77 protein-coding genes, 3 pseudogenes and 1 riboswitch (1 of these 81 running past the window's edge) are annotated in these 115,343 nt (G+C 69.8%); of the genes and pseudogenes, 56 read left to right on the top strand and 24 right to left on the bottom strand.

Annotation, left to right across the window (positions count from 1 at the left end):
* From ACFWJW_RS14100 to ACFWJW_RS14085, 4 genes are all read left to right on the top strand, one after another.
* On the top strand, positions 1-101 hold the final stretch of the coding sequence (locus ACFWJW_RS14100; RefSeq protein WP_387239592.1) for an IucA/IucC family protein. The gene continues 1,924 nt to the left of window position 1, outside the view; only the last 101 of its 2,025 coding nucleotides appear in the window; its start codon lies beyond the left edge, outside the window; the stop codon is at positions 99-101.
* A 108-nt stretch (positions 102-209) separates the two neighbouring features.
* Positions 210-911, top strand: a complete 702-nt coding sequence (locus ACFWJW_RS14095; protein ID WP_387239589.1) for a GNAT family N-acetyltransferase — start codon at positions 210-212, stop codon at positions 909-911.
* Positions 912-1,016: 105 nt separating this feature from the next.
* On the top strand, positions 1,017-2,783 hold the full coding sequence (locus ACFWJW_RS14090) for an IucA/IucC family protein (RefSeq protein WP_387239586.1): 1,767 nt from the start codon (positions 1,017-1,019) through the stop codon (positions 2,781-2,783).
* A 41-nt stretch (positions 2,784-2,824) separates the two neighbouring features.
* Positions 2,825-4,801 (top strand): ATP-dependent DNA helicase, encoded by a 1,977-nt coding sequence (locus tag ACFWJW_RS14085; protein WP_387239583.1) that lies wholly within the window; start codon positions 2,825-2,827, stop codon positions 4,799-4,801.
* Positions 4,802-4,960: 159 nt separating this feature from the next.
* On the opposite strand, the gene lexA is transcribed toward ACFWJW_RS14085, so the two are convergent.
* Positions 4,961-5,758 (bottom strand): transcriptional repressor LexA, encoded by a 798-nt coding sequence (gene lexA / locus ACFWJW_RS14080; RefSeq protein ID WP_042159846.1) that lies wholly within the window; start codon positions 5,756-5,758, stop codon positions 4,961-4,963.
* A gap of 549 nt (positions 5,759-6,307) precedes the next feature.
* On the opposite strand from lexA, the gene nrdR reads away from it, so the two are divergent.
* Both nrdR and ACFWJW_RS14070 read left to right on the top strand, forming a co-directional pair.
* Complete coding sequence (gene nrdR / locus ACFWJW_RS14075; protein WP_387239579.1) at positions 6,308-6,838, top strand: transcriptional regulator NrdR; 531 nt, start codon at positions 6,308-6,310, stop codon at positions 6,836-6,838.
* A 124-nt stretch (positions 6,839-6,962) separates the two neighbouring features.
* Positions 6,963-9,839, top strand: coding sequence for a vitamin B12-dependent ribonucleotide reductase (locus ACFWJW_RS14070; RefSeq protein WP_387239576.1), 2,877 nt, complete (start codon positions 6,963-6,965; stop codon positions 9,837-9,839).
* 276 nt (positions 9,840-10,115) lie between these two features.
* On the opposite strand, the gene ACFWJW_RS14065 is transcribed toward ACFWJW_RS14070, so the two are convergent.
* Positions 10,116-10,637: a TerD family protein gene (locus ACFWJW_RS14065; protein ID WP_387239573.1), complete on the bottom strand. Its 522-nt coding sequence runs from the start codon at positions 10,635-10,637 to the stop codon at positions 10,116-10,118.
* Positions 10,638-10,841: 204 nt separating this feature from the next.
* Positions 10,842-11,429 carry a TetR/AcrR family transcriptional regulator gene (locus ACFWJW_RS14060; RefSeq protein WP_387239570.1) on the bottom strand — a complete coding sequence of 196 codons (588 nt, stop codon included), beginning with the start codon at positions 11,427-11,429 and terminating at the stop codon, positions 10,842-10,844.
* Positions 11,430-11,568: 139 nt separating this feature from the next.
* Between ACFWJW_RS14060 and ACFWJW_RS14055 the strand changes: the two genes are divergently transcribed.
* Both ACFWJW_RS14055 and ACFWJW_RS14050 read left to right on the top strand, forming a co-directional pair.
* Positions 11,569-12,981, top strand: coding sequence for an amidase (locus ACFWJW_RS14055; protein WP_387239567.1), 1,413 nt, complete (start codon positions 11,569-11,571; stop codon positions 12,979-12,981).
* A gap of 69 nt (positions 12,982-13,050) precedes the next feature.
* On the top strand, positions 13,051-13,656 hold the full coding sequence (locus tag ACFWJW_RS14050; protein WP_042159834.1) for a YdbC family protein: 606 nt from the start codon (positions 13,051-13,053) through the stop codon (positions 13,654-13,656).
* A 12-nt stretch (positions 13,657-13,668) separates the two neighbouring features.
* On the opposite strand, the gene ACFWJW_RS14045 is transcribed toward ACFWJW_RS14050, so the two are convergent.
* Positions 13,669-14,385: a TetR/AcrR family transcriptional regulator C-terminal ligand-binding domain-containing protein gene (locus ACFWJW_RS14045; protein ID WP_387239695.1), complete on the bottom strand. Its 717-nt coding sequence runs from the start codon at positions 14,383-14,385 to the stop codon at positions 13,669-13,671.
* A gap of 98 nt (positions 14,386-14,483) precedes the next feature.
* Here ACFWJW_RS14045 and ACFWJW_RS14040 point away from each other — a divergent pair, with 98 nt between their 5' ends.
* The 5 genes from ACFWJW_RS14040 to ACFWJW_RS14020 all read left to right on the top strand — a co-directional run bounded on the left by ACFWJW_RS14040 (position 14,484) and on the right by ACFWJW_RS14020 (position 19,709).
* Positions 14,484-16,103, top strand: a complete 1,620-nt coding sequence (locus ACFWJW_RS14040; protein WP_387239563.1) for an ABC-F family ATP-binding cassette domain-containing protein — start codon at positions 14,484-14,486, stop codon at positions 16,101-16,103.
* 298 nt (positions 16,104-16,401) lie between these two features.
* On the top strand, positions 16,402-17,061 hold the full coding sequence (locus ACFWJW_RS14035; protein ID WP_386685003.1) for a histidine phosphatase family protein: 660 nt from the start codon (positions 16,402-16,404) through the stop codon (positions 17,059-17,061).
* Positions 17,062-17,072: 11 nt separating this feature from the next.
* A complete protein-coding gene (locus tag ACFWJW_RS14030; protein WP_387239559.1) occupies positions 17,073-17,984 on the top strand; it encodes an ADP-ribosylglycohydrolase family protein in 912 nt (303 codons plus the stop codon).
* Positions 17,985-18,293: 309 nt separating this feature from the next.
* Positions 18,294-18,995 carry a ribonuclease HII gene (locus ACFWJW_RS14025; protein WP_387239556.1) on the top strand — a complete coding sequence of 234 codons (702 nt, stop codon included), beginning with the start codon at positions 18,294-18,296 and terminating at the stop codon, positions 18,993-18,995.
* Positions 18,996-19,061: 66 nt separating this feature from the next.
* Positions 19,062-19,709, top strand: a complete 648-nt coding sequence (locus tag ACFWJW_RS14020; protein WP_387239553.1) for a hypothetical protein — start codon at positions 19,062-19,064, stop codon at positions 19,707-19,709.
* Positions 19,710-19,860: 151 nt separating this feature from the next.
* On the opposite strand, the gene ACFWJW_RS14015 is transcribed toward ACFWJW_RS14020, so the two are convergent.
* Positions 19,861-20,562, bottom strand: a complete 702-nt coding sequence (locus ACFWJW_RS14015; protein ID WP_387239550.1) for a hypothetical protein — start codon at positions 20,560-20,562, stop codon at positions 19,861-19,863.
* A gap of 216 nt (positions 20,563-20,778) precedes the next feature.
* Positions 20,779-22,566 (bottom strand): annotated as a pseudogene (locus tag ACFWJW_RS14010) (helicase-related protein); the annotation flags it as partial.
* Between the two features lie 197 nt (positions 22,567-22,763).
* Between ACFWJW_RS14010 and ACFWJW_RS14005 the strand changes: the two are divergent.
* Complete coding sequence (locus ACFWJW_RS14005; protein WP_387239692.1) at positions 22,764-24,923, top strand: RecQ family ATP-dependent DNA helicase; 2,160 nt, start codon at positions 22,764-22,766, stop codon at positions 24,921-24,923.
* A gap of 38 nt (positions 24,924-24,961) precedes the next feature.
* Here ACFWJW_RS14005 and ACFWJW_RS14000 read toward each other — a convergent pair whose 3' ends face one another.
* A complete protein-coding gene (locus tag ACFWJW_RS14000; protein ID WP_387239546.1) occupies positions 24,962-26,401 on the bottom strand; it encodes a hypothetical protein in 1,440 nt (479 codons plus the stop codon).
* A gap of 225 nt (positions 26,402-26,626) precedes the next feature.
* On the opposite strand from ACFWJW_RS14000, the gene ACFWJW_RS13995 reads away from it, so the two are divergent.
* The 9 genes and pseudogenes from ACFWJW_RS13995 to ACFWJW_RS13955 all read left to right on the top strand — a co-directional run bounded on the left by ACFWJW_RS13995 (position 26,627) and on the right by ACFWJW_RS13955 (position 45,927).
* Complete coding sequence (locus ACFWJW_RS13995; RefSeq protein WP_387239543.1) at positions 26,627-28,591, top strand: recombinase family protein; 1,965 nt, start codon at positions 26,627-26,629, stop codon at positions 28,589-28,591.
* Positions 28,592-28,865: 274 nt separating this feature from the next.
* Positions 28,866-30,389, top strand: a complete 1,524-nt coding sequence (locus ACFWJW_RS13990) for a restriction endonuclease subunit S (protein ID WP_387239540.1) — start codon at positions 28,866-28,868, stop codon at positions 30,387-30,389.
* Positions 30,390-30,878: 489 nt separating this feature from the next.
* On the top strand, positions 30,879-31,418 hold the full coding sequence (locus tag ACFWJW_RS13985) for an endonuclease domain-containing protein (protein WP_387239537.1): 540 nt from the start codon (positions 30,879-30,881) through the stop codon (positions 31,416-31,418).
* A 516-nt stretch (positions 31,419-31,934) separates the two neighbouring features.
* On the top strand, positions 31,935-35,342 hold the full coding sequence (locus ACFWJW_RS13980; RefSeq protein WP_387239534.1) for a hypothetical protein: 3,408 nt from the start codon (positions 31,935-31,937) through the stop codon (positions 35,340-35,342).
* A 95-nt stretch (positions 35,343-35,437) separates the two neighbouring features.
* A pseudogene (locus ACFWJW_RS13975) lies at positions 35,438-35,581 on the top strand (IS5/IS1182 family transposase); the annotation flags it as partial.
* A 326-nt stretch (positions 35,582-35,907) separates the two neighbouring features.
* Entirely contained in the window at positions 35,908-38,067 is a 2,160-nt protein-coding gene (locus ACFWJW_RS13970) for a RecQ family ATP-dependent DNA helicase (protein ID WP_387239531.1), read from the top strand.
* A 129-nt stretch (positions 38,068-38,196) separates the two neighbouring features.
* A complete protein-coding gene (locus ACFWJW_RS13965; protein WP_387239528.1) occupies positions 38,197-42,117 on the top strand; it encodes a CHAT domain-containing protein in 3,921 nt (1,306 codons plus the stop codon).
* A 9-nt stretch (positions 42,118-42,126) separates the two neighbouring features.
* Positions 42,127-43,125 (top strand): hypothetical protein, encoded by a 999-nt coding sequence (locus ACFWJW_RS13960; protein WP_387239525.1) that lies wholly within the window; start codon positions 42,127-42,129, stop codon positions 43,123-43,125.
* A gap of 708 nt (positions 43,126-43,833) precedes the next feature.
* A complete protein-coding gene (locus ACFWJW_RS13955) occupies positions 43,834-45,927 on the top strand; it encodes an N-6 DNA methylase (protein WP_387239522.1) in 2,094 nt (697 codons plus the stop codon).
* 61 nt (positions 45,928-45,988) lie between these two features.
* On the opposite strand, the gene ACFWJW_RS13950 is transcribed toward ACFWJW_RS13955, so the two are convergent.
* Positions 45,989-47,434, bottom strand: coding sequence for a serine/threonine protein kinase (locus ACFWJW_RS13950; RefSeq protein ID WP_387239519.1), 1,446 nt, complete (start codon positions 47,432-47,434; stop codon positions 45,989-45,991).
* A gap of 434 nt (positions 47,435-47,868) precedes the next feature.
* On the opposite strand from ACFWJW_RS13950, the gene ACFWJW_RS13945 reads away from it, so the two are divergent.
* Genes ACFWJW_RS13945 through ACFWJW_RS13930 form a run of 4 tightly spaced genes read left to right on the top strand, consistent with a single transcriptional unit; the run spans position 47,869 to position 57,385 of the window.
* Positions 47,869-49,398, top strand: coding sequence for a PD-(D/E)XK nuclease family protein (locus ACFWJW_RS13945; protein WP_387239516.1), 1,530 nt, complete (start codon positions 47,869-47,871; stop codon positions 49,396-49,398).
* Positions 49,395-50,585: a hypothetical protein gene (locus ACFWJW_RS13940; protein WP_387239513.1), complete on the top strand. Its 1,191-nt coding sequence runs from the start codon at positions 49,395-49,397 to the stop codon at positions 50,583-50,585. The genes ACFWJW_RS13945 and ACFWJW_RS13940 overlap by 4 nt, the downstream gene beginning before the upstream one ends.
* Positions 50,578-54,243 carry a hypothetical protein gene (locus ACFWJW_RS13935; protein WP_387239510.1) on the top strand — a complete coding sequence of 1,222 codons (3,666 nt, stop codon included), beginning with the start codon at positions 50,578-50,580 and terminating at the stop codon, positions 54,241-54,243. The genes ACFWJW_RS13940 and ACFWJW_RS13935 overlap by 8 nt, the downstream gene beginning before the upstream one ends.
* A 31-nt stretch (positions 54,244-54,274) precedes the next feature.
* Positions 54,275-57,385: a pPIWI_RE module domain-containing protein gene (locus ACFWJW_RS13930; RefSeq protein ID WP_387239507.1), complete on the top strand. Its 3,111-nt coding sequence runs from the start codon at positions 54,275-54,277 to the stop codon at positions 57,383-57,385.
* A gap of 334 nt (positions 57,386-57,719) precedes the next feature.
* Here the strand turns inward: ACFWJW_RS13930 and ACFWJW_RS13925 are convergent, their stop codons facing one another.
* The 3 genes from ACFWJW_RS13925 to ACFWJW_RS13915 form a co-directional block, all read right to left on the bottom strand.
* Entirely contained in the window at positions 57,720-58,400 is a 681-nt protein-coding gene (locus tag ACFWJW_RS13925) for a restriction endonuclease (RefSeq protein WP_387239504.1), read from the bottom strand.
* Positions 58,401-58,571: 171 nt separating this feature from the next.
* Positions 58,572-58,781, bottom strand: coding sequence for a hypothetical protein (locus tag ACFWJW_RS13920; RefSeq protein ID WP_387239501.1), 210 nt, complete (start codon positions 58,779-58,781; stop codon positions 58,572-58,574).
* Positions 58,782-59,407: 626 nt separating this feature from the next.
* Positions 59,408-60,706 carry a hypothetical protein gene (locus ACFWJW_RS13915; RefSeq protein WP_387239498.1) on the bottom strand — a complete coding sequence of 433 codons (1,299 nt, stop codon included), beginning with the start codon at positions 60,704-60,706 and terminating at the stop codon, positions 59,408-59,410.
* Positions 60,707-61,226: 520 nt separating this feature from the next.
* Between ACFWJW_RS13915 and ACFWJW_RS13910 the strand changes: the two genes are divergently transcribed.
* Positions 61,227-63,185, top strand: coding sequence for a recombinase family protein (locus tag ACFWJW_RS13910; protein WP_387239495.1), 1,959 nt, complete (start codon positions 61,227-61,229; stop codon positions 63,183-63,185).
* Between the two features lie 87 nt (positions 63,186-63,272).
* Here the strand turns inward: ACFWJW_RS13910 and ACFWJW_RS13905 are convergent.
* Positions 63,273-63,674: pseudogene (locus ACFWJW_RS13905) on the bottom strand (DEAD/DEAH box helicase); the annotation flags it as partial.
* Positions 63,675-63,799: 125 nt separating this feature from the next.
* On the opposite strand from ACFWJW_RS13905, the gene ACFWJW_RS13900 reads away from it, so the two are divergent.
* From ACFWJW_RS13900 to ACFWJW_RS13875, 6 genes are all read left to right on the top strand, one after another.
* Positions 63,800-65,434, top strand: coding sequence for a DUF4192 domain-containing protein (locus ACFWJW_RS13900; protein WP_387239492.1), 1,635 nt, complete (start codon positions 63,800-63,802; stop codon positions 65,432-65,434).
* 278 nt (positions 65,435-65,712) lie between these two features.
* Positions 65,713-67,659, top strand: a complete 1,947-nt coding sequence (locus tag ACFWJW_RS13895) for a glycogen debranching N-terminal domain-containing protein (RefSeq protein WP_387239689.1) — start codon at positions 65,713-65,715, stop codon at positions 67,657-67,659.
* A 48-nt stretch (positions 67,660-67,707) separates the two neighbouring features.
* Positions 67,708-68,469, top strand: a complete 762-nt coding sequence (locus ACFWJW_RS13890) for an NUDIX domain-containing protein (protein ID WP_387239489.1) — start codon at positions 67,708-67,710, stop codon at positions 68,467-68,469.
* Between the two features lie 821 nt (positions 68,470-69,290).
* Positions 69,291-70,292 (top strand): FadR/GntR family transcriptional regulator, encoded by a 1,002-nt coding sequence (locus tag ACFWJW_RS13885; RefSeq protein WP_387239486.1) that lies wholly within the window; start codon positions 69,291-69,293, stop codon positions 70,290-70,292.
* A 397-nt stretch (positions 70,293-70,689) separates the two neighbouring features.
* Positions 70,690-72,249 carry an RNA polymerase sigma factor gene (locus tag ACFWJW_RS13880; RefSeq protein WP_387239483.1) on the top strand — a complete coding sequence of 520 codons (1,560 nt, stop codon included), beginning with the start codon at positions 70,690-70,692 and terminating at the stop codon, positions 72,247-72,249.
* A 134-nt stretch (positions 72,250-72,383) separates the two neighbouring features.
* Positions 72,384-73,193, top strand: a complete 810-nt coding sequence (locus ACFWJW_RS13875; protein ID WP_387239480.1) for a serine protease — start codon at positions 72,384-72,386, stop codon at positions 73,191-73,193.
* Positions 73,194-73,316: 123 nt separating this feature from the next.
* Here the strand turns inward: ACFWJW_RS13875 and ACFWJW_RS13870 are convergent, their stop codons facing one another.
* Complete coding sequence (locus ACFWJW_RS13870) at positions 73,317-73,547, bottom strand: hypothetical protein (RefSeq protein WP_003981845.1); 231 nt, start codon at positions 73,545-73,547, stop codon at positions 73,317-73,319.
* Between the two features lie 442 nt (positions 73,548-73,989).
* Here ACFWJW_RS13870 and ACFWJW_RS13865 point away from each other — a divergent pair, with 442 nt between their 5' ends.
* From ACFWJW_RS13865 to ACFWJW_RS13840, 6 genes are all read left to right on the top strand, one after another.
* Positions 73,990-76,110, top strand: a complete 2,121-nt coding sequence (locus tag ACFWJW_RS13865; protein WP_042159805.1) for a type IIA DNA topoisomerase subunit B — start codon at positions 73,990-73,992, stop codon at positions 76,108-76,110.
* Between the two features lie 155 nt (positions 76,111-76,265).
* The gene (locus ACFWJW_RS13860; protein WP_387239476.1) at positions 76,266-76,754 is read left to right on the top strand and encodes a DUF1453 domain-containing protein; all 489 of its coding nucleotides are present in this window, start codon (positions 76,266-76,268) and stop codon (positions 76,752-76,754) included.
* 30 nt (positions 76,755-76,784) lie between these two features.
* A complete protein-coding gene (locus ACFWJW_RS13855) occupies positions 76,785-77,951 on the top strand; it encodes a sensor histidine kinase (protein ID WP_387239473.1) in 1,167 nt (388 codons plus the stop codon).
* Entirely contained in the window at positions 77,948-78,622 is a 675-nt protein-coding gene (locus ACFWJW_RS13850) for a response regulator (protein WP_387239470.1), read from the top strand. The genes ACFWJW_RS13855 and ACFWJW_RS13850 overlap by 4 nt, the downstream gene beginning before the upstream one ends.
* A 107-nt stretch (positions 78,623-78,729) precedes the next feature.
* Entirely contained in the window at positions 78,730-79,227 is a 498-nt protein-coding gene (locus ACFWJW_RS13845) for a DUF485 domain-containing protein (protein ID WP_387239467.1), read from the top strand.
* Complete coding sequence (locus ACFWJW_RS13840) at positions 79,224-80,828, top strand: cation acetate symporter (RefSeq protein WP_387239464.1); 1,605 nt, start codon at positions 79,224-79,226, stop codon at positions 80,826-80,828. The genes ACFWJW_RS13845 and ACFWJW_RS13840 overlap by 4 nt, the downstream gene beginning before the upstream one ends.
* A gap of 117 nt (positions 80,829-80,945) precedes the next feature.
* On the opposite strand, the gene ACFWJW_RS13835 is transcribed toward ACFWJW_RS13840, so the two are convergent.
* From ACFWJW_RS13835 to ACFWJW_RS13820, 4 genes are all read right to left on the bottom strand, one after another.
* Entirely contained in the window at positions 80,946-81,620 is a 675-nt protein-coding gene (locus tag ACFWJW_RS13835) for a response regulator (protein ID WP_109892947.1), read from the bottom strand.
* Positions 81,617-83,272, bottom strand: coding sequence for an ATP-binding protein (locus ACFWJW_RS13830; RefSeq protein WP_387239686.1), 1,656 nt, complete (start codon positions 83,270-83,272; stop codon positions 81,617-81,619). Before ACFWJW_RS13830 ends, ACFWJW_RS13835 begins: the two co-directional genes overlap by 4 nt.
* Before the next feature lie 1,020 nt (positions 83,273-84,292).
* On the bottom strand, positions 84,293-85,294 hold the full coding sequence (locus tag ACFWJW_RS13825; protein ID WP_387239460.1) for a sucrase ferredoxin: 1,002 nt from the start codon (positions 85,292-85,294) through the stop codon (positions 84,293-84,295).
* Positions 85,295-85,483: 189 nt separating this feature from the next.
* The gene (locus tag ACFWJW_RS13820) at positions 85,484-86,731 is read right to left on the bottom strand and encodes a citrate/2-methylcitrate synthase (protein ID WP_387239457.1); all 1,248 of its coding nucleotides are present in this window, start codon (positions 86,729-86,731) and stop codon (positions 85,484-85,486) included.
* Between the two features lie 114 nt (positions 86,732-86,845).
* On the opposite strand from ACFWJW_RS13820, the gene ACFWJW_RS13815 reads away from it, so the two are divergent.
* Together ACFWJW_RS13815 and ACFWJW_RS13810 are read left to right on the top strand one after the other, a co-directional pair.
* Positions 86,846-88,015, top strand: a complete 1,170-nt coding sequence (locus ACFWJW_RS13815; protein WP_387239454.1) for a citrate synthase/methylcitrate synthase — start codon at positions 86,846-86,848, stop codon at positions 88,013-88,015.
* A gap of 114 nt (positions 88,016-88,129) precedes the next feature.
* A complete protein-coding gene (locus tag ACFWJW_RS13810; protein WP_387239451.1) occupies positions 88,130-89,254 on the top strand; it encodes a CobW family GTP-binding protein in 1,125 nt (374 codons plus the stop codon).
* A 64-nt stretch (positions 89,255-89,318) separates the two neighbouring features.
* Here ACFWJW_RS13810 and ACFWJW_RS13805 read toward each other — a convergent pair whose 3' ends face one another.
* Positions 89,319-91,766: a DNA topoisomerase (ATP-hydrolyzing) subunit A gene (locus ACFWJW_RS13805; protein WP_387239447.1), complete on the bottom strand. Its 2,448-nt coding sequence runs from the start codon at positions 91,764-91,766 to the stop codon at positions 89,319-89,321.
* Between the two features lie 289 nt (positions 91,767-92,055).
* On the opposite strand from ACFWJW_RS13805, the gene ACFWJW_RS13800 reads away from it, so the two are divergent.
* From ACFWJW_RS13800 to ACFWJW_RS13785, 4 genes are all read left to right on the top strand, one after another.
* Positions 92,056-93,396 carry a M16 family metallopeptidase gene (locus ACFWJW_RS13800; protein WP_387239683.1) on the top strand — a complete coding sequence of 447 codons (1,341 nt, stop codon included), beginning with the start codon at positions 92,056-92,058 and terminating at the stop codon, positions 93,394-93,396.
* A gap of 38 nt (positions 93,397-93,434) precedes the next feature.
* Positions 93,435-94,817, top strand: coding sequence for a M16 family metallopeptidase (locus ACFWJW_RS13795; RefSeq protein WP_387239680.1), 1,383 nt, complete (start codon positions 93,435-93,437; stop codon positions 94,815-94,817).
* Positions 94,818-95,028: 211 nt separating this feature from the next.
* A riboswitch (cyclic di-AMP (ydaO/yuaA leader) is annotated at positions 95,029-95,184 on the top strand.
* Positions 95,185-95,196: 12 nt separating this feature from the next.
* Positions 95,197-95,997, top strand: coding sequence for a M23 family metallopeptidase (locus ACFWJW_RS13790; protein ID WP_387239444.1), 801 nt, complete (start codon positions 95,197-95,199; stop codon positions 95,995-95,997).
* Between the two features lie 260 nt (positions 95,998-96,257).
* Positions 96,258-96,947, top strand: a complete 690-nt coding sequence (locus ACFWJW_RS13785) for a GntR family transcriptional regulator (RefSeq protein ID WP_386684959.1) — start codon at positions 96,258-96,260, stop codon at positions 96,945-96,947.
* Between the two features lie 329 nt (positions 96,948-97,276).
* Here ACFWJW_RS13785 and ACFWJW_RS13780 read toward each other — a convergent pair whose 3' ends face one another.
* Positions 97,277-97,558, bottom strand: coding sequence for an HPr family phosphocarrier protein (locus ACFWJW_RS13780; RefSeq protein ID WP_026170334.1), 282 nt, complete (start codon positions 97,556-97,558; stop codon positions 97,277-97,279).
* A 208-nt stretch (positions 97,559-97,766) separates the two neighbouring features.
* On the opposite strand from ACFWJW_RS13780, the gene ACFWJW_RS13775 reads away from it, so the two are divergent.
* The 4 genes from ACFWJW_RS13775 (at position 97,767) to ACFWJW_RS13760 (ending at position 103,298) form a co-directional block, all read left to right on the top strand.
* Positions 97,767-100,751, top strand: a complete 2,985-nt coding sequence (locus ACFWJW_RS13775) for a GNAT family N-acetyltransferase (protein ID WP_387239439.1) — start codon at positions 97,767-97,769, stop codon at positions 100,749-100,751.
* A gap of 38 nt (positions 100,752-100,789) precedes the next feature.
* Positions 100,790-101,380 carry a DUF5998 family protein gene (locus ACFWJW_RS13770; RefSeq protein WP_006602644.1) on the top strand — a complete coding sequence of 197 codons (591 nt, stop codon included), beginning with the start codon at positions 100,790-100,792 and terminating at the stop codon, positions 101,378-101,380.
* Entirely contained in the window at positions 101,380-102,570 is a 1,191-nt protein-coding gene (locus ACFWJW_RS13765) for an alkaline phosphatase family protein (RefSeq protein WP_190146529.1), read from the top strand. Before ACFWJW_RS13770 ends, ACFWJW_RS13765 begins: the two co-directional genes overlap by 1 nt.
* Before the next feature lie 62 nt (positions 102,571-102,632).
* A complete protein-coding gene (locus tag ACFWJW_RS13760) occupies positions 102,633-103,298 on the top strand; it encodes a thymidine kinase (protein ID WP_387239435.1) in 666 nt (221 codons plus the stop codon).
* A 50-nt stretch (positions 103,299-103,348) separates the two neighbouring features.
* On the opposite strand, the gene ACFWJW_RS13755 is transcribed toward ACFWJW_RS13760, so the two are convergent.
* Entirely contained in the window at positions 103,349-104,134 is a 786-nt protein-coding gene (locus ACFWJW_RS13755; RefSeq protein WP_387239432.1) for a VOC family protein, read from the bottom strand.
* A 249-nt stretch (positions 104,135-104,383) separates the two neighbouring features.
* Between ACFWJW_RS13755 and ACFWJW_RS13750 the strand changes: the two genes are divergently transcribed.
* Positions 104,384-105,223 carry a sulfurtransferase gene (locus ACFWJW_RS13750; protein WP_387239428.1) on the top strand — a complete coding sequence of 280 codons (840 nt, stop codon included), beginning with the start codon at positions 104,384-104,386 and terminating at the stop codon, positions 105,221-105,223.
* 91 nt (positions 105,224-105,314) lie between these two features.
* Here the strand turns inward: ACFWJW_RS13750 and sepH are convergent, their stop codons facing one another.
* Positions 105,315-106,379: a septation protein SepH gene (sepH, locus tag ACFWJW_RS13745; protein ID WP_387239425.1), complete on the bottom strand. Its 1,065-nt coding sequence runs from the start codon at positions 106,377-106,379 to the stop codon at positions 105,315-105,317.
* 495 nt (positions 106,380-106,874) lie between these two features.
* On the opposite strand from sepH, the gene ACFWJW_RS13740 reads away from it, so the two are divergent.
* Positions 106,875-108,077 carry a hypothetical protein gene (locus ACFWJW_RS13740; RefSeq protein WP_387239422.1) on the top strand — a complete coding sequence of 401 codons (1,203 nt, stop codon included), beginning with the start codon at positions 106,875-106,877 and terminating at the stop codon, positions 108,075-108,077.
* Between the two features lie 135 nt (positions 108,078-108,212).
* On the opposite strand, the gene ACFWJW_RS13735 is transcribed toward ACFWJW_RS13740, so the two are convergent.
* Positions 108,213-109,556 (bottom strand): D-arabinono-1,4-lactone oxidase, encoded by a 1,344-nt coding sequence (locus tag ACFWJW_RS13735; RefSeq protein ID WP_387239419.1) that lies wholly within the window; start codon positions 109,554-109,556, stop codon positions 108,213-108,215.
* A gap of 384 nt (positions 109,557-109,940) precedes the next feature.
* A complete protein-coding gene (locus ACFWJW_RS13730; protein ID WP_387239416.1) occupies positions 109,941-111,215 on the bottom strand; it encodes an MFS transporter in 1,275 nt (424 codons plus the stop codon).
* 175 nt (positions 111,216-111,390) lie between these two features.
* On the opposite strand from ACFWJW_RS13730, the gene ACFWJW_RS13725 reads away from it, so the two are divergent.
* Together ACFWJW_RS13725 and ACFWJW_RS13720 are read left to right on the top strand one after the other, a co-directional pair.
* Entirely contained in the window at positions 111,391-112,545 is a 1,155-nt protein-coding gene (locus ACFWJW_RS13725; protein ID WP_387239413.1) for a ferrochelatase, read from the top strand.
* Positions 112,546-112,590: 45 nt separating this feature from the next.
* Positions 112,591-113,436 carry an inositol monophosphatase family protein gene (locus tag ACFWJW_RS13720; RefSeq protein ID WP_387239409.1) on the top strand — a complete coding sequence of 282 codons (846 nt, stop codon included), beginning with the start codon at positions 112,591-112,593 and terminating at the stop codon, positions 113,434-113,436.
* 81 nt (positions 113,437-113,517) lie between these two features.
* Here ACFWJW_RS13720 and ACFWJW_RS13715 read toward each other — a convergent pair whose 3' ends face one another.
* Positions 113,518-113,691: a hypothetical protein gene (locus tag ACFWJW_RS13715; RefSeq protein WP_387239407.1), complete on the bottom strand. Its 174-nt coding sequence runs from the start codon at positions 113,689-113,691 to the stop codon at positions 113,518-113,520.
* 323 nt (positions 113,692-114,014) lie between these two features.
* Between ACFWJW_RS13715 and ACFWJW_RS13710 the strand changes: the two genes are divergently transcribed.
* Together ACFWJW_RS13710 and ACFWJW_RS13705 are read left to right on the top strand one after the other, a co-directional pair.
* On the top strand, positions 114,015-114,668 hold the full coding sequence (locus tag ACFWJW_RS13710) for a response regulator transcription factor (RefSeq protein WP_006602630.1): 654 nt from the start codon (positions 114,015-114,017) through the stop codon (positions 114,666-114,668).
* A 6-nt stretch (positions 114,669-114,674) separates the two neighbouring features.
* A partial coding sequence (locus tag ACFWJW_RS13705) for a HAMP domain-containing protein (RefSeq protein ID WP_367802539.1) occupies positions 114,675-115,343 on the top strand: 669 nt, incomplete at its 3' end.

The raw sequence follows: 115,343 nt of genomic DNA, 5'->3' as shown, positions 1-115,343 counted from the left end.
AGGCCAACCTGGCGACCCGGCTGCACGGCCTGGACGAACTCGTCGGCCCGGTCGAAACCCAGTCCGTCTACGTCACCCTGCGCAACCCCCTCGCCCCGTAGCCGACCACCACGGCCCCCGACAGCAGACCCCCGCATCCCGTCCCCGGCGCCGGCGCCCCGCGACCCATACGGCCACGCGGCACGCGGCCACGAGAGGAGAGCGTCGCCGTGCCACCCACCGACCCCGGCCTCAGCATCGGCTCCGACGACACCCTCGGCCGGCAGCACCCACCGGAACGCGGCGCGCGGTCCGACGGCGGTCCCCGGCCGGCGGTGACCCCGGACGCCCGGGCCGCCGGCCCGCTGCTCGACAACCTGGCGGGCTGGGGCACGGCCGAGACCTCCGCCGGGCCGTTCGCGCTCGTGCCCGTCCGGCCGGACCGCGATCTCGACCGGATCACCGGCTGGATGAACGATCCGGCCGTCGCGGCCTTCTGGGAACTGGCGGGTCCGCCGGAGATCACCGCCGCCCATCTGCGCGGCCAGCTCGACGGCGACGGCCGCAGCGTGCCCTGCCTGGGGGTGCTGGCCGGGGTCCCGATGAGCTACTGGGAGATCTACCGCGCCGACCTCGACCCCCTCGCCCGCCACTACCCGGCCCGCCCCCAGGACACCGGTGTCCACCTCCTCATCGGTGGGGCCGGCGACCGGGGGCGCGGACTGGGCAGCACCCTGCTGCGGGCCACCGCCGATCTCGTCCTCGACCACCGCCCGCGGTGCACCCGGGTCGTCGCCGAGCCCGATCTGCGCAACACCGCCTCCGTCGCGGCCTTCCTGAGCGCCGGGTTCCGCTACGCCGACGAGATCGAACTGCCCGCGAAACGCGCGGCGTTGATGGTCCGCGACCGCGCCCGCCGCCACCTTCTCTGACCCCGGGGCCGTCCGTCGACGGTCCCGCTCCGGTCCGCCGTCCACCACGCTGCCCCGGTTGTCCCCCGTACGAGCCGGGGCGGACCCGCTTCGAGGAGTCCCGCCTTGTCTCCTGAGCCCCAGCCCTCGCACCGCGCCTGGCAGCACGCCGCGCGCCGCCTCTTCGCCAAGATCCTGGCGGAGTTCGCCTACGAGGAAGTCCTCACCCCCGAGCCCGACGGCACCGCCCCCGACGGCACCCCGCGATACCGCCTGCCGGTCACCGAGGCCCTGGTCTACCGCTTCCGTGCCCGGCGCGGCGCCTACGGGCACTGGCGCGTCGACCCCGCCTCGATCACCCCGGACACCGACCCCTTCCACTTCCTCACGCACGCCCACGACACCGTGCTGCGCCTGTCCGGCGACACCACCGGCCACCTCATCCGCGAACTGACCGCCACCCTCGCCGCGGACACCCGCCTCGACGCCACCGCGCTCAGCGCCGCCGAACTCGCCGACCTGGACTACGCCTCCCTCGAAGGCCACCAGACCGGCCACCCCTGGCTCGTCGCGAACAAGGGCCGGCTCGGCTTCTCCGCCACCGACGCGGCGACCTGGGCCCCCGAGGCCCGCACCGCCCGCCGCCTGCCCTGGCTCGCCGCGCACCACAGCATCGCCCACTACCGCGGTATCCCCACCCTGGCCACCCCCGACCGTCTCTACGGCGAGGAACTCACCCCCGCCACCCGGCACGCCTTCGCCCGCACCATCAGCCACGAGGGCCTCGACCCCGACGACTACCTCTATCTCCCCGTGCACCCCTGGCAATGGGACGAGACCATCGCCCCGCTCTTCGCCCCGCAACTCGCGGACAGATCCATCATCGCGCTGCCCACTGACAACGACCTCCGCCTGCCGCAGCAGTCGATCCGCACCTTCCTCAACCTCAGCCGGCCCGCGGCCCGGACGGTCAAGCTGCCGCTGTCCATCCTCAACACCCTGGTCTGGCGCGGCCTGCCCACCGAGCGCACCCTCGCCGCGCCCGCGGTCACCCGCTGGGTCCACGGCCTGCGCGACGCCGACCCGTATCTGCGCGACGAGACCCGGGTGATCCTGCTCGGCGAGACCGCGTCCGTCACCGTCGAGCACCCCCTCTACGACCGGCTGCCCGGCGTCCCGTACCAGTTCAAGGAGCTGCTCGGCTGTATCTGGCGCGAGCCGGTCACCGGCCATCTGGACCCCGGCGAACGCGCCCGCACCCTGGCCGCGCTGCTTCAGACCGACCCCCGGGGCCGGGCCCTGACCGCGGAGCTGGTGCGCCGCTCGGGGCTGGCCCCGCGCGCCTGGCTGGCCCGGCTGTTCGCCGCGCTGCTGCCGCCGCTGCTGCACTTCCTCTACCGGTACGGCACGGTCTTCTCCCCGCACGGCGAGAACGCCATCGTCGTCTTCGACGAGCACGACGTCCCCACCCGCCTCGCGGTCAAGGACTTCGTCGACGACGTCAACACCAGCTCCGTGCCCCTCCCGGAGCACGACTCCATGCCGGACGACGTACGGGCGGTGCTGCTGACCGAACCGCCGGGCTTCCTCACCCAGTTCATCCACTCCGGCCTGTTCGTCGGCGTCTTCCGCTACCTCGCGCCGCTGTGCGCGGACCAACTGGGCGTGCCCGAGGCCGAGTTCTGGTCACTCGTACGAGCGGAGATCCTGCGCCACCACGAACGTTTCCCCGCCCTCAAGGAGCGGCACGAGACCTTCGACCTGCTCACCCCGCGGATCGAGCGGCTGTGTCTGAACCGCAACCGTCTGCATGTGGACGGCTACCGGGACCGCACCGACCGCCCGCACGCGGCGGTGCACGGCACCGTCCCCAATCCGCTCCACATGCCGTGACGGACCCGGCTGTCAGTGGTCCCGCGTAGGCTTGCAGCGCTATGACGAAGCCCTCCCTCCCCGATCTGCTGCACGCCGCCGTCACCGCCGTCGGCGGCACCGAGCGCCCCGGCCAGGTGGCGATGGCCGAGGCCGTCGCCGAGGCCGTGGACGAACAGGCCCATCTGCTGGTCCAGGCCGGCACCGGCACCGGCAAGTCCCTCGGCTATCTGGTCCCGGCGCTCGCCCATGGCGAGCGAGTGGTGGTCGCCACGGCCACCCTGGCGCTCCAGCGCCAGCTCGTGGAGCGCGATCTGCCGCGGACGGTCGAGGCCCTGCATCCGCTGCTGCGCCGCCGCCCGGAGTTCGCCATGCTCAAGGGCCGTTCGAACTACCTGTGTCTGCACCGCCTCCATGAGGGCGTCCCGCAGGAAGAGGAGGACGGCCTCTTCGACGTGTTCGAGCAGGCCACGCCGACCAGCAAGCTCGGCAAGGACCTGCTGCGGCTGCGCGACTGGGCGGACGAGACCGAGACCGGTGACCGCGACGCGCTGACCCCCGGGGTCTCCGACCGCGCCTGGGGCCAGGTCTCGGTCTCCTCCCGGGAGTGCCTGGGCGCCTCGAAGTGTGCGTACGGGGCGGAGTGCTTCGCCGAGGCCGCCAGGGAGCGCGCCAAGCTCGCCGACGTGGTCGTCACCAACCACGCGCTGCTCGCCATCGACGCGATCGAGGGCGCCCCGGTCCTCCCGCAGCACGAGGTCCTGATCATCGACGAGGCCCATGAGCTGGTCTCCCGGGTCACCGGCGTCGCCACCGGCGAGCTCACCCCCGGCCAGGTCAACCGCGCCGTCCGCCGGGCCGCCAAGCTCGTCAACGAGAAGGCCGCGGACCAGCTCCAGACGGCGTCGGAGACCTTCGAACGCCTCATGGAGCTGGCCCTGCCCGGCCGCCTGGAGGAGATCCCCGAGGACCTCGGCTACTGCCTGATGGCGCTGCGGGACGCGGCCCGTACGGTCATCTCGGCGCTGGGCTCGACCCGCGACAAGTCGGTCCAGGACGAGGACGCCGTCCGCAAGCAGGCCCTCGCCTCGCTGGAGAACGTCCACGCCGTCGCCGAGCGCATCGCGAACGGCTCCGAGTACGACGTGGTCTGGTACGAACGCCATGACCGCTTCGGCGCGTCTCTCCGGGTGGCGCCGCTGTCCGTCTCGGGCCTGCTGCGCGAGAAGCTCTTCGACGACCGCTCGGTGACCCTCACCTCCGCCACCCTCAAGCTGGGCGGCGACTTCAACGGGGTCGCCGCCTCACTGGGCCTGGCCCCGGAGGGCACGGAGGGCGAGGACGTCCCGCCCTGGAAGGGCCTGGACGTCGGCTCCCCGTTCGACTACTCGAAGCAGGGCATCCTGTACGTCGCCAAGCATCTGGCCCAGCCGGGCCGGGAGGGCAGCCGTACGGACATGCTCGATGAGCTCACCGAGCTGATCGAGGCGGCGGGCGGCCGCACCCTCGGCCTCTTCTCCTCCATGCGCGCCGCCCAGGCCGCCGCGGAGGAGCTGCGCGGCCGGCTGGACCTGCCGATCCTCCTCCAGGGCGAGGAGACGCTCGGCGAGCTGATCCGCGCCTTCGCCGAGGACGCCCGTACCTGCCTGTTCGGCACGCTGTCCCTCTGGCAGGGCGTCGATGTGCCGGGTGCGAACTGCCAGCTGGTGGTGATGGACCGGGTGCCGTTCCCGCGTCCGGACGACCCGCTGATGAGCGCCCGGCAGAAGGCCGTGGAGGAGGCCGGCGGCAATGGCTTCATGGCGGTCGCGGCGACCCATGCGGCCCTGCTGATGGCCCAGGGAGCCGGCCGTCTGGTCCGCGCCACCGGCGACCGTGGTGTGGTCGCCGTCCTCGACCCCCGGGTGGAGCGGGCCCGCTACGGCTCCTTCCTCCGCAAGTCGATGCCCGAGTTCTGGTACACCACCGACCGCAACCAGGTCCGCCGCTCCCTGGCGGCCATCGACGCGGCAGCGAAGGCCGCACAGGCTGACACCTAGGCGGCGCACCGGCCGGGGCGCTTGCGCCGCAACCCTCAAGCGAGCAACCCCCACCGGACCGCAACCACCTCCGCGAGAGCGGCGCCGGCTTAAGGCGCACAGCGCAGAGCCCCGGAACCGGCGCAGTGGTTCCGGGGCTCGGTCGTGAGGGGCGGTGGGTCAGACGCGGCGCAGTACCGCCACCACCTTGCCGAGGATGGTCGCCTCGTCGCCGGGGATCGGCTGGTACGCGGAGTTGTGCGGCAGCAGCCACACATGGCCGTCCTCGCGCTTGAAGCGCTTGACGGTGGCTTCGCCGTCCAGCATCGCGGCGACGATGTCACCGTTCTCGGCGACCGGCTGGCGGCGGACCGTGACCCAGTCGCCGTCGCAGATGGCGGCCTCGATCATGGAGTCGCCGACGACCTTCAGCACGAACAGTTCGCCGTCGCCGACGAGCTGGCGGGGGAGCGGGAACACATCCTCGACCGACTCCTCGGCGAGGATCGGGCCGCCGGCGGCGATCCGGCCGACCAGCGGGACATAGGACGCGGCGGGCTTGCCCGCGGTCTCCGTCGCGGCGGTGCTGGTCTGGTCCGAGCCGCGGACCTCGTACGCCCGGGGGCGGTGCGGGTCGCGGCGCAGGAAGCCCTTGCGCTCGAGCGCCATGAGCTGATGCGCGACGGACGAGGTGCTGGACAGCCCGACGGCCTGGCCGATCTCGCGCATGGACGGCGGGTAGCCGCGCCGCTGCACGGAATCCCGGATCACCTCGATCACCCTGCGCTGGCGGTCGGTGAGCCCCGAGCTGTCGGCGCGGATCCCTGGGGGCCGGCCGGGCAGGGCGCGGGGGGGCTTCTGCTCTTCGGAGTCCAACGTGGCGTCGTCCATCGGCCGCTGTGCCTTCTGCGGGTGCTCGAACCGGCTCTGGGAGTGGCTTTGTGCGGTGATGGTCGCGCTGTCTGCGGTGGTGGTCACGTCGGCCCCTCTCGAAATGTTCTCCCTAGTTAGCCAACGGTAGTTGCTTTCGAAAGGTTGCGCCAAACACACGTTCGAGTGAAATATTCGGCTATTGCCTACCCGGATCAAGTGGCTGGGTGTATGGCCGAGCGGCGTTCCGGGTCCGAAGCGGACCGCGTGCGTCGAATTTTCCGGCCGGGCGGCGAGCCGGACCGTCGCCGCGCGAAGCGCTCGGCGGCCGACCGTCCCGACCCGGCCGATTCTGTCATCCCGGCCCCGCCGCACCGCCGGCCGGGTGGCTTCCCGTACTCTCGTGGGCGACCGTCCGGCCCGCCTCCGCCGCGACACGCGGTAGGCGGATGTAAGCGGGCCGACACCACATCTAGTGGTTAGATGCGGTCGGGTCCCCAGAAGTTGTGGTGCCTGGTCCCTCAGTGGGTCGGGAATCGCCTATGCTGGTGACTGCTCCGAAGGGCCCGTACGGACCGGTCAGAGGTCTGTCGCCGTACGTGGGGCTCGTTGGCGTACGTACGTCCGTATATCACAGGGTGAGGAGGGTGGAGAGCCATGCACTGCCCCTTCTGTAGGCACCCGGACAGCCGGGTCGTCGACAGTCGCACCACCGATGACGGGACGGCGATCCGCCGGCGCCGCCAGTGCCCCGACTGCTCCCGCCGTTTTACGACCATCGAAACGGCGTCACTGATGGTGATCAAGCGGAGCGGGGTCACCGAGCCCTTCAGCCGCAACAAGGTCATCGCGGGAGTGCGCAAGGCGTGCCAGGGCCGTCCGGTCACCGAGGACGCCCTCGCCAAGCTCGGCCAGCGGGTCGAGGAGGCGGTGCGCGCCACCGGCAGCGCCGAGCTGACCACCCATGACGTCGGGCTCGCCATACTGGGGCCGTTGCAGGAACTCGACCTGGTCGCGTACCTGCGCTTCGCCTCCGTTTACCGGGCCTTCGACTCGCTCGAGGACTTCGAGGCGGCCATCGCCGAGCTGCGGGAGCAGCGCGAGCTGGGACCGCCCGGGCAGGAATGCGGGACCGAGGGGGAGGCCGGCGGCCCGGCCGTCCCCGTGCCCGCCACCGCCGCCGACTGAGCTCGGCGCGCATCCAGGACCTGTACCGGGGCGAGAGCAGGGCGTCCCGGTATCGGAAAGACATACACCGTGCCACGGAATGCGTGCGCACATATGGGCGTTTGCCCGTATACAGGGAGGCGGAATGACAGAGACGACGAGCGGCCCGGCACGAGGCTCCCGCGCCAAGGGCAGCAAGGCGAGCAAGGGTCTGCGTATCGAGCGCATCCACACCACACCCGGCGTGCATCCGTACGACGAGGTGGAGTGGGCGTCTCGTGACGTCGTCATGACCAACTGGCGCGACGGCTCGGTGAATTTCGAGCAGCGTGGCGTCGAGTTCCCCGAGTTCTGGTCGGTGAACGCGGTCAACATCGTCACGAGCAAGTACTTCCGTGGCGCGGTGGGTTCCCCGACCCGTGAGTCCAGCCTCAAGCAGCTCATCGACCGAGTGGTCAAGACGTACCGGAAGAGCGGCGAGGAGAACGGCTACTTCGCCTCCCCGGCGGACGCCGAGATCTTCGAGCACGAGCTGGCGTACGCCCTGCTCCACCAGGTCTTCAGCTTCAACTCGCCGGTGTGGTTCAACGTCGGCACCCAGCAGCCGCAGCAGGTCAGCGCCTGCTTCATCCTCTCCGTCGACGACTCCATGGAGTCGATCCTCGACTGGTACAAGGAAGAGGGGATGATCTTCAAGGGCGGCTCCGGTGCCGGTCTGAACCTCTCCCGTATCCGCTCCTCCAAGGAGCTGCTCTCCTCCGGTGGCAACGCCTCCGGCCCGGTCTCCTTCATGCGCGGCGCCGACGCGTCCGCCGGAACGATCAAGTCGGGCGGCGCCACCCGCCGTGCGGCCAAGATGGTCGTCCTGGACGTGGACCACCCGGACGTCGAGGCATTCATCGAGACCAAGGTGAAGGAGGAGGAGAAGGTCCGCGCGCTGCGCGACGCGGGCTTCGACATGGACCTGGGCGGCGAGGACATCACCTCCGTCCAGTACCAGAACGCCAACAACTCGGTCCGGGTGAACGACGAGTTCATGAAGGCCGTCGAGGCCGGCTCGAAGTTCGGGCTGCGCGGCCGGATGACCGGTGAGGTCATCGAGGAGATCGACGCCAAGGGGCTCTTCCGCAAGATGGCGGAGGCCGCCTGGGCGTGCGCCGACCCCGGCATCCAGTACGACGACACCATCAACCACTGGCACACCTCGCCGGAGTCGGGCCGGATCACCGCGTCCAACCCGTGCAGCGAGTACATGCACCTGGACAACTCCTCGTGCAACCTCGCCTCGCTCAACCTGCTGAAGTTCCTGCGCGACGACGACCTGGGCAACCAGTCCTTCGACGCCGAGCGCTTCGCCAAGGTCGTCGAGCTGGTCATCACCGCGATGGACATCTCCATCTGCTTCGCCGACTTCCCGACCCAGAAGATCGGCGAGACCACCCGCGCCTACCGCCAGCTGGGCATCGGCTACGCCAACCTCGGCGCGCTGCTGATGGCCACCGGTCACGCCTACGACTCGGACGGCGGCCGCGCGCTGGCCGGTGCCATCACCTCCCTGATGACGGGCACCTCCTACCGGCGCTCGGCCGAGCTGGCCGCGGTCGTCGGCCCGTACGAGGGCTACGCCCGTAACGCCGACGCCCACAAGCGCGTCATGAAGCAGCACTCGGACGCCAACGGCAGCGCCGTGCGCATGGACGACCTGGACACCCCGGTGTGGGCCGCGGCGACCGAGGCATGGCAGGACGTGCTGCGGCTCGGCGAGAAGAACGGCTTCCGCAACGCCCAGGCGTCGGTGCTGGCACCGACCGGCACCATCGGTCTGATGATGGACTGCGACACCACGGGCGTCGAGCCGGACCTGGCGCTGGTCAAGTTCAAGAAGCTGGTCGGCGGCGGCTCCATGCAGATCGTGAACAACACGGTCCCCAAGGCGCTCAAGCGGCTCGGCTACCAGCCCGAGCAGATCGAGGCGATCGTCGCCCACATCGCCGATCACGGCAATGTCATCGACGCCCCGGCCCTGAAGGCCGAGCACTACGAGGTCTTCGACTGCGCCATGGGCGCGCGCTCGATCTCCGCCATGGGCCATGTGCGCATGATGGCGGCCGCGCAGCCCTTCCTCTCCGGCGCGATCTCCAAGACGGTCAACGTCCCCGAGTCGGCCACCGTCGAGGAGATCGAGGACGTCTACTTCCAGGGCTGGAAGCTCGGCCTGAAGGCGCTGGCGATCTACCGCGACAACTGCAAGGTCGGCCAGCCGCTCTCCGCCAAGAAGAAGGAGGAGGAGAAGAAGGCCGAGCCGGTCGCCGAGAAGAAGGTCGTCGAGTACCGCCCGGTCCGCAACCGCCTCCCCAAGGGCCGTCCCGGCATCACCACCTCCTTCACGGTCGGCGGCGCCGAGGGCTACATGACCGCCAACTCCTACCCGGACGACGGTCTCGGTGAGGTCTTCCTGAAGATGTCCAAGCAGGGCTCGACCCTCGCGGGCATGATGGACGCCTTCTCCATCGCGGTGTCCGTGGGCCTCCAGTACGGCGTGCCGCTGGAGACCTACGTCTCGAAGTTCACCAACATGCGCTTCGAGCCGGCCGGTATGACGGACGACCCGGACGTGCGGATGGCGCAGTCGATCGTCGACTACATCTTCCGCCGCCTGGCCCTGGACTTCCTGCCGTTCGAGACCCGCTCGGCGCTCGGCATCCACTCCGTCGAGGAGCGCCAGCGCCACCTGGAGACCGGTTCGTACGAGCCGTCCGAGGACGACGTCGACGTCGAGGGCCTGGCCCAGTCGGCGCCCCGCCAGACGGAGTCGGTGAAGGAGTCCACCCCGGCGACGAAGATCGTCGAGGAGGCCGCCGCCCCGGCCCCCAAGCAGGCGCACACCAACGCCGAACTCGTCGAGATGCAGCTGGGCATCAACGCCGACGCCCCCCTGTGCTTCTCCTGCGGGACGAAGATGCAGCGGGCCGGCAGCTGCTACCTGTGCGAGGGCTGCGGATCGACCAGCGGTTGCAGCTGACCACACACGGAACGGCGCCTGACGCGACTTGAGCAACTGTCGCTGAGGACGCCGCACCGCACCTGAGAGAGGGTGCCGACCATGGGTCGGCACCCTCTTTGGTGTCTTGGGGGCGGGCACGGGCCTGTGCCGCGCGGGAGCGGGTGGCGGCGCACCGGCGCCGTAAACGGGCGGGGGGCTGACGGCGCGGGGCACGGCAAAGGGGGAGGCGGCACAGGGCCACCTCCCCCTCGCTGTTGTGCTCGGGCGCACCGTCGCCCGCGTGCCGTTTGCCCGTCAGCGGCCCATTTCCGAGGTGAACGCGTGCGGGTCGGTGTCGAATCCCCGGAGGGCCGAGCGGAAGCGCCACTGGCCTCCCTCGTCCCGGGTGAATTCGGCCACCGTCGCGGCAGTCGCCCCCGCGACCTCGGTGAAGCCGTGCTCCGCCAGATCGGTGTACCCCTCGCGGATCCGTACGGCGGTGTTGGCGATATCGCCGAAGACCTTGCGGCCCTCGCCCTGCTGGATGGCCACCCCCACGAGCACCCGGGTGTAGGTCTCGGCCAGCCGGTCCAGCTCCAGCGTCATGATCTCGTCGAAGCCGAAACCCTGGCCGGTCCTGCTGTCCCGGTTGAGGGTGATGGTCCCGTCCGGCGACCGGCTGTCGAAGTGCACCAGATAGGCGGGCTCGCCGTGCGGGGCGTCGGCCGTATAGGTGGCCGCGACGATGTCGAGATCATTGTCCGGCGTCCCGAGGGGGCTCGGGTCCCACTTGAGCGTTACCTCGACCTTCTCGATCCCTTTGCTGAGCGTGCTCACCGGACTTCCCTCCCGTCATCTCCCGGGAGTGTGGCGCGGCCTGCGCAGGCAGGCGGACAACTCCCCAGGACTTCCCGTTGGCTGTCCATCGTGCCACGCCTCACCGTCCGTGGGCTGGGTGAACTGCCCCTGGTCACCCGTGGTTTGCCTCCGCCTCGGGTGGCTGGAAAGTGCCGTCCGGCCCATGAGGACGCCGGATGCGGCTCAGCTTGTCCGCTCGTCCCAGAGGCGGTTGAGCTGGCCGTCCAGTACGTCCAGTGCCTCTGCGGGGGAGAGATGGCCGATCAGGACATGGGCGGTGAGGCCGTCGGCCAGGGCGAGGAGGGTGCGGGCCGCGCGGTCCGGGTCGGCGGTGTCGCAAGCCTCGGAGACCAGCCGTGCGAACACCGTGTGAAGACCTGCGTAGTTGGTACGCAAGATTCCGGCCAGGGGTGGACTGACGGCGGCCTGCGCCACGAAGGCGAGCCAGACCCGCGCCTCGGCGCGATGTTCCTCCTGGAGGAGGGACACCTCCGTGGTGGCGTGGCCCAGTGCCGTGCGGGCCGACTGGGCGGGCGAGGCGGCGAGCCGGGCCGAGACCCGGGCGGTGACCCGTTCGCCGATGTGGCCGAGCGCGAAGACCAGCATCTCCTCCTTGGTGCGGAAGCAGCGCTGGACGGCGCCCATGGAGACCTGTGCGCGGGCCGCCACGTCGCGGAGCGTGACGCCCTCCAGGCCGCTCTCGTCGGCGAGTTGGCACACCGCCTCGGCGATCTGGCGGCGCCGGCTCTCGTGGTCGACCTGCTTGGGCATGTCCCGTACTCCGGTTATTCGATGCGTCTGTATCGGCAGCAAGGTTACGATGCTGAAGCGATGCAACTGCATCGGAACGTTCGGGAACGGTCCGGGCGGCCCAGGGGAGGGCCGGCTGAGGCCACGGGAAGGGGAGGACATGCGCGACGCACTGTGGACGATGACGGCACGCGCCCAGGCGGCGGCGGTACGCGCCGGTGAGGTGTCGGCGGTGGAGCTGGTCGAGGCGCATCTGGAGCGGATCGCCGAGGTCAACCCGGCCGTCAACGCCGTCACTCAGATGCTCGCCGAACGGGCGCGGGGCGAGGCGGCGGAGCTCGACCGCAGGCGCGCGGCGGGTGCGGAGCTGGGGCCGCTGGCCGGTGTGCCGTTCACGGTCAAGGAGACCACGGCCATCGAAGGGGTGCCGACGACCTACGGCGCGGAGCGCTTCCGCGACTTTGTCGCGCACTCCGATGCGCCCCCGGTGGCGCGTCTGCGGGCGGCGGGCGGAATCCCCGTTGGGCACAGCAACATGCCGACGCTCATCCTGGCCGGCATCCATACCCGTAGTGAGCTGTTCGGGGACACCGTGAATCCCTGGAGTGCCGCGGTCACTCCGGGCGGCAGCAGTGGCGGCGACGGCGCGGCCGTGGCGAGCGGGATGGCCCCGCTCGGACTCGGCAACGACTCCGGGGGGTCGGTGCGCATTCCCGCGTCCTTCTGTGGCGTCGCGGGTCTGAAGCCGACCTACGGGCGGTTCGCCGCCGATCACCGCATCGGCCCGGACGACCCCTCTCTCGCCGCCCAGTTCCTCGTGGTCGACGGCCCGCTGGCCCGTACGGTCGATGATCTCCGGCTCGCCTACGAGGTGCTGGCCGGGGCCGATCCGCGCGACCCCCGGGCCGTACCGGTGCCGCCCTACGGTGCGCCGCCGGGGCGTCCCCTCAAGGTGGCGATGGTGGCGGATCCCGGAGGCGGCGGAGTGCATCCCGTGGTGCGCCGGGCCGTGGAGAGCGCCGCGGACGCGCTGCGGGACGCGGGGTACGAGGTGCACGAAGTGGCGGACGTGCCGCGGCTGGACGACGCCCTCGACGCCTACGCCCGGATGACGCTCACGGAGTTCGCCACCACCTGGCCGGCGGTCAAACCGCTGCTCGGGGAGGGCGGCCATCGCTATGTCGAGTTTGGGATGGCGAGGGCGACCCCCGTGGAGCTGCCGGAGTATCTGCGGCTTACCGGGGTGCGGCTGGGCATCCAGCGGGACTGGGCGGCCTTTCTGGACGAGTATCCGCTGGTCCTGGGGCCGGTGTTCACCGATCCGCCGTTCGCACCGGGGGAGGAGATACGGGACGAGGAGAGCCATCGGCGGGTGCAGCACGCGATGCGGCTGTGCACCGCGACCAGCTTCGTCGGGGTGCCCGCGGTGGCCGTCCCCACCGGGGTGGCGGACGGGCTCCCGTACGGAGTGCAACTGATCGGGCGCTCCTACCGGGAGGACTGGTGTCTGGCGGCGGCCGAGGCGGTGGAGCGGCGGCTCGGTGTCGGCACGCCCATTGATCCGCGCCCGTAAGGAAGTTCGGGGTGGTGTGAATGTGACGCGCAGTGATCCCGGTCCGCCCTTGGGCCGTACGATGGCGCGGTGCTGGTCAAGTGGATTCGCCTCACCGTTGTGGACCGTCGAGGGTTCGAGCGGGGGCAGCGGAAATGGGCGGGGCTGCTGGGTGAGCCGGGGTTTCGAGGGCAGGGCGGGGGATGGAGCCGGGGGCGGCCGGGCGTCGCGCATCTGGTCGCCTTCTGGGAGAGCCGGGCGTTCTACGACTCCTTCATGGCGCGCTCGCACGACCGGCTGGCGGCTTCCCAGGTCGGCACGTACAAGGACGCCCAAGTGCGGCTGTTCGAGCACGAGTTTGATGTGAAGGTGGGCTTCCGCCCGTCGTTCGGTGATGTGGATGTCCTGCGGCTGGCGCACTGCCAGGTGCGCCAGGACCGGGTGGATCACTTCATGCTGATGCAGGAGAAGGTCTGGAATCCGGCGATGGCGGGTTCGCCGGGCATGCTGCGAGGGATGCTGGGGCGGGCTCCGGGGGAGGAGTTCCTGGTGCTGTCGATGTGGCAGTCGGCGGCCGAGCGGGGGAAGTACCGGCCCGAGCGGGTGGAGCGGCTGGCGCTGCGTGCCCAGATAGCCGCGGATGTCCGGGCCATCGCGGGGGACGTGGTGCAGCTCGAACCATCGTGGACGGTGTGAGGGGCGGCGCGGTCAGGGGGCCGCTCCGGGGGAGGCGTCCGCCCGGCCGACGACCGTGAACGCCCCGGCGTGGGCGGCCGCCAGTGTGGCCGCCACGGCCTGTTCGGCGACGGTGTCGTCGACCGGCTCCCGGGTGATGAACAGACGGAAGAACAGCGGCGCGGAGACGGAGCGGACGAGCGCTCCGGCGTCGATGCCGCGGTGCGGGGCGGCGCCGGGGGCGGCGTCCGCAGTGGCGTCAGGCGCCGCCGCCAACTCGCCGCGTCGCACGGCGCGTTCGACGAGGGCCTCGCAGCGCGCGAACCGCTCGGTGTAGTAGGCGCGCAGGGCGTCGGCCGCCCGCTCCGACTGGAAGGCGGCGGCGATCATCGCCGAGCCCGACGCGGCCACCGCCGGGTCGGTGAACGAATCGACGACCTCCTGGGCCAGGGCGCGCAGATCACCCTCCAGGGAGCCGGTGTCGGGCGGCACCCAGCTGTCCTCCCCCGCAAGATCCAGCGCGTCCGCCACCAGGCCCTCGACGTCCTTCCAGCGCCGGTAGAGCGTCGTCTTGTGCACGCCGGAGTGGGCGGCGACGTATTCGACGGTCAGGCCGGGGTAGCCGTGCTCGGTGAGGCCGGCCAGCACGGCGTCGCGGACGGCGGCGCGGGTGCGGGCGGTGCGGCCGCCGGGGCGCCGGGTGCCGGGGGAGGGCGCGGAACCGCCGCTCTCGCGGCCGTTGTCGGGCATCGTCTGATCAGGCAATTGCGACTCCAGTTGCGTTAGCGGGTTTCCTCTGCCATCATCATCGTAATGCGACTACGGTTGCGTTTACTTCGGGGGGATGTGTGACCACTCAGATTTCCTTGCACGACATCACCAAGTCCTACGGCGACCGCCTGCTGCTCGACGGCGTTTCCTTGTCGGTGCGCCCGGGTGAGCGCGTCGGGATCGTGGGGGAGAACGGTGCCGGGAAGTCGACACTGCTCCGCATCGTCGCAGGTGCCGAGCCGCCCGATGAAGGCCAGGTGGTGCTCCGGGCCGAGGGCGGCACCGGTTACCTGGGCCAGACCCCCGACCTCCCGCCGGACCGCACCGTCCAGGACACGATCGACGCCGCTCTGGCGGACCTCAGGGACATGGAGCGCCGACTCCGCTCCCTGGAGCGTGGGCTCGACCGAGCCACGCCCGGCAGGCTGGAGGAGTACGGCGATCTGCTCACCCTCTTCGAGCTGCGCGGCGGCTACGAAGCCGACGCCCGCGTCGACCGGGCACTGCACGCCCTGGGCCTGGCACAGCTGGGTCACGACCGGATGCTCGGGAGCCTCTCCGGAGGCGAGCAGGCCCGGCTGGGGATCGCCTGCCTGATCGCCGCGGCACCTGAGGTCATGCTTCTCGACGAACCCACCAACCATCTCGACGCCACCGCTCTGGACTGGCTGGAAGGCGCCCTGCTCGCCCACAGGGGCACGGTCCTCGCCGTCTCGCACGACCGGCTCTTCCTCCAGCGCATCGCCACCGCCCTCGTCGAGGTCGACGCCGATCGCCGGGCCCTGGTCCGCTACGGCGGCGGTTACGGCACCTTCCTCGCGGCCAGGGAGGCCGCCCGCCGGCGCTGGGAGCAGGACCATGCCCAGTGGTGCGCCCAGATCACGCGACTCACCGACTTCGCCGGGGGCGCGGCGCGGAACGTCGCTCAGGGCCGGGCCATGAAGGACGGCAACAAGATGGCGTACGACCGGGCCAAGGGCCGCGTCCAGGCGTCCGTGGCCGGCAGAGTGCGCAACGCCCAGGAGCGGCTGCGCAGGCTCCGGGAAGACCCCGTTCCCAGACCGCCCGACCCGCTCCGGTTCCGTGCCGCGCCGGACATCGGCGAGGCCGAGGGCACCCTCGTCCGGCTCGACGGAGTGCGGGTGGGGGACCGGCTCGCGGTGGACTCCCTCACCGTCGCCGCCGGTGAACGTCTGCTGATCCAGGGCGCCAACGGGGCCGGCAAGACCACGCTGCTCCGCGTGCTGGCGGGGGTCACCCCTCCGGACAGCGGCACGGTCCGGCGGCGAGGCCGGACCGGCTACCTCGCGCAGGAAATACCGGTCTCCCGTCCCGCCGAACCGCTGCTCTCGGTGTTCCGCCGCGGGCTGGCCGGGGACGTGGAGGAGCACACCGCCCTGCTGCTGTCCTACGGCCTGTTCCGCGAACGTGACCTCGATGTCCCCGTCGGAGCGCTCTCCGCCGGGCAGCGACGCCGCCTGGCCCTGGCCCGGCTGCTGGCCCGCCCGGCGGACCTGCTGCTGCTCGATGAACCCACCAACCACCTGGCGCTCGGCCTCGTCGAAGAGCTCGAAGCCGCCCTGGCGGCATGGCCCGGTGCCCTGGTCGTCGTCTCCCACGACCGGCTGCTGCGGCGACGCTTCGGCGGCCGTTGCTACGAGATACGCGACGGCCGCCCGGCCCCGGCCGCCCAATGACCGGCGCCCCTTGATCCGATACGCCCCGACGATCCGGCGTGGCCTCCGTGCCGCCGCTGCCTCCGGACATCGACGCCGCCCTCGCCGCGGACAACGGACATCCGACGGCGACATCCACCCACGACCCCGCACGCACGGGCGCACACCGGGTCTACGGCCACGGCCCGCCCGACACCCGAACCACGACTCGCTCGGAAACGTGCAGAAAGGAGACCGGAAGGTGACCGACGGACACTCGACCGGGCCGCGACCATGACCGCGTGCGACAGGCACAAGCCACCCGATTTAGGCTGGCGGCATGGCTCGGCCCCGACGCATCGTTCTCATCCGCCACGGAGAGTCGGAGGGGAATGTCGACGACACCGTGTACGAGCGGGAACCCGATCACGCGCTCGCCCTCACCGGGGCCGGGCTGCGGCAGGCGGCGGAGGCCGGCGGCGCGGTGCGGGAGATGTTCGGCGACGAGCGGGTCTCCGCCTATGTCTCGCCGTACCGCCGCACCCACCAGACCTTCCGCGAACTCCGTCTCGACCCCGCCAGGGTCCGGGTGCGCGAGGAACCCCGGCTGCGCGAGCAGGACTGGGGCAACTGGCAGGACCGCGAGGATGTACGCCGGCAGAAGGCATATCGGGACGCCTACGGCCACTTCTTCTACCGCTTCGCCCAGGGCGAGTCCGGAGCCGATGTCTACGACCGGGTAGGGGCCTTCCTGGAGAGCCTGTGGCGCAGCTTCGAGGACCCCCAGCACCCACCGAACGTCCTGATCGTCACGCACGGGCTCACCATGCGGCTGTTCTGTATGCGCTGGTTCCACTGGACGGTGGCGGACTTCGAGTCGCTGTCCAACCCCGGCAACGCGGAGTGGCGCACCCTGCTGCTCGGCCCCGACGGCCGGTACACCCTCGACCGGCCCTTTGAGCGCTGGTGTGAACCCGTTCCTTATGGGGCCACCGGTTAGAGTGCACACCGATGACCCTCGACCACCGTGACGCAGACCGCTGTGAGCGGGCTCTGGCGAGCCTGCGCGGACTGTCCGTGGGTGATGCCCTCGGATCCCAGTTCTTCGTCCCCGCGAACTACCCCTCCCTCAAGCGCCGTGAGCCGCCTGCCGCCCCCTGGCAGTGGACCGACGACACCGAGATGGCCTGCTCCGTCCTGGCTGTCCTCACCGCGCACGGACGGATCGACCAGGACGCCCTCGCCCGCTCCTTCGCCGACCACCACGACTTCGACCGCGGCTACGGTCCGGCCGTCAACCGCATGCTGCGGCTGATCCGCGAGGGCGGCGACTGGCGCGAGCTGGCATCCGGGCTCTTCAACGGCCAGGGCTCGTGGGGCAACGGCGCCGCGATGCGCATCGCTCCCCTCGGCGCCTGGTACGCCGATGATCCCGAGCAGGCCACCCACCAGGCGGAGATCTCCGCCTACACCACCCACCAGCACCGCGAGGCCGTCGTCGGCGCCATGGCCGTCGCCGCCGCGGCCGCCCTGGTGGCCGACCCGACCCGCGACACCGGCCCCGAGCAGCTGCTCGACGGGGTGCTGGAGCTGATCCCGCGCAGCGCCGTCCAGGCCGGGCTGCGCCGGGCCCGCGACATGCTCGACTACGCCGACTCCGGCACCGTCGCCGCCGTCCTGGGCTGCGGACGACGCACCAGCGCCCATGACACCGTGCCGTTCGCCCTGTGGGCTGCCGCCCAGCATCTCGGCAACTACGAGCGGGCGTTCTGGACCACCGTTCAGGCGGGCGGCGACGTCGACACCACATGCGCCATCGTCGGCGGCATCGTCGCCGCCGCCGGCCCCACCGGCGCCCCGCCCGCGGCATGGCTGGACGGCACCGAGCCCCTCCCGTCGTGGGCCCCCGCCCTCGCCGACTGATCACCGGCCTACCGTCACACCTCTTGTCCCCTCCGCACCCGTCGTAGGCCGACCTTCCGCGTCTGTCTTCGCGCCCCGCGGTGCCTTCCAACAGGCAGCGCCGCACGGTGACTTCGGCTCCCTACATGTGTTCGTGAGGGGGGAACAGCGGCGTCCGGTACCCGGCCTCCGCCCGCCCGTGCCCACTTCTGCGTACCCGCCAGTAGCGGCACCGCCCGGCCCCTCTCGCGGGTTCGCCGACACCGTTTGCCACCAGGTTCGGAGCCGATGCGGACGGCTGGGCCGAATAGGCGTAACCTTGCTGGCGCCATGCCGTACGAGCCCCCCACACATTCCGTCGAGCGATCATTGCGCGCCACGACGGGCGCCAAGATCGTTGCAGGTATCGACGAGGTCGGACGCGGAGCGTGGGCCGGTCCGGTCAGCGTCTGCGCAGCCATCACCGGCCTGCGCCGGCCGCCCGACGGACTCACCGATTCCAAGCTGCTGACCCCCAAGCGCCGCACCGAACTGTGCGATGTGCTCGGCGAGTGGGTCACGTCGTATGCCCTGGGGCACTCCTCATCGGAGGAGATCGACGAGCTGGGTATGACCGCTGCCCTGCGGCTCGCGGCCGTACGCGCCCTGGAGGCGTTGCCGGTCCGGCCGGACGCGATCATCCTCGACGGCAAGCACAACTACCTGGGCGCGCCATGGCGCGTCCGCACGGTCATCAAGGGCGACCAGTCCTGCATCGCGGTTGCCGCCGCGTCCGTGATCGCCAAGGTGCGGCGGGACGCGATGATGGCCGAACTGGGCCTGGCCTACGCCGACTTCGACTTCGCGGCCAACGCCGGCTACCCCTCTCCGACCCATCGCATCGCCCTGGAGGAGTACGGTCCTACGCCGCACCACCGAGTGTCGTGGTCCTACATGGACGCACTGCCCCGGTGGCGGCATCTGAAGAAGGTGCGCATCACCCCCGAAGCAGCCGCTCTGCAAGCCGGTGGCCAACTCGGCTTCGACTTCTGAGCGGTGTGGACATGAATTCGGTACCCGATGACATGTTCCGCACTTACGTTTGATAGACATCCCTTTATGCCTCTCATCCCCGAGGAGCCTCAGATTCACGAGAGTGTCCCGGGTCCCCGCGCAACTCCGGCCGCCGGCCGTACCGCGCCGACCCCCCGCCCCGTTCCTGGTCCCGGTCCCCGCCCCGCACCTCCGCGTGGCGCGCCCGCGTCCAGTGTCCGTCCGGGCAAGCCCGGACCTGCTGCCCCGCCGCGTGGGCCTGTCGCCGCCCCGCCGGCGCAGCGCACCAACTCCCCGCAGCCTGCCGGTCAGTCCGGCACCGCCGCGGGAGCGCAGCTCCAGCTGATCCCGGCCCCCGCCGACGGCGCCGTAGACGCCGCCGACGAGGCCGTCGACCTGCTGCTGGACTCCGGGCGTGCACCGGGCGAAATCCTGGTGCTGACCACCGGCGAGACCCACCCGTGGGCCGTGCATGAACGGTCCTTCGGTGAGGCGTCCTACTGGGCCCAACACGACGCCGCGGACGATGTGTTCTACGCGGACGCCGCGGCCGAGCGCGCCACCGGCCGGCCCGTCGTGGTCGTCGCCGTCAACGGTGGTTCGGACGAGGTCGCCGCGCGGGCGCTGCCCGCGGCGATGGCCCGGGCCGGCACGCTGCTGATCGTCTGCGGTGACCCGCAGCGGATCAACGCCGTGCTCGGCGCCCACGCCTGACCGCTGCCGGTTCGCAACAGCCCGTCGGCCCTGGAGGCCGTCGGGCTAGCTTGCGTATCCAACAGGCGAGCCCGGTCGACAGGACGGTAACGGGCAGGGCTGCCCGCTGCTTCCGCCGTGCGCGGGAACCCGGGACGCCCGCCCGGTCCGCTCAGCGCGCCGCCGTGTGCCGATGGGCTTCCGGGGCGCCGCCGCCGGAGCGTCGCGGCATCGACCGGTTCTGCGCGGGAACACCCACGGCCGGGCGCGGGGCATCCGGAAGTGAAGCCGTCGTGCGACGCATCTCCGGACGGCTCACCCCGATCGGTTCTCCGGGCGGCTCATCCATCGGGGACTGCCTGGGGCGGCGCCCGCCCCGGCCCTCTCCCAGTACCTGCCAGCGGTCCGGGGTCAGCGTGATGTACGCCCCGCAGCGCAGCCCGTGCAGGGTGCAGGCATCGCGCAGCCCCCACATCCACGCCCCGTCCGTCTCCGTCCAACGGGGCTCGCCCTCACGGCAGTAGAGCAGCACGGCGGTCCGAACCGGGGCTCGCAGCCGCAGGTCGTGCGGGGTGACCCGGCGCAGATGCGCCAGCAGTACATTGCGGAACCCCCAGCCGTCGGGAGCGGCCGCGAGCTCGGTGAACGAAGCGCTGGCCGTCACCCGCTCCTGCGCATCGAGCACCGCGACGATGGCCGTCGACGGCCCCGGGCGATGGCGATCGTGCAGGCCGGCGACGACCTCACGGGGGTTGCGCAGCAACGGGATTCCGGCCGAGGCCCATTCGGCGGGCTCCAGCATCCGCCCCAGTCGGGCGGAATCGGCGGACGCGGGCGGGGACACCTGCGAGGGCGAGGCGAAGTCGAAGGTCACGTTCCTCCCTTCGTCTACGCGTCCGCACGCCGGGCGGCGGCCGGGCACGGTACGCACCACGACATGGCCCTGCCTGACCACGGACGGCCGGTAAGGGGAAGCACCTCCAATTCTCGCGGTCGTACACGCATGCGGCAACGAGCAATTTCCGCCCATGACCGGAATCGCCGCAGGTATCCCAAATATCCCTGAGCGCCGCCGCGGGTCGCCCCGCGCTCAGCCCTGTACGGCGAGGACCAGCGGAAACACCCCCTCAGCTCCCGCCCTGCGCAGCAGCCGGGCGGCCACGGCCAGGGTCCAGCCGGTGTCGGCGTAGTCGTCCACCAGCAGCACCGGGCCACCCGCCGCGGCCAGAGCCTGCGCCAGATCCGGCGGCACACCCAGCGAACCGTGCAGGGCCCGCAGCCGCTGGGCGCTGTTGCTGCGCGGAATCCTGCCCTCGGCACCGTCGTCCGACGAGGTCACCGTGCCCAGGAACGGCATCCGGCCGACGCCGGCGATCCGCTCGGCCAGCGACCGGATCAGCTGCGGACGGCTGCGCGAGGAGAGCGCGACGACACCCACCGGGCGGGCCGGTGCCTCCGCCGCCCCCGAGGCCCAACCACCGGGCCCCTTCGCCCAGTCGGCGAGAACCGTGACCACCGCGGCCGCCACATCGTCCGGGACCGGACCGTCCGCGGCCTGCGGGGCGAGCATCGGACGCAGCCGGTTGCCCCACCCGATGTCGGAGAGCCGTCCCAGGGCGCGGCCGGTCGCGGCCAGCTCACCCGCCGGGATGCGCCCCTTGAGATCGACACCGACGGCCGGCAGCCCCGTCGGCCACATCCGGCGCGGCTCGACCTCCACGCCCGGCCGCCCCAGCTCACCGCGCGCCGCGTCCAGCGAGGCCGCGGACACCTCGGTGGTGAACCGCGCCCCGGCACAGTTGTCACAGCGACCACACGCCACCGCCGCCTCGTCGTCCAACTGCCGCCGCAGGAACTCCATCCGGCAGCCGGTCGTGGTGGCGTACTCCCGCATCGCCTGCTGTTCGGCTTCGCGCTGGCGGGACACCCACGCATAGCGCTCGGCGTCGTACGCCCACGGCCGGCCGGTGGATGTCCAGCCTCCCTTGACGCGCTGCACGGCGCCGTCCACATCGAGGACCTTGAGCATGATCTCCAGGCGCGAGCGGCGCAGTTCGACCTGGGGCTCCAGGGCCGGCAGCGACACCGGCCGGCCGGCGGCCGCCAGGACATCCAGAGTGCGCCGCACCTGCTCCTCCGGCGGGAACGCCAGCGAAGCGAAGTACTTCCAGATCGCCTCGTCCTCCCGCCCGGGCAGCAGCAACACCTCGGCGTGCTCGACCCCACGGCCGGCCCGGCCCACCTGCTGGTAGTACGCGATGGGGGACGACGGCGAGCCCAGGTGCACCACGAACCCCAGGTCGGGCTTGTCGAAGCCCATGCCCAGCGCCGAGGTCGCCACCAGCGCCTTGACCCGGTTGGCGAGCAGATCGTCCTCGGCCTGCTGGCGGTCCGCGTTCTCCGTTTTGCCGGTGTACGAGGAGACCGTGTGCCCCCGGTGGCGGAGGAACGCCGTGATCTCCTCGGCGGCGGCGACGGTGAGCGTGTAGATGATCCCCGAGCCCGGCAGCTCGTGCAGATGGTCCGCGAGCCAGGCGAGCCGGTGCGCGGCATCCGGCAGGGGGAGCACCGCCAGGCTCAAACTCTCCCGGTCCAGCGGCCCGCGCAGCACCAGCGCCTCCGTGGAGCCCTCGCCCGTGCCGAGCTGTTCGGCGACATCGGCGGTCACCCGCGCGTTGGCCGTCGCGGTGGTGGCGAGCACCGGCACACCGGGCGGGAGATCGGCGAGCATCGTGCGCAGCCGTCGGTAATCCGGCCGGAAATCGTGGCCCCAGTCGGAAATGCAGTGCGCCTCGTCGACCACCAGCAGCCCCGTCGCCGCGGCGAGCTTGGGCAGCACCTGATCACGGAAATCGGGGTTGTTGAGCCGCTCGGGGCTATGGAACGGGGAGGGCATTCAAATTTCAGGTGAATCTAGAGCCCTGACCTGCACAAACGCTCCGATCGAGGATTGGCGTGGCCGAGGGCTCCGCCCAGGCCATCCTCGATGGGCGGGCGGCACGCGCACTATTTGTGATCGCTTTATCGCGTTGGGTGGATTCGCTGATTGTCAGTGCCATCGGGTTGCATGGGGGTATGGACCATCTGGAGCTGCGTACTGAAGCCGACGCCGTCCTCGCTGAGCTGGTCGGTGATCCTGGAGGTTCGGCGCGTCTGCGGGAGGATCAGTGGCAGGCGGTGGCGGCTCTGGTGAAGGAGCGCCGACGTGCTCTGGTGGTGCAGCGCACTGGCTGGGGTAAGTCGGCGGTGTACTTCGTTGCCACCGCATTGCTGCGTCGGCGTGGCTCGGGTCCGACGGTGATTATCTCGCCGTTGCTGGCGCTCATGCGGAACCAGGTCGAGTCGGCGGCGCGGGCGGGGATCCAGGCGCGCACGATTAACTCGGCCAACCCGGAGGAGTGGGAAACGATCTACGGGGAGGTCGAGCGTGGTGAGACCGATGTTCTCCTCGTAAGCCCGGAACGCCTTAATTCTGTGGACTTCCGCGATCAGGTACTGCCTAAGCTCGCGGCCACCGCGGGCCTGCTGGTGGTCGATGAGGCGCACTGCATTTCCGACTGGGGGCACGACTTCCGCCCTGACTACCGCAGGCTGCGCACCATGCTGGCAGAGCTGCCGGCTGGTGTGCCGGTGCTGGCTACCACCGCGACCGCCAATGCTCGGGTCACGGCGGATGTGGCGGAACAGTTGGGTACGGGTGGCGGGGATGCACTGGTGCTGCGCGGCCCGCTGGACCGGGAGAGCCTGCGGCTGGGGGTGCTGGTGCTGCCGGATGCGGCGCACCGGCTGGCGTGGCTGGGGGAGCGGCTGGGGGATATGCCGGGTTCGGGGATCATCTACACGCTGACGGTGGCGGCGGCGGAGGAGGTCGCGGCGTTTCTGCGGCAGCGCGGGTTTCCGGTGGCTTCCTACACGGGGAAGACGGAGAACGCCGACCGGTTGCAGGCGGAGGAGGATTTGCTCGCCAACCGGGTGAAGGCGCTGGTCGCCACTTCCGCGCTCGGTATGGGCTTCGACAAGCCTGACCTCGGCTTTGTGGTGCATCTGGGGTCGCCCTCGTCGCCGATTGCCTATTACCAGCAGGTGGGGCGTGCGGGGCGCGGCGTGGACCACGCGGACGTGCTGCTGCTTCCGGGCAAGGAGGACGAGGCGATCTGGGCGTACTTCGCTTCGGTGGGCTTGCCGCCCGAGGAGCAGGTCCGGCGCACTCTGGCGGTGCTGGAGGAGGCGGGGCGTCCGCTGTCGCTGCCGGCGTTGGAGCCGTTGGTGGATCTTCGGCGCTCGCGCCTGGAGACGATGCTGAAGGTCCTGGACGTGGACGGCGCGGTGAAGCGCATGAAGGGCGGCTGGACCGCGACGGGGCAGCCGTGGGCGTACGACGCGCAGCGGTATGCGTGGGTCGCGAAGCAGCGGGCGGCGGAGCAGCAGGCCATGCGGGACTACGTGGCGACCTCGGGGTGCCGGATGGAGTTCTTGCAGCGGCAGCTCGATGATGAGAAGGCGGTCCAGTGCGGTCGCTGTGACAACTGTGCCGGGCCCTGGCTCGATCCCGCCATCTCGCCTGCGGCCCTTGCGGCAGCGACGGGGGAGCTGGACCGCCCCGGCGTCGAGATCGAGCCTCGCAAAATGTGGCCGACCGGGCTCGCCGCGGTCGGCATGGATCTTAAAGGCCGTATCCCTGGGGGCCAGCAGGCGGTCACTGGGCGTGCGCTGGGAAGGCTGTCGGATATCGGCTGGGGCAACCGCCTGCGGCCGATCCTGGCGGCGCAGGCGGCGGACGGGCCGGTCCCGGCCGACGTGCTGGCCGCCGTCGTGAGGGTGATGGCCGACTGGGCTCGCTCGCCGGGCGGCTGGGCCAGTGGTTCTCCTGACGCGGTGGCGAGGCCCGTGGGCATCGTCGCCGTGCCCTCCCGCACCCGCTCCCAACTGGGCGCCTCCTTGGCCGAGGGCGTGGCTCGTGTCGGCAGGCTCCCGCTGCTCGGCAGCCTTGCCTACACCCCGCAAGCGGATGAGTTTGCGGCGCACCGCAGCAACTCCGCCCAGCGGCTGCGGGCCCTGGTTGCCTCGTTCACTGTGCCCGACGAACTCGCCGCCGCCCTGGCCGCTACCCCCGGCCCGGTCCTGCTCGTCGACGACTACACCGACTCCGGCTGGACTCTGGCCGTATGCGCACGCCTCCTGTGCCAGGCTGGAGCCGACCAAGTGCTCCCGCTCGTCCTTGCGTTGGCCGGGTAGGCGAACGCTGTTGGCTCTCGCACAGGCCAACCAAGTGTCTACTGCTCGGAGTCAGGGCCGAAGAGCGATTCTTGCCTGTACACCTTGTGTACGTACGAATTATCTTTGGAGGTTCGAGTCCGATTGCGTTTTTGCCGGTCGCGCACAGACTCGCTACTGTTTTCCTCGGCGACGAGGACATTGTTACCTTCACTGACGCGGCGCTTGACCATAGACCACAACTGCTCTCGCGTGGTGCCGACAGTGCCGACCAGTCCTTCCTTGACCAATTCGACAAATTGTGCGCCTACGAGGTGACGTTCGACTCGGTCGTAGCCCAGCAGTCGAGCTTGACTGCCTTTCTGGGGGCCGAGCGTGCAGTCGTTTTCAAGCAGCATGCGCACATAGGAAACCGGAAGGTACATTCCGTGCGAGAGTCCCTCGACTGGATTCTTGCGAGTGTCCTCGGGCCAGTGGGCGAGCTTGAGGAAGCAAGGGTCGCTTCCCAGACGCCATTCGTGCGGTTGCGTGGGCGGGCTGTTCAGCTGTGCCACTTTTTCGAGTCGATCAAGCTGACTTCGTAGCCGTTCGTCGACGCGTATCTCTCGCTTGCGTGGATCTAGGCGCTTGTATTGAACGAGTGTAAAACTCTTGGTGGGCACGTGATAGTAGATCATGTCGGTTCCGGTCCGGGACTCCAGTGGAAGGGCGTTTACGTTGGTCACCTCGAGCCGTCGCCCGCTCGAATCCCAAAGCACGTTGATGTCGCATCTGGCCCCGCTCCCGTTCACCCAGTCACTGTCCAGGCCGAACGCCCGTCCTGCGGCGCGCACATCATGGTCGATCAGGCTGTTTTCCGAGGGCTGCGGGATGATGCCTGCCGTGTAAGGCGCGTCGCGGGACTCGGGGCGCTTCCAGGCGTTTAGTGAAGGCAGAGGAAAATCGGCGATTCGCAAGATGCTCCGGACCGCGTCTTGCTGTTCCTGCCAGGCTTGATCTGCTTCGTCATGGCTGTCTAGTACAGGGGGATTGGCCTGGGCGAGCAACCAGTCGATCAGCGGGACGAGACGGGGAAACTTCGCACGGAGCCCTCTTTCAAGTGCCTGCCAGACCTCACCGCTGCACCATCTGGCTGTGCCGATGAGACTTGCTCGTTCGAATTCGTTCCGCAAGTCAGATTCCAACAGGGCAAGAAGGCCGTCCTCTCCGTCGAGTGGCACATCTTCCATGCACTCACGCAGCGGATCGATGGTGATGCTCTTGTCGACGGTGCCGGGTGTGTTGTGGCGGGCCACGCTACCCATCCAGATCAGCTGTCTGGATCGCCGGCCGGCGCTGTTCTCCGTGTCTTCGCTGATGACCAAGGCCATTGGCGGGCCTACATTCGACCCAACTGGCTGATCCTGCGCTGCGAGGACCTTGGTCAGGCGGAGCTGTAAGCGCAGTCGATCATGGATCTTTGTCATCTGCCTCGCTGGCAGCGTCACGATGTAGGCCACGGTCGGAGCGTAGTGCGAGCGATCATCGTGCGAGCCAGCTTGCCTCATCTTGGACTGCCTGGCGCTGCCTTCAGGCGTGTGTGTTCGGATGGACTGTTGGGGACGGTCCGCTCCCTGCGAAGGTTTTCACGGCCTGCATCCTGGGGTAACGGGGCTGACATGCAGGATTTTCACGCGGCCCTGGTGGCGACGCGGCTGCGGTCGGGCCGGCGGACATTGCGGGCTGTGGACTACCTGCGTGTGTCGACGGAGGAGCAGGCCAAGGGGTACGGCATTGCGTACTCGGGGAAGAAGACGGCCGGGTACATCAGTCAGAAGGGCTGGGAACACGTCGGCACTTTTGTCGACGAGGGAGTCTCCGGGGCTTTGGAGTCCCACCAGCGCCCGGATCTGCGGCGGCTGATGGAGCGGGCGTGGACGGTCCCGCGGCCCTTCGACATCGTCGTCGTGAACGAGTGCCGGGCCATCGGCCGTACCGGGCGCGCCTTTTGGAGATGGGTCTGGGAACTCCAGGAAATCGGCATCTTCGTCGCCGTGGTCAAACGGGACTACGACAACAGCACTCCCGAGGGGGAGAGCAAGATGCGCAAGGACGCCGATTACGCCGAGGACGAGCGGGAGATCATCCGCGAGCGGACCCAGGGCGGAATCCAGGAGAAGGCCGAGAGCGGCGGTTACATTGGCGGCAAGGTCCCTTACGGCTACTGCGTCGGGGCGGGTCGCCTCGTCCTGGATGAGTGCCGTAAGGGCAGGGACTGCGCGGCCAAGCACGAGGCGTGCGCGTTGCGGCGGGGCCGGACGCTGTATGTCGCCTTGCGGGACTGGAGCCAGGCGGCGCTCGCGGTGAATACGGAGGGCTACAGGAGGCGGGACGGCGGGCTGTGGGGCGGTCAGAGTCTGCGCCAGCAGGTGCTTAACCCCATCGTCCTGGAGGCACGGCAGGTGTTCCGCGGCTCTGGGGGAGTACGGCGAGACCACGAGGGACGGCCGGTGAACGGCGAGCGGGTGGTCATCCCGCTACCGCCGGTCTTTACCCCGGCCGAGGTCGAGGAACTCCGGGCGGCCAGCGGGCGCCCGGTTCGCACGTTGCAGAAGGCCCGTGTCTACACCCTCAGTGGCCGGATCGTCAGCCCCTGCGGTAAGCGCTACATCGGCGGGGGAACGATCCTGAGGACGAAGGCATACCGGTGCCAGGGTCGGAGTAGGGCATACGCCGGCGCACCCACGTGCTCCTGCCCCTATCTGGCTGCTGATCCGGTCGAGGAGCGGACCTGGCGAAGAGTGAGGACGCTTCTCGGCGACGCCGACCGTCTCAAGGGAATCGCTGGCTGCCAGAGCGAGCCATCAGCCGCCCAGTGTGACGGCTCGAGGGAGCGCAGGGGCGAACTCGACCGGCAGATCAGGATCCACAGGCAGGCCCTCGCCATCGCCCTCGGTGTGGCCGCGAAGGAAGTCGCCGCGCTCGATCTGGGTCTGGAGGAATCGGAGAGGGCGGTGGTGCGCCAGATCGCGCCGCTGCAGGCTGAACTCGGCGTACTACTCGATGCCCGGAGGGAGCTGAAAGCCCGGCTGGCGGAATCGGATGCGGCACGAGAGCGGTCCGCTCAATTGGTCGAGCTTGCGGCCATGACCCGACGGATGTGGAGCGGCCTTCCGCTGAAGCGGCAGAAGGAGCTCATGGCCGCACTGGACGTTGAGGTGACGTTCCTTGAACCGCCTCAGCAGGGGCGCAAGGGGCAGCTGTGCGCGCTGACTGCGTGGTTCACCGACAGGAGACTGCTGGTCCCGCTGCTGACCGATGAGGGCTGGGCGACGATCGAGCCGATGATCACCCACCGGCCGCGGGGAGTTAGTCCCCGGCTGGTAATGACCGGAATCCTCTACAAGGCCCGCACCGGCACATCCTGGAGCGCTCTCCCCGACCTGTTCGGCTGTCCCTCGACGTTGCAAACCTATGCGGCCCGCTGGCGCGAGTCCGGCTTCTGGGAGAACGCCATGCGATCCCTCGCCGCTGCCGAGGGCACACCAGTGCCTGCATCACCTGAGATGAAAACCCGGATCGGGTGCTCCATCGAGCCACGGAAGCTGCTGAGCAGCGCGCAGTGGGGGAGCATCAACACCTCACTGCCGGACCATGGTACGGGGAGGGCGTTCAGGTTCCGGATAGAGCTGGAGCCCTGGTCCCAATAGATGCACCGTAGGGGTGGGGCGGTCCAGAGCACCGGCCAAAACCCTTCTCGACCTGTAGGCCCTCAATCGGAATGTCCCGTTCCGCTGTGGCAACCTGCGCATTCTCAGCACGTCTTATTCAGACCATGCAGAGTGGGATCGTCTCCAGGTCCTCCTATGCGCTGGCCAAACCAAGACGGCATGGTCAGACCTCGTTTCACGGGCATATTGATCCTGCTTGGCGATCAACTGGAATAGTCTGGCCACAGGTAGGGCGGGATGTCGGGGGTGCACCGTGCAGAGCAGTGACTCAGATGGAGTCGTTCAGGCCAGCGGGACTCCGCTGGGCTCGCTTTTTAGCCAGGTGGGCGGGCTTCGATTCAAGCGCGAAAAGGTCCCTGCGCGCACGTCAGGAGCGATTCGCATCGTGGTGCCCCGCGACATCGGACACGACGGTTCACTTGCCGCCCCCGATCCGACGAGCAGTTGGGTGGTGCCTCCGGATAGCCTGCCGCGGCTCGAGGCCGGCGACATGATCGCGACTGAAGTTCTCGCCGCGGACGGCAGCATCAGGGCCGCAGTGGTTACAGAGGCAGACCTACCAGCTGTTGCGAGTGACAGCGTGCTGGTGCTGCGTTCCCACGAGCCACTCGATCCCGGGTACGTGCGGTGGGTTCTTGCCTTCTTGCGCTCGTCGGACCTCCGGGCGATCGCTATCGGAACAGTCGGAATCGTCCGTGTGAAGCGGAGCGATCTGGTCAACCTCGAAATTCCGCCCCTGGATGACGCTCTAGCTGCGGCCTTGGACGATCTGGCCATCGTCCGAGAGCGGATGAGCGATTGGCAACGTGCCGCTACTCAGCTACTCCAGTCGGCGTTCCGTGACCGCAACGTCGTTCAGGCGCGTGAGCGGATCATCGCTTCTGGACAGACGCTGCGGCTGCGAGTCGAAGCAGCGACGCAGCTGGATGAGTTCGGCTACATCATCCGTACACGTTTCCCATTTCCGATCGCCGCGCGTTGGCGAGAAGTGGAAGTGCGGATGAGCGCCGGCGAACCGAAGGAAGCCTATGAGGCGGTGCTCGCCACGGCCGAGATCCTGTGTGGCTACAGTGCCCTGATAGTCGCGGCGCTCGCCCGTGAGGCGGGCATCGAACTCAGCTCCGTTCGCGCTATCCGGGAGAAACTGGCAGGGGGGCGCACAGGTCCCGGGTTCGGGGAATGGGTTGCGGTTCTTGAGGAGATCGTCAGCGGACGTAAGCGGAGAACGCTACCTGCGGAACACCCCCTACACGAGTTCGGTTCCCTGCTCTCAGGTTCCGAGACCGTAGCAGCACGCAAGCGGCTCTACGATCAGCGCAATGCCGTGGCGCACCACCGCGGCCCCGATCACGTAGAACTTCCTGCTGCACTGAGCAGCGCTCACGCTGATCTATCCAAGCTGTTGGACCGGGCACGCTTTCTCGCCGACCTGCGCCTGGCGTACTTCACGGACGTGCGATGGGATCAGTTGCTAGGGTCCGCGACTGTGGACTACCGGAGCATGATGGGGGACCACCCGGTAGTCCCGACCAACACCATGTCGAGCAGCCGCAACGACCTTGAGCCCGACAGCCTGTATCTGATTGACCGCGAGCACGGACTGCATCTCCTGCGTCCATTTCTGATTGGCCGCCCGTGCCCAAGGTGCCGGAACTGGTCAACCTTTCATGTTGATCAAGTTCCTCGCAGCGGGGCTGTACTGAAAAGCCTTGACCATAGTCACACTCTGCCCGATGCCGCAGTGGGCGTTTCGTTGTCGGCGGTTGGCTTGATCTAGCCCGCGCTCCGGCGGGCTTCAAGGTCCCCGACCGCTTCAAACTGAAGAATGCGGTACAGGAGTTCAGTTTCTTCGGGAGGACTCCGAGTCGATCGGGCCAGAGGAAGGGCCGCCCGGGCCACGCGCTGCCCGAACTCGGTGAGCTGCATGGATCGGCCTTTCGACGCGCGCACCACGAGTTGACCGCCGAGGTCCGCCTCCAAGCGCACAGGACAAAAGCGTTCGTCTCACATCAGTGTCCCATGGGCCGGACAAGGGTCACCGGCATTGAGAAGGGGACATCCGAATTGCGAATCTACACGACCCGGTTGCGACTGGAGACTGCTCGTTGCGATCGGAGACCAGGTGTCAACGGTGATCGTCAGCCCCTGACCGACATCGGCTACGACGCCTCAAAGTACTCGGTTATGCTCGTGTTACGAGCCCTTCGGCGGGAGTAAATACCGGGTTGTCGGGGTTGATGTCAGTGCTCGGCGCTAGGTTCTGCCCGTGGCACGTAGACGCGAGATTTGCGAGTTCGATGACGAGTATTGGTGCGAGATCTGCGAAGACCCCATCGACTATGGCGAGAAGGGCCGGGTCAAGGGCCACTGCTCTGCATGCAGCGTTGCCGTCCGGCAGGCCCGAAGGCATGGCCTGACCGTCTGGCAGATGAACGCCATCCTTCGCGTACAGGACGACGAGTGCGCCCTGTGCGGTCAACACCCAGGGGACTCAGGCACAGAGGGGGTGTCGTTCTGGCATATCGACCACGACCACACCCACTGCCCCAACTCTGGTTCCTGCGGAAGGTGCGTTCGGGGGCTGCTCTGCAAGGCGTGCAACCTCTACGGGATCTCGTGGTACGAGCGGCTGCCCCCGGCCTGTCGAGACTCCCCCCGCTTGAACGCTTACCTTGCTGACCCTCCCGCTCGTAGACCAGAGGCGGCAGTCAGCACGTGGGGCGACGTGACGGGAATCCGTGCTCGAGACGGGGCCTTCGCGAGCTGGCGGTCGTCACGACCGCTCGAAGAGGGTTCGGATATTTGACCAGTACCTTGCCTCACGGTCTCATCAGAGGGCCGATTATGGCACTCTCTTTCCTTCTGGGCAGAACGGGCGTTGGCGACAGATCGGTGAGCTGGTGGCTATGACGGGGACGGCACGCGTGTGGATATCGGTGACGGCTGCGTTGACCGGCCTGGCGACCGTCGGGCTGGCCCTGGGCGCTGTTTTCGCGGACCCCGACACGACAGAGCGGACCGTGGGGGTGGTGGGTGCGGTCGTCGGATTGGTGACCTTGCTGGTGTCTGTGATCGCCCTGTTCCGCAACACGGGTGGCGGGTCTACAGGTGGGCGGCGCGTGCGCGGCGGCCGTGGATCGGTCGTGGCCGGCGGCAACATCACCGGCTCCGCGATCGGGAACAACTCAAAGGTGACTGGTCCCCACACCACGCCCAGTAGCACTGCAGCGAGGCGGAACGTGGATGACGTGCGAGCTGGTCGAGACGGGATCGCGGCCGGCGGTGACATCACGGACAGCGCCCTTGGGGAAGGTAGCGAACGGTGAAGCCGTTTTCCTGGATTCGCCGTAAGGGGAAGATCGCCGCCCCAGAGGGTGAAGCAGTTCCCGTCGAAGCTGCGCGGACGGTGTCCGCCGGTCCGGGTGCGGTTGTCGCTGGCGGAGCAATCACAGGTTCTGCGATCGGTGACAACAACACGGTCACGTACATTGAGAAGCAGTACGTGACCGACGGGGGCGCAACGCTGGGGGCGGGCCGGTCCTGCTTCGATCAGGCGCTAGCCACGCTGCCACCCGTATTCCAAGAAGAAGCACGTCAATTGCGTGATCGCTGGCCTGACGTGGAGGCGGTCGTCAATCAGCTTCCGACGGGTAGGACTGCACGCAAGAAGATATTGGAGCAATGGGCCGAGCACGAGCCACGATGGCTCGCCAGCGCCCCCGTCCAGGCATTTCCTTGGCTAGCCCACCTGGCGTCGACATACGATGCTCGCACCGCATCCTTCTCTTTCTATGACCGGGCGGTACGCGACGGCGGATACCCTCGTGACCTCCTGGTCGTGCGGGCTGCTCTGCAGGCAGAGACAATGCCCGAGGGCAGCGCGCGCTCGTACCTGGCCGCCCATCAAGACCTTGACTCGCCACTGGTCTGCGCCTTGCAATTTGCTTTGGACGGCGACCGGCCCGCGGCCCTGAACCACCTCAACCGGTGGACAGCTCCTGATGACAGCGCGCATGCTCTGCAGCTTCTCCTGAGAACGGACGCCCTCGTAGGGCAGGACTTGACCGACCAGGCCCTGCCAGCACTGCGTGAGGCGGATGTCGCACGCTTTCCTCAGCTTGGGCTGGCGCTGGCACAGGCTCTGCTGCAGCGAGCCACGCGCCGCGCTACACGCAGTAAGCTCGCCGACGCCCAGGAAGCCCTGGCCGTCGCCCTCCGTGTGCGTAACGCACGTCGGGAATGGTTCGGTGACAGCGCGGCGGCGGTGGTCCTGGGAATACAGGCCGCAGTGTTCAGCCAGGATCTGTCGACCGCGTGGGCTCTCTCGCAGCTGGCTCCAGAAGGAGACGCTGACGCGCAAGAAGCGGAGGATCCTCGGGTCCAGGAGGAAAGTGCCCTGATCGCGGCGCTGACGGGCCGCGAACACCGGGCGCGCGCACTTTTGAGCGTGGTGACAAGCCCGTTCGCGAAAGCGCAGGTGCTGGCTGTGCTCGAAGAACGCCGTGCCGGTAGCGACAGCGAGGACGAGCGAGTAGCTGAAGCCTGGCAACGCGCCTGGGATGCAGCGGAGCCAGGGCCCGAACAGCTTATGGCGGCCATGGGGCTGGTTGAGTCTGGGCGGAACCTGCCGGAGATCGCTCACCTGAAGAACGATTATCCCGAGGCAGTAGGGGATCTCGAGAAGTTCGCCCGCGCCGTCAGCGGCAAAGTGGGCGGCGATCTGGTGGTCCTGCGCGCCAACGCGAACCAGAGTCCGATCATCGCCCTGAAACTGGCGCAGCGCTATCAGCAACTCGATGATCGCGAAACGGCCGCGGCCACCCTGCAGGAAGCCGCGGCACAATGGCGCGATGCGCAGCTGATGGCAATGGCAGCCCGTACCTACCAACAAGCCAGGGACTACGAGAAGGCTAAGGAGTGCGCTGAGAGTGCGCTGCGGATCGCTGGCCCGGGTTGGGCAGCACAGGGCGCGATGTATGAGCTGCTCGTTGAGACGGAATCCGCCGCAGGGAACTGGGAGCGGGCCACGGACGCGGCCATCGTCCTCCTGGGACTGGATCCGCACAATCTTGACGCACGCTGGGCCCTGGTGAGGTGCTACGTCATACGGGCACGGCCCGACGAAGCATGGCGGACACTCACCGAATTCAGGGAAGCGGCTCCACCACGGCGCCGAGACGAAGCGCTCCTGTGGGTCCAGCTCGGTGCACGTCGCTCTACTGATCCCCAATTCATCGGGCGTGCGCTGGAGCTGATGCAGAACTGGCCACAGGATGAAGAACTCTTGGGGACTTTCCTGGGCGTTCTTCTCTGGCGCACCACTACGACGCAGCCCATGAGTGCAGAGGCGGCCGAGCTGCTGCATGAAGCGAGCTCGGACTACCGGGAACGCTTCCCGAACAGCGTCTACTTCCGCGCCCTCGATGCCACCGATCCACAAGCGGTACTCGAAGAAATCGGCGAGGGCCTACGCCGTGAGCACGAGGGCGAGGGCCGTCGGGAAATCCGAGAGCGGATCAATCAGGGCCAGCTTCCCATCGGGATGCTGGCTCCTATGAGTGGCAGGTCGTACGCCGAAGTGTGCGTGCGGCTCACTGTAGAACGTCCTGGCCTGTTTGCCTCCGACCCGACCGCAATCACGGTGGAAGCAGGCGCAATCCAGGTCGCGCTGACCCGGCGGGTGGTCGTGGATACGAGTGCGGCGGTGTCTCTCGCCGTGTTGGAGCCGGGCGCCGCCGAACGGCTCATCGGCTCCTGCCAGAGCATCGTGACAACTGACCAAATCGTCGGCGATGTTTTCCACGCCGTCGACTCATTCGCCCTGCGGTCGGATTCCACGCTGGTCTGGAATGAGGGCGAATTACGGCCGATTCTTCACGTTGCGCCGGACGGGCAGGTGAGCGCCTTGCGTCGCACCCTTGAGCGTGCCGCCGACATCGTGCGGTCACTGCCCCGAGTGGCCCGACCAGAGCTGCGCGCACTGCCGGGGCTGCCTGCCGGACGGGGCGCGGAGATATGGCTCACGGCCCTGGATCATGCCAAGGAGCACGGCCTGGTGTTGTGGTGCGACGACCGAGCTCTGCGGAGGTTCGCCCGGTCGGCGGGTGTACCCGCATTCGGAACGCTCGCCCTGATCGACGCGTGCCAACGCCAGCAGACCATGGCACCACAGGAGGCGATGGTCCTGAGAGCCGAACTCCTGCGGCATTTCTACATGGACATCCCCTTCGCCAGTGACCTGTACGGTTTCGCGGCGCAGGCCGACGGCTGGCACGCACGAGGAGTAGCTGCCGCGATCGCACGACCGACAGCCTGGAGCGATCCGTGGGGCGTGGTGCGGTTGGTCCTCAAAGCAGTTGCACAGACCATCGATTCTGAACCGGACCATGCTTCGGCTTGGCTGACAGCTGCTTACGCGGGCCTCTGGCGGGCAACGCTGCCCTCCCACAGGTCCGGCAACCTGCAGAAGCTTTCCGTCCAAGCCCTGACGCAGCCCTGGGTCTCCGACTCATCACTGCCCTTCCTCCTAGGAGGTCTACACAACGGGGCCGCAGAGGTTCAAAGCAGTGACGGTCCACTGATGGCTGCCCTGGCTCGCTACTACGAGGCGCTGATTCAGCAAATGGGCCATCCCTGGGCAGGAACGGCGCTCATGAACCTGTTCAGCCACGCTGCCGAAGCGGACAAGTCTGCAGCTGCACGCATCGTGCTCACCCACCGAGACGGGTAGCACAGGCTCGAGCAGGAGGGCATCTTCTGCGTCCTGTGTGTCGATCGTTGGGGACCTCCGGACCTTCGCAAAAGGGTGCTCCTCCAGCAGGGCCTGGGGTGCTGACGGGACCGAACCCGACCGACCGCGGCAAGAAGGGGGCGAAAACCCATCTCATCGTCGACCGCCGCGGTCTGCCTCTGTCGATCGGCATCTCCGCCGCGAATCTCCACGACAACCAGGCTCTCATTCGGCCCATCCGCGCACTGTGACCGTCGGTCCAATCAGACGCGCCGGTCAGGTAGTCCGCGGGCAGGCGTCCACAGACGTGAGCAGTGAGTCGCATGTGCCGTTGCCGCTTGCAATTGGAGAAGTCAGTGGTTCGGGACTACGGAAGTGGGAGGGCATTCAAATTCCAGGTAGATTTGGAGCCCTGACCTGGGCAAACGTGCCGATTGGTGATCGTCGTGACCGAGCGCTCTGCCCTGGCGTCCTTGATCAGTGCTTGGCAGACGCACCCTTCGCGAGCCCTTTGCGATGCTGGGCGGATTCGCCGATTGTCAGTGCCATCGGGTTGCATGGGGGCATGGACAACCTGGACCTCCGCACTGAAGCCGATGCCGTCCTCGCTGAGCTTGTCGGTGACCCCGGGGGTGCGGCACGGTTGCGGGAGGACCAGTGGCAGGCGGTGGCGGCTCTGGTGCAGGAGCGGCGGCGTGCGCTGGTGGTGCAGCGCACTGGCTGGGGCAAGTCGGCGGTGTACTTCGTGGCCACTGCTCTGCTGCGGCGGCGTGGTTCCGGCCCGACGGTGATCGTCTCGCCGCTGTTGGCGTTGATGCGGAACCAGGTCGAGTCGGCGGCGCGGGCCGGGATCCGGGCGCGCACGATCAACTCGGCCAATCCGGAGGAGTGGGACACCATCCACGAGGAGGTAGAGCGTGGCGAGACCGATGTTCTCCTCGTAAGCCCGGAACGTCTTAATTCTGTTGATTTTCGTGATCAGGTGCTTCCCACGCTGGCGGCTACGACCGGTCTGCTGGTGGTCGACGAGGCACACTGTATTTCCGACTGGGGCCATGACTTCCGGCCCGACTACCGCCGGCTGCGGGCGATGCTCGCTGAGCTTGCCCCCGGTGTGCCGGTGCTGGCGACCACTGCGACCGCCAATGCGCGGGTCACCGCGGATGTGGCTGAGCAGTTGGGGACGGGTGTCGGCGAGGCGCTGGTGCTGCGCGGCGCGCTGGATAGGGAGAGTCTCAGGCTGGGTGTGGTCCAGCTGCCGGACGCCGCGCACCGCCTGGCCTGGCTCGCCGAGCACCTGGACGAGCTGCCCGGCTCCGGAATCATCTACACGCTGACGGTTGCCGCGGCCGAGGAGGCCACCGGCTACCTCCGTCAGCGCGGCTTTCAGGTGGCCTCCTACACGGGACGCACGGAGAACGCCGACCGGCTGCAGGCCGAGGTCGACCTGCTGGAGAACCGGGTCAAGGCTCTGGTCGCGACGTCGGCGCTGGGCATGGGCTTCGACAAGCCGGACCTGGGTTTCGTGCTGCATCTCGGCTCGCCGTCCTCGCCGATCGCCTACTACCAGCAGGTGGGGCGTGCGGGGCGCGGCGTGGAGCACGCCGATGTGCTGCTGCTGCCGGGCAAGGAGGACGAGGCGATCTGGCGCTACTTCGCCGATACTGCCTTCCCGCCTGAGGCGCAGGTTCGCCAGACCCTCTCGGCCCTTGCCGAGGCTAGAAGGCCGCTGTCCGTGCCGGCCCTGGAGGCCGTGGTCGACCTGCGGCGCACCCGCCTGGAGACCATGCTCAAGGTGCTCGACGTCGACGGGGCGGTCAAGCGGGTGAAGGGCGGCTGGATCTCCACCGGCGAGCCCTGGGTGTACGACTCCGAGCGGTACGCCTGGGTCGCTCGGCAGCGCGCGGCCGAGCAGCAAGCCATGCGCGATTTCGTGAGGACATCCCAATGCCGGATGGAGTTCTTGCGCCAGCAGCTGGACGATGAGGGGGCGACCCCCTGCGGCCGTTGTGACAACTGTGCAGGCGCCTGGGCCGATTCCTCCGTTTCGGCGGAGTCGCTGACCGGAGCAGCGAAGGAACTGGATCGTCCGGGGGTGGAGGTTGAGCCGCGGCGTATGTGGCCGACGGGGATGCCCGCACTGGGTATCGACCTCAGGGGCCGGATCCCGGCTGGCGAGCAGTGCTCCACGGGGCGTGCTCTGGGGCGGCTCTCGGACATCGGCTGGGGCAACCGCCTGCGCCCGCTGCTGGCCGAGAACGCGCCCGACGGGCCTGTCCTTGACGACGTCCTGCGGGCCGCGGTGGCGGTTCTCGCAGATTGGGCGCGCTCTCCTGGAGGTTGGGCATCGAATGCCCCGGACGCGTCTGCCCGGCCGGTGGGAGTCGTCGCTGTGCCGTCCTTGGCCCGCCCGCAGCTCGTCGGTTCCCTCGCCCAGGGAATCGCGACCATCGGCCGTCTCCCCTTCCTGGGCACCCTGACGTACACCGAGCCGACCGGCGCGCACGCGGCACGCCGCAGCAACTCCGCCCAACGCCTCAGGGCACTGACTGGCACCTTCACCGTCCCTGAGGACCTGGCTGGTGCTCTGGCGCGCTTTCCTGGTCCTGTCCTGCTCGTGGACGACTACACGGACTCTGGCTGGACCCTCGCAGTTGCTGCCAGGCTACTGCGCCAGGCAGGCAGCGAACACGTTCTTCCGTTGGTCCTAGCTGCGGCAGGCTGAGTTTCCCCTTCTGGCGGTGCGGAACAAAAACGCGGCGGCGCGAAAGCGAGGGCTTGCGGGGCAGGACTCAGTGCAGCCCTGATCCCGGTACTGTGCCTGGGTTGCCTGACATTACGGGGAGGGGCAGCAGTGTCCGAAGTGCAGCGGGAGCAGTACATAGCCGTCGTCGAACGGCTCGCCGGTCGTTGGCTCCCATCCGCCAAACGAACCCTGCCTGCTGGGATGCGGGCTCGCCTCATCGGCGAGCGCGCCCTCGACGCATTCGAGGACGCAGCGGACGACAGCGCCCTGGTCGACGCTGTCGCAGCCCTCAGCGCCGCCGATGCCCTGGGCTCCACGGCGCCGGAGCTGCGCGAACGGCTCGGTCACCTCACAGAATCGCCGGTGCGGATCGCCCGGTACGACATGACCGTTGCGTCATCGGCCCCTGGTGAGCCCGAATCGGACCGACTTGGTGAGCTGCTCGCCCTTGTCGACGCCCGCACGGGCGAGAGCCGGACTGCGGCCCCAACTCCGCTACCTGCAGCCTTGGGGGCCGCAAACGGCTACACAGGGGAGGTGTCGGCGTACGGGCTGCTCGTCGAAATCTTGGCGATGCGTGACACCCTCAACCCCGCGGAGGTCTGGTCCGACAGCAGGGGTGCGGTTTGGGGCGAGTCCGTACGGTTGGGCCGGATCCACCTCATGCGGTTCGTCGGCACCGGCAGCATTGACGCACTGGACCAGGCCATTGAAGTCCTCCAGGAAGCCGTCGCGGCGTCGGCCGAGGACGAGCCCGTCTGGCAATGGCACATCGGACTCGGCGATTTGGTGCTGGCACAGCTCATGCGTTACGACGCCGCTGGGCATGCGGAAGACCTCAACGAGGCCCTGCACCGAGCCAGGGCGGCACAAGAAGCCGCGTTCTCAGAGTCAGCGGGGCCCCGCTACCTCGCGTTGTGGCAGAGCATCCTGGGTGCCGCACTCTGGATGCGCCATGAGTCCGATGGTGACTCGGCCGACCTCAAAGCCTCGGCTGACGCGCTCTGGGTCGCCGCGCATGGATGGGCCCGTGTCACGTCGGTTTCGTGGCTGCGTCTGATCGGTGTGATCCAACGGCAGCAATACGCGCTGTCGCGGCAGGCAACCTACTTGGAAAGGGCGTTGGCCCAACACCGTCGCACCGCCATGGCGGAGATGCTCGTGCACGATGCGACGGTGCCGCGCGAGGCATACGCGAGCGTGGGCTACACCCATCTTGCCGAGTACGAAAGGTCCCGCGAGCCGGACGAGCTCGACCGTGCTGCGCAGTCCCTCACCCGGGCGCTGGAGACCCACGAAACCCAGGAACGCAACTCCGCTGCTTGGCTTGATTGGACCCGCATGCTCGTCTCGGCGCAGCGTTTGCGCGTCGAGCGAAGCGCTGACCGCGGCGCCTTGGAAGGTCTCGTCATCAGCCTCGTATGTGCGCTCGCGGAGGTGCCCGCGGACGCCCCAGAGCGTGCTGTGTGGCTCGGCATGCTCGGTGAGGCTTTGCTGTGGAGGTATGAACTGGTCGGCGAGTCCGATGACTTGCGGACCGCTCGCAGTCTCCTAGAGCGCGCCGACGACCGCTCGGCGCTGGCCACCGTCTGCCATGTCCTGTACCTGCACGGCAGTGACCTACGTGCCCTGGACGACGCCGTGCGCATCGGAGCCGAAGAAGTGCGCCGGACTGCCGGCCCCGAGGGGGCGCACGTGACGGCGGCGGCCGGGCTCGGCCTTTCCCTGCTCTCTCGAGCCGAGGTGCTGCGCGCTCCGATGGATGCGTTGGCGGCCGTGCGCCTCCTCGACCACTGCCTGGAGTGGGGCGATCAGTCCGCTGAGCAGCGCGCCTTCCTGCGGGCCGAGTCCGGGTGCGCGCTGCTGAATCTGCACGAGCTACGGGCGGACGGTATCGAGGCCGCCCCTGGCTACGCAGGCGATCCGCTGGACGATGCCGCCATGGCCGTGATGGACGCGCTGGACGTTCTCCGGAGCCACGAGAGGGACACTGCGCGAATCTACGATCTCCTCACCCGGGTGCATGTGGCGGCGAGTTTGGCCACTGCACGCGAGCAGAGGCTGGGCGAGGGCCCCGGCCTGCAGCGTTGGGAACGGCCGCTCTGGAGGCGGGTGAGGAGGGAGAGAGCGCTTGACGAGTGGGCCGTCGAGTCCGGGGTCTCTCGCTTCCTGAGGAGAAGCGGTGACTTGAGCGCCGCCCTGCGTGATGACCCAGTCACGATGCGCGGCTTGCTGCGTGAACGCATCGTCGACACTCTGATCCGCTACCTCGGTGACCGGCCTGCCGAACAAGTCCGTCAGGTTGTGGGCCAGGCGGGCCTGCTCGCCCGCGCCTGTCTGGAAGCCGGGGATGCCGGGGCCGCTCTCGAACTGGTCGAATCGGGCCGGGCCTTGGCCGAGGAAGTGGCGTCCGGAGCAGCCACCGCCACCGGTTCGGTCCTGGAACAGCACCGGCGCATGCAGAGGGCGCGACGGCTGGAGATCGCCGGGCCGGCCAGCAGCCGACTGCCACGGCTTACGACCGGCGCCGTCTCCCCGCCGCTACCAGGCGCCTTGCGGACCTCCTTGCTCGACGCCCTGTCAGCCACCGAGGGTTTGCTCACGCACAGCTGGCCCACGCATCTGTGCCAGACCCTGGGCGTGGACGCTGTGGTGCACCTCTTGGCTGGCCGTGACCATGGCTGGGCCCTCGTCCTGCACTCGTCCGGACAACTTCATTCGCTGCGGCTACCTCAACTGCGCTCTGACGCGCCGGACCTGGGCAACTTCACCGGCGCGCACGACCAGCAACTACGGAGAGCCACGAATACGGCGCCGAGTGATCCATGGCGCGGTGCGCTGCGCAAGGTCTGCGACTGGGCCTGGCGAGCAGCGATGAAGCAGCTCTCCGAGTACTTCTCGGCCCGGGGGCCCCAGGGAACACCACGGATCGTCCTGGTCCCATCCGGGACGCTCGGTTTGGTGCCCTGGCATGCGGCACGGCACCGTGTGCGTCGGGATGACGGCAGCTGGACGCACCGCTTCGCGATCGAGTCCATGGCCATCAGCTACGCGCCGTCGGTTCGGATGCTGACCCGGTTCGCCGAGCGTTCCCTGGCACCGCTCGCCGGGAGTGGGCTCGTGGTCGTCGACCCTACGGGCGACCTGCCACATGCCCGGCAGGAGGGCGAAGACCTCTACCGCTGGTTCTATGCCAAGGGGCACCGGCTCGGCGGATCCGGCGAGACCACGGTGCCCGCCACGACCGCCGCCGTCATTACCGCGCTTCGGGGCCAAGCAGCCGACCGTGACTACCCAGTGGCTCACTTCGCCTGCCATGCGCGTAGCAGCACCCCTGCTACGGACTCGTACTTGATGCTGGCTGGCGGGCAGCGGTTGCGTGCCGATCGCCTCCTTGGCATGGCGGGCGGCAACAGCGTCGCACGGGACAGGCATCCCCTCGTGGTCTTGTCCGCGTGCGCGACGGCGGTGCCGGGAGCGCACTACGACGGCGCATTGAGCCTGTCGACGGCATTCGCCGCGGCAGGTGCAGCCGCCGTGGTGGGATCGCTGTGGCACGTGGAAGATGCCGCGACCGCTGCGCTGATGCGGGACTTCCACACTCTGCTCAACCTCGACGGAATGCCACCTGCCGAAGCGCTGCGCACCGCCCAGCTGCGGCTGCTGCGGGAGGCCCGCGCCCGGACCCGAGGGCAGAGCACCAAGGCCAGAACCGCGGCTGAAGACCCTTTCTTCTGGGCCGCGTTCGTCCATCAGGGCCGGGGGCATCTGGCGGCCCCGCCCGCTGACGGTGCCTCGTCAGCAATCGCCGAGCTCCCCGACGACCTCACGCATAGCGGAGGCTCATCCGATGGCTTCGGGCTCCGGTTGCCGATCTTCTCAAGTCTTCCGGGGCCTGGATCGGCCGAGGTCGTCTGGACCTGCCCGCTGACCGACTGCGCTGAGGAGGCGATCGGGGACGATGATTCGCCCTACGCCGCCGATTGCTGTCCCACGCATCCCGACAGCGCGTTCGTCAAGTCGGCGTAGGCGGCTGCTGTGGGCGGACTCGTCAAGGGATTCGTGGAGCCGATCGCGAAGCGCTGGAGCGCCGCGATGGGCGGTCCCCTGCTGCTGTTCTGGCTTGCGGGCACCTTGATCGTGCTGTGGCGCCGTGGGGGCGGCACGCATCCATGCCGCGTCCCTGAGCCATGGGCAGGCGTGTCTTGCGGCATCGCCGCACAGCAACCGGTGGGTCCCATCGTGCTGTCCGCGGCCGCACTCGCACTCGTGGTGGTGTCCGCGTGGGCGGCTTCGGCGTCGGCACCCTTCGTTCTTGAAGTCCTCGCGGGCCGCTGGGGCACATCCCGGCCAGCGCTCGCGCACACCCGACGCCGCATTGTGAGGCACCGAGCCTGGCGCGCTGCACTCGCGGGACACTCGGTGCCGCCTTCGGGGTTGACCGGGGATGCCCTCGATGCCTGGCAGGTGCAGTCCGGCTGGCGTGGCGCGCGCAGGCGGGCGGCCACAGCACGCTATCCGCGGCCGCGCGACCCGGAACCGCTGTTGCCCACCGCACTGGGAAACGCGCTGATCTCGGTGCCCGCCGAGATACGCCGTAAGTATGGGCTCGAACTGAGTGTCTGCTGGGACCCGTTCGTCAAGGCTCTGGACGCCCCCGACCGCGAAGACCTGACGGCTGCGGCGACCCGTGTCTTCGCCCGGGTGCAGGCTCTGATGTGCGCGGTGGCCACCACGCTGTGGGCGGTGCTCCTGCCCGGCTGGTGGCCGCGCCTGCTCTGGATAGCGGTGTGTGGTCTCTTCGTCTGGGCCGCACACCGGGCACTGCGCGCAGGCGTGGATGCCTACTGCCTGCATGTCGGGGACATCTTCGCCGTCCGCCGGGTCCGGCTCTATCGGGCGCTCGGCATCGCCCCACCAGCCTCAAGCGCGCAAGAGGTGCCCTCCGGCGAGATCCTGAGCGCCACCCTATCCCTGTCCCTCAGTACGCTGCCGAACGGCCCGACTTCCATTCCGTACGACTGGTCCGCCGCCTGAGAAGGCGTCTGATCTGGGACGCGGGTGACTTGATCGGATGGTGGGACCGTTCACGCAGTTGTTTGATCGTCTCGGCGTTGCTTTCGGTGAAATCGAGGTAGTCACGGTGAGTTCGTCGAGCACGGCGAACGATCCGTTCAAGCCTTGAACCTGCGGCATGCGCTTCTGGTCTGCGTGCGCATTATGTGTGTTGTGGGCATTATGACGCTGGAGTGATGCTCATTTGATGTTGCCGAGGAGTCGGGCCGTCGTTGAACTGTCTAACTGCCCAGTGCAGTTCGATAGTGTTGTCGGGTGTCGTGCGCGGTGGCCACATTGACGTGGTCGAGCGTCGCCGCGACCTTTGTCTCGCGCTTGAACCGGCGTGTGAGTCGCACGTGTCCAGAGGAGTCGTCGAGCACTCCGGAGGCGAGTGCCTTCGCCGCTCTGCGCGGCAGATGCTGGTCGAGGCCGCGCCAGATGTGCCCGATGGGGCCATGGTCCTGAGCCGCCTCGAGGTGGCGTAGGGGGAGGGCCGGTGCCGCGCCCGACGCCTCCCATAGTTACCCTTCCTGGTTGGTCGGCGTCAGGGCTGTAGGGGTAGAAGGCGCGCCATTGGCAGATGGCTGTGAACTCAGTCAATGATTAGCTTGCGTACTGTGGCTGAGCTACGGTGATGGCATCCCGTGTCAGGTCCGTCCGAAAGTCGCTCCCCGCTCGGAGAATCAAATGTCAGACTCCATCGATGCGCCCGTCACTCTGGCGGGAATCGCACGCATCGCGGGTGTTGGTCGAGCGGCAGTAAGCAACTGGCGGCGCCGCCACGACTCGTTCCCGACAGCGGTCGGCGGAACGGACACCAGCCCGCAGTTCTCCCTCGCTGACGTCGAACGGTGGCTCCACGCCCACGGGAAGATCGAGCGGATTGGGCTGCGCGAGCGGCTGTGGCCGCACTACGAGGCGCTGGGAGAGCGTGCGGTCATGGGCGCGGCGCTTGCGGAAGCCGGCCGCCGCCTTCTCGCTGCGGAAGGCGCGGACCAGGCCGTGCCGGAGCAGTCCTTCCTTCCGGAAGAGGCTGCCCAGGTGGTGGTCGAGACGGTCGACGCCGCACGCCATGAAGGAGGCCGTGAGACCTTCGACTTCCTGCTTTCGCGCTGGCTCGACGCTCATGTACGGCAGTTCAGTACCACTCCGGCCCCACTGGCCCGGCTGATGGCGGACATCGCTCTAGCCGTCCGGGCCAGTGGGACAGGGGGCGGGGATGCGCGGACGACCATCCTCGACCCCGCATGTGGCGTCGGTGGGCTGCTCCTGGCAGCCGGTGAGGGCATGGGGGAATTGGGGAGCGAGGACAACTCCACGGCTCCGGCGCTCGTCGGGGCCGACCTTGACCCCGCACTTGCCGCGCTGGCAGCGGCCCGGCTGGGCTTCGCCGGCGCAGGTGGGGGAGGCAGGGGCGCGGAGATCAAGGTAGGAGACTCGCTCCGCGCAGACCCGCACGGTGCCGAACGGGCCGACATCGTCCTTTGCAACCCCCCGTTCAGCGCGCGGGACTGGGGCCACGAGGAACTGGCCACCGATCCCCGCTGGGTCTACGGCCTGCCACCGAGGACCGAGCCTGAACTCGCCTGGATCGAGCATGCGCTGGCGCGACTGGTGCCTGACGGTGTGGCTGTTCTCCTGCTGCCGCCGGCGGTGGCTTCCCGGCGTGCGGGCAGGCGCATCCGTGGGGCGCTGCTGCGCACGGGCGCGCTGCGGGGAGTCGTCGCACTGCCGGCTGGGGCCGCGCAACCGCACAGCGTCTCGCTCCAGTTGTGGATTCTCCGGATGCCCGCGTCCGACGGCGGAGTGGCTCTTGGCGAACGCCTGTTCCTACTTGACGCGGCCACCTCTCAGGGGGCTGCCCGGGGAGCTCAGAGCATCGATTGGCCGCGGCTGAGCGGCCGCGTACTCGACGCGGTACACGCTCATTCATGGTCCGGGGAACGGAAGGCGGGAGCGAGGAAGAAGCTGCCCGAGGGCTGCGTCGCCGTCCCCGTGATGGATCTGCTCGATGAGCAGACGGATCTCACGCCTGCCCGCTACGTGCCGGAGACGGCTGTGGAGGCTCAGGCTAAGCTCCATGAATCCTGGGGGCGCCTGGACGGCCTGCTCGACGAGGTACGCGGCCATTCGCGGTCCCTTGCGGCGATTGACCTGTCGGCGAGCGGCGATGCCGCGTCCACGATCACGGTCTCGGACCTGGACCGTGCCCACGCGCTCAAGCTACGGCAGGGGCAGACGCTTCCCGGCGAGCTGCTGCACGGTGACGCCCTTCCGGATGCTGCGGTACCAGTCCTGAGCGTTCCCGACCTGGTCCAGGGGGAGGGGCCGGGGGGCTGGCTCGCCGGGGCCGAGGTGGAGAAGGGCGCCAGCACCGGTTCGTTCACCGTGGCCGAGCCCGGGGATGTCGTCGTGGCGGGTGTCGAGCGGGCGTATCGCGTTTGGGTCCAAGAGGACACGCCCCTGGTACTCGGACCCCAGCTCTACGCGCTGCGCCCGGACCGCGAACTCCTCGACCCCTGGTTCCTCGCGGGCTGCCTGCGCGCTCCGGCGAACGCGCGGCAGGCCGGTTCCCACACCTCCAGCTCGGCCCGTATCGACGTACGCAAACTGCGGGTGCTTCAGCTCTCCCTCGCCGAACAGCAGCCGTACGCGGCGGCCTTCAGGAACCTGCTGGCACTTGAGGAGTCACTCCGCTCGGTCGCGGCGGTGGGCGAGGAACTCGTCCGGGGCCTCGGGGACGGGCTTGTGTCGGGAAGGCTGCACAGATCGCGACGATGAGTCGGCCGCCCTGCATCACCGCGGCGAGCGCGGAGGAGGCACCCGCGCCGGGCCGGTCCGCCTACGCCTCGAAGCTCAGCTCCTCGAGCTCGATGCCGACCTCGCGGCACCGCTCGGCCAGCACCTGGGCGCGACGGCCTGTGACGCGGGGCAGCTCTTCGAGCACCATTCCCCGCGCTGCCGCGGCGGGGAGCAGGTCACCGAAGGGGATACGGCACTCCGCCGCGCCGAGAGTGCCTTCCAGGTAGTCGGCCAGATCGTCCGGGCTCGCACTGCCCTCAGCCCGTAGGGCCAGAACCTCGTAGAGCGCGATCGCCTCCTTGCAACGCCCGGCGACGCGCATGCCGTTCGCAGCCACGCGCAAGGCCGCCCGGACCTGTGGGTCGAAAACGCCCCAGTCCCGGCGGGCGGCGGGCAGCAGCTGCACCAGCTTGTCCACCGCGCTCGCGGGTTCACCGGAATCGATCTCGGTCTCGGCCTCGGCGGCGACCTCCTGAAACATCCGGCGACTGAGGAACCCGGAACCGCGGTGCCTCCTGTTCGGACTGGCCACGGCCGCCGGTGTCGCGGGCGCGGCGGGTAGGTCGTACTCGTCCGGCAAGCGCAACGGACGGGTAGGGTCCGGCTCCAGCCGGGGGGAAGGGGCGGCGTCACCCGGGAGGGGTGCGTACTTCCGCAGCACCTCGGCGACGGCGCGAGCGTCCTCCGGCCGGCCCTCCGGCTCCTTTGCCAGCAATTTCAGGACCAGCTTCTCCAGCTCCGCCGGGATGTGCCCGACGTGGCACGTCGGCGGGATCGGTGCGGCATGCACGTGCTGGTCCTTCAGGCCGTCCCCGGAGAACGGCGGGTGGCCGGTCAGTAGGTGGTAGAGGACGCAGCCCAGTGCGTACAAGTCGGCCTTCGGGGTGATCTGGCGTTCCAGGATCTGCTCCGGGGCCTCGTACCCCCTGCTGCCTACGGTGGAACCGTGCTGGGTGTAGTCCGTGATGCCGGGCCAGAGCGGCTTGGCGATGCCGAAGTCGATGAGGACGACGACGCCGTTCTCGTCGATGATCAAGTTGTACGGCTTGAGGTCGCGGTGCACCACTGGCAGGTCGTGGGCGCAAGCCAGCGCCTCGGCGATCTGGACCCCGATGGCCGCGCCGACCTCGATGGTGGGGGTGTACTGGTCCAGGAAGCGGTGGAGGGGCTTGCCGGCGACGAAGCGCATCACGAGGTAGGGCTCGGAGCCGTGGGTGCCCTGGTCGTACAGCTCGGGAATGCTCCTGTTGCACAGCCGTCCGAGAAGGGCGCCCTCACGCCGGAAGCGGCCACGCATGCGCCGCAGTTCGTCGTGTGCCTCGTCTTCGTCAAGTGAGTCCAGGAGGTCGCTTTTTGTGCGCAGGCACTTGACGGCCACCAGCTTCTCGCCCCGCAGGTCTTTTGCCTGCCAGACCACGGCCATGCCGCCGCTGCCCAGATGCTTGAGCAGTTTATACCGGCCGCCCAGCACATCGTCCTTCTTCATGCCGCCCCTTGCCTCTGAAGCGTCCCGCCTCCGACACGCAGGAGACGCGCGACGCTGGCGGGTTTCCGGTTCCGCCGGACCGTTGCGTGGCGGAGGCGTCCCAGTGTAAAGCGATCGATGGCAGATTTGTGCATGGACTTAGTTCACAGCTCTCCTGTGTCATGCTGGAAACGCCCGCAACCCGGTGCGTCGTCCTCTGCAGTGTCGCAACGGGCTGTCCTGCCATACCGCTTGGAGGAGCTATGAGCAGTTGGCCGCGCCCCGCCGGGACAAGGGGTGACATCAAGCTGGTGCGTACGAACCTCGGTGCGGCGCGGCTTGACCCCCGGGACTGCCCAACGAAACGCGGCAGCGACGCCCGTCCGATGCTGATTGCCGATCCCGAACCTCCGGAACTCATCGAAAAATTCCAGGACTTTACGCTCAAGGTTTTCATGGACGCGCTCGACCTCATTGAACACGAGCGCAAAGATCCGGAGTGGGTGATCGGAGAACTCCGGTGCACGGAGGGGGCTTTCGGGCTCTATCGCCGTCGTGAAGCGCACCCTCTGCTGCTGTCCTGGTCGGCCGAGGCGGTCCGGCGCTATCTGGCGGCCCGGGCGGCGGACCAGCACGCACGCCAGGCCGCCGGCCTCCCGCTCACCGTCCCGGTCCGTGACACATGGGTGGTCGGCAAGGATCCCGGGCCGGTCGACGCCCGGGGCGCGGACACCTACGAGATGACCGCCTGGGGACGCCGCTACGCGGCCCTCGACGGCTCCACCAGGGAACTGTGGCTGCTCACCTTCGGCGCCGCCAAGGAAGATCGACCCGAGGGGGAAAAGGCCGCAGCCGCGTATGTCGCGGCGCGGGGCCGGCCGGCGGGCGGAGGGTGGCGGAAGCGGCACACTCCGGTCCCCTTCGACGAACTGCCGCAGCACCGCACCGCCCTGCCCGAGCAAGTCCGGGTCATCGAATTCGGCTGCGGAGACGGAAAGCACAACGAGCTGCTCCACTGGAACAGGCAGGAGGCGCGGCAGCATTTCACGGCGGAGGGGTGGCCCGCGTTACGCCAGGCCATCGACGGCACCGGGACCCGCCCCGGAACCGGCTGCGTCGACTGCAAGGCACTGACTGGCTGCGAGGCCCTCCCGCGCAGCCCGGAACTGCTGCGGATCACGCCGCCGGAGCGCCGGCGACCCAGGCGCAGCGTCTCGGTCACCGATCTGCGCGCCTACCGGGACTGCCCCGCGAAATACCACGCGACGCGGCAGCTCAAACTGCGCTCCTCGAAGCCCGAGAGCCCGGAAGTGCGACGCGGCCGCGTGGTCGACGACGTCCTGAACCAGCGGCACTGCAGCACGCCCTACCGGAGCTGTGAGGAGCTCCCCGGCCCGGCGGACCCTGCGTCCTGGGGCGCGGACGGCCTGCACCTGAGCGGTAAGGAAGCACTCGACGGCGCCGCCATGCTCGAACAGCACGCCTTCTACTGCCCGTTGGACGGTCTCGCCCCGGAGGAAGAGGTGCGTGTCCAGTACCAGGCGGTCTGCTACGACCCCGAACTCGATCTCGTCCTGATAGCCACCCCCGATCTGCTCCACACCCGTCGTGGGGGCTGGATCTGGCGGGAGACCAAGACCGCGAGCAGGTACCTCTATGAAGGGGAGTCGCTGTTGAAGCACTACCCCCAGCTGGCGCTCGGCGTACTGATGCTGGCCGCCGGCGTCCTGGGCGGTGCCGTGGCGCGCTCCAGGGTGGAACTCGAACTGCTGCACACCGACGACGTGACCTTTGAGGAGCTGGACCCCTCGCGCCCGGGAACCGTCGACGAAGCGAGAGAAGTGATCGCGCAACTCGCACAGCTCTGGGTCCGGGATCAGGACTACCCGACCGATCCAGGCCAGCACTGCGGCAGCTGCGAAGCCCTCGAATGGTGCCAGCCGGGCATCGACCACCTCGCCACGACGGAGCAGGAGCCCCGATGACCACCGCCTCTGATGCCCACGCCGCCCAGCGCGGCGACTGGCTCGACTTCCCCGACGTACGCCTGGTCCGTACGCTGGCCGGCGCGGTGATCCAGCTCGCCGACCTCGGGTCGCTCTCCTCGTTCAGGCTGCCCTATCCGGCCGAAGCTCAGCGCGCTCTCGATCGGACCGTCCTCGCTTGCCTCCTCAGGGGCGTCGAGGAGATCCCCCGCAGCCTGCCGGAACTGCTCTTCTGGTGCCACAGCCGCCCCTTGGAGGACTGGCCCCTCGACCTGCCGCCGGATGCCTTCGGACCGGACGACTACCTGGTGGACCCCGAGGCGCTGGTTCCCACCCAGCTGTGCCACGAGTGGTGGATCAGAGGCAAGGACGCCGGGGCCGCGCAATTCGACCGGGAGGTTATCCACACGGCGATGCGCCTGTGCCGCAAGGCGTCGTCGCCCGAGTCCTACGTAGCCTTCCGCAGGCTCCTGGTCGAACGCCCAGTTCTCACCGGAGTGGAGCGGTTCGAGACCGATACCGACCTGTTTCTCGCCCCCGTACAAGAACTCCTGGACCAGTGCTACGCGGCTGTCCCCGCCTCCTACGAATTCGAGGGAGCCTACGTCACCTGCGGTCGTTGCCTGACCTTGCTCACGCCGGTCGCTGGCGGCGCATGGTGGTGTGAGCGAGACCGGTGCCGGCGCCGGGGAGCGCCGCCACACGGACGGACCCTGGCCGGGGCCGACGCGGCCGGACTGCTGCAACTGATGCGACCACTGAGGCAGTTCGTCACCAGCCCGGGACGTGCCGAGGTCGAACTGGAGGCCCGGCTGAGTGCGCTCGGGCTTGAGGTTCAACTCTGGCCCGGCTTCGACGCCTACGACTTGCGCGTGACCTTCCCCGACGGACACGTCTGGGCCATCGACGTCAAGGACTGGAAGCATCCCGGCCTACTCGGCCGGTCTGCGAAACCCGTCCGCCCGGAGCCGCCCTACGACGAGTCGTGCTGGGTGGTCCCCCGCGAACAGGCCGAAGCCCACCGCGACTACCTCGGCACGTACCGGCGCAACCGCCCCGGCTCCGCCGAGGGCCTGCTCCTGCTCACCGACGACCGGCTCGTCGCACTCGCCACCGCCCGGCTCCGCGGGGCAAGCGGCCCCCACCTGACGGACTCCGCACCGACGAACGGATCCCCCCGTGCGTAACAGCAGCGAGTGGTACCAGCCACTGGCCAAAGCCCTGGAACCGGTCTGGCCCCAGGAACACCAGGACGTAAACCCCTCCCTGCTCTGCCAGGTGGAACTCGGCCTCTACCTGATGGAGAGTCTCGACCCCTCCCGCGATGCCCATGGTGTCTATACCCTCCTAGGCGGCTACCCCTTCGCCGCGGCCGCGGGCATCGCGACCACACCAGCACAGAGCGCCAGGCTGGATGTGGCACGCCATCTGCTGTGGAAGCTGCGTCGTCGCCGCATGTGGCACCAGTGCCTGGAGACGTATGCCCAGCTGCCCGAACGGCTCCGCGGATACCGGCTGCCCGAGGGAGGGCCGGCGCGCCGGGTCGAGCCGACCGTAGCAGGAGACCGCTTCGACAGGTTCGAGCGCGCGCTGTCCCGACTTCCGGACTTCGATCAGCGCGTGCTGCAGCCTGCCCCGGCGGGCCAGGCCCGGTTCACCGAGCGGCACCGGCCGACCTCCGTGACCATCCCCGAGCAGTTGTGCTTTCCACCGGCGACCGGCCACGACCTAAGCCGGGTCCCGGGAACCGCGGGCCCGCCCCTGGACATCCCCCTGGCCGAACTCGCCGAAACCGCAGACTGGATGGAGGAAGCCGAGACCGCTGGCGGCCTCCCCTCCGGGAAATGGGTACGACGCCTGGAGGACCTGCAAATCGATGTCCTAGCCGCCGATGGGCTGCACTTCGAGAAGACGACGGTGCTGCGCCTGGACCAGCTGTTCCACCTGGTCGGCATGGTGGGCGCGGGCAAGAGCACCCTGATGAATCTCATCGCCGTCTGGGGTGCACGTAAGGGGTTGCGCACCACTCTGGTCGTCGGCGATGTCGCCGAACAGCTCACCCTGGTCGGCCAGTTTCGGGACATGGGACTGACGGCCGCTCCTGTCATCGGCGGCACCACCCGCGAGCAGCACGCATCCCGGCTGCACCGCCGACTCGCCGCACGCGGCCAAGCCTCCCTGCTCCAGCACGACGATCCGGCCTTCGACGACCTCAGCACGGTGTGCGTCCTCGACGCGCAGCGCGGACTGGAAGCCACCGAACCCCTGCGCTATCTCGACGCCCCCTGCACGGAACTACGCCCTGTCAAGAAGCCTGGTCCGACTGCCGTCGGGGACATCCAGATGCCCGTGTACCGGCACGACGCGCCAGAAGGGCACGAGGAGGAAAGCACCAGGGGAGCGGAGCCTGAGACTTCCCGGTCCGACCACGGCTGTCCGGTGTGGAGCGTCTGCCCCCGGCACGCCACCGACCGAGAGTTGGTCGACGCCCTGATCTGGGTGGCCAACCCGGCCAGCTTGCTGCAGAGCGCCGTCCCGAACCACCTCAACGCCGAACGTCTCAGGCACCTCGAACTCGCCTGCTTACGCAGCGACATCGTCATCATCGACGAAGCAGACCGTGTACAGATGCAGCTCGACACCGCCTTCGCCCCGTCAGCGACGCTGATCGTGCGTGGTCCGGAATCCTGGCTCGACCGACTCGGCATCCACAAGATCGATGAACTGGCCCGGCAGGGCCGCCTGCCCCTCTCGGCGCGCGATGTCGAACGCTGGTCAGCCTCCCTGGACATCGTCCACATCGCTGCCAATCGCCTCTATCGCAGGCTGATCACCGACGACGACCTCCGTCAGTGGGCGGACATCGAGTACTTCAGTGCCTGGACGCTCCAGGAGAAGCTCGTCAACCAGTGGTACCCCCGGCCACGTGCCGACGGGTCCCTCCCCGACGGGATCTCCTCCGACGCCGAGGTGTACGACTCCGACGACGAGCCCGACGGTCCCGCATGCATGCCGCGCATCCCGGGTACAGAGCCGTGGGATACCCGCCGCAACGAAGTGATCGAGGCCCTCGACGCCTTCCGCGACGACCCTCTCGGTGATCGCGGCCCGCACAGCGACCTCACAGACAAACTGATCCGCAGGACCGGAGATCTCCTGCACAACCTCGACCAAACTGCGACTAGCCAACGGGTCCGCTCCGTTCTCGACACCCTAATCGCCGGGTCGCCCCTGTTGGACGGTTCACTGCGCCAAGAGGCACCCGAGCCGGGGAAACCCGCCAGGGACCCCGTGGACACATGGGGGGCTGAGCCCTGGCTGGAGCGGGAGGCACGGCGCCTTGAGTTCACCCTGGTACTGGCCGCACTGCATCAGCGCCTCGAACGCGTCACTTTCCTGTGGCCGCAGGCCGAGGCAGCCCTCCACCTGGACACCGCCGATAACGAACTGTCCCGCAGACCGCCCCTGGACTACGCACCGGTTGTGCCGGAAGCCCCGATGGGAAATGTCCTCGGGTTCCAGTACCTTCCCGAAGACCCGGAGCGAGGCCCAGACGGCGACGAACGGCGCAGCGGCACCCTCCGCTTCTTCCGGTGCGCCGGCGTAGGCCGGGAGCTTCTGCTCAACCTTCCTGCACTGGGAGCCGACTCGGCCGCGGGCCGGCCCGGACCGCACGTGCTGCTTATGTCCGGCACCAGCTGGGCCGGGACATCGACCCGTGCACACGTCATGGCCCCGGTCAAAGCGATCCTCAAACCCCACCAGGCCGCCGTCGACTCCATCCGGCGGACCCGCTTCACCACGCTGTTCCTCTACGACGGCGAAGGAACCCCGCTCACACTCTCTGGAGCCAAACTCGACACCCGTGAGAGGGTCTTGGCCCAGATGGTCACCCAGCTCGGGAAGTCGGCCCCGGGCAGCACATCGCTCCTCGACAGGGAACTGCGGCGGATCGAAGACGGTGAACGACGACGGGCACTGCTCCTGGTCGGCAGCTACCAGGACGCCAGGACCGCCGCCGACCTCCTTGAACGCATGCCGCGCTGGCGAGGAAAGGTCCGGGTCCTGGCCTCCGACAAGGCAGAGCTCGACCACACCGGTCCTGGCGACACGGCCACCGGCGACTTCACCCGAGCCTCCGCCGTACGCCGTGGTGACCTGGCTGCCTTCGCCAAGGACGAGGACGCTGAAGTCCTGGTCGCACCCCTGATGGCGATCGAACGCGGTCACAACATCCTCAACCAGAGCCACAAGGCAGCCTTCGGGACCGTGCTCTTCCTCGCCCGTCCCCACCCGCGCCCCGACGACCTCTCGCTGGCCGTCTTCGCCGTCAACGACTGGGTCACCAGGTTCGTCCGCGACCAGCCGGACCCCGAAGCGGGAACCTTCGGCAAGCTGGTGGCCGACGCGGCAGACCTGGACGCCGCCGGGCTCGGCTTCCGCCTCGCAGCCCGGAAGGAATGGCGCCGCCTGCTGTCCCGCCGCTACATCTACTCCCGGCTCAGCGACGCGGAGAAGACGTCCTTCGCCTGGGACCAGCTCGTCACCATCTGGCAGGTCATCGGCCGTCTGGTGCGAGGCGGAGTGCCCGCGCGTGTGGTGTTCGTCGACGCGGCCTTCGCCCCCGCCCTCGCCGAGGCCGGGGCTCCGCCCGCAGCGGCGACCCGCAGCGGACGCCGGCGCAACGACGACGGTCTGCTCATCAAGCTCCGTGACGTCCTCGCGCCCTACTTCGACGACGCGACCCCATCCGAATCGTTTCCCGACCCCGCAGACCCCGCCCTGGTACGCACGCTCTACCACCCTCTCTACGACGCCCTGTGCGGCCTGAGCACCGGAAACTGACCGCCGAGACAGCAAGGAGTCTGTGAAGACCATGGCCGCCAAATACCGCGACACCAGCCGGGCCGCCTACCTCCTCAAGCCCGACGCTGCCCCCTGGACCGCCCGTTACCGCGCGCTGCCCTCTCCTGAGCAGTGGCACGAGAGCATCCTGGAACTCTGCAACCTCGGCCGCGCCCCCAAGGCTGAGCCGTACCGCACCGCGCCCGTCGCCCGCTTCAACGGAGTCTTGCAGGCTCTCGCCCCCGATCTGATCGTCCGAGGCCGCCCCCGCGACACGCACCAGCTGGCCGAGGACTTCTGGCTCTACGCCCCGTACGACGTCCCACACCCCCTTCCCGCTGACACCCTTGACCGGCTCAATGGAGCCTGGCTCCAGGACCTCCGCCCCGAACCCGAGCACCACCGCGCAGTCCTGGACACGTACACGGCGCTGCGCGCCTGCCCGCCGCAGTGGCAGGACGTCACCGTTGACCTCCTCGGCTGCCCCACGACCGACGGCGGAACCGCGGCCCCGCACGACCGGCAGTACCAACTCGCGACCGATGCCCTGGCCCGGCGCATCCTCGCTCTCGGCCCCTACGAACACAGCGCCGGCAGCCTGAACTTCCGCGCCGTGCCGCGAGGCCCGCGCCAGCAAGGAGCGGAGCTCCTCTCGCAGCCTCTCTCGCACGTGGTCAAAGGGCGTGAGTGGTGGTTCTCCGTCGTGATCAACATTTCACTGCACACCGTCCCCTTCGACCCCCGGCCCCGTCTCCACCTGCACACCGGAGTACGCCGCTGGGCCACTCGCCCCGACGCGAAGAAGCAGCGGCTGCGGCTGCCGTACGGCCGCGACACCTCTGTCTATCTGCTGCCCGGTATCCCCTGGCTGCCCGGAACGCCCACCAGCGACCGGTACGCGGTGGCGCGTCTGACCTGGGACCGCGGCACTCAGGGCTACGCCTGGAAGAACAACGGACCCGCCCAGATCCTCGGCAGGCTGACGCTCAACCGCCCCTTCCCCGACCCAGTCAGCCTGCTCACCAAACCCGAGGCGTGGATCGGCGACGGGGACGGCACCCGTGCCTCAGTCGTCCACAGCACACACATGGGGGCTCATGGCATCGGAGCCGGCCTCATGTCGCACCAACGTTCACAAATCGTCGAGTGGGCCGAACAGGCGCTGCCCCAGGAGATGCGCCGGGTCCCCTCCCTCAGCCGAGCGAGCGTCGGCAGCAGTGCCCCCGCCAACGTCCGCCCCAAGCCCAAGGCAGCGGAGAAGGCCGCCGAAGCGGAACGCGAAGCCCTCGCCCGCCGAACCGCACTCGCGGTGGCAGCCAGGATCAACGAGGGACGGGGCCCCGCCGAGGCAGTCGAGGGAAGCGGAGACGCGTGCCTCGTCGAAGCGCGACTGCTATGGCAGAGCCCTTCGTTCCGGGATGCGGCTGTCGAGGCCCTCGTCGATGTCCTCGGGCTGGACGGCGACGGAGGCCGTCCAGAGCCCGCCACCGCCGAGGAGGTGTACGAGCGGGCCGCGCCCGGAAGCCCGGTCATCCTCGAATGGAAGTCCCCGGAACTCACCCTCCGCCTACGGTGCCTGCGCACCACCGGCGGGATCACCGACACCCTGGGTATCGACCCCAAAGCGCGGCCGAGGGGCAAAGCCCTGGAAGCCGGCATCAACACCCGCCGGAAGGCGGCCGAGGCATTCCTCACCGACGACGGAGCCGACCCGCTCCACCCCGGCTTCGCACTCGTGGAAATCGACCGCCAACAGGATTTCGCCCACCGCCTGGACGACCCCAAGTACGCACTCCGGCTGGGCTGCGCGGACGCGGGCGTGCTCACGCAGTTTGCGCTCGTCCCCAAGAAGGCCAAGGGGCACAACACCGAGAAGAACCTCTCGCATCGGGTCCGTTCGGGATGGGAGGACGCCCTGCGCCAGTACGGCGTCCGCGTCCTGCCCGAGCACACGCTCGGCGAGGAGATTCCCGAGAGCCTGCGCTACGTCGCCACCTACATGGTCAAGCGACGCAAGGACGGCCCCACACGGCTTCCCCGCCACACCCCGGTGGCCGTCATGGCCACGCCGCTCGCACCGGGCAGCGGCCTGGCGGCAGTCACCGGCTGGGACGAGCGGACGGGACGCTGGATCCCCTACCCCCATTTCCTGCTCGGACTGGTCAAGACAGCCGAAATTCCGGAGGTGAGCGAACCCACGGAGACTGAGACCAGTACGGCCATGGACGCCGAAGCCGCCACTGTCGTACCCCGGCAGCGCTCGAAGTACCGCGTCTGGCAACAGAACATGGACGAGCAGCGCAGGGCCACCGCCCGCTACCTCCAGAAGATGGTCCACTCTCTCCGCGGCCGACCCACCGCACTGCTGACCCATTCTCAGAACAGCCGGCTGCACTGGCCCTGGCTCCAGGACGGCCGAACCGAACGAGACCTGATCAAAACCGGGCACGCCCAGCCGGTGGGACTCGACCCCGATCTCCGGTTGATCCGCGTACGTACGGCAGCAGGTCGGGAGACCCCCCAGTGGTGGGGCAATGCCGCTCCCGGCGAGGTCAACGGCCTGCCCCAGGGGCTGTGGGTGGAAGACGAAGACGCAGAACGGTCCTCAGGGCGGATCTTCTACAGCACCACTCCCAAGGCAGGCACCTTCCGGGACTCCGCCGTCGAGGCCGACAAGATCGCTCCCCGCCCTCTCCGGCAGGGCCCCAACAAGGGCAAACCCACCATCGACACGCACATCCCCGCCTGGAACCCCGGGCTGGTGGAAATCGCGGTCCTGGGCTGCCACCCGGACGCCGGCGACTCACCCGAAGCCCTCGCTCTCGCGGTGCACCAGCTTCGCCAAGCCCCCGACTACCTGGACGCACTCTCGCTGCCGCTGCCTCTGCACCTGGCGAGCCTCGCCCAGCACTACGTACTGCCGACGGTCGCCGAGGGAGAGGGAGAGGCCGAGGAATCCTCCCCGGAGGAGTCGGCCACTGTCGACGTGGAAGGCAGCGCCAAGAAACAGCGACTAGCGGCGGCGCTGGGCGTGATCGCGGAGGCCGCGGACACCGAACCGGCAGACGTAGACCCGGAATACGCGGAGGAACCCGGCCTCGCACAAGCGCCGGAGGACGAGCAGCTCACCCTGTTCTTCTGAGGAGACGGGCGGAGCCGGAATGGGAGGACCGTGCTCCGCCCGGCGACATCGATACAGAATACGTCCCGCAGGCTTTGGGTGCCGCCCGTGCCGGTGCTTCCGCCGATCGGCGATGGACGGTCCGCTCGCGTTCGCATCGGTTGGTGCGATGGAATGCTGAGCGCAACCCGAAGGAGCAGCACGTCTTTTTCCTTCTCCGGCAGTGCATCATCTGCGGTGATGGTCCCGTCGGAGACGGTGGCTTCGGCGCCCCGGTGACCAGGAATCCGACCTTGGTGGAGACCTTGATCCAGGCCGGAGCTGCATGAGCGGTTGGCGGAGCTGAAGCTGGGGGTCAGGTACCCCAGGGTGGGCGGCCTCCGGAGGCCCAGCGGCTGAGGGCGCGGCCGTCGATGAGACGCAGGGGGTGGTCGAGTTCGGCGTTGGCGCGCTGGGCGTCTGGGGTGAACGAACTGGTGGTGACGATGAGGGCCTGGTCACATCGGTGGTAGGCGCGGTAGGTGCCGTTCACGGCGTAGATGACGGGCGCTCCGACGCGGTTCGATGGTGCGTAGCGCTTGCACTGGACGGCGATGCGGCGGCCGTCGTTGAGTTGGAGGAGGACGTCGAGGACGCGGTCGTTGGCGCCGCCGGAGACGGTGGCGGTGCGGACGGAGGTGTCGCGGCGGGCGAGGTCGGCGATGGCGTGCTCGAACTGGACGCCAGTCATGTGCTGGTAGGCGGCGATGCTGTGGGTGAAGTCCGCCCGGGCAGCGGTAGGCAGCGTGGGCAGATGGATGCGACCGGTGCGGACGAGGAGAAGGAGAATAGCCGCGGCCAGTGCGAGGGCGGCCAGAACGCTGCTGGTGACGGGGTGTTCGCGGAACGCTGCGACGGCGGTTGCCAGGATGATGGCGGCGACGATGAGACGGCTGGTGGCGGCCTCACGCCTACGTCGCCGGACAGTGCGGCGCTGGGGCCTCGTGGCGGGGCGGCGGGTACGGGTGGGTCGACGTCGTCGTGCTGGTGCGGCCATGCTTCCCCCGGTGAGATGCTTGGTACTTGCAGTGTGCGGTACGGCGCGGGCTCGCCGTGAGCGAGCACGGGGCGTTGCGCGATCGCACGCTGGGTTACCGCTCTGTGGTCGCTGCCCGCGCGGCTTTGTTGGCAATTCGTTCGCTGAGAATGGGCCCACGTGCGGCGGCGCTCACTGGCCGGCTCGTGAGAGGCCGTTCACGAGCTGGGTCAGGAAGTTGAGGATTCCGTGTCCTACTGCTGTCGGGGCGACCAGTACCCCGAGCGCTAGCACGATGACTACGGTCAGCTTTTCGTCGAACCGGCTTCTGGCCTCCGTACGGCGGCGCAGCCGCAGGATAACGATGACAGCGAGCAGTAACGCCACGTTGATCGTCAGCAATAGCCCAGACCTCCCCCGACCATGGCCCTCCTCGCTCCGAGGACAGCCGATGTCCACCCGGCCTTCATGTGTAGTGGGAGCCCGGCAGCGCTGTGCCTGAGTTGCCTGTGATTGGCAATAAAGCGCTCTCCTGGCTGGATTCCGCAGGTGAGCGGCTTGCGTCGCCAGCCTGGTGACCCTGTTCGTTAGCCCGTCCCAGCGGCGGGGGCTTCGCGACTACCTCACGGCGCTGCTCTCTCCACCCGCTGGGACGCCGAGCAGGTCAATGACCGGTCATCGACGACTCCGGGGACCGCGAGGACGGCTCGGCCACTGCACATGTGGGCCGGCAGTGGCTCAGCTGGCGGGACAAGGCCGACAGCGGCATCGTCACGGTGACCACGGTGTGGACCGATGGGTGCATACCCATCGGTCCAACCAGGGTCCGGGTGATATATCGCGTGCCGTGATCCCGCCGCTCCGAAAGAACAACGATGGAGCACCGGATCCCGGCAACAACACTGCTCGCCGCGCACGGTGTAAGCGGCGTGCAGTGGCAGGGACCTGTAGCCCCATCGGGTCTCAAGCTCCGGGGTGTGTCTCCCGTCGGCTGAGGTCAGGCAGGAGACACACCTATCCGGGTTGCTTCAGCGGCGGAAGGTGCGCTCCGGGGAGCGTGGAGTGACGTTGCCGAAGGGCTCAAACCAGGCTGGGGCACGTAGATCGCCGATGCCCAGATGTTGGTTTGCCTCTCCCTCGGGATCCTCGATGCCGTCGAACCGGTTGGAGTAGAGCATCAGAACGTCATGGTCTTGGAAGAGGAGGTCTGAGCAGCCGTCCCAGTCGTAGTCGTCGCGGTGCTTGGGCAAGGAGGCGTGGCGAGCGTCTGGGTCTTCGTCGTCCAAGTCCAGGTAGCTCGGGGCATCTTCGATGGCGAGGTGGAGTACGAGTTCCTCAGCGGTGCAAGTGGGTTCAGGCCATTGGCCTCGGGCGAGGTCGGCGGCGAGGTCCTCGCAGGCATGGGCGACCTGGCGCCGCCAATGCCGGTCCTGGCGGAAGGTTAGGTGGGGGAGGCGGTCGAAGAAGATCCAGCCGGCGGAGGTGTTGGGGTTGACGGGAGTGCCACCCATGTTCTCGATGTCGTCGTGGGCGTGGTCGGAGAGCACTTCCAGTGCGCTGTGCAGGAGATCGGCGGTGCGTGGTGTGAGCTGCCAGGCGCAGGTATCGCACTCCTCGTCATCACAGCTGCAAGTCTTGGTGGGGAACAGCACGGCGAAGTCCGGGACGTCGCCGAAGGGGGTTTCCACGGTCGGCCCGTGCTTGGGCAGGTCAGTGTGGATGGCCTCATTCAGTCGCCAGCCGCGGCCGAAGTCGGCAGTTACAGGGGCGGTGCTCCAATCGGCGACTTCGTCGCCTTGCGAGGCGCGTAGATGCTCACTGACGGAGGAATCGGTCAGAGTGTGCGCACCCGGGATATCGGCGGAGTCCTCGGCAAGATAGAGGACGGCGCCCAGCAGGTCCTGCGGATCATCCTCATCCGGGAGTTCATCGGGATCCGGTTCCCAACCGCGGGTACGTGCGGCGCCGAGCACTCGTTCCGGGGTGTGGACGTGGAATTCGCGCAGCCAGATGGTGCGGATCACCTGGCCGGGCAGGTCCGCCAGCTTGGCGTCGTGAGGAGTAGAGGGGGGCACCTCGGCGAGGGCGGTGTTTGTGTCCTCGGAGGGTTCGATCGGGTGTGCCGGTACCGGAAATCGGTGTGGGGAGGGCCAACGGTGCTGTGCGACATGGGCCGCTGCTTGGCGTAGTGATGCTGCTGGGGCGTCGGGCAAGGAGGCGGCGATGCGCTCCAGCTCCCCATGCAGCGCAGGGCTGGGCTCTGTGTGCAGCATCCGGCGCAGCAGGCCGGCGGCGGATTCGCCGAGCTCGGCCTGCTGACAGGTCATGACCGCGTGCAGTATGACGGGTTGACCGGGGTGGTCGACGAGGGCCAGGAGTCGGGTCTTGCTCTCGGTGTGCTCGCAGTAGAAATCGCGGGGCACTGAGTGGGGTTGGGGCTGTGCAGGCATGGGGCAGCTCCAGTGGGGCATGCGCAGGGCGGCGCAGGCCGTCAAGCGGATGGGGAAGTCGCTGGTGGGCGCGGTGCTGCCGCGCCTCCGTGCGGAGAAAGTGGACCGCGCTGGTACCCCCGGTGCAGACGGAGGCCCGTATCGCTGAGATCCAGCGTACAGGAGCGGTTCTTGTCGACGCTGCTACCCTTTATCTGATCACTCCGGACCAGCAGACCGCGCGCTGTCCGGCTCGACGTTACTCAGCTGCTGAGGAACAGCGTTGGGCCCTTCACCTGCTCGTCCAGCGAGGTTTTCGTGACGCACCCATCGGGGTAGCGGTTCTGACGTGCAAAACCCTCGCGCAACAGCTGTTATGGCGGCTCGCTTGCGCTTGGACCGGAGGGTGCTGCGGGCCGTGGACTACCTGCGTGTGTCGACGGAGGAGCAGGCCAAGGGCTACGGCATCGCGTACTCGGGCAAGAGGACGGGCGCGTACATCGGTCAAAAGGGCTGGGCACACGTTGGAACCTTCGTCGATGAGGGCGTCTCGGGGGCACTGGAGGCCCATGAACGTCCGGCCCTGCGGCGACTGATGGAGGATGCGCGGAAGGCGCCGCGTCCCTTCGACATCGTCGTCGTCAACGAGGGTCGTGCTATCGGTCGTACCGGGCGCGCGTTTTGGAAGTGGGTCTGGGAACTCCAGGAGATCGGCGTCTTCGTTGCCGTGGTCAAACGGGACTACGACAACAGCACTCCCGAAGGGGAGAGCAAGATGCGCAAGGATGCCGACTACGCCGAGGACGAGCGGGACATCATCCGCGAGCGCACCCAGGGCGGGATCCAGGAGAAGGCCGAGGCCGGAGGATACGTCGGTGGCAAGGTGCCTTACGGGTACCGCGTGGTCGATGGCCGCCTGGTCCTCAACGAGTGCCCCGACAGCAGAGACTGCGGGGCGAAGCATGAGGCGTGCGCCCTGCGTCGAGGGCGGTCGTTGTTCGTTGTGCTGCGTGACTGGGGCAAGGCGGCGGCCGCGCTGAACGCTGAGGGCTCTGCGAAGCGGGACGGCCGGCCGTGGGCTGGCCAGAGTCTGCGTCAACAGGTGCTCAATCCCATTGTGCTGGAGGCACGGCAGGCGTTCCGTGGCTCAAGCGGGGTAAAGCGGGATCACGGCGGCCGGCCGGTGAACGGAGATCCGGTGGTCATTCCTCTTCCTCCCGTCTTCACCCCTGCCGAGGTCGCGGAGGTCAGGGCCGCCAGCAGGTATCCGGTCCGCACGCCGCAAAAGGCTCGTGTCTACTCCCTCACCGGCCGGATCGTCAGCCCCTGCGGCAAGCGCTACATCGGTGGCGGAACGATCGGCCGGGTTCCGGCGTACAGGTGTCAAGGGCGGAGCGAGGCATACGCCGGCGCGCCCACCTGCTCGTGCCCATACCTGGCCGCCGACCCGGTCGAAGAACAGACGTGGCGACAGGTGAGGACGTTCCTCAGTGACGCCGACAGACTCAAGGCCGCGGCGGGTGACCGGACCGGGATACCTGGCGGTCAGCGTTACGGACTTAAGGAACGCAGGACGGAACTCGACCAACAGATCAAGACCCAGAGGCGGGCCATCGCCATTGCCATCGGCGTAGCCGCGAAGGACGTCGCCGCGCGTGACCTGTGTCTTGCGGAGTCGGAGAAGGCGGTGGAGCGTGCGATCGCACCTCTGCGGGCCGAACTCGACGCCCTGCTCGCTTCCAGGAAAATGATGACCGCCCAACTGGCGGAAGCAGTGACGGCACAGGTGAGATCCGCCCAACTGAGCGAACTGGCGGCGATGGCGCTCCGGACTCTGCACCATCTGCCACTTGCCGAGCGGAAGAAGCTCCTGGCCGCGATCGAGGCCAAGGTGACCATCCTGGAGCCCCCTCGACGCGGGCGTAAGGGACAACCGTGCGCGCTGGAGGCGTGGTTCACCGAGAGACAGCTACCAGTCCCGCTGCTGACCGACGAGGGATGGGCAAGGATCGAGCCAATGATCACCCACAAGCCCCGGAGCGTCAGCCCCCGGCTGGTGATGACAGGAATCCTCTACAAGGCTCGCACGGGCACCCCCTGGAGTGACCTCCCGGCGCTCTTCGGCCAACCAGCGACCCTGCGGACCTACTCGGCCCGCTGGCGCCAATCCGGCTTCTGGACGAACGCGATACAGGCCCTCGCGGCTGTCGAGAGCACAGCACTGCCTGCGCTGTCCGAGCTGACCATGCGGATCGAGTGCACCATCGAGCCGCAGCACCTACTGAACAACAGACAGAGCACGAGCACGGGGAAGGCAACGTCTTCCGGTGACAACACGGCCAAGCTGTTCACCTTGCAGGTGACACTGGAGTGTTGACATGCGGGAATGCGTTGAGCGGCTGGAGCGGGGCCCAGTGTGCTGGACTCCGACCGAACCCACTGAAGAGTCTGCAGAGCCCGAGATTGGAGAAGACAGTTCGTCGGGGCTCACCAGCAGGACATCCACGTCACCGGCCGCCACCTCGGCCTGGACGGTGTCCCACTCCTCGGTGTTGGCGGAGTTGATCGTGCGCGCGCGGATCCCGGCGCGCGCGGCCGCCTCGACCTGGTTACGCATCAGCGCCAGCAGCGGGGAGACGATCACGGTCGGGCCGCTGCCGCGCTCGCGCAGCAGCGCCGTCGCGACGAAATAGACCGCGGACTTGCCCCAGCCCGTGCGCTGCACGACCAGGGCGCGGCGGTGGTCGGCGACCAGGGCCTCGATCGCATGCCACTGATCCTCACGCAGCCTGACGTCGCCGCCGGGGTCTCCGACGAGGCGGGTCAGGACGGCATCGGCTGCGGCACGCAGATCTTCGTTGCTCATGCCCCCATGCAACCCGATGCCACTGACATCGCGCGAACCCCCGCCCGAACCTGTGGATAACCTCGTCGCCCGCGAGTTATCCACAGGGGTCGCGGCGCAGCGGCCGCCCGCGGGATCTTCGAGTCATGAATCCGCACAGCGAACCGAGCAAGCGCCCGGGCGACACCAACTCCGCCGCCACTTCCTCTCCTCCGTCCGCTCCGACCCCCTCGAACTCTCCCCGCCCGCCCAAGCCGGCACCCCCTGCCAACCCGCCGAACGCCACCAGGCCCTCCCGCCCCATCGCACCGACTGGTCCCACTGACCCCGCCCGCGCCGCTGATCCCGCCGGCCCGGCCGATCCCGAGCACACCACCGGCCCTTCCGCACTCTCCAACCCCGCCTACATCGCCGGCTCCGCGAACCCGTCCGACTCCTCCTCCCGCTCCTCCCACTCCGCCTCCGCCGAAGAGAGCACCGCGCCCTCCGCCGACGCCCAGGTCACCCTGCGCAGCCCGGCCGAGCTCGCCGACGCCCTGCCGTATTTCTTGGGCTTCTATCCGGACGACAGCGTCGTGATGGTCGCCCTGCACGGCGAGCGCGGCCGCTTCGGCGGCCGGGTCAGGCTCGGCATTCCGACCGACGCCGCGCAGTGGCCGGATGTCGCCGACCAGCTCGCAGACTGTCTGATCTCCGCAGGTCAGGAGCGTGACGACCAGCCCGCGGCGATCATCGTCTACCTCTGCCAGGAGCCCGCGGCGGGCGAGAGCGGCAAGGATGTCAAGGACCGGCTGCGCCCGCTCGCCCAGCGGCTGCGTACCGCCTGCGGCGCGCTCGACGTACCGGTCCTGGAAGCCCTCTGTCTCTCCAACGGCCGCTTCTGGTCCTACTGCTGCCCCGACTTCCGCTGCTGCCCGGCCGAGGGCACACCCATGGTCATGCCCGGGACGTCCGTGATGGCCGCGGCCGCCGCATACGCGGGAATGCAGGTGCGCGGCTCCCTCAAGGAGATGGAGGCCAGGCTGAGGCCCCGCACCGGACCGCGGGCCGCCGAACAGGAGAAGGCGCTGGACACCGCATCTGGTGCGCTGGTGCCCCACATGCTCCGGCGGGACGGGGCGGCGGCCGTCCGCCGTGACACCCTCGATCTGGCCGGCGCCATGATCCGCCGTTTCCGTCTGGACCCCCCCTCGGGCAGCAACCGGGCCAGGGACGCCTGCGACGACGCGCTGATCACCGACTCCGAGGCCGCCACGCTCATCCTCGGCCTCCAGGACCGGGTCACCCGTGACCGGGCGGCGGAGTGGATGGACGGCCCCGCCGCGGCCCCGGCCCTCCGGCTCTGGCGCGCCCTCGCCCGCCGCTGCGCCGGCGGCTACGCCGAACACGCGGTGGCACCGCTCACCCTGGCCGGCTGGGTGTGCTGGTCCACCGAGGACGGCCCCTCGGCACGTGTCGCCCTCAGCTGCGCCCTGGCCCTTGACCCCGACTACACCTTCGCCCAGCTGCTGCACCGCGCCATCAACGAAGGTCTCGATCCGGAGCCGCTGCGCCGCTGTCTGCGCGCGCAGCACCAGGAGGCGGCCGCTGCCACCGAGGCGCCCATGTCTTCCACCGCTCCGGCCGCCAAGGTAACCCCGCGGCCCACGAAACGCTCCGGGCCGACCCGCTCCGGATCCGCCGGCCGCCCCCGGGGCCCGCGCGGCGCCACGGGACCGGGCAGCCGTACGACCGACGGACGCGGCAGGCGCCGGGCCGGCCGGGACGGGAGCCGACGGTGACCGTGACCGGACCGCTGTTGCGAGACCGACGTGACCTGGGCGCCGGCCGGCGCGTTCACCCGAGTGGCGTAATCCGTACGGACCCCCGACCTCACCAGGGAGCACAGCGCGTGCCAGGTCTCGTCCCCACTGCTCAGCCGGCCCGCCGACTGCCCGGAGCGCGGCGCCCGGCACCACCCCGGGCTCCACAACCGCAGCCGGTCCACTCCGCACTCGTCTGTGTCGCCCTCCCGTGCCTGGCCGTCTCCCCGGCGTCGGGGCAGCTGACCGGCCAGGGCATGGACGGCTTCTACCGCGAGGGCCGGCGGGTGCTGTCCCGCTGCGAGCTGCTGGTAGCGGGCGAGGAACCGCTCGTCGTCCAGGGACGGTTGACCGGAGCGGACCGTGCCCGGTTCGTAGGGACGATCCGCAGGACCGGTGAGAGCGGGCCGGACCCGGAGATCCACATGGAGCGGCTCCGCTCCGCCGACGGCACCGAGCAGATCACGTTCCGCAGCAATGCCACCCGGCCCGTCCGGCTTCCGGTCGAGCTCCGGCTGGGCACGGATCTCGCGGAGCTCGGGTCCGTCGCCGCCGGCTTTCCGGGCCCCGGCCTGCAACCCACCGTCCACGGCTCCGGACTCCGCTGGTCCGGGCCCGGAGTGCACGCGGTGGTATCCGCGACACCAGGCCCCGCGGACGCACTGGCATCGGCGGGGCTGCTGCGCTGGGAACTGGATCTGCCGCCCGGCGCCCGGCGCACCATCGAACTGCGCGCCGGACTGGAACGAGACAAGGGCGGGCCGGCCGGCGCTCGGGGCAACGGCCGGCTCCCCGGTGAGGCCCGCATCCCCGGCCCCCGCACCGGGCCGGTCGCCCCGCGGACGCGTGGCGACCGGCCACCGCGTCCCTGGTCGGCGGCCCGGCTGGAGTGCGACGACCATCGGGCCGACGCGCTCCTGGCGGGCAGCCTCGACGATCTCCACGGCCTGCTGATGCGCGACCCGGCGGCCACCGCGGACCTGTATCTCGCCGGCGGGTTCCCCTGGCGTTGCGGCCTTGCACCGGGCGAGGCGCTGTGGGCCGCCCGGATGTTGCTTCCCCTGGGCACCCGGCTCGCCGCGGGCACACTGCGCGCCCTCGCCCGTGGTCAACAAGCCGCTCCAGGGACGGATTTCGGCCGAATCCCCGGCTCCCTCAGAGACGCCGGACCACACGCCCCACCGAGCTGCACCGGCATCGAGGCCACCTTGCTGTTCCCCGCCGTGCTCGCGGAGGCCCGCCGCTGGGGCCTGCCCGAACGGGAAACCGAGCGGCTGCTCCCCGCCGCGGAACGCTGTCTGCGATGGCTGAGGATCATCACCGACCCGCCGGGCGGCGGGTCCAGGGGCTACGTCCCCGACCCTGCGCCCGGCGGGCCGTACCGCTGCGAGACCCAGGCCCATGCCCATCGCGCCGCTCTCCTGGGCGCCGATCTCCTCGATGCCTTCGGATCCTCCGACGCGGCAGCGCTACGGGACTGGGCCGACGACCTGCGCACCCGTTTCCGTACGGACTTCTGGCTGGACGACGGCGCAGGCGGTCGCCCCGCCGCCCTGCTCACTGCCGAGGGACGCCCCGTCCCGCACCTCGCGTCCACCGCCGCCTCGCTCCTCGACACCGGTCTGCTCGGCGGCGGCGCTCTCGCCCCCGGCCTGCTGGACGCGGCCCGGACCGACCAGCTGGCCGGGCTCCTGGGCAGCCCGGCCATGGACTCCGGATGGGGCCTGCGGGGGCTGGGCGCCAAAGAGAGCGGCTACAACCCGTTCGGTCACCGCAGTGGCGCGGTCCGCGTCCACGAAACGGCCATCGCCGCCGCCGGATTGGCCGCGGCCGGCCATGAGCGGACAGCCGGCGCTCTGACCAAGGGGTTTCTCGATGCCGCGGAAAGCTTCGGGTACCGCCTCCCCGAGATGTACGCGGGGGAGCAGCGCACCATCGACAGCGCCCCCGTGCCGCATCCGGCGGCCTGCCGCCCCGCTGCCGTGGCGGCGGCCGGCGCGGTACACATACTGGTCGCGCTCACCGGCCTGCGCCCCGATGTCCCCGCCAAGACGGTGTCCGTACGACCGCCCGGCACGGCCCCGCTCGGCGCACTTCAGCTCACCGGCCTGAGTATCGCGGAACAACCGTTCGCCGTACGGATCAGCAGACTCGGGACGGGGGTGGTGGAAACGGCAGCGAACGGTCTGCGGCTGGGTTCGTGAGGTGCTTCGGGCCTGTTTATCGTCAGGCGGACGACTATGATCACGCCCATGCCTCCCTACGACCCGTCGGCCTTCCCGCCCTTCGCTGTCACCGTCGACCTGGTCGTGCTCACCGTGCGCCGCCACGCCCTGTGCGCGCTGGCCGTACGCCGCGGTGAGCCGCCGTTCCAGGGCCGCTGGGCCCTGCCCGGTGGATTCGTCCGGGCCGATGAGGACCTCGAGGCCGCGGCCGCCCGGGAGCTCACCGAGGAGACCGGTCTGCAAGCCCAGACCCCGGCGGGCGCGTCGCCGATCTACGGCGCGCACCTGGAGCAGCTCGCCACGTACGGGGACCCCAAGCGGGACCCCCGGATGCGGGTCGTCAGCGTCGCGCACCTGGTCCTCGCCCCCGACCTGCCCGCTCCCCGGGCCGGCGGCGACGCCCACAGCGCACGCTGGGCACCGGTCGAGACCCTCCTGGAGCCGGACGACACCACCCGGGAGGGCGAGCTTGCGGCCCCGCTCGCCTTCGACCACGCCCGGATCCTCGGCGACGGCGTGGAGCGCGCCCGCTCGAAGATCGAGTACTCCTCGCTGGCCACGGCCTTCTGTCCGCCCGAGTTCACCGTCGGCGAGCTGCGCCGGGTGTACGAGGCCGTCTGGGGCGTCGCACTGGACCCCCGCAACTTCCACCGCAAGGTGACCGGTACCCCTGGTTTCCTGGTGCCCACGGGCGGCACGACGACGCGTCAGGGCGGCCGTCCCGCACAGCTGTTCAGGGCCGGTGGGGCGACACTGCTCAACCCGCCGATGCTGCGCCCGGAGGTCTGAGCCCGGCGTGCAGCCCAGGCATCGTGGGGCCGAAGTTCACCCGCGGTGACGCGGCGAGCCATCAAGGACGAACAATTACGAGAAAATAGGACATATTGCGGTACCTTGGCCGGGTGAGTCCTCTCGTATCTCCCGTAGTTCCCGACCGGCCTCACGCCCCGCGAGGGGTGCGACGCCTCGCATTGCCGGGTCGCCCGGCGGCTCCTCTGGCGTGTTTTCCGCCGCCGTCGGGACCCCCGGTCGCGCAGCGCCGCTCGACCGGTGCGCCACCTCGCTAGGCCGCCCCCGCCAGCCGGAACGAACCGTTCCCGACGCCCTGTCCCGTCGGCCGCTCGCCCCCGTTCCGTCTCCCTACCTCGGTCCGACGCCGGCCACGGGCCCCTTCGTCGCCACCGTCACCGAGTGGCCTTTTCGTGCCCTCAGTTGGGCGGACTGTCGCCGATTTTACCTGGGTGGAGGTTTGGGTCATTGGCGTATTCCGTTCCCTCGCAATGGGATTGTCCGCAGCCCCTCTCATAACGCTCGGACGGGGCCGTCCTATCGTTCGGCCGCCGCGTCAAGAGCTCGTTCGGAATCGACCAAGGTGCATCTGTTCGTGATGCGCTTCACGCGCCAACCAGCAGGCGGCGCAACGGTGTTGTCGTCGACCGGCCTGGTCTGCGGTGATGTGTCCACCGGGCCGGGCGGCTTCAGCCGCTGATCGGGTAATGCATATGTTTTGGCGTCCTGTTGTTGTGGCCGCTGTCCACAACTCGCCTGGGAGAGCGCATTTCTTTCCGATAAAGCGTCAATTCAGGGATGGGGGGCGATCACCCTTTCGTGTGCTTTTCACCAAAGACCTCAAGGGTGTTCAGGGTGTCGCCGACAAAAGAGGCGTGAGTACCCTTGCGCACACCATGATGACCGCGGCTCGCCCCGGCGACACCGGCCTCGCAGGCCCGGGCGAGCTTGACCGCTACCCCTACGCCAACGCGGCCAACGCCGCGAACGCCAACAACGCAGCCGGCCAGGACCGTGCCGAGCGGGTTTCGCAGGTCTGGGACGGCTCCGAAGCAGATATCGGCCGGGTAGGCCGTCGCGCGGCCGGCAGCCGCGGCAGAGGTCTGCACGGCCAACTCGTCCAGCAGCTGGGCCAGATGATCGTCTCCGGCGATCTCGGCGCCGACCGCCCGCTCGTACCCGAGGAGATCGGCCAGCGCTTCGAGGTCTCCCGCACCGTCGTCCGTGAATCGCTGCGAGTCCTCGAGGCCAAGGGCCTCGTCAGTGCCCGCCCGAACGTCGGCACCCGAGTGCGCCCGGTCAGCGACTGGAACCTCCTCGACCCCGACATCATCGAGTGGCGGGCCTACGGGCCACAGCGTGACGACCAGCGCCGTGAGCTGTGTGAGCTCCGCTGGACGATCGAGCCCCTCGCCGCCCGGCTCGCCGCCGGCCACGGCCGTGAGGACATCCAGCAGCGACTGGCGGACATGGTCGAGATCATGGGCCACTCCGCGGCACAGGGCGACACCATGACCTTCTCCCGCGCCGACGCCGAGTTCCACGCGCTGCTGCTCCAGCTCGCCGGCAACCGCATGCTCGAGCACCTCTCGGGCATCGTCTCCGCCGCCCTGCACGTCTCCGGTGGCACCGCCGGCGGCTGCGAGCGACCGGTCGAGACGTCCGTGGGACAGCACATGCGGGTCGTCGACGCCATCGGCTCCGGTGACGCCACGGCCGCCGAATCCGCGATGCGGCAGCTCCTCGCCGCCCACGGCGAGGTCGTCGGCCAGGGCTCCGGGACGCCCGTGGACCACGTCGTCCCCGCGCCCCGCGAGCACTGAAGGCCGTACCCGACCGCGTACGGACAGTAGGCGCCGCGCGGCCCCCGTGCCCTGCACGCTCCTCCGGGCAGGGCACGCCGTACGCGGCGATGGCGCACGAGATCGCCGGATCCGGGTCGTCGACCGGATCCGGCGAGAGACCTTGGGAGGGTTGCATGTCATATGACTGGGAATGGGTCGTTATGGGGTGTGACTCGGGCCACGCAGATTGGGCGTAACGCTCTTCAGGGAAGCGCGATGACTTAAGAGGTGATAGCCGAGGAGGGAATACGAGCGGCGTTCGTGACGCTGTTCAACTCCCCGGTTGCCCCTGCGCCGTCGGTCCATCCCCACCGGCGGTCGTCGGCTCCGATCCACAGTGGACGGGGTCGGAAGCCGTTTCCATCGTTCCGAGAGGTTGTTCGTGTCGGCCAGCACATCCCGTACGCTCCCGCCGGAGATCGCCGAGTCCGAGTCTGTGATGGCGCTCATCGAGCGGGGAAAGGCAGATGGGCAGATCGCCGGCGATGACGTGCGTCGGGCCTTCGAGGCTGACCAGATTCCGCCAACCCAGTGGAAGAACGTTCTGCGCAGCCTCAACCAGATCCTCGACGAGGAGGGTGTGACGCTGATGGTCAGTGCCGCAGAGGCGCCCAAGCGCACCCGCAAGAGCGTCGCAGCGAAGAGTCCGGCGAAGCGCACCGCCACCAAGACCGTCGCGGCGAAGACCGCCACGGTCAAGAAGACCACCGCGGCCGCGGCCCCCGCCCCCGTGGCGGACCCGTCGGCCGGTGAGTCCGAGTCCGCGCCTGCGAAGAAGGCAGCGGCGAAGAAGACGACCGCCAAGAAGGCGGTCGCGAAGAAGACCACGGCCAAGAAGGCCACCGCGAAGAAGACCGCGTCCAAGAAGGACGTCGACGAGCTGCTCGACGAGGACGTGACCGAGGAGACCCCGGCGCCCGGTAAGGGCGACGCCCCCGAGGCCGCCGAGGGTGCGGAGAACGCCGGCTTCGTTCTGTCCGACGACGACGAGGACGACGCCCCGGCCCAGCAGGTCGCCGCGGCCGGCGCCACCGCCGACCCGGTCAAGGACTACCTCAAGCAGATCGGCAAGGTCCCGCTCCTCAACGCCGAGCAGGAGGTCGAGCTCGCCAAGCGCATCGAGGCCGGCCTGTTCGCCGAGGACAAGCTGGCGAACTCCGACAAGCTCGCTCCGAAGCTCAAGCGCGAGCTGGAGATCATCGCTGAGGACGGCCGCCGGGCGAAGAACCACCTCCTGGAGGCCAACCTCCGTCTGGTCGTCTCCCTGGCCAAGCGGTACACCGGCCGCGGCATGCTCTTCCTGGACCTGATCCAGGAGGGCAACCTCGGTCTGATCCGTGCGGTCGAGAAGTTCGACTACACCAAGGGCTACAAGTTCTCGACCTACGCGACGTGGTGGATCCGCCAGGCCATCACCCGCGCCATGGCCGACCAGGCCCGTACGATCCGTATCCCCGTCCACATGGTCGAGGTCATCAACAAGCTCGCGCGCGTCCAGCGCCAGATGCTCCAGGACCTGGGCCGTGAGCCCACCCCGGAGGAGCTGGCCAAGGAACTCGACATGACCCCTGAAAAGGTCATCGAGGTCCAGAAGTACGGCCGTGAGCCGATCTCGCTGCACACCCCGCTGGGCGAGGACGGCGACAGCGAGTTCGGTGACCTCATCGAGGACTCCGAGGCGGTCGTCCCGGCCGATGCGGTCAGCTTCACGCTTCTCCAGGAGCAGCTGCACTCGGTGCTGGACACCCTCTCCGAGCGTGAGGCCGGCGTCGTGTCCATGCGCTTCGGCCTCACCGACGGCCAGCCCAAGACGCTGGACGAGATCGGCAAGGTCTACGGCGTCACGCGTGAGCGGATCCGCCAGATCGAGTCGAAGACGATGTCGAAGCTGCGTCACCCGTCGCGCTCCCAGGTGCTGCGCGACTACCTCGACTAGTCCCACCCGTCCGGACGGCATCACGAGCCCGGTCCTCCTAGCCGGAGGGCCGGGCTCGCGCTCGTCCGGGTGCGCCGGGCGGCCGATTGTCTCACTCTGGGTATGCGTGCACTGCCCCAGAGTCAGGAGTCCGAATGCGTCCGACCGTTCACGCCGCCCTCGGAGCCCTCGCGCTGGCCCTCGCCCTGCCGACGCCGGCGGCCGCGGACGAGTCGGTGATCGGCGGGAAGCCCGCACCGCTGGCGCACAGCCCCTGGGCGGTGGCGCTGGCCTCCCATGAGCGGTTCGGCGCCCAGCGCTCCGGACAGTTCTGTGGTGGCGTGCTCGTCGGGCACTCCACGGTGGTGACGGCGGCGCACTGCCTGAGCAAGGAGGTGCTGGGCGTCCCCTGGCGGCAGGTGCGGGACCTGAGGATCGTCGTCGGACGCGACAACCTCGCCGCCGGCGGCGGACAGGAGCTCACGCCCGCGAAGATCTGGGTCAACCCGCGCTACAACAGCTGGACCAACGACGGCGACATGGCTGTCCTCACGCTCGACAAGCCGCTTCCGAACCGGCCCCTCCCGATAGCGGAACGGAACGACAGTGCCTACCGGCCGGGCAACGCGGCCACGGTCTACGGCTGGGGTGACACCACAGGCGGCGGCAGCTACGCGTCACACCTACGGGCGGCGCACGTCAATGTACTGCGGGATGCGGTCTGTGCGCGGGCCTATCCGGGCAGTGCCGACGGCAAGTACAGAGCGCAGTCGATGCTGTGCGCGGGGGAGCCGACCGGCGGCCGGGATGCCTGCCAGGGGGACAGTGGCGGGCCGCTGGTCGTGCGCGGCCGGCTGGTGGGCCTGGTCTCGTGGGGGACCGGCTGCGGTCAGGCAGGCAGTCCCGGGGTCTATACGCGCGCCTCGGCGCTGCTCCCGGCCGTGGCCGCACACGGGGCCGACTGAGCGGCGCGGGGAGCTGTCAGCCATGGATGAGCGCACGAGTGCGGGCGGCCTCCCCGGTGGTGTCGGGGAGGCCGCCCGCAGTACGGCGCTGGGCCGCTGCTCGCTCGTCGTGGATGCGAAGTGTCAGCGTTCCTCATCGGACGCGGACGCCGGAGAAGCGGTCAGCCGCTCCGTCTCGTCCTGTATTTCCGCGGCGATCTTCTTGAGTTCTGGCTCGAACTTGCGACCGTGGTGGGCGCAGAAGAGCAGTTCTCCGCCGGACATCAGGACGACGCGCAGGTATGCCTGGGCGCCGCAGCGGTCGCAGCGGTCAGCGGCCGTCAGCGGGCTCGCGGGTGTCAGAACAGTAGTCACGTCGCCTCTTCTCTAGCTCGACGAGCTGTCGTACCAGGGTCAACATCCAACCAGGCCGAAAACGTTCCCGCTCGTGCCTTTTCCTCGAAAAAATTCTTCGAGGAGGCCGGGTGCTGCCGGGTGGCGGCGAATGAGCCGTATTGCTTGGTGGTCTGATTCACGTTGGTTGTTGGTCTGTCCCCCCGGCTGGCTTGCCGGTTGTTGATGAGGACGTGCCCGGAGCCTAAATGGTTCATGCCTCGAAGGGAACGTGATGTGCACGTCACTCGGACGTCACCCCAACGAGGGATCGAACGTACGAGCGAAATTCTACTACCATGGCCATGCCCACGGGTGGCGTCACATCGGCTCTACCAAGCCTCGGTACCCTCTGACCGGCGACACCGCCACAACCGAGTCCGCGGAATGCGGACTGCCAGAAATTCAGCGAGGAGCGAACCGCGTGACCGCCGAGATGTCCGTGCCGTCCACCGCAGTGCTGACCGGGGCAGACCGGGACGGTTCCAACTACACCGCGCGGCATCTGCTCGTCCTCGAGGGGCTCGAAGCCGTCCGCAAGCGCCCCGGCATGTATATCGGCTCGACGGACAGCCGGGGGTTGATGCACTGCCTCTGGGAGATCATCGACAACTCCGTCGACGAGGCACTGGGCGGCTACTGCGATCACATCGAGGTGATCCTCCACGACGACGGGTCGGTCGAGGTCAGGGACAACGGCCGGGGCATCCCCGTCGATGTCGAGCCCAAGACCGGACTCAGCGGCGTCGAGGTCGTGATGACCAAGCTGCACGCCGGCGGAAAGTTCGGCGGTGGCTCGTACGCGGCCTCCGGCGGTCTGCACGGCGTCGGCGCCTCGGTCGTCAACGCGCTGTCCGCCCGGCTGGACGTCGAGGTGGACCGCAGCAGCAAGACGCATTCGATCAGCTTCCGCCGCGGCGTCCCCGGGATCTTCACCGAATCCGGTCCCGACGCCCCCTTCGATCCGGGCAACGGCCTGCTCAAGGGCAAGCGGATCGCCAAGACGAAGACCGGCACCCGGGTGCGCTACTGGGCCGACCGGCAGATCTTCCTCAAGGACGCCAAGCTCTCCCTGGAGACGCTGCACGCCCGCGCCCGCCAGACGGCCTTCCTCGTGCCGGGCCTGACCCTCGTGGTCCGTGACGAGCGCGGCATCGACGGCGCCGGAAAGACCGAAGAGACGTTCCGCTACGACGGCGGCATCAGCGAATTCTGCGAGTACCTCGCGCAGGACAAGGCCGTCTGTGACGTGCTCCGGCTGGCCGGCCAGGGCACCTTCAAGGAGACCGTGCCGGTTCTCGACGACCGCGGTCACATGACACCGACCGAGGTCACCCGGGAACTGGGCGTCGATGTCGCGCTGCGCTGGGGCACCGGCTACGACGCGACGGTCAAGTCGTTCGTCAATATCATCGCGACGCCCAAGGGCGGCACCCACGTCTCCGGTTTCGAGCGGTCGGTCACCAAGACCGTCAACGAGGTGCTGCGATCGAGCAAGCTGCTCAGGGTCGCCGAGGACGACGTCGTCAAGGACGACGCCATGGAGGGCCTTACCGCCGTCGTGACCGTACGGCTCGCGGAGCCGCAGTTCGAGGGGCAGACCAAGGAGGTGCTCGGCACCTCCGCCGCCTCGCGGATCGTCGCCCAGGTGGTGAGCCGGGAACTCAAGGCGTTCCTGACCTCCACGAAGCGGGACGACAAGCAGCAGGCGCGCGCCGTCCTGGAGAAGATCGTCGCCGCGGCCCGGACGCGCATCGCCGCCCGTCAGCACAAGGAGGCCCAGCGGCGGAAGACTGCGCTGGAATCCTCCTCGCTGCCGGCCAAGCTCGCGGACTGCCGCAGCGACGACGTCGACCGCAGCGAACTGTTCATCGTCGAGGGAGACTCGGCGCTGGGTACCGCCAAGCTGGCACGTAATTCGGAGTTCCAGGCCCTGCTGCCGATCCGCGGCAAGATTCTGAATGTCCAGAAGTCGTCGGTTTCGGACATGCTCAAGAATGCCGAGTGCGGCGCCATCATCCAGGTCATAGGAGCCGGCTCGGGCCGTACGTTCGACATCGACACCGCCCGCTACGGCAAGGTCATCTTCCTGGCCGACGCGGACGTCGACGGCGCCCACATCCGCTGCCTGCTGCTGACCCTCTTCCAGCGCTACATGCGCCCGATGGTCGAACAGGGCCGGGTGTTCTCCGCCGTCCCGCCGCTGCACCGTGTCGAACTGATCAACCCCAAAAAGGGCCAGGAAAAGTACATCTACACGTACTCGGACAACGAGCTGCGTCAGACCCTGCTCGAACTCCAGCGCAAGAAGGTCCGCTACAAGGACAGCATCCAGCGCTACAAGGGTCTGGGTGAGATGGACGCCGACCAGCTCGCCGAGACGACCATGGACCCGCGCCACCGCACCCTGCGTCGCATCAACATCAGCGACCTCGAAGCGGCGGAGAAGGCATTCGATCTCCTCATGGGCAACGAAGTCGCGCCCCGTAAGGAGTTCATCACCAACTCCGCGTCCACTCTGGACCGTTCGCGCATCGACACCTAAGGGGGCCGCAGCTCCCGACGGGCGCCTCTCCACCCCTGGGTGGACAGGCGCCCGTCGCCGTTTCCACCCGGGCCCCACCCTGGCTCCGATCCGGGCGGCAGCACCGCTCCATAGCGTCGGGACGGTCGAATTCCCGTCCCCAGGAGGGCCAGATCATGAGCGGCTTGCTCAACATCGTTGTGATCACCGCGGCTGTTGCGCTGGTGTTCGTCCGTCAGTTCACCGCGCAGCGCATCACTTCGGAGCGCAAGACGTGGTGGCTGATCCCGGTCGTCCTCGCGGTCATGGCGGTGCGGCAGCCCGGCCTCCTGGACCCGGCGCACCACATGGCGTCCGCCGTTCTGCTGGGCCTGGAGGTCCTGATCGGGCTGGCCTGTGGTGTGGGCTGGGCCCGGACGACGCGCATCTGGACCGACGCGGACGGTGTCGTGTGGACCAAGGGCGGCTGGGCGGCGGCCGGCGTGTGGCTGTGCGGTCTGGTGCTACGCCTCGGCCTCCTGGGCATCGCCGCGGCCATGGGCGTTCACCAGGGCAGCGCGGCCGTCATGCTCTCCGTCGCCGCCATGCTGCTGGCCCGTGGAGGGGCCACCCTGTGGCGGGCCCAGGCGGTGCGGCAGAAGTACCGTGTCCCCGTCGCGGGCTGAGGCCGTGAGCGCGCCGGGGAAGGACCGTACGTGCTGCTGAACTCCTGGACGAGCTGGCCGCTGCGGGAGTCGCTGTCCCGTGAAGGGATGACCGGCGCCCGGATGTGGATCCGCCGGGCGGTGCGTCTCGTGGTGGTCGGGGCTCTGATGTGGACGACCCTGGCGGGGCGGGCGTTCACCGGCTGGGGCCTGGCCGCGGCGGGTGCCGGGATGGTCGGCACCGTCCTGGCGTTCCGCGGCCTTTACCGCACGACACTGGCGCGCCGTCTGTGGCCGTCCATCGGCCTGTTCGCCCTCTTGGAGGCCGCGGCCTTCGGCTTCGACCTCGCCGGGGCGCGGGTGCCCGCGATCGTCCTGTGGTGCGCCTGCGCCATCACCGCCATGGAGCGACTGCCGCTGAGCGTCGCCCTTCCGTGCTCCGCCGCCGCCCTTGGTGCGTACGCGGCGATGAACACCGGCAATTGGGTAGCGACCACCGCCACCACCGTGGGGCTGGCGTTGGCGGGCTACGTCATACGGCTGGACGCCGAGGCGCGCGGCAATGCCGAGCGGCTGCTGGTGCAGGAACGGGCGGCTCACAAGGCGGAGGCCGAATCAGCGGCGCTCACCGAACGCGGGCGGATCGCACGGGAGATCCACGACGTACTCGCCCACAGCCTCAGCGCCCAGCTGGTGCACCTGGAGGCGGTACGGCTGCTGATACAGCGGAGCGCCGACCTCGAGGCCGACCGTGACCAGCTGCTGGAGCGGGTCACGGCGTGCCGGGGGATGGCCCGAGAAGGGCTGGAAGGCACCCGTGAGGCGCTTTCCGCGCTGCGCGGGGAGATGATCCCGGTCGAGGACTTCCTGAGCCGCCTGACGGCCGCTGAGGGCGCTCAGCTGCTGGTGACGGGCGAGGCCCGCACCGTGCCGGCCGAAGCCGGCCTCGCCGTCCGCAGGGTCGCCCAGGAGGCTTTGACGAACGTGCGCAAGCACGCTCCGGGAGCCCGGGTGAGCGTGCGGCTGGAGTACGGGACGGAGGACGTGGGGCTTGAAGTGCGCGACTCCGGTGGCTGTGGGAAGCCCGGCGAGCTCGCCAAGAGCGGCTCCGGGTACGGTCTGCCCGGAATGCGGGAGCGCGCGGAACTCCTCGGCGGAACGCTGGAGTCCGGCCCTGATGGAGACGGGTTCGTGGTGAGGTTGCGGGTGCCGGCATGACGGAGCGCACGGTGACACGGGTCGTGGTCGCCGACGACCAGACGGTGGTGCGCGAGGGAATCGTGATGCTGCTGGGGCTGCTGCCGGGCATCGAGGTTGTCGGATCGGCCGCCGACGGTGCGGAGGCGGTCCGCCTCGTCGCGGGACTCGCCCCCGACGTCGCCCTGATGGATCTGCGGATGCCGCGCTGCGACGGCGTCGAGGCCACCCGCCGCATCCGTCGCGAGCACCCCGGTACCCAGGTCGTGGTGCTCACCACCTATGCGGACGACGACTCGCTCTTTCCCGCTCTCCAGGCCGGTGCACGCGGCTACCTGACCAAGGACGCCGACGGCGACGAGATCGTCCGTGCCATCGACGATGTGCTCTCGGGTGAGGCCGGCCTGTCGCCCAAGATCCAGCGCAGGCTTTTGGAGCGCTTCACAGAGCCCGTGAGTCCCCGGCCGCAGTCATCGAATGAGCCGCCGGACGGGCTGACCGCCCGTGAGGTGGAGGTGCTGCGACTGATCGCCGAGGGACGGTCCAACCCCGAAATCGCGCGCACGCTGCACGTTTCCACGGCGACCGTGAAGACCCACATCAACAATCTCTTCGCCAAAGCGGGGCTACGGGACCGGGCCCAGGCCATCCACTACGCGTACCGCCACGGTCTCGCACAGCCGCCCGGGTGACGCCTCACCTGATGGGGTGAAGGATTCGCAATGAAGCATCCCGGATCTTCCTTTCTGTCCACCCTTGGGCCGCACGGACAACAGCCCCGTGCATCAAGGAGAGTTCGGTGGACAAGCAGGACGGCCGCTCGGTCGGTGATCCAGGGGCCCTACGGCTCGACGATCCCTGGTACGACACTCTCGCCTCCGGGTGGGGTGAACTGGACGACGCGGCGGAGACAACGGACGGGTGGGGTGGCACGCAGCCACCGCCACCGGTACCGGGACCGCGGTCCGCGCCGCATGACGAGGTCTACCTGGCGGTGCAGCGAAGCGCGGCCTTCCAGGAGGTACGTCGCCGCTACCGGCGCTTCGTCCTACCGGGCACGGTGGTCTTCCTGGCTTGGTACCTGGCCTATGTGATTGCGGCGACCGCCGCGCCGGACCTCATGGCCCACCGCGTCGCAGGCGCCCTGAACGTCGCGATGCTCGCCGGCCTCGGCCAGTTCGCCACCACCTTCCTGCTCACCTGGGCGTACGCGCGCCATGCCCGGCTGCGCAGGGACAGCGCGGCGCTCGACATCCGCTGGGAAACCCAGGAACTGACCGGAGGGAACACCCGGTGACCGGTGACCACCAGACCCTCGCGCTGCTTCTGTTCAGCGTGTTCATCGCCGTCACCTTGGCGATCACCACCTGGGTGAGCCGCCGCAGGCGCGGTTCCACCGAGGAGTTCTACGCGGGCGGAAGACTCTTCTCGCCCATGGAGAACGGATTCGCCATCGCGGGGGACTACATGTCCGCTGCATCCTTCCTCGGCATCTCGGGACTGATCGCCCTCTTCGGCTACGACGGCCTGCTGTACTCGGTCGGCTTCCTCGTCGCTTGGCTCATCGTCCTGTTTCTCGTTGCCGAACTGGTCCGCAACTGCGGCAGGTTCACCCTCGCCGACGTCGTCGCCGCCCGGATGCGCGAACGCCCCGTCCGTGTCGCGGCCGGCGCGGCTTCCGTCACCGTGTCGGTGCTCTACCTGGTGGCGCAAATGGTCGGTGCCGGCAGTCTGGTCGCCCTGCTCGTGGGCAGCGCGGGCCAGCAGGCCCGTACGTGGATGGTGATCGGGGTCGGCGCCCTGATGGTGGTCTACGTTGCCTTCGGCGGCATGCGGGCCACGACCTGGATCCAGGTCGTCAAAGCCGTACTCCTCATGGGCGGCGCGGTCGCACTGACCGTCCTGGTACTGGTCCGCTTCCACGGCGACATCAACGCACTGCTGAACACCGCCGCCGAACGCAGTGGCCACGGTCGCGACTTTCTCGCACCCGGTCTCAAATACGGCGGCGACTGGATCTCGCGGCTCGACTTCATCAGCCTCGGCATCGCACTCGTCCTGGGCACGGCCGGACTGCCGCACATCCTCTCCCGCTTCTACACCGTGCCCACGGCGCGCTCCGCCCGTCGCTCCGTCGTATGGTCCATCGGTCTGATCGGTGGCTTCTACCTGATGACCATCGTGCTCGGGTTCGGTGCCGCCGCAGTACTCGGCAGCGATGCCGTCCGCGCGTCCAATACGGCAGGCAACACCGCTGTCCCGCTGCTCGCCCTCGATCTGGGAGGCGGCGCCGGTTCGACCGGAGGAACGGTGCTCTTCGCCGTGGTGGCCGCGGTCGCGTTCGCCACCATCCTGGCCGTCGTTGCCGGCATCACACTCGCGTCGTCGGCCTCTGTGGCACACGATCTGTATGCCTCCCTACGGCGCCCGCGCGACACCGCGCAGGACGCCCAGCGCGCCGAGGTCACCGTGGCGCGCATCGCGGCGGTGGCCGTCGGCGCGGTCGCCATCGGCCTCGCGCTGCTCGCCCAGGACTTGAACGTGGCCTTCCTGGTAGGACTGGCATTCGCCGTCGCCGCGTCGGCCAACCTGCCGGTCCTGCTGTTCACCCTCTTCTGGCGACGCTTCACGACCCGGGGCGCGGTGTGGTCCGTATACGGCGGTCTGATCCCTGCGATCACCCTGGTCATCCTTTCGCCGGTGGTCTCAGGAAGCCCGGAGGCCCTCTTCCCCGGACTGGACTTCGCCGTCTTCCCACTCGACAACCCCGGTGTCGTGTCGATTCCGCTGGGCTTCCTGATGGGCTGGCTGGGAACGGTGCTCTCCCCGGAGGCCGCCGATGCGGCGCGGCACGCGGAGACGGAGGTACGGGCGCTTACGGGGGCCGGGGCCGCTTAGGGCGTGCCCGGTAGGGCAAGTGGCGGACATGCCGGCCAAGGGAAGGCCGGACAGGGCGGGGTGTGGCTGTTGCCTCCCCCGCCCGTCGCTCGCCTTCCCGTGACCCTGTTGAAGGTCCTAGACCCACTCGTAGCGGTGCTCAGGGCGGCCGGTCTCGCCGTACCTGAGTGTGAGGCGCACCCGCCCGGCGCGTTCCAAGAGTTTGAGGTAGCGCTGGGCGGTCTGCCGGCTCAGCCCCGCCTGAAGGGCGACGTCCTGTGCGGAGAGCGGGGCGTCCGCGGAGCGCAGCACCGAGCGGACGCGGTCGGCGGTGGCGGTGGAGTGCCCCTTCGGCAATTCGGCGGAGCCTGCGTTGGCGGCTCCCAACGCCCCGAAGATCCGGTCCACTTCGGACTGCTCCGCCTGCCCGCCGCCCGCAAACGTGCGGTGCAGCGCCGCGTAGCCCTCCAACTTGGAGCGCAGGCCCGCGAAGGTGAACGGCTTCACCAGGTACTGCAGCGCCCCGTGGCGCATCGCCGCCTGCACCGTGGCGATATCGCGTGCCGCAGTTACCATGATCACGTCGGTGAGCAGGCCGCGGCGTCGCAGCTCGCTGACCAGTTGAAGCCCTGTTCTGTCGGGGAGGTAGTGGTCCAGGAGGATCAGGTCGACGGGGTGCGTCTCAAGGGCAGTGAGGGCCTCTGCGGCGGTGTGCGCGAGGCAACTGACACGGAACCCCTCGATTTTGGCGACGTATGCCGCATTGATCTTCGCGACGTGCACATCGTCGTCCACGACCAGTACGTCGATCATCGGCCGGCCTCCGTGGCGTCTGCGGGGCGGCGAGTGCGCGCTACGGCCCGTCCGGTGGTGTGGGTGTCGCTGACTGCCTTCTGCGTGGCTGCTTCACGGGGCTGGGGAAGCTCATCGGACAGTGCGTCGGGGACCGTCACGGTGAAGACCGCACCACCACCGGGGCGCTCGCCGACCTCGGCGCTGCCTCCGTAGCGCTCAGCGAGTCGGCGTACGAGTGCCAGGCCGATGCCGCGCTGCCCGTGGGCAGGTGGCTCCTTGGTCGTCCATCCCTCGGTGAAGATTTCCGCGCGACGTTCCTCGGGCACGCCCGGTCCGTTGTCGCTGACACGCACGACGGCGGTCCGGCCTTCCGCACGGATCTCCGCCTCCAGTTGGGCGTCGCGCTCACCCGATGTGGCATCCAGGGCGTTGTCGACGAGGTTCCCGAGGATGGTGACCAGGCTGGGCGGGTCGATCAGACGATCAGGCAGATGCGTATCGGGAGAGACGCTCAAGGAGACGCCGCGCTCGGTGGCGACGGTGGCCTTGCCCACCAGGAGGGCGGCGAGCAGTGGATCGTGGACGCGCTCGGTGACCTGCTCGGCGGTCGCGCGATGCACCCCCACGGCCTGTGTCACAAACTCCACGGCTTCCTCGTGCAGCCCGAGTTCGAGCAGGCCGAGCAGGGTGTGCAGCCGGTTGGCGTGCTCGTGGTCCTGGGCACGGAGGGCGTCGATGAGGCCGCGGGTGCCGTCCAGTTCGCGGCCCAGCCGCTCCAGTTCAGTGCGGTCGCGCAGGGTGACGACGGCGCCGCCGTCATCGGTCGGCATGCGGTTCGCCACCAGGACCCGCTGGCCACTGACGGCCAGCAGGTCCGCCCCCGACACGCGACCGGCCAGAACATCCGTGGTGCGGCCCGGTGGCAGGGCTGCTTCCAGGGAGCGTCCGGTGTCCTCGGCGCGGAGATCCAGGAGGCGCTGCGCCTCATCATTCATGAGACGGATGCGCCCGTGTTTGTCGAGTGCGAGGAACCCCTCGCGGATGCCGTGCAGCATCGCCTCCCGCTCGGCGAGCAGAGCGGAGATGTCGGAGAAGGCCAGGTCATGGGTTCGGCGCTGGAGGCGGCGGGCAACGAGATAGGCGGCGAGAGCGCCGACGGCGAGCGCTCCGCCCGCGTAGGCGAGCAGCTGGGGAACGGTGGAGAGCAGCCGTTGCTGCACGCTTTCGTACGCGATACCGACGGAGACGGCGCCCACGACCTTGCCGTCCTCGTCACGGAGCGGGACCTTGCCGCGCGCGGACCGGCCGAGGGTGCCCTTGTCGATCTGCATGACGTCCTGGCCCGAGAGCGCGGCGCTCGGATCGGTCGAGACGTGGCGCCCAATCTCGTCGGGGTCGGTGTGGGACCAGCGCACACCCCGCCTGTCCATGATCACCACATACTCGGCGCCGGTGGCGGCGCGAATCCGCTCCGCCTCGTTCTGCACGGGGCCATGGCGCGTTGGACGGGAGGACTCCAGGGCGTCGTCGAGGTGTGTCTCAGCCGCGGTGGTCTGCGCGATCGCGAGAGCGCGGCGCATCGCCTGGTCGTCGAGTTGCGCACTGAGCGGAGCGAGGAACAGGCCGGTTGCCAGTGCGGTGACACCGGCAGCGATGGCCAGCTGCACCATCAGGACCTGGGAGAACACCCGCCGCGGCCAGCCGAGCCGTGGCCGGGTACGGCGCGGCCTGGGGGTGGTGGCCGGCTCTTGGTTGACCGAGGCCGTGGTCTGGGCAGCCGGTCGACTGTCGGCCAAGTGCGAGGCGCTGCCCGGCTTGCCTGTAGTGGTGCCGGAGGACGGTGCGTCGGAGGGAAACGGCGCGGAACCCGAGGGCTCTGCACCGCTCGGGCGTGGAATCGACTCTTCCTTTTCGCCCATACGAACGAACAGTAAGCGCGGCGGCGGTCGGCTGGGTAATACCTGATGGAGGGAATTCGGAGGGTGTTCGGGCGGCGACTGGGATGGGACACCGTCCGCTCCCGAGCCCGGGACCCGGGTCGGATGCATGCCTCGCTGTGCTGTCGCCCTAACCCAGGGCGAACACTGGTTTTCAGCCACCCGGTTCATCCATGTGGTTCCCCGAGCCGGAGGTTCCCGATGTGTCGGTGTCGTCATCGCCCGGTGCTTGCCCGGCGACTGCCCGTCGCATGGAAGGCGCAGGTCAGGCGTGTGGAGGCAGGCCGGAGGGGCGCTGGGAGGAGTTATCCACAGGGCTTTTGGGTGCGGAGTGTGCGTGCTTAGCCTCGCATGGTGAGACCGATAGGGGCCTTGCGTGGGGCGGTCAGAACCGCCAGCGCGAGGGTGAGGCGCGCGGGGGCGCGTAGGGGGGAGTGTGCAATGAGGTCGGTGGGGGATGGCTGCGGTGCGTGGCGGCGGTGGTGGAAGGGGGCGGACGGCGTACGGATCCGCTGCCGAATCGGGGCTGTACGGGCTCGACGCAGTTGGTCAGTGCGTTTCGTCTGTCGCTTCACCTGGTCCTGGGGCGTCCCTGCGCTACCGGAGGACGGTACTGGTGGGCCGGGCCTCGCGTCGGGTGGCCGGGGCAGCCGGCCCACCCACGGCCATCGGTCCGGCGAGCGCGAAGCTACGCGCCTCGCGCGGGCGAAGGCTGCTGAAGTGCTCGCGGACTGTCAGGGAAAGTCCGCGAGATCACCGACTGGCGGTGGCCTGGGGCGTCCCGTGAAGCATGGCGTTCGACGCAGTGACGGAGACAACCGCCATACGCGCCGGTGGACCGAGCGGCGCACCACAGCTAGCGGGCGCCGCAGCACCATCGGCCCGTTGTTCGATGGTGACCTGCCAGGTACGCCCGTCGGAGTGCGCGACGGTAACGAGCCAGGCAGGGGAGGATCCCGTGACCGTCGCGCTGCCGGGCGTCCGGTTGTCGGCGGACTTGGGTTCGGGCCACATCGGGTCGGTCCGTACGACGTCGAGTGCGTCCGCCCGGTCCTCCCCGATCAGCCCGCGGACGGCAAGGTCAGCGGCCTGGCCCGGCCGGTCCCAGGCCGAGCGCCCGCGGCAATGGCCGCTCGTGATCCGTCCGTCGCGCGCCGCCTCCACGGCCTCCTTGACCAAGGGAGCCGAGGCTCGTCCGTAGGCGTAGCCGTAGGGGAGGACGAAAAGGGTGGGGGAGAAGCGGTGGCCACCGATGTGGGTGACCTCCCAGACCTCGGACCCGCCGGCGGCGAGCTCGGCGGCGAGCGGGCGGCCGAGCAGGGCACAGCAGCGGTCCCGCTTGCCGTTGGTGCAGACGAGAACCAGCGGCTCACCGATGTACGGCTCCCACAGGCCGCGATGCTCTCCCGCGCCCAGGGACGTGAAGTCCAGGTCGAGGGCAGCCTGCGGGTCGGTGACGGTGGTTGTGCGGATCCAGGACCGCCCCGGGGCGGTGTGCGCGAGGAACATACGTCGCCGGGAGGTGCCGTGGCAGTCGGCGTGACGCCCCGGCCGCCGGATAAGGGCGACGCGTACGCCCGTCCCCTCAGCCGCGGCTTCGAGGGCCCGGCCGACGTCAGGGTCCAGGTGACTGTCCGTCAGTGCATGGGCGCCCCAGGGTCCTGTTTGCTCGATGAGCAGCCAGGTCCGGGCAGGCGTCGCGGTTCCGGCGAGCGATTCGGCCGATTCACGGGAAGCGGTGGCGCAGGTACTCACATAGGTGAGCCTAACCTCATCCGTCGGGAGTCGGCTTTCGGGTGCGCCCTTAGGGGACGAGGGCGAGCGGAAGGCCCCGAGCGTTAGCGGGTTTCACTCCGGGTGAGTCCCGAGGATGCCGATGTCGACCGTGTGGGTGCCGGTGGTGCTAGGGGTGGCTCTGGCCCGCTCTCACTCGTGGGCCGGCTGTCATGGCAACGGCTGTGGCGGCAGGGGCCCGTGGTACTGGCCGCTGGGGCGCAGGCGGAGTGGGCGTTCGGCGTATTCCTCCAGGGCGTGGGCGATCCAGCCGGCCGTGCGGGAGATGGCGAAGATGGTCTCGCCCGCCTCGGTCGGCATGCCCGTCGAGACGGTCAGTACGGCCAGGGCCAGGTCGACGTTGGCGTGCAGCTCCGTGTGCCGGGCCGTTGTGGTGATCACTTGGCGGGCGGCGTCCAAGGCGGGGCCGGCCTGCGGCACTTCCTCCAGGAGCCGGAAGAGGGTGCGGGCCCGTGGGTCCTCGCCGTCGTAGAGGCGGTGGCCGAGGCCCGGTACCTGGCGGCCGGCCCGTAGGTGGTCGGCGACGACGGCGGCCGCGCTGCCGCGGTCCAGCACCTCCAGCAGCATCCGGTGGGCGAGCCCGCTCGCCGCGCCGTGCAGCACGCCGTCCAGCGCTCCGAAGCCGGCTGAGACGATCGCGTACGGATGGGCTCGGGCGGAGGCGGCCACCCGGGCTGCGCAGGTCGAGGCGGCGAGGTCGTGGTCGATGAGCAGAACCAGCGCGGCGTCCAGGACGCGTAGCGCCGCGGCGTCGGCCGGTTCAGCGGTCAGCCGTGACCATAGGCGAGGTGCGAGTGAGTCGGCAGCGCGTTGCTTTGGGGTGTGTGACGGCAAGGCGTCGACAAGGGTTGGGATGAGGCTGCGGGCGGTCTCGACGACGGTGGCCTCGGACAGGTCGAAGCGCAGGGGGTCGGCGGCCGCGGCGGCGATCACGGCGACCCGGAGCCGGTCCATCGGTCCACTGTGGGCCGGCAGTGCCTGGACGGCTTGTCGGGCGGCGGACAGGGCGTCCTGCGGCGCTGTGAAGCGGATGCCGGGTCGCAGTTCGCCGGTCCACAGCCACTCGGCGACTTCCTCGTAGCTGTAGTGGGCGGCGAGTTCCGAGGTGTCGACGCCGCGGAAGTAGCAGTGGTCGCGGTCGATCAGTGTGATGCCGGTACGGACCGCCAACTCGCCACCGGAGGCGGAGGGTTCGCGGCGCCCGGCGCGGCGGGCGAGCGCGTCGACCTCCTTCGCGTCGAAGGTGCTGCCGCGACCGCCCGGCTCGCGGCGGCTGGTCAGCTGGCCGCGGCTGACGTAGGCGTACACCGTCTCCGGCTTCACGCCTAGCCGGTCGGCCGCCTCCCGAGTGCTCAGCCGCTGCCCGCCCGCATTTTGCGCCGTTTCTCGATCCGCCATGAGGTCACCGTATCCAGACGCATCCATATTGATTCAATCAACATTGACAAGTATTGAGTCAAGCATAGACAGTCGGATCAATGTTCGGGTGAGGAAGAGCTAAGGAGATCAGCCATGCCGACCGCCGAGGTGAACGCACCGATCGACGCTCCCCGGGGGCTTGCGGGCGTCATCGTCACCGAGACTCAACTGGGCGACGTACGGGGCACCGAGGGCTTCTATCACTACCGCCAGTACTCCGCCGTGGAGCTGGCCACCGCTCGCAGCTTCGAGGACGTCTGGTACCTGATGTTCCACGGGGAGCTGCCCGACGCCGCGCAGCTGGCGGCGTTCAAGGCCGAGACCGCCGCGCTGCGCACGCTGCCCGCGGCCGTGCGTGACGCGCTGCCCGCCCTCGCCCACGCCGGCGCGCTCTCCGGTCCGCTCGCCGGGCTCCGCACCGCGCTGTCGCTGCTCGGCGCGACGGTGGGCTTCCGGCCGCTGTACGACATCGACGCCGGCCGCCGCCGTGCCGACGCGCTCGCCGCCTGCGCCGCCGTACCGACCCTGATCACCGCGCTGCACCGCCTCGGCCAGGGCCTGACGCCCGTCGAGCCGCGCGCGGACCTCGGCCACGCGGCCAACTACCTCTACATGCTCACCGGTGACGAGCCGGAGCCGGAGCAGGTCCGGGCCATCGAGGCGTATCTGATCTCCACCATCGACCACGGCTTCAACGCCTCGACCTTCACCGCACGCGTCATCACCTCCACCGGAGCCGACCTCGCGGCCTGTCTCGTCGGCGCCGTCGGTGCGCTCTCCGGGCCGCTGCACGGCGGTGCGCCCAGCCGTGCCCTGGACATGCTCGACGCCATCGGCACCCCCGACCGCATCGATGCGTGGATCCGTGACCGCGTGCGGCGTGGCGACCGGATCATGGGGTTCGGCCACTCCGTCTACCGCACCGAGGACCCGCGCTCCCGGATGCTGCGGGGTATCGCCGAGCGGTTCGGCGGCCCGCTGGTGGAATTCGCCGTCCAGGTGGAGGCGAGGGTCGAAGAGCTGCTGGCCGAGCTCAAGCCCGGCCGTGAGCTGCACATCAATGTGGAGCTCTACGCGGGCGTCGTCATGGAGCTGTGCGGACTGCCGCGGGAGATGTTCACGCCCACCTTCTGCGCGGCCAGGGTGGTCGGCTGGAGCGCCAACATCCTGGAGCAGGCCCAGGATTCGAAGATCATCCGCCCCGCGGCCCGGTATGTCGGGCCGCCCCCGCCGCAGCCGGTGCCCGTCATCGCACCCCGCTAGCGGGGGAGGCCACGGGGGGCGAGCTGGGCCCGTGGCGCCGGCGGTCCGTTACGATCGACAGCTCGTCCGCCGCCGGTCCGCGCGGCCCGCCACCCGCACCATGGAGGCGCCCTCTTGGCCACGCAACAGATCCCGGTCGTCGTGCTCGCGGGCTTCCTCGGGTCGGGCAAGACCACCCTCCTCAACCACCTGCTGGGCAACGGTGACGGCACCCGGATCGGCGCGATCGTCAATGACTTCGGCAGCATCGAGATCGATGCCATGACCGTCGCCGGACAGGTCGACTCGATGGTGTCGCTCGGCAACGGCTGTCTGTGCTGCGCGGTCGACACCAGCGAGCTGGACAACTACCTGGAGCGGCTGGCCCGCCCCGCCGCCCGTATCGATGTGATCGTCATCGAGGCCAGCGGGCTCGCCGAGCCCCAGGAACTCATCCGGATGATCCTCGCCAGCGACAACGACCGGATCGTCTACGGCGGGCTGATCGAGGTCGTCGACGCCGCGGAGTTCGACGACACCCGCGCCCGGCATCCCGAGCTGGACCGGCATGTGAGCATCGCCGACATCGTGGTGCTCAACAAGGCCGATCGCATCGGCGACGCGGCGCGGCAGTCACTCATGGACACGCTCGCCGACCTGGCTCCCGGCCGTCCGGTGATCTGTACCGCATACGGGAGGGTCGATCCCGAGCTGTTCTTCGACCGCGGACCGGGCGACGACCACGACGCGCCCGTCCGCCAGCTGTCCTTCGAGGACCTGCTGCGCGAGGCCGCGGCGAACGGGGCCCCCGCCCACGACTCCGACGGCCACTGCGGTCACCCCGGTGAGTGCGGCCACCCCGGCCACACCCATCACGCCGGCCACCTCCACGCCGCCTACGAGAGCGTGGAGTTCACCTCCGCCGAGCCGATGCACCCGCGCCGCCTCATGGACTTCCTCGACAGCCGCCCGGCGGGTCTCTACCGCATCAAGGGCTTCGTCCACTTCGACGTACCGGAGAACCGCCAGAAGTTCACGGTGCACGCCGTCGGTGACTTCCTGCGCTTCTACCCCGCGCCGTGGCCGAAGGGCGAGGAGCGGTGCACCCAGCTCGTCATGATCGGCAGCGGTATCGACGCCCCCGCCCTGCGCAAGGAGCTGGAGAGCTGCCGGGACAGCGCACCCTCGGAAGCCGATCCGAACAGCATGTGGGGTGTGCTGCGGTACGTGGCAGCACACGAGGAGGCCGAAGACGAGTGACGCCGCCGGGCCGGTTCTCCACCGGCCCGACGGCGTCGAGCACGTCTGTCCTCGCGGCTACCGGTTACACCGGCCCCGCCAGCGCCGCCACCGGCTTCGTCAGCGGCACCCCCGAGCCGTCCCGGCGCGGATCCACCTCCGGCAGCTCGACCGGACTGCCCTTGGCGTCCGCGGCCCGTACCGGCGCGGGCACCGCCCACGCCTGGGTCAGACAGTCCTCGCCCTTCAGGAACCGCTGACAGCGCACCCCGCCGGTCGCCCGGCCCTTGCGCGGGTACTGGTCGAACGGGGTGAGCTTGGCCGTCGCCACCGAGTCGTCCAGTGTGCCGTGCGAGCCGGCGACCGTGAACACCATGGCGTCGGTGGCCGGATCGACCGCGGCGAACGAGATCACCGTCGCGCCCTCGCCCAGCTTGATGCCCGTCATACCGCCCGCGGGCCGGCCCTGCGGCCGCACCTGCGACGCCGGATAGCGCAGCAGCTGCGCCTCGTTGGTGATGAAGACCAGGTCCTCCTCACCGGTGCGCAGCTCGACCGCGCCCACGATGCGGTCGCCCTCCCGGAGGGTGATGACCTCCAACTCCTCCTTGTTGGCCGGGTAGTCGGGCACCACCCGCTTGACGACGCCCTGTGCCGTGCCGAGGGCCAGGCCCGGCGAGGACTCGTCCAGCGTGGTCAGACAGACCAGCTCCTCGCCGTCCTCCAGAGTGAGGAACTCCGAAAGCTGCGCACCACCGGAGAGGCTCGGCGCCGCCGCGGTCTCCGGGAGCTGTGGCAGGTCGATCACCGAGATCCGCAGCAGCCGGCCCAGGGACGTCACCGCCCCCACCTCGCCACGGGTCGTCGCCGGCACCGCCGAAACGATCACATCGTGCTTGACGCGCTTGGCGTCGACGTCGAAGGTCATGTCCCCGGTGACGGTGCGCGCCAGCAGCCCTGTCGACGAGAGCAGCACCCGGCACGGGTCGTCGGAGACCTCCAGCGGCACCGCCCCGACCGCGGGGCCCGCCGACTCCAGCAGGACCGTGCGCCGGTCCGTGCCGTACTTCTTCGCGACCGCGGCCAGCTCGCCGGAGACCAGCTTGCGCAGCTCGGTGTCCGACTCCAGGATCACCGTCAGCTTCTCGATCTCGTCCTGGAGCCGGTCACGCTCCGACTCCAGCTCGATACGGTCGAACTTGGTCAGTCGGCGCAGCGGGGTGTCGAGGATGTACTGCGTCTGGATGTCGCTCAGCGAGAAGCGCTCGATCAGCCGCTCCTTGGCCTGTGCGCTGTTCTCGCTGGAGCGGATGAGGCGGATGACCTCATCGATGTCCACCAGGGCCGTCAGCAGGCCCTCGACCAGGTGGAGACGGTCGCGCCGCTTGGTCCGCCGGAACTCGCTGCGCCGCCGCACCACATTGAAGCGGTGGTCGACATAGACCTCCAGCAGCTCCTTGAGGCCCAGCGTCAGCGGCTGGCCGTCCACCAGCGCGACGTTGTTGATGCCGAAGGACTCCTCCATCGGCGTGAGCTTGTAGAGCTGCTCCAATACGGCCTCGGGGTTGAAGCCGTTCTTGACCTCGATCACCAGCCGCAGGCCGTGTTCGCGGTCGGTGAGGTCCTTGACGTCGGCGATGCCCTGGAGCTTCTTCGAACCGACCAGGTCCTTGATCTTGGAGATGACCTTCTCGGGGCCGACGGTGAAGGGGAGTTCGGTGACGACCAGGCCCTTGCGGCGGGCGGTGACGTTCTCCACGGTGACCGTCGCACGGATCTTGAACGTGCCACGGCCCTTCTCGTAGGCGTCCCGTACGCCGCCGAGACCCACGATCCGGCCGCCCGTCGGCAGATCGGGACCCGGCACGAAGCGCATCAGGGTGTCGAGATCGGCGTTGGGGTGCTTGATCAGATGGCGGGCCGCGGCGATGACCTCGCCCAGGTTGTGCGGCGGCATGTTCGTCGCCATACCGACGGCGATACCGGAGGCGCCGTTGACGAGGAGGTTCGGATACGCGGCAGGAAGGGCGGCCGGTTCCTGCTCCTGGCCGTCGTAGTTCGGCGAGAAGTCGACGGTGTCCTCGTCGATGGACTCCGTCATCAGGGACGTGGCGGACGCCATCCGGCACTCGGTGTACCGCATCGCGGCGGGCGGGTCGTCATTGCCCAGGGAACCGAAGTTGCCGTGGCCGTCCACCAGCGGCAGCCGCATGGAGAACGACTGCGCCATGCGCACCAGCGCGTCGTAGATCGAGGCGTCGCCGTGCGGGTGGAGCTTACCCATCACCTCACCGACGACGCGGGCGCACTTGACGTAGCCGCGGTCGGGGCGCAGCCCCATTTCGTTCATCTGGTACAGAATGCGGCGGTGCACGGGCTTGAGGCCGTCGCGGGCGTCCGGGAGGGCACGCGAGTAGATGACCGAATACGCGTACTCAAGGAAGGAACCCTGCATCTCGTCGACGACGTCGATGTCGAGGATCCTCTCCTCGAAGTCGTCCGGCGGCGGGGTCTTCGTGCTGCGGCGGGCCATCGCGGCTGCGGCTCCTTCTGCTGCGTCTACTGCCGATGTCGGGAAAGCGTCGGGTCAACCAGTCGGGTCAACCAGCTGGGGGATCGACCCGCGAGTATGTCTGAGTCTGACGCGGACCATTGTGGACCGCGCCACTGACAACGCCGACCGCGACTCCCCCTTCGGCCCCGCGGGAGCCGAGCGCACCGTACGTTCGGGGCCGGCCGGACGGGAACTTCGCCAGATGCCGACGCGCTTGCATACAGTGACAGAACTTCCTCGCAAGCGGATCGAAGGGACGTACATGCCCATGGGTCACACGGCCACAGAACAAGCCGGCTCCGGCGGCCTGACAGCGACCGAGCACCGGCTGGCCAATGGCCTGCGCGTGGTGCTCTCCGAAGACCACCTGACCCCGGTCGCGGCGGTGTGTCTCTGGTACGACGTCGGCTCCCGCCACGAGGTCAAGGGCCGTACGGGCCTGGCTCACCTCTTCGAGCATCTGATGTTCCAGGGTTCCGCGCAGGTGAAGGGCAACGGCCACTTCGAGCTGGTGCAGGGCGCCGGCGGCTCGCTCAACGGCACCACCAGCTTCGAGCGCACCAACTACTTCGAGACCATGCCCGCCCATGAGCTGGAGCTCGCGCTCTGGCTGGAGGCGGACCGGATGGGCTCGCTGCTGACCGCGCTCGACGAAGAGTCACTGGAGAACCAACGCGACGTCGTCAAGAACGAGCGCCGCCAGCGCTACGACAACGTCCCCTACGGCACGGCCTTCGAGAAGCTCACGGCCATGGCGTACCCCGAGGGCCACCCGTACCACCACACCCCCATCGGGTCGATGGCCGACCTGGACGCGGCGTCCCTGGAGGACGCGCGGGCGTTCTTCCGCACGTACTACGCGCCCAACAACGCCGTCCTGTCGGTCGTCGGCGACATCGACCCCGAGCGGACGCTGGCCTGGATCGAGAAGTACTTCGGTTCGATCCCCTCGCACGACGGCAAGCAGCCGCCCCGGGACGGCACCCTGCCCGACGTCCTCGGCCGCGAGCTGCGCGAGGTCGTCGAGGAGGACGTGCCCTCCCGCGCCCTGATGGCGGCCTACCGCCTGCCGCACGACGGCACCCGTGAGGCGGACGCCGGGGACCTGGCGCTGACCATTCTGGGCGGCGGCGAGTCCTCCCGCCTGTACAACCGGCTGGTGCGCCGCGACCGCAGCGCCGTCGCCGCCGGCTTCGGCCTGCTGCGGCTGGCCGGCGCCCCCTCGCTGGGCTGGCTGGACGTGAAGACGTCCGGCGGGGTCGAGGTTCCCGACATCGAGCGTGCGGTCGACGAGGAGCTGGCCCGGTTCGCCGCCGAGGGGCCGACGCCGGAAGAGATGGAGCGGGCGCAGGCCCAGCTGGAGCGCGAGTGGCTCGACCGGCTGGCCACGGTCAGCGGCCGCGCCGACGAACTGTGCCGCTTCGCCGTCCTGTTCGGTGACCCGCAGCTCGCGCTGACCGCCGTCCAGCGCGTGCTGGACATCACCCCGGAGGAGGTGCAGGCCGTCGCCAAGGCCCGGCTGCGCCCCGACAACCGCGCGGTGCTCGTCTACGAGCCCACCGAGCCGTCCGACGCCGCCGACACCGAGGAAGGGGAGGCGGACCAGTGAGCGACGCCACCACCCACGCCGATTCTCCCGTGAGCACCATGGACTTCCACCCGCAGCCCCAGGGGGGCGCGCCCAAACCGTGGGCCTTCCCTGCCCCCGAGCGCAGCCAACTGCCCAACGGGCTCACCCTCCTGACGAGCCACCGTCCCGGCCAGCAGGTCGTCGCCGTCGAGATCAACCTCGTCGCGCCGCTGGACGCCGAACCCGAGGGGCTGGACGGCGTCGCCACGATCATGGCGCGGGCGCTGTCCGAGGGCACCGACACGCTCGACGCGGAGGAGTTCGCCGCCGAGCTGGAACGCTGCGGCGCCACTCTGGACGCGCACGCCGACCACCCCGGCGTACGGGTCTCCCTCGAGGTGCCGGTGTCCAGGCTGAACCGTGCCCTCGGCCTGCTCGCCGACGCGCTGCGGGCGCCCGCCTTCCCGGAGAGCGAGGTCGAGCGGCTGGTCCGCAACCGCCTCGACGAGATCCCGCACGAGCTCGCCAACCCGGCCCGCCGTGCCGCGATGGCGCTGTCCAAGGAGCTGTTCCCGGCCACCGCCCGTATGTCGCGGCCGCGGCAGGGCACCGAGGAGACCGTCGCGCGGATCGACGCCGCGGCCGTCCGGGCCTTCTACGACGCCCATGTACGGCCCGCCACGGCCACCGCCGTCATTGTCGGTGACCTCACCGGTGTCGACCTCGACGCGGCGCTCGCCGGCACCCTCGGCGCCTGGACCGGCTCCACGGCCGAGCCGCTGACGGCCGCGCCGATCGTCGCCGACGACACCGGCCGGGTGGTGATCGTGGACCGCCCCGGGGCCGTCCAGACGCAGCTGCTCATCGGCCGTATCGGTGCCGACCGGCACGACCGGGTGTGGCCCGCGCAGGTCCTCGGCACGTACTGCCTGGGCGGCACCCTCACCTCCCGTCTGGACCGCGTGCTGCGGGAGGAGAAGGGCTACACCTACGGTGTGCGGGCCTTCGGCCAGGTGCTGCGCTCCACCGCCCCCAGCTCCCCGGAAGGGTCCACAGGTGCCGCGCTGCTGGCCATCAGCGGCTCGGTGGATACCGGCTCCACCGTCCCGGCGCTCGAGGACCTGTGGAAGGTGCTGCGCACCCTCGCGGCAGAGGGGCTGACGGACGAGGAGCGCGATGTCGCCGTACAGAACCTCGTCGGGGTCGCGCCGCTGAAGTACGAGACCGCGGCCGCCGTCGCGGGCACCCTCGCCGACCAGGTGGAGCAGCAGCTGCCGGACGACTTCCAGGCGCAGTTGTACGCCCGCCTCGCGGAGACCGGCACGGTCGAGGCGACCGCGGCCGCGGTCAACGCCTTCCCCGTGGACCGGCTGGTGACGGTCCTGGTGGGCGATGCGGCACAGATCGCCGAGCCGGTCAAGAGTCTGGGCATCGGTGAGGTGACCGTCGTCAGCGGCTAGTCCCGCCGGTGTGACGGAAGGTCATATATCGACATGCGGCTCCTGTGGTGCTTATCGGCCACGGGAGCCGCTGTATGTCCGGTTTATCGCGGCTGGTGCCCTGGTTCTTGTGGCATCCCGCACAAAAAAGCTGATCTGTTTGCCGATTGAAAGTTGCCCCGTTTAGCGTCGGTCCGGCTGTTCGTCACAAGTCCGCCACAACAGTGGCACCGGGCAGTCATCGCCGAGTCCCCGTACGGCGCGAGCCAGGGGAGCCGGGGACCCACATGTCCCTTGGGGTGAATCGGGCTCCTCTCCGAGGAGTCCGTAGGAGACCTTCCTGCTCCGAACCCGTCAGCTAACCCGGTAGGCGAGAAGGAGGGAAAGGACAAGCCAGCACATGGCGTTCATCCGGGCCACCGGGAAGCACCGTCGCACGAGCCGTCCCGCCAAGACGGGCCGCAACATCGCCGGCATAGCCACCCTCGCGGCCGGTGGTGTGGTTGCTTCCGTGGCCTCGCCGGCGCTGGCCGCGACGGACGAGGCACGCCCGCACGACACCGGACTCCAGCAGGCCGTCGTGCTGGGGGACGAGCTCGCCAGCCGGGTCGAGGCCCAGGCCGACGCGCAGCAGGCCGACGCCGAGATCGCCGCGGCGAGAGCGAAGGCCGAGGCCGTCGCCAAGAAGCAGGCCGACGAGGCCAAGCGGCGTGCCGAGGCGGAGAAGAAGAAGGCCAAGGCCGCCCACGAGGCCAAGGTGCGCGCCGCCCGTGACGCGGAGCGCAAGCGCCTCAACGCCTTCGTCGCCCCCATTGCCGACTCCTACGTCTCCACCTCCTACAAGGCATCCAGCGGCCTGTGGTCCTCCGGCAGCCACACCGGCATCGACTTCCACGCCGCCTCCGGCACCAGCGTCCACGCGGTCGGCTCGGGCACCGTCGTCGAGGCCGGCTGGGGCGGCTCGTACGGCAACAACATCGTGATCAAGATGAACGACGGCACGTACACCCAGTACGGCCACCTGTCGTCGCTCGGTGTCTCGGTCGGCCAGCAGGTCACCCCGGGCCAGCAGATCGGCCTCTCCGGCGCCACCGGCAACGTCACCGGCCCGCACCTGCACTTCGAGGCCCGCACCGGCGCCGACTACGGCTCGGACATCGACCCGGTCGCCTACCTGCGCGGGCACGGCGTCAACGTCTGATCCCGCGCCGCGCCGGCGCCGCGCCCCTATGGGGCCTGCCCCACGCCGAGCGTCCTTCCGGAGCCCCGGTCCCACGGCCGGGGCTCCGGCGTATCCGGAGTGGGGTGCGCGCACCGGTTACGCCGCCGGCCCGCGACTTCCGGCCAAAAACTATCCATGAATAACCGGACGCCGTCGGAAAAGCCGTGCCGGTCGAATAGAGTCACGGAAAAGTCGCCGACCGGCGGCGTTTTCAGGGGATTACGGCGGAGGCACGGAAGATGCGAGGCCATATTTCCGCGCATGCGGTGTGCACGGCGATTCGCGACGACATTGTCTCCGGCGCGCTGGCGCCGGGGAGCCGGCTGATCGAGGAGATCCTGGCGGCCCGATACGGAGTCTCCAGAGTGCCGGTGCGCGAAGCACTGCGCACCCTTCAGTCCGAGGGCTTCGTCACCACCCGCCACCACGCGGGCGCCTGCGTCGCCGAGCCCACCGAGCAGGAGGCCGCCGACCTCCTGGACATCCGCGCCCTGTTGGAGCCGCTGGGCGCCGCCCGCGCGGCCGCCCGCCGCAGCCCGGCCCACCTCAAGGTGCTCCGCGGCCTGGTACGCCTCGGCCGCGAGCGGGCCCGTCACGGCAACCCCGCGGATCTGCGCCAACTGGACGGCTGGTTCCACGAAACGCTTGCTCAGGCGGTCGGCAGCCCCAGTCTGACGGCGCTGCTGACCCAGCTGCGCCGCAAGATCGAGTGGATGTACACGGTGGAACTGCCGCCCCGGGCAGGTGAGTCCTGGGACGAACACGGCGCGGTGCTGGACGCGGTGGCCCGGGGAGACGCGGAACGGGCGCGCGCCCTGATGGCGGCTCATGTCGAGCGCTCGCTTCCCGTCTACCGGCTGCGGCGCCCCGCCGCCCCCGAGGTGAGGGATCCGAAACGACCCGTCAACACGGCGCGCGTCCGCCCTTAACAATCGCCCCGTATACAAAGAGTCGCGAAAAAGCAGCCGCGGCGCGGGGTGGTCTTTTATGCGATCCGGGCCTGCATTTGGGCATTCCTGTTTATGCCGGGGCCGCGTGCGTTCAATGGCGTGCGCTTTTCCGGGCGGCTCGTGAATAGCGGTCGCCACGGATCCCGTGAAGCGGTCGCCATCACCCCGGATGGCGGTCCGCCCGGAATTTCCGCGCATCCGTCCCTCCTTCATGCCCATGGGAATGCGCACAGCGAAACGGCCCCACAGCGGCAACCGATCCGGTCACCACTGCGGGGCCGCCGCAGGCAGCAGAAGTCCTGGCGGACTCAGACGGTCTCGGGGAGCTCCTCGAGACCCTCGGCGACGAGCTTGGCGAGACGGTCCAGGGCGGCTTCGGCGCCCTCGGCGTCGGAGGCCAGTACGATCTCCTCGCCGCCCTGGGCGCCGAGGCCGAGGACCGCGAGCATGGAGGCCGCGTTGACGGGGTTGCCATCAGCCTTGGCGATCGTCATCGGGACGCCGGAGGCGGTGGCCGCACGGACGAAGATCGACGCGGGGCGGGCGTGCAGGCCCTCGGCCCAACCGACATTGACGCGGCGCTCTGCCATGGTGTTGCCCTTCAAAGTCGTGACAGTTGTCTAGACCAGTCTCTCATGTTGCCGGGCGTGGTCCACCAGCCCTGCGTTCCGGTCCGCGCGGCCGTGGTGCCCGGGGAAGGCCCGGCCGGCCGTACGTCCGACGGGGTCCCGGCCTGCCCCGCACCCCGAGCGTACGCGCGCCGGGTCGGTTGTCGGTGGCCGGTCGTACGCTGTCCGCATGCAGACGCCGCCGGAGCACGCGTACCCGACCCACTGGGAAGCCGACGTGGTGCTGCGTGACGGCGGCACGGCGCGGATCCGCCCCATCACCCCCGACGACGCCGAGCGGTTGGTCTCCTTCTACGAGCAGGTCTCGGACGAGTCGAAGTACTACCGCTTCTTCGCGCCCTACCCTCGCCTGTCCGACCGCGATGTGCACCGTTTCACCCACCACGACTACATCGACCGGGTCGGGCTCGCCGCCACGGTCGGCGGCGAGTTCATCGCCACCGTCCGCTACGACCGGATCAACGACCAGGGCCTGCCCGCCAAGGACCCCGAGGACGACCAGGCCGAGGTCGCCTTCCTCGTCCAGGACGCCCACCAGGGCCGCGGCGTCGCCTCCGCCCTCCTGGAGCACATCGCGGCCGTCGCCCGCGAACGCGGCATCCGCCGGTTCGCCGCCGAGGTGCTCCCCGCGAACTCCAAGATGATCAAGGTGTTCACGGACGCCGGCTACACCCACAAGCGCACCTTCGAGGACGGCGTGGTCCGTCTCGAGTTCGACCTGGAGCCGACCGAGCAGTCCATGGCCGTGATGCGCGGCCGTGAGCAGCGCGCCGAGGCCCGCTCCGTGCAACGGCTGCTCGCGCCGGGCTCGGTCGCCGTGATCGGCACCGGCCGGACGCCTGGCGGCGTCGGCCGCACCGCCCTGCGCAGCCTCCTGGACTCCGGCTTCACGGGCCGGGTGCACGCCGTCAACCACGCCTTCCCCGAGGATCTGCGGCGGCTCGACCCCGAAGGCGTGCCGGCCGTCCGCGCTCTGCGGGAGATCACCGACCCGGTCGACCTCGCCGTCATCGCCGTCCCCGCCGACAGCGTCCCCGAGGTGATCCGTGACTGCGGCGAGCACGGCGTCCAGGGGGTGCTGGTCCTGTCCTCCGGTTACGCGGAGGCGGGCCCGGACGGCCGGGAGCGGCAGCGCGCCCTGCTCCGGCAGGCCCGGTCGTACGGCATGCGGCTGATCGGGCCCAACGCCTTCGGCCTGATCAACACCGCCCCCGACATCCGGCTGAACGCCTCGCTCGCCCCGCGGATGCCCGGCGCGGGCCACATCGGCCTGTTCACCCAGTCCGGCGCCATCGGCATCGCCCTGCTCAGCGGACTCCATGCGCGCGGCCCCGGTGACGGCGGGATCGCCGGTGTCTCCGCCTTCGTCTCGGCCGGCAACCGCGCCGACGTCTCCGGCAACGACCTGCTCCAGTATTGGTACGAGGACCCGGACACCGACGTCGTGATCCTCTATCTGGAGTCCATCGGCAACCCCCGCAAATTCGCCCGCCTCGCCCGCCGCACCGCCGCCGTCAAACCGGTGGTGGTCGCCAAGGGTGCCCGCCACAACGGCACCGCCCCGCCCGGCCATGCGGTGCCCACCGTCCGGGTCCCCGACAGCACCGTCGCCGCCCTGATGCGCCAGGCCGGCGTGATCCGCGTCGACACGGTCACCGAGCTGATCGACGCCGGGCTGCTGCTGGCCTCCCAGCCGCTGCCGGCCGGCCCCCGGATCGCCATCCTCGGCAACTCCGAGTCGCTGGCGCTGCTGGCGTACGACGCCTGCCTGACCGAGGGGCTGCGCCCGCAGCGCCCCCGCGTCCTGGCCTCCGCCGCGTCACCGGACGACTTCCGGGCCGCGCTCGCCGAGGCGCTGTCCGCCGACGGCTGCGATGCCGTGGTCGTCACGGCCATTCCCTGGGTGGGGGAGGGGGCCGCCGTCTCCCCGGGCGGCAGTGAGGGCGCCGCGCTCGCCGACGCCCTGCGCACCGCCGCGACCGCCCACCCGCAGAAGCCGGTCACGGTCGTCCACCTCGCGATGGACGACCTGGCGGAGACGCTCGCGGCACCGGCCCAACCGGCCGGGACCACGGCTCCCGTCGGGGACGACCCCGAGCCGGCGGCCCGCCCCGCGGACCCGGCCCCGGCGCCCCCGTCCGTCCCGCCCGCCCCCTCCCGCGCCGCACGCCCCCCGGCCCCCACGGGCCCGCCTCCCACCCTCACCGCACGCCAGACGCCCCCGGCCCGCGACGCCGAGGCCGACCCCCCGCGCCGCCCCCGTCGGGAGCCCCTCCGGATCCCCGCCTACCCGGCCGCCGAGCGCGCCGTCCGCTCGCTCGCCGAGGCCGTCCGCTACGCCGCCTGGCGCCGCGAGGCCGCCGACCCGGGGCGGGTACCGGAGTACGACGACATCCAGGAGGCCCAGGCCGGCGCCGACATCGACCGCCTCCTGGACCGGCTCACCCCCGACGTCCCCAGTGGCCGGTCGGTCCCCGTGCCGCCCCAGGACGCCGAAGCCCTGCTCGCCCGTTATGGCATCCACACCCTTCCCGTCCTCCCGGCCCCCGACCCCGACACCGCCGTCCGCGCCGCCGCCCGCCTCGGCTATCCGGTGGCCCTGAAGACGACCGCACCCCATCTGCGCCACCGCCCCGATCTCGGCGGCGTACGCCTGGACATCGCCGGCGAGGCCGAACTCCGCCGGACCTATGCCGAATTGACCGACTTCCTCGGCTCCCCGGAGGAGCTGCGCCCGGTCGTCCAGTCCATGGTGCCGCGCGGCGTGGACACGGTCGTCCGTGCCGCCATCGACCCGGCCGCCGGCGCCGTCCTCTCCTTCGGCCTCGCCGGGGCGCCCTCCCAGCTGCTCGGCGACATCGCCCACCGCCTCATCCCCGCCACCGACCGCGAGGTCGCCGAGCAGATCCGCTCGATCCGCGCCGCCCCGCTGCTGTTCGGCTGGCGCGGCTCCCAGCCCGTGGACACCGCCGCCCTGGCGGAGCTGCTGCTGCGCGTCTCCCGGCTCGTCGACGACCACCCCGAGGTCGTCGGCGTGGACCTCGAACCGGTCGTCGTCGCAGCCCACGGCCTTTCCGTCCTCGGCGCGACCGTCCGGCTGGCCAGGCCCCCCGCCACCACCGACCTCGGCCCCCGCCGGCTGCCCGTCTACTGAGGCTCTCGCGGCCCGGTACGCCCCGTAAGATGGACTCCATGGCTAAGACCGGTACGACGACCCAGGGGCTGCGCGCGGCGATCGAGCGCAGTGGCTATTACCCGACGCTCGTGGCCGAGGCGGTGCAGGCCGCGGTCGGCGGTGAGCCGGTGGTGTCGTACCTCGTCCATCAGGAGACGACCTTCGACGCCAACGAGGTCCGCCGCCATGTCACGGTCCTGGTCCTGACCGGCACCCGCTTCATCGTCAGCCACACCGACGAGCAGGCCGCCGACGCCACCTCCCCGTCGCCGTACGCCACCACCTCCACCGAGTCCGTCAAGCTGGGCCGGATCTCCTCCGTGGTGCTCAGCCGGGTGGTCGCCAACCCCGAGTCGTACACCCCGGGCCAGCTGCCCCGCGAGGTCGTGCTGACCATCGGCTGGGGCGCGGTCGCCCGCCTGGACCTGGAGCCGGCCGCCTGCGGCGACCCCAACTGCGAGGCGGACCACGGCTACACGGGCTCCTCCACCGCCGACGACCTCTCGCTGCGGGTCAGCGAGGCCGGGGACGGGCCGGACTCGGTGCGCGAGACGCTCACCTTCGCCCAGGCGCTCTCCGAGGCCACCGCGGCCACCACCACCCGCTGATGGTCCACACCGCCCCCGCCTGGCCGGAACCCGAACCGCTCGACCCGCTCAGCGCCCCGGTACCCCAATACGGCACCGCCTCCCTCGCCGATCTGCTGCCCACCATCGCCACCGGCCTGGGCATACCCGGCACCGCCGGCGCGATGGAGCTGGCCCCCGCCGACCGGGCCTGTGTCTTCCTGATCGACGGCCTCGGCTGGGAACTGCTGCGTGCGCACCCGGAGGAGGCACCGTTCCTCACCTCGCTGCTGGGCACGTCGTTCAACGGCAGCGGCCGTCCGCTCACCGCGGGCTTCCCGTCCACCACCGCCACCTCCCTCGCCTCGGTCGGCACCGGCCTGCCGCCGGGCGCCCACGGCCTGCCCGGCTACACCTGCGAGGACCCGGCGACCGGCGCCCTGATGAACCAGCTGCGCTGGTACCCGTGGACCGACCCCTACGTCTGGCAGCCGTATCCGACGGTCTTCCAGCTCGCGGACGCCGCCGGCATCCACACCTGCCAGGTCTCCGCGCCGAACTTCCAGCACACCCCGCTCACCAAGGTCGCGCTCAGCGGCGGCACCTTCCACGGCCGGCTCTCCGGCGAGGAGCGGATGGACCTCGCCGCCGAGCAGCTCGCCGCCGGTGACCGTTCGCTGGTCTACACGTACTACTCCGAGGTCGACGGCAAGGGACACCGCTACGGCGTCAACTCCGACGCCTGGCGCGGCCAGTTGATGTACGTCGACCGGCTCGCCCAGCGGCTGGCCGAGCAGCTGCCGCCGCGCAGCGCCCTCTACATCACCGCCGACCACGGCATGATCGACATCCCCTTCGACCCCGATTCCCGGATCGACTTCGACGAGGACTGGGAACTGCGCGCCGGCGTACGCCTGTTGGGCGGCGAGGGCCGGGCCCGGCATGTGTACGCCCACCCCGGCGCGGCCGCCGATGTGCTCGCCGTATGGCGCGAGGTGGTCGGTGAGCAGATGTGGGTGGCCAGTCGCGAAGAGGCCATCGCCGCGGGGTGGTTCGGACCGCAGGTCGACGACCGGGTGCGTGCCCGGATCGGCGACGTCGTCGCGGCCGCCCATGCCGACATGGTGATCATCGCGACGGAACGAGAGCCCCGGGAGTCGGAGATGGTCGGGATGCACGGCTCCATGACCCCGGTGGAGCAGCTGGTGCCGCTCCTGGAAGTCCGCACCTGACCCGTACGGCCGCCCGCCCGTCGCCCCGCCCCCTCACGAGCCCGAAAGGCCCGCAACTTCCCATGCCCGAGCTGGTGTTCTTCTCCGGAACGATGGACTGCGGCAAGTCGACACTGGCTCTACAGATCGAGCACAACCGCTCGTCCCGTGGCTTGCAGGGAATGATCTACACCCGCAACGACCGGGCCGGCCACGGCAAGCTCTCCTCCCGCCTCGGGCTGGTCACCGAGGCCGTGGAGGCGGCGGACGACATGGACTTCTACGCGCATGTCGTCGGCCATCTCTCCTCCGGCGGCCGGGTCGACTACGTCATCGCCGACGAGGCCCAGTTCCTCGCCCCCGAACAGATCGACCAGCTCGCCCGGGTCGTCGACGACCTCGCACTGGACGTGTTCGCCTTCGGTATCAGCACCGACTTCCGCAGCAAGCTCTTCCCCGGATCGCAGCGTCTGGTCGAACTGGCCGACCGGGTCGAGGTGCTTCAGGTCGAGGCGCTGTGCTGGTGCGGCGCCCGCGCCACGCACAACGCCCGCACGGTCGGCAGCCGGATGGTCGTCGAGGGCGCCCAGGTCGTGGTCGGCGACGTCGTCGGGGACGCCGGCGGTCCACCGGCCGAGGTCGGCTACGAGGTGCTGTGCCGGCGGCACCACCGCCGCCGCCAGACCTCGGCGTCCGCCCGAGCGGTCGCGCTCTCCCCGGACGTCCTGCCGGTCGACCACGCGAAGTAGCGGCTGCCGACGGACGGGAGCCGGCCTCCGGCGGATGCGGTGACCGGCCGTCAGCGCCGCTGGATGAGTGTGAAGACGGCGCCCTCACTGTCGGAGACGGTCGCCAGCCTGCCGTGCGCGGAGTCGTGGGGGCCGTCCAGCACATGCCCGCCCAGCTCGGTCACCCGGCGCACCGCCGCGTCCGTATCGGAGACGGCGAAGTACGTCATCCAGTGGGAGCCCCGGTCACGTGGCAGGGCGCTGCCCACCCCGTGGATGCCCGCGACCGGATGGTCCTTGAGATGCAGCGTCAGATAGTCGAAGTCGGCGGAGTCGTCCGGGGACAGCGGCTCCGCCTCGAAACCGAAGACATGCTCGTAGAACGGCCCGACGGCGGCGGTGTCCTGGGTGACCAGCTCGTTCCACACCGCGGTGCCCGGCTCACCGGTGAACGCGGTGCCCATCATCGACCTGCCCTGCCAGACCCCGAAGATCGCCCCCTGCGGGTCGGAAGCGATGGCCATCCGCCCGGTGTCGTCCTCGGCGTCCAGCGGTCCGACGCCCACCGTCCCACCGCAGGAACGGATCTGTTCGGCGGTCACATCCGCGTCGTCGCTGGCCAGATACGTGGTCCAGGAGACCGGGAGGTGGCGGTCGGGCGCCAGTTCGCCGACCCCGGCGACTTCCCGGCCGTCGAGGAAGGCCCGGGAGTACGGCCCGAAGTGCTGCGGCCCCGGGCGGAACTCCCAGCCGAACAGCGCCCCGTAGAACTCCTGCGTCACGGGCAGGCTGTGGGCCAGCAGGCTCACCCAGCAGGGCGCGCCGGGCATCCGCCGGGTCGCTGCCTCGGTCGTCATGGTCACTCTCTCCTCGGAGCATCGGGTGCTGACCCTGTGCGGTACGGGCGCGGGTCCCGTGCAGATGCTCGCACCCGGTGACCTCGTGTGCGCCCCGGCCGCGCCGTCCATGACACGTTCGCGAGGGAGAATGCCCGTTTTAGGGTTCCCCAGCCGTTTCAGCGGAGTTACGGCAGGGTGTAACTGCGCCATACGGAGGGTGGGCACCCACCTTCTGTACGTAGTCGTCGCTACGCAAGGATGAGTCCTATGAATGCCATCATCACCGCTACCGAACTCGCGAGCGAGTTGGCGCGGCCCACCCCTCCGGTGCTTCTGGACGTCCGCTATCAGCTCGGCGGGCCGCCCGGCCGCCCCGAGTACGCGGCCGGCCATGTACCCGGCGCGGTCTATGTCGACCTCGACAGTGAACTGGCCTCACCCCCCGGCCCGGCCGGCCGTCACCCGCTGCCCGACCTCGATGTCTTCGCCGAGGCCATGCGGGCCGCCGGGGTCCGCGCGGACCGCCCCGTGGTCGTCTACGACGGCGGCCAGGGCTGGGCGGCCGCCCGCGCCTGGTGGCTGCTGCGCTGGACCGGTCACCCCGAGGTGCGGGTGCTGGACGGCGGTCTCGCCGCCTGGCAGGCGTCCGGCGGCGCGCTGAGCACCGAGCAACCGGCCCCGCCGACCGGTGACTTCACGCCACTGCCGGGCGCGCTGCCGCTGCTCATGGCGGACGACGCGGCCGCCGTCGCCCGTCGCGGCATCCTGCTGGACGCCCGGGCCGCCGAGCGCTACCGCGGCGAGGTCGAGCCCATCGACCGGGTCGCCGGCCACATCCCGGGCGCGGTGTCCGCGCCGACCACCGAGAACGTCGTCGAGGGGGACACCGTCTTCCGTGACGCCGCGGACCTGGCCAAGCGGTTCGCGTCGCTGGGTGCCACCGCGGACGTCGAGGTCGGCGTCTACTGCGGTTCCGGGGTCTCCGCGGCGCATCAGGTGCTGGCCCTCGCGGTCGCGGGCATCCCCGCCGCGCTGTACGTCGGCTCCTGGAGCGAGTGGTCGGCCGACCCGTCCCGTCCGGTCGCCACCGGCCCGCAGCCCGGCTGAGCACCCGCGGGCCCCGTAGCACGCCCGTCCGCCCGCCCCGGCAAACCGGGACGGGCGGACGAGTTGACGCGCTTGGGGGCCGGCGGCCCCGTTACTCCGGCTTCTTGCGCCGGGTGCCGAAGACGATCTCGTCCCAACTGGGCACCGCGGCCCGGCGCCCGGGGCGTACGCCGTCCGCCTCGGCCTGCCGGTCCGTCGTCCCGGTCAGCCGGTCACGATGCCCGGCCACCGCGCGCGGCATCAGCACATCGGCGTACGCGGAACCCGCGCCCGCACTCGCCGCCGGGGCGGGCGGCTCCTCGACCTCGGCCTCGGACTCCTCGTCGCTCTGCGGCGACTTCACGCTCTCCGGTACGACCATGTCGCCACGGAAGCTCGGCACCGCCTCCAGCAGGCTGGTCAGCGAATCCCGCTCCCGCTCACCGGCGGCCTCCTCCACGACCCGCGGCTCGTCGTCCTCCCCGCCGGACTGCGCGGCGCGCTCGCCACGCTCGGACGACTGCCGGTCCAGGGCGCGGTCCAGCGGCCGGTCGCGCGGCAGCCGCGCGATCCGCGGTACGAACGGGAAGCTCGGCTCGGGCGTGTCGTCGCTCTCGCCGATCAGGGCCCGCGCCTCGTCGTCCACGGCCTGGACGAGCCGCCGCGGCGGGTCGTAGGTCCAGCTCGCCGAGTGCGGTTCGGTCGCGACGCGGTAGACCAGCAGCACCTCCCAGGTGCCGTCGTCCCGGCGCCAGGAGTCCCACTGGACGCTCTCCTTGTCGGCGCCGCGCAGCAGCAGCCGCTCCGCGACCGCCTCACCGAGCTGCGGGCCGGTGTTCTCGCCGGGGCGCCGTACCGGGGTCTTACGGGCCCGCTCGGCCATGAACGCGCGCTCGGCGAGCACCGGGCCCTCGAAGCGGCGCACCCGGTCGACGGGGATGCCGGCGAGCTGGGCGACCTCTTCCGCGGAGGCACCTGCTCTTATACGCGCCTGGATGTCCCGTGGGCGCAGATGGCTCTCGACCTCGATCTCGATCTGGCCGAGCCGCGCACGGTCGTTGCGGACGGCGGCACGCAGCCGTTCGTCGATCGGAAGCGTGTACTCGGTGCTGTCCGCAGCTTTGAGCACCAGCCGTGTGCCGTCGTTGGAGACGGCCACGACACGCAGTTCGGGCATGGGGACCTCCCGGGTGGTGCCTGCCGACGTCACGTGCGTCGCTGCTTCCGCTAGTCGAGTGTGGCCTGCCCGGGTGCAGCCTGCCACAACATTGCCGAGTTGCCCGGCGTGTCGGGGCTTGGCCCTGAAACGCCGTTATGACACGGTTACCTGTTCGCCACGCTCAGTGACCGTGTCCCTTGCCTGTCGCCGTGCACCCGTGCCGAGCGGCGGCGCCCCGGGCGAGTGCCGCCTTCAGGGCCCCTCCCGCGGGTTCCGGGCAGCCGGACGGGAACCGGGGCCAGGGCTCGCCACAGTACTCCATTTGGACCACTTAGGTGGACCGCCGCGCCGCCGAACTTCTGGGCGGGCAAGGGTGTTCGGTCGTCTTGTCGACCTCTCTACCTGGAGCTCAGGTGGCGAGTTTCACAGATTCCCCAAATTCGGAACCAATGGCTCCGCCGAATGGTCACTTCTCCATGCAAGATGGATCGAAGGGGCTATCAAAGGTAGGAGATGGACGAAGAAACCGAAACCGACACGAAGAAGAAGGAGAAGCGGATAGACCTGAGCGTCGCTCAGGTTGCCGGCAGCGCACTCGCTGCGGCCGTCGCCGCGTACCTCGCGGGCCGGCTCGGCGTCTACGGAACCATCATCGGCGCGGGTCTGGTCAGTGTCGTGGCCACGACCGGCGGCTCGATATTCCACCACCTGTTCCGGCGCACCGGCGAACAGCTCAAGGAGGCGACGGTCACGACCCGGCCGAAGCCACGCCGCTCCTCCGTCACCCGCAATCGATCCACCGCACCGCACGCTCGGCAGGCCGGTTCCACGATGGTGCTGCCGACCTTCGACAAGCAGGGCACGGAGGACCAGGTCACCTCCGTCGCCGCCAGGACACCCGGGCGCGACACGGCCCGCACCCAGCTGATCCCGCGGGCCGAGCAGGCCCGCCGCCGTGATCCGGCGAGTGCCCATCCGGAAGAACGGTCCGACGACGCGACGCGGATGCTGCGGCCCGCCGACAGCGGCGCGATCGGCGCTCAGCGCACGGCGGACGGCGCGGGCCCGGAGCGGCCCGCCGACCGGACGCAGCTGGTACCGCGCCTCGACGAGCGGACCATGGCGCCGGACCGGGCAGCCGCCCACCCGGCCGGCCGGCCGGCACGGCACCCGGCCGGACCGCCCCAGGAACTCAGCACCACGACGTACGGCACCCGGCTGCGCGGCTGGAAGCGGCCGGCGCTCGGTGCGCTCGCGGTCTTCGTGCTCGCCATGGGGGTGGTCACCGGCACCGAGCTGATCACCGGGCAGACGCCGAGCGGCGAGAAGGGCACCACGCTGAGCTACCTCACCCACAACGGGGGAGGCAGCCGGCCGCAGCCCGGCACGTCGAAGTCGCCCGACCCCGGCTCCCCGGAGAAGGGCCGGCACCACGGCAACAGTGGTGAGCCGAGCCCGGACCGGGGCACGTCGGAGGACGACGGCACCGGCAAGGGAACGGACGGCGACTCCCCGTCGCCGAACCCGAGCCCGTCCGACGGCGACAAGTCGTCGCCGGACCCCGGTACGCCCCCGTCCCCGAAGCCGTCGCCGAGCGAGTCCGCCGACGACGGTGGGTCCGGCAGCGGCGACGGCTCGACTGGAGGCGAGGACCAGGGAGGCCGGGACAACCAGCAGGAGTCCGGCCCCCAGGCTCCGGAGCCCGGCGCCTCCTGACTCCGGTGCTTCCCGACCCCGGTGCCTGCTGACCCACGGGGTCCGTCCCGACGGACGGACCGCCCGGTCGGGTGGACCCGCGACGGTCGTGCCCGGTGCCCCCTACGGGTGCCGCGGCACGACCGTCGTCGCCGGTCAGTCCCCCAGGACCCGCCGCAGATACGGATTGGCGAACCGGCGCTCCGGGTCCAGCCGGTCGCGGAGCGCGGTGAACTCACCGAACCGCGGATAGACGTCGGCGAGATACGCGGCGTCGCGGGTGTGCAGCTTCCCCCAGTGCGGGCGCCCGTCGTGCGCCGTCATGATCCGCTCGGCGGCCGCGAAGTAAGCCTGGTGCGGCGTTCCCCGGTACATGTGCACGGCGAGGTACACGGTGTCCCGGCCCGAAGCGGTGGACAGTGGAAGGTCGTCGGCCGGCGCGGTGCGCACCTCCACCGGGAAGCTGACCCTGAAGTCGGAGCGCTCCACCAGGGCCTTCAGCTCACTCAGCGCCGCGACCGCGGCCGCGCGGGGCAGCGCGTACTCCATCTCCACGAACCGCACCCGCCGCGGCGAGGTGAACACCTTGTAGGGGATGTCGGTGTACGTACGGGCCGACAGCGCGCGGCTGGAGATCTTGGCGATGCCCGGTATGGCGGCCGGCACCGCCCGTCCCACGGTGCAGGCGAGCTGGAAGACCCCGTTGGACAGCAGCTCGTCCTCGACCCAGCCACTGACCTTCCCGGGGGGCGCCGCCGGGCCCTGGCTACGGTTGTTGCGCTTGGTGTTGCAGCTGCCGGTGTGCGGGAACCAGTAGAACTCGAAGTGCTCGTTCTCGGCGACGAGCTCGTCGAACCGGTCGGCCACTTCGGCGAAGGGCATCGGCTCCTCGCGGGCGGCCAGCAGGAACTCCGGTTCCACGGCGAAGGTGAGCTCGCTGATCACACCGAGCGCGCCCAGGCCCAGCCGTGCCGCGGTGAAGACCTCCGGGTTCTCGCCGGCGGAACAGGTCAGGACCGAGCCGTCGGCGGTGATCAGTTCGAGGGCGGTGATCTGGGCGGCGATCGACGCCGAGTCGCGGCCCGTCCCATGGGTGCCGGTCGCGGCCGCCCCGGAGACGGTCTGCTCCATGATGTCGCCCATGTTGGTCAGCGACAGCCCGTGCGCGGCCAGCGTCGCGTTGAGGTGCTTGAGCGGGGTTCCGGCCGCCACCGTCACGGTCCCGGCCTCGCGGTCGACCCTGCGGACCCCGGTCAGCCGCTCGGGGCGGATCAGCAGCCCGTCGGTGGCGGCCACCGGGGTGAAGGAGTGCCCGGTGCCGGCCGCCTTGACCGTCAGCCCGTCCGCGGCGGCGGTGCGGATCGCGGCCACCAGTTCCTCGGTGCTCGCCGGGGCCACGCTCCGAGTGGGGCGGGCGGTGACATTGCCCGCCCAGTTGCGCCAGGGTCCGGTGGTCGGCCCCCGCCCTCCCGAGCCGCCGACGGCGCTGCTGACTGCCATGGTGACGTCCCCTCCCTGCGCGCGGGCCGGCCGCGTGCGGCCGCCGTTGGTGTGAGCGCATGATGTCAGTCACCGACACGACATCCGGGTGGGGTGACGGGAATCACAGGGGCGGGAAACCGGCTGGAACCGACCGGCTCCCGGACATGTCGTACCGCCGGTAACAGGCAAGTGGGCGGCGCCCGTTCACGCCGTACGCCGGAACGGCCCGGTCCGGTCCGGGTGTCACCGTGACGGCCGGGTCGCCCCGGGCGCCGCCGTGACGGCCGGGTCCGGCCCGAGCTCCACGGAACCGCCCGGTCCGGCCCGAGCTCCGCCGGAACGGCACCGTCCGGCCCGAGCTCCGCCGTAACGTCCGGGCCGGCGAGCCCCGCCGGACCTCCGCTACGCGACGTGTTCCTCGTCCTGCCGCTCCGCGACCGGTCCGTCCTGGCCGGGCGGCCCGCCGGCCACGGCCGGGCCCGCCACCGGAGAGGTGGGCCGCGGACGGAGCCTGCGGTAGCCGGCGAACGCCACCAGCGCGGCGAGCAGACCGGCGGACACCGGCACCAGATAGCCCCGGGCGGCACCCGCGGCATCCACCACCCAGCCGGCCGCCGACGAACCCAGCGCGACGCCCACCGCCATGCCGGTGCTGGTCCAGGTCATGCCCTCGGTCAGCTTCGACCGCGGGACATGCTCCTGGATCAGCGCCATCGTGGTCACCATCGTCGGGGCGATGGACAGCCCCGCGACGAACAGCGCGACGGCCAACAGCGGCAGCGACCCCACCAGTTGCAGCGGCACCATGCTCACCGCCATCGCGCAGACCCCCACCACCCACCGCCGGGACGCATGCCCCTTGAGGTGCAGCAGCCCGAAGACGGCACCGGCCAGACAGGAGCCGAGTGCGTAGACCGCCAGCACCAGACTGGCCGCGGCCTTCTGCCCGACCTCCTCGGCGAACGCCACGGTCACCACGTCGATGGCTCCGAAGATCGCGCCGGTCGCCACAAACGTCACCACCAGCACCTGAAGCCCGGGGGAGCGCAGCGCCGATCCCTTGGTGTGCTGCTCCCGCGGATGCGGCACCGGCTCCGTCGCCCGCTGCGCCGTCAGCCAGAACACCCCGGCGCCCAGGAAGACGGCGGCCAGCAGCGGCCCGGCCTCCGGGAACCAGGCGGTGGACAGGCCGATGGACAGGATCGGCCCGAAGATGAAGCACGCCTCGTCGACCATCGACTCCCAGGAGTACGCGGTGTGCAGCTCGCGCGGGGAGCCCCGGTAGATCTCCGCCCAGCGCGCCCGGATCATCGAGCCGACGCTCGGCACACACCCCGCACAGCCCGCGAAGACGAACAGCAGCCAGTCCGCCCAGCGCTGCTGTGCGCTCAGCAGCAGACCGGCGACCGCGGTGAGCGACACCAGGGTGGCCGGGCGCAGCACCCGCCGCTGCCCGTACCGGTCCACCAGACGGGAGATCTGCGGGCCGAGGACCGCGGCGGACAGCGCGAGGGTCGCGGAGAGCGCGCCCGCCAGGCCGTAGCGGCCGGTGAGCTGGGAGACCATCGTGACGACGCCGATGCCCATCATCGCCAGGGGCATCCGGCCCAGCAGTCCGGCGGCGGAGAACGACTTGGTGCCGGGGCGGCCGAAGATGGCGCGGTAGGGACTGGGCAACGAGGATGCTCCGCCGGTGAGGACCGAAGATCGGTAAGGGATGTCTTTAGCCGATACAGCTTACGGGCGGTGAACCACCGGCCGCCTCCGGTTTTCGGCCGCCCCGGAGCCGCCGGCCCGGCCCGCGCCGGGGCCTGCCCGCCGCCCCCGTGGGAAGGGTGGCAGGATCGATGGCATGCCCGAACAGCGTGATCCCAGCCCCTATGACGCCCTGCTGCTGCTGTCGTTCGGCGGCCCCGAAGGCCCCGACGACGTGGTCCCGTTCCTGGAGAACGTCACCCGCGGCCGCGGCATCCCTCGTGAGCGTCTCAAGGAGGTCGGGCAGCACTACTTCCTGTTCGGTGGCGTCAGCCCGATCAACGCCCAGAACCGGGAACTGCTGGACGCGCTGCGCAGCGACTTCGCCGCACACGGCCTGGACCTGCCCGTCTACTGGGGCAACCGCAACTGGGCGCCCTACCTGACCGACACCCTGCGCACCATGGTGCGGGACGGTCACCGCCGGATCGCCGTCCTGGCGACCAGTGCCTACGCCTCGTACTCGGGCTGCCGGCAGTACCGCGAGAACCTCGCCGACGCGCTCGCCGTCCTGCGCGCAGAGGGCCTGCCGGTGCCGCAGGTCGACAAGCTGCGGCACTACTTCAACCACCCCGGCTTCCTCCGCCCCATGATCGACGGGGTGCTGGCGTCCCTCGCCGGACTGCCCGAGGACGTGCGGGACGGCGCCCACCTGGCCTTCACCACGCACTCCATCCCCACCGCCGCCGCCGACACCTCCGGCACGCCCGGCGACCACACCCGGGACGGCGAGGGCGGTGCCTATGTCGCCCAGCACCTGGACGTGGCGCGGATGATCGCGGACGCCGTCCGCGCGGAGACCGGGGTGGCGCACCCCTGGCGGCTCGTCTACCAGTCCCGCAGCGGCGCCCCGCACATCCCCTGGCTGGAGCCGGACATCTGCGACCACCTGGAGGAGCAGCACGCCGCGGGCGTCCCGGCCGTCGTCATGGCCCCCATCGGGTTCGTCTCCGACCACATGGAGGTCAAGTACGACCTCGACACCGAGGCCACCGCCAAGGCCGCCGAACTGGGACTGCCGGTCGCCCGGTCCGCCACCGTGGGCGCCGACCCCCGCTTCGCCGCGGCCGTCCGCGACCTCCTCCTGGAGCGCGCGGCCACCGAACGGGGCGACACCCCGGAGCGCTGCGCCCTGGGCGCCCTCGGCGCGAGCCACGACCTGTGCCCGGTCGGCTGCTGCCCCGCCCGCGCCACGCGCACGGCGGCGGCCGGCGCCGACTGGCGGGGCCCGGTCGCCGAGGCCCCCGCGTAAGCCCGTACGCCCGCCCGACCACCGCTCGTCCGAGCAAGGAGCATCGTGCCCGATCCGCAGCACCCCGACGCCCCGCAGACCGACCCGGCGCAGACCGCAGCGCTGTACGACGAACTGCTCGACATCGCCCTGGAGGCCGCCCGCCGCGCGGGGACGCTGCTGCGCGACGGCCGGCCCGCCGACCTGGGCGTGGCCGCCACCAAGTCCAGCCCCATCGACGTCGTCACCGAGATGGACATCGCCTCCGAGAAGCTGATCACCGGCTTCATCGGGGAGCGCCGCCCCGACGACGGCTTCCTGGGAGAGGAGGGCGCCAGCATCGACGGCACCAGCGGCATCCGCTGGGTCATCGACCCCGTCGACGGCACCGTCAACTACCTCTACGGCCTGCCGTCCTGGTCCGTGTCCATCGCGGCGGAGAAGGACGGCGAGGTGGTCGTCGGGGTCGTCGCCGCCCCGATGCGCGGCGAGACCTACCAGGCCGTCCTGGGTCGTGGCGCGTTCAACAACGGCGAGCGCATCCGGCACCGGCCCGCCCCGCCGCTCTCCCAGGCACTGCTCGGCACCGGCTTCTCCTACCTCGCCGAGCGCCGGGCCGCCCAGGCCGAGGTGCTGCGCACGATGCTGCCGCAGGTCCGTGACATCCGGCGTGGCGGCTCGGCCGCGATCGACCTGTGCGATGTGGCCTGCGGCCGGCTCGACGCCTACTACGAGCGCGGACTGAACCCCTGGGACTTCGCCGCCGGCGCGCTGATCGCCCGCGAGGCCGGTGCGCTCACCGGTGGCCGCCCCGGCCGGGAGGCCGCCCTGGAGCTGACCCTCGCGGCCTCCCCGGAGCTCTTCGCGCAGCTCCAGCCGCTGCTGGACGAGCTCGGCGCCTGGCACGACTGAGCGGACGCCCGTCCGGGCACGACAGCGCCCCGGCACCATCCCCTGGATGCCGGGGCGCTGTCGTCATGCGCGGCGGAGCGGTCAGGCGCTGACCGCTCCGATGCGCACACCGTGCTCGGTCGCCAGTCGCTGAAGATCCTCAAGCTCTGCCTGCTCGACCTCGGCGAGGAAGTCATCGCCCGCAGCGCGGGCCCGGTCCAGATCGGCTTCGGTGTTCTGTATGCGCTGCAAAATGCCTGCGGTGAAAGCGTCCATGTGCGCCCCCTCGTCGTGGGTCGGTGGGCACGGGGGTGTGCCGACGGGTGGGTCGATCACGGCGTGATCCCTGCGATGGAGCAGTCCATGGCAAGTAGCCGAAGAAACAGGGCGTGATCGCGGGTGTGCAGTCGTCCTCCCCACCCGCCACCTCAGGGAAACCTCAACCCGCCCAGGAATCCTGTCCGTCGGGCCCCCGGCCCCGCCCGCAGGCCGCCCCGCACCCCTCTTACTGCCGGTTTACGGCTCTTCGGGGCAGGATGGAAGAGCTTTCAGACAGTTGTTGTACCCGCCCGTAAGGGCCCTGAGGAAGGACTAGCGACGTGCGTGTTCTCGTCGTCGAGGACGAGCAGCTGCTCGCCGATGCGGTGGCCACCGGACTACGCCGGGAGGCCATGGCGGTCGACGTGGTCTACGACGGCGCTGCCGCTCTGGAACGGATCGCGGTGAACGACTACGACGTCGTCGTCCTCGACCGTGACCTCCCGGTCGTCCACGGCGATGACGTCTGCCGCAAGATCGTCGAGCTGGGGATGCCCACCCGCGTCCTGATGCTCACCGCCTCCGGCGACGTCAGCGACCGCGTCGAGGGCCTGGAGATCGGTGCGGACGACTACCTTCCCAAGCCGTTCGCCTTCACCGAGCTGACCGCGCGGGTGCGCGCCCTGGGGCGCCGTACGACCGTCGCGCTGCCGCCCGTCCTGGAACGGGCCGGGATCAAGCTCGACCCCAACCGGCGCGAGGTCTTCCGCGACGGCAAGGAGGTCCAGCTCGCACCGAAGGAGTTCGCGGTGCTGGAGGTCCTGATGCGCAGCGAGGGCACGGTCGTCTCGGCCGAGCAGCTCCTGGAGAAGGCATGGGACGAGAACACCGACCCGTTCACCAACGTCGTCCGGGTCACGGTCATGACCCTGCGGCGCAAGCTCGGCGAGCCCGCGGTGATCGTCACCGTCCCCGGCTCGGGATACCGGATCTGACCGGCGATGCCTTCCCTGCCCTCGTTCTCCAAGACGGCCGGCCCGCCGCCGGCCGCTCCGCCCAAGCCCACCTGGGACCCCCGGCCGGTCAACGTCCGGCCCTTCCCGTGGCTGCGGCCGACCATCCGGATACGGCTGACGCTGCTGTACGGCGGCATGTTCCTGATGGCCGGCATCGTGCTGCTGACGATCATCTACATGCTGGCCGCGGACGCGCTGCATGACGGCAGTGCGCTGCCGCTGAAGATCCTCGGCGGCAAGTTCGAGTCGACCAGCGACATCTGTGACCTGCCCACCCAGACGTCCGGGCAACTGCTCCAGGAGGCCGTCAACAGCTGTCTTCAGCATCAGCGGGCGGTGGCCCTCAACAGCCTCCTCAACCGCTCCCTGCTGGCCCTGCTCGGCCTGACGGTGGTGGCGTTCGCTTTTGGTTATGCGATGGCGGGGCGGGTGTTGTCGCCGTTGGGGCGGATCACGCGGACGGCGCAGCGGGTGGCGGGTTCGGATTTGCATCGTCGGATCGAGTTGGGTGGTCCGGATGATGAGTTGAAGGAGCTGGCGGACACGTTCGATCAGATGTTGGACCGGTTGGACCGGGCGTTTGAGTCGCAGCGGCGGTTCGTGGCGAATGCGTCGCATGAGTTGCGGACGCCGTTGGCGATCAATCGGACGTTG

The sequence above is a fragment of the Streptomyces sp. NPDC127097 genome (genome assembly GCF_042724075.1).
Classification (GTDB): domain Bacteria; phylum Actinomycetota; class Actinomycetes; order Streptomycetales; family Streptomycetaceae; genus Streptomyces.
Note: the sequence above shows the minus strand (reverse complement) of the source record. Positions and strands in the feature narration are given on the sequence as shown.

Coding starts and splice junctions, on each gene's coding strand:
- ACFWJW_RS14085 (WP_387239583.1), top strand. CDS start 2,825: ATGACGAAGCCCTCCCTCCCCGATCTGCTGCACGCCGCCGTCACCGCC.
- nrdR (WP_387239579.1), top strand. CDS start 6,308: ATGCACTGCCCCTTCTGTAGGCACCCGGACAGCCGGGTCGTCGACAGT.
- ACFWJW_RS14070 (WP_387239576.1), top strand. CDS start 6,963: ATGACAGAGACGACGAGCGGCCCGGCACGAGGCTCCCGCGCCAAGGGC.
- ACFWJW_RS14060 (WP_387239570.1), bottom strand. CDS start 11,429: ATGCCCAAGCAGGTCGACCACGAGAGCCGGCGCCGCCAGATCGCCGAG.
- ACFWJW_RS14055 (WP_387239567.1), top strand. CDS start 11,569: ATGCGCGACGCACTGTGGACGATGACGGCACGCGCCCAGGCGGCGGCG.
- ACFWJW_RS14045 (WP_387239695.1), bottom strand. CDS start 14,385: ATGCCCGACAACGGCCGCGAGAGCGGCGGTTCCGCGCCCTCCCCCGGC.
- ACFWJW_RS14035 (WP_386685003.1), top strand. CDS start 16,402: ATGGCTCGGCCCCGACGCATCGTTCTCATCCGCCACGGAGAGTCGGAG.
- ACFWJW_RS14030 (WP_387239559.1), top strand. CDS start 17,073: ATGACCCTCGACCACCGTGACGCAGACCGCTGTGAGCGGGCTCTGGCG.
- ACFWJW_RS14025 (WP_387239556.1), top strand. CDS start 18,294: ATGCCGTACGAGCCCCCCACACATTCCGTCGAGCGATCATTGCGCGCC.
- ACFWJW_RS14020 (WP_387239553.1), top strand. CDS start 19,062: ATGCCTCTCATCCCCGAGGAGCCTCAGATTCACGAGAGTGTCCCGGGT.
- ACFWJW_RS14005 (WP_387239692.1), top strand. CDS start 22,764: ATGGACCATCTGGAGCTGCGTACTGAAGCCGACGCCGTCCTCGCTGAG.
- ACFWJW_RS13970 (WP_387239531.1), top strand. CDS start 35,908: ATGGACAACCTGGACCTCCGCACTGAAGCCGATGCCGTCCTCGCTGAG.
- ACFWJW_RS13955 (WP_387239522.1), top strand. CDS start 43,834: ATGTCAGACTCCATCGATGCGCCCGTCACTCTGGCGGGAATCGCACGC.
- ACFWJW_RS13950 (WP_387239519.1), bottom strand. CDS start 47,434: ATGAAGAAGGACGATGTGCTGGGCGGCCGGTATAAACTGCTCAAGCAT.
- ACFWJW_RS13945 (WP_387239516.1), top strand. CDS start 47,869: ATGGACGCGCTCGACCTCATTGAACACGAGCGCAAAGATCCGGAGTGG.
- ACFWJW_RS13940 (WP_387239513.1), top strand. CDS start 49,395: ATGACCACCGCCTCTGATGCCCACGCCGCCCAGCGCGGCGACTGGCTC.
- ACFWJW_RS13930 (WP_387239507.1), top strand. CDS start 54,275: ATGGCCGCCAAATACCGCGACACCAGCCGGGCCGCCTACCTCCTCAAG.
- ACFWJW_RS13925 (WP_387239504.1), bottom strand. CDS start 58,400: ATGGCCGCACCAGCACGACGACGTCGACCCACCCGTACCCGCCGCCCC.
- ACFWJW_RS13915 (WP_387239498.1), bottom strand. CDS start 60,706: ATGACCTGTCAGCAGGCCGAGCTCGGCGAATCCGCCGCCGGCCTGCTG.
- ACFWJW_RS13900 (WP_387239492.1), top strand. CDS start 63,800: ATGAATCCGCACAGCGAACCGAGCAAGCGCCCGGGCGACACCAACTCC.
- ACFWJW_RS13895 (WP_387239689.1), top strand. CDS start 65,713: ATGGACGGCTTCTACCGCGAGGGCCGGCGGGTGCTGTCCCGCTGCGAG.
- ACFWJW_RS13890 (WP_387239489.1), top strand. CDS start 67,708: ATGCCTCCCTACGACCCGTCGGCCTTCCCGCCCTTCGCTGTCACCGTC.
- ACFWJW_RS13875 (WP_387239480.1), top strand. CDS start 72,384: ATGCGTCCGACCGTTCACGCCGCCCTCGGAGCCCTCGCGCTGGCCCTC.
- ACFWJW_RS13860 (WP_387239476.1), top strand. CDS start 76,266: ATGAGCGGCTTGCTCAACATCGTTGTGATCACCGCGGCTGTTGCGCTG.
- ACFWJW_RS13850 (WP_387239470.1), top strand. CDS start 77,948: ATGACGGAGCGCACGGTGACACGGGTCGTGGTCGCCGACGACCAGACG.
- ACFWJW_RS13835 (WP_109892947.1), bottom strand. CDS start 81,620: ATGATCGACGTACTGGTCGTGGACGACGATGTGCACGTCGCGAAGATC.
- ACFWJW_RS13830 (WP_387239686.1), bottom strand. CDS start 83,272: ATGGTGCAGCTGGCCATCGCTGCCGGTGTCACCGCACTGGCAACCGGC.
- ACFWJW_RS13820 (WP_387239457.1), bottom strand. CDS start 86,731: ATGGCGGATCGAGAAACGGCGCAAAATGCGGGCGGGCAGCGGCTGAGC.
- ACFWJW_RS13815 (WP_387239454.1), top strand. CDS start 86,846: ATGCCGACCGCCGAGGTGAACGCACCGATCGACGCTCCCCGGGGGCTT.
- ACFWJW_RS13805 (WP_387239447.1), bottom strand. CDS start 91,766: ATGGCCCGCCGCAGCACGAAGACCCCGCCGCCGGACGACTTCGAGGAG.
- ACFWJW_RS13800 (WP_387239683.1), top strand. CDS start 92,056: ATGGGTCACACGGCCACAGAACAAGCCGGCTCCGGCGGCCTGACAGCG.
- ACFWJW_RS13795 (WP_387239680.1), top strand. CDS start 93,435: ATGGACTTCCACCCGCAGCCCCAGGGGGGCGCGCCCAAACCGTGGGCC.
- ACFWJW_RS13790 (WP_387239444.1), top strand. CDS start 95,197: ATGGCGTTCATCCGGGCCACCGGGAAGCACCGTCGCACGAGCCGTCCC.
- ACFWJW_RS13785 (WP_386684959.1), top strand. CDS start 96,258: ATGCGAGGCCATATTTCCGCGCATGCGGTGTGCACGGCGATTCGCGAC.
- ACFWJW_RS13780 (WP_026170334.1), bottom strand. CDS start 97,558: ATGGCAGAGCGCCGCGTCAATGTCGGTTGGGCCGAGGGCCTGCACGCC.
- ACFWJW_RS13775 (WP_387239439.1), top strand. CDS start 97,767: ATGCAGACGCCGCCGGAGCACGCGTACCCGACCCACTGGGAAGCCGAC.
- ACFWJW_RS13770 (WP_006602644.1), top strand. CDS start 100,790: ATGGCTAAGACCGGTACGACGACCCAGGGGCTGCGCGCGGCGATCGAG.
- ACFWJW_RS13765 (WP_190146529.1), top strand. CDS start 101,380: ATGGTCCACACCGCCCCCGCCTGGCCGGAACCCGAACCGCTCGACCCG.
- ACFWJW_RS13760 (WP_387239435.1), top strand. CDS start 102,633: ATGCCCGAGCTGGTGTTCTTCTCCGGAACGATGGACTGCGGCAAGTCG.
- ACFWJW_RS13755 (WP_387239432.1), bottom strand. CDS start 104,134: ATGACGACCGAGGCAGCGACCCGGCGGATGCCCGGCGCGCCCTGCTGG.
- ACFWJW_RS13750 (WP_387239428.1), top strand. CDS start 104,384: ATGAATGCCATCATCACCGCTACCGAACTCGCGAGCGAGTTGGCGCGG.
- sepH (WP_387239425.1), bottom strand. CDS start 106,379: ATGCCCGAACTGCGTGTCGTGGCCGTCTCCAACGACGGCACACGGCTG.
- ACFWJW_RS13740 (WP_387239422.1), top strand. CDS start 106,875: ATGGACGAAGAAACCGAAACCGACACGAAGAAGAAGGAGAAGCGGATA.
- ACFWJW_RS13735 (WP_387239419.1), bottom strand. CDS start 109,556: ATGGCAGTCAGCAGCGCCGTCGGCGGCTCGGGAGGGCGGGGGCCGACC.
- ACFWJW_RS13725 (WP_387239413.1), top strand. CDS start 111,391: ATGCCCGAACAGCGTGATCCCAGCCCCTATGACGCCCTGCTGCTGCTG.
- ACFWJW_RS13715 (WP_387239407.1), bottom strand. CDS start 113,691: ATGGACGCTTTCACCGCAGGCATTTTGCAGCGCATACAGAACACCGAA.